Below are 104,542 nucleotides of genomic sequence, written 5' to 3' on the forward strand. Positions count from 1 at the left end.
CGGGATTTGCCGCCACCGGTAGTGCCATAAACATTGGCTTCGACGTCTTCGCCGATGATAATGACACGCTCGTCGGCGTCCATGGCCTCGCGCTGGGCTGCGCCGATGGCACCCAAATAGCTCATCACAGTCATGCTGCGGACTCCTTGTCGGTGTAGAGGTCGTCGAAGGCGACCGAAAGATCGGGGTAAGGACTCGCGTCCGAGAATGCGACAGCCGCATCAACCTCGGCGAGCGCAGTGGCTTCGAGGCCATCGAGCTCATCGTCAGAGAATCCCTGCGACGCCAGATAGTGGCGAAAGAGCATGATCGGATCTTTTTTCAGCCAGGCCTCGCGCTCATCGGCGTTCCGGTAGTCCGTGCCGAGTCTCAGCCCTTCGGAGTGTTCGTTGTACCGGTAGGTCATGACCTCCACCAGTGTGGGGCCGTCCCCGGCGCGCGCCCGTGCCACCGCTTCGGAGACCGCGTCGTAGACAGCCAGAACGTCTTGTCCTTCTTCAACTCTGATTCCGGGCATCCCGAATCCAGCGGCACGCTCGGAAATGATGCCCGATGTCACGGTGTGAGCCGGGGTGCTCAACGCATACTGGTTGTTTTCGCACAGAAAGATCATCGGGAGGTCCCAGACGCCGGCCATGTTCATCGACTCGTAGAGGACACCCTGATTGGCGGCTCCATCGCCGAAGAAGGCGAGCGCTACTTTGCCGTTGTTCAGCACCTTCGACGAGAGGGCTGCTCCATTGGCGATCGGGATGGAGGACCCCACGATGCCGGACTCGCCGAGGCTCCCGACCGCGAAGTCAGCGAGGTGCAGGGAACCGCCCTTACCTTTGCAGACGCCCGTCGCCTTGCCGACAAGCTCAGCCATGAGCGGGCCGAGCGGTGAGCCTTTTCCGATGGGGTGTCCGTGGCTGCGGTGGTTTCCACTCATGTAATCACCCGCGCCAAGGGCCATAGTGGCGCCGACGACCTGCGCTTCTTGCCCAATGCTGGTGTGAACCGTGCCGGGAATGTGGCCTCGTTTCACCATCTTGGACGCGCGTTCATCGAACGCTCGGATTCTCAACATTCGCAGCTGCATCTCACGCAGGGTATCGCGTGTCAGTTCGGCCATTGGGAACCGCCTTTCTTTCGACGTCTTCGTCTGCGTTCGCGAGTGAATATTCATTCGCGTTGTGAAACTCTATGCTACGCATTTCTGTGTCCCACTGCAAGCGACACGGATGGGACATCCGACCAACCAAGTTCATGCCGTATCACCACCGGAATGACGTGGTCCACTCGGTCGAGAATGTAGGTGGGCTGGTCCGCTGCAGCGGTGCGCGCCACCGAGTCGAGGTCGGCGTCTCCGGTGAGAACAAGCGCGGAATCCATCCGGGCATCCACGGCCATTTTCACGTCCGTGTACAGGCGATCGCCCGTCATGAGGCATTGCTCTGGCCGCAGCCCAAGGCTTGCCATCACCGTTTCAAGCATGATCACGCTAGGCTTCCCTGCGTTAGCGACGCAGGGCACACCGGTGCACGCCTCGATCGCAGCGACAATCGCCGCCGCGTCAGGCTCACCGCGGCCGCCCGGAAACGGACAATAGCGATCAAGGTTGGTCGCCACCAGAATCGCATCCCGCTTCCACAAAGCGTCAAATGCTATTTGGAGCTTGGAATAGTCGAAACCTCGGTCATAGCTCGCCAAGACGATCTCTATCTCGTCGGGGTTCGACGACGTAGGGATGCCCGCATCCCGCAGTGCCGTAATGAGCGGTTGTTCAGCGATCGGATAGACCGTTTTACCGGGGTGTTCGCGACTAAGCCAAGCGACCATGCTCACCACTGAATTGACAACTTCCTCGGGTGCAACCTGGATGCCGAGTTTCGTGAGCTTAGAGACGTACATTGCCCGGTCGAGAGTTGGGTTGTTTGAGAGAAACACCACCCGACGTTTCGTCTCGCGGAGGTGCGCAAGGAGCTGGAGCGCTCCTGGAAGAAGTTCCTCACCGAGATAAATGGTGCCGTCCAAGTCGAACAGGTAGGCGTCGTAGACCCGTTCGGGCAGCGCCCGTGGTGTGGCCTTCCCGGTCGGCGCCGAGGGCAGGCCCGTGCTGGTAACGGTCGTTTCACTCACGCGATCACTTCGATTCGGTCGTGGAAAAAGGAGCGGAACGCGGGGTAGATCGCCGCGTAGCGGCGATACAGCACTTCGTAGTCATCGGCAGCTTTCGGGTCGGGTTCATATCGGACCTCGGTGGCACTCATGGCCTCGGACGCGTGGCCAATGCTGGGAAAAAGTCCCGCCCCGAAGGCCGCGAGCATGCCCGCGCCTAGGCAGGTTGTTTCCCTTTGGCGCGACAATACAATGGGCCGGCGCAGAACATCAGCGATGATCTGGCACCACAGCGGGCATTGCGACCCTCCACCCATGGCTACAAATTCTTCCACGGTGTCCCCCGTTGCCTGCTCGACCTGGTCCTGACTCAGCCGCAATTCGAAAGCAACGCCCTCAAGCACGGCGCGATAGATATGGGCGCGATGGTGCACGCCCTGAAGACCCACCATGATGCCGCGGGCCTCATGGTCCCAGTACGGCGTGAGAGCGCCGTTCCAGTAGGGAACAACATAAAGGCCGTCACTGCCCCGAGGCACCACCGAGGCTTCGAACTCGAGGGTGGCCTCGACCCCGCCGCGAAACTTCTCCGAGGCGTGAGTGAACGTATCGATGAACCAGGAGATCATGTACGTGCCCGCCCCCACGAAGGTTTCGTACGCGAAGCTGCCCGGAATCGTACCCATCATCGCTCGATACGCCCTGTCGGGCTGGTACTTAGAGGAGTAGGTGCCCGAGATCAGGCCCGTGCCGATATTGAGGTACGCCCGCCCCGGTTCCGCGACCCCCGCCCCGAGCCCGGCGCACTGTCCGTCACCGGCTCCCGCGACGATGAGCGTGCCAGGGAGCAGGCCAAGAAGCTCGGCGGCATCGATCGTGAGGCCACCGATAACGTCTCCGGGAGCATACAGGGCCGACAATTGCGAGTGGTCGAGACCGAGGTTCGTCAGGACAGCTGCGTCATAGTCGCCGGTTCGAATATCGATGAGGCCGGTGGGGTCCATGCTTGCCGTTGAGGTTGCCCAGCGGCCAGTCATGCGGTGCACTAGATAGCCATGCACCTCGACGACGTGCGCCGTACGGCGCAAAACCTCGGGTTCATGCTCGGCCAACCAGAGCAGTTTGTAGTACGAAACGGTCGTGTTCGGCGGCTTCCCGGTGCGGTCGTGCACATCGGCCGAACCAAACTGGTCCACCTGCTCACCGGCCCTGGAATCGAGCCAGAGCATCGCCGGTCGCACAGCTTCGCCGTCGTCGTCGAGGCACACGAAACTCTCGCGCTGGTGCGTTACGGTCAGGGAAACCACACGGCTGACGTCGAGGCCTTCGACGGCACTGCGCACCGCGCTTTGCATAGCTGTCCACCATTGGCGCGGATCTTGTTCGCCGCGCCCCGGCGCGGGGATATTCAAATCAAGCTCGGCCCGCCCACTGGCAACCTCGGTGCCATCCGCGTTCCAGACACTCGCTTTGGCGCCGGTGGTTGAGCAGTCCACCGCAATGACCACGCGATCATCTCTCATGACATCGGCTCACTCTCTGCTTGAAAGGCCTGCTCGATCACCACGTCCACATCGGCCGGCGTCCACCAACCAAGAAGGAAGAGCAGGTCGATGACCGTGAACCGGTCGCGCATGAACAGACAGTTCGCGACAGCCCACCGCCAGATTTCCGGGGTGACCCAGTCGACAAGGTCGCCCGGGGTGGTGGGTGAGCCCGCGGCGAGCAGACCGGCCGATAATGACGCGGGCGTGGGGACGGCGGCAGCGATAGCGACACCATCGGAGATCGCGTTGGCGACGCGGCCCTTCATACGCTCGGGGTCGGCGTTCCACGCCTTGATCTTGCGGGCATAATCGGACCAGCATTCCTCACCGCGACCGCCGGTCTCGTCGCACACATCGAACGCTCGCTTCACCTGCTGTTCGAGGTCGCTCGCTGACGGGAAACGGAGGGTGAACTCACCCGCGGCGACCCGGCGGCGCAATAGATCCCACGCTGCGGACGCAATCTGAGTCGCAACGCCAACCTGAGCTCCATGGAGGCCTGTCGGCAGGTTGTGGGCGGCGGCATACATGTCGAGCATGTGCGAAACGACGTGCTCAACACCGGAGAGGCACGCCGTGGTACCCGCAATCCCTGTGCCCATTCCGCGGATGGCGAGCATTCGGGTGAGGTCAAGCACTGCTCCGGGCGCACCCTCGGCGAGACCGTCTGCCCACGTGGCGGGGTCACCAGCGAACTCGAGCAGGAAATCCCGCGGGGTCAGCCGAAAACTGGTGTCGAAGCCCAGGCGGTTGGCGAGTTCCCAGTCGGCAGGAGCGGTGTACAGCGAGAGCACCTCACCGAAACCGGCAGTGTTCATGGCAACGGGAGCGTCTGCGATCGTCTTCGTGTCGGCGAGCACTACGTCGGGCCACCGGGAGGGGATAGTGCGCTTCACCCCGTTGCGCAAGACTACCGAGACGTTGTCGGTAAAGCCGTCGACGGATGCTGCGGTCTGCACGATCACGAGCGGAATTCCACCTTGGCGGTCGGTGGCGACCTTTCCAATGTCGGAAATCGTGCCGCTACCGATCGCAACGGCGCAGTCATATCCTTCAATGGCAGCCGTCGCAGTTTCGAGTGCGTCTTCGTCGGCGTGCAGCTGTCCCGCGTGGCCGAGAACGACAATCTGCACCGCGAACGCCTCGGCAAGGAGTTCGCACAGTTGCTGTTTCAGGTCGCGGCCGTCGCGCAGGATGGTCGTCTCGTCGACGAGAACGACTACTCGGGACACCTCCGTCGATCCGTCGGCTACCAAGCCTTTCACCGCTGGGACCAAGCCGAAGCTTGCTTCGGGCGAAATCACCAGGGAGCGGATGCCGAGTGGCACCAGTTCGACCGCGTCGGGTGTTGAGGCGATGACCGCGCGGATCGCGTCAAGGTCGGTGGGATCGGTGATTGTGGCGAATGCACTCATGTGTGTCTCCTGCTCGACTTTCGGTCAGTGAGTACCGCGGCGGCGATAACGGCGCCAATAACCACGGGCTGGAGGTTTGCGGAGACATTCAGCAGCGACATTCCGTTATTCAGGACGCCGATGATGAGGAGTCCGACGAACGTGCCAAGGAGGCTGCCCGAGCCGCCAGCGAGACTGGCACCGCCGATGACCACTACGGCAATCACGTTTAGAAGGTCAGCAGCGCCGGCGGTGGGCTGAGCGGAGTCCAATCGTGATGTGACGAGGAGACCGGCTACTGCGGCTAGTATTCCGGCGATGGTATATACCAAAATTTTGGCGCGGCGTACGGGAAGTCCGGACAGGCGGGCTACTTCCTCGTTTCCGCCGATCGCATAGAGCGCACGGCCCGACGGCCTGAACTTGAGCCAGAATGCCGCAATGGCGAATATCGCGACGAGAATAACGCCCTCAATAGGAATGCCGAGAAGGCTCGTCGCTGTGATCGCAACGAACCAGTCAGGGAACCCCGTTATTGGGTTGCCATTTGTAATGAACAACGCGAGACCCGCCGCTGCCGACATAGTCGCCAGCGTGGCAATGAACGGTTGCAGTTTGCCGTAAGCGGTAAGGATGCCGTTAATGAGGCCGACAAGGGCCCCCACGAGAAGGCCCGCGACCAGAGCGACCTCGAAAGGCCACCCGGCCATTTTGTACATCGCGGCCATGGACATGGAGCTGAGCGCCAGCACGGAGCCAACCGACAGGTCGATGCCTCCGAGAAGGATGATCAGTAGCGCTCCGACCGACATGACGCCGACAGCTGAGACTTGGCTAAGAATATTGAGCAAATTGCGAGGGGTCAGGAAGTACGGGGACAGGAATGAAAGGGCAACGACGATCACGATCAGGCCGATCAGGGGACCAGGAATCTGACTCATTATCTGTCGGACTCGACTCGTGTTGCCGGACGCAGCCGACCGCGGTGCGATCTCGCTGTGCGCGGGCGTAGAGTCTGGCCGAGGGGGCGTGACGTTGCGGTCGACTATGGCCATGGTTCAGTTCTCCTGCATTCTGATCGGCGTTCGGAACTCTTCTTCGCCGTCGATTGGCGACTCGAGTGGGGCTTCTCTTGGGACGTTGCTAAGCGCAAGGGCCATGACTGCTTCCGGTGTCGCTTCCGCGCGGTCGAGAATCGCACGCTGGCGGCCACCGGACATCACGAGCACACGGTGAGACAGGCCGAGTACTTCTTCGAGTTCTGATGAGACGACGATGACGCCGACGCCGGTTTCGGCGAGTGCTCGGATGGTCTCGTAGATCGTCATCTTCGCTCCGACGTCGACGCCCCTGGTGGGCTCGTCGAGGATGAGAACCTTGGGCTCGTTCACCAGCCACTTCGCCAGCAGCACCTTCTGCTGATTTCCGCCCGAAAGAGAACCCACGGGAATGTCGAGTCGTCCACGGATGTCCAGGAAGTCTCGCAGTTTGTTCGCGGTCGCCGTCACCTTCTTCTTGGTGATAATTCCGGCTGAGCTCAGGCCTTTCTCCCACGGAAGGGTGATGTTTTCGGCGCCGGTACGGTCAAGGTTGAGTCCTTGACCCTTTCGGTCCTCGGGAACCATCGCGATCCCAGCGTCAATGCCAGACCGTGGGTTTTTGATATAAACGACCTTGCCGCGCACGCTGATCTTTCCGGCGTCGGCTTGATCTGCACCGGCGATGGTTCGCACGACCTCGGTTCGACCAGCTCCCACGAGACCAGCGAAGCCAAATATTTCTCCGCGACGAACATCGAAGTCGATGCCCTCAAATACTCCGGCCTTGCTCAATCCCGTGACCGAGAGTGCGATCTCGTCGGTAGCGGGCTTTGGCGCCCGGTGGGAGAAGACAAAATCGCGGCCGACCATTGCCTTGACCATTTCGTCTTTCGTAATCCCATTTGCTGGCCAATTTCCCACCAACGCGCCATCCCTGAGGCACACAATCGTGTCCGCGACTTCTTTGATCTCTTCGAGGCGGTGGGAGATGTACACGATTCCCACGCCACGTTGTCTCAACGCTGCGATTTGAGCGAAAACGTGTTGAGTTTCGGACTGACCGAGTGAAGCAGAGGGCTCATCAAAAATGATGTATTTCGGTTCGCGGGAGAGGGCGCGTGCGATCTCGATTTCCTGCTGCGCCGCGATGGAAAGTCCTGCAACCGGACGGCGCGGGTCAGTCTGTGAACCGACGAGCTCGAGGTATTCCCTCGCCTCGTCATTGATGCGATTGCGATCGATCAGGCCTCGGCGACGAGGCAGCCGCCCGATAAAGATATTCTCTGCGACCGACAGCTCCGGAACCATTCGAATCTCTTGATGAATAAGCGCGACGCCATTTTTCAATGCGTCTGACGGCCGAGCTGGTTCGTAAGGAACGCCGTCGATGGTCATCGAGCCGCCGTTGGCTTCAACTATGCCCGCGATAATCGACGACGTTGTCGACTTTCCGGCCCCGTTCTCGCCGATGAGTCCAACGACGCTTCCGGGCCGGAGCGTAATATCAACGCCTTTGAGTACGGGAATTCCCCAGTAGCTCTTGGAAAGCCCCGTGCAAATGAGACCCGCAGAATCTCCGTCTGCCTGGCCGTCGTAAGTTGTTTGTGCAAGTGTCTGTACCACTGTCATCCATTCATCACGATCGGAATAGAACCGGTGGGAGACGGTCTACCGCGGTTTCCACGTCTCCCACCGGCAGCTGTTCGATTATTTGAAGTCGGGACCGTAGAACTTCGCGGGATCGTTGTCAGCGACGTTCTCACCGGTGACGAGCACCGTGTCCTGATATTGGAGTTCAGGAATGTCATCGCCGTTTCCCTCGGCAATCTTCATCGCGTCCTGCACCGATAGTTGACCCATGAGGTACGGCTGCTGCGCCATCGTGGCCTGGGTGAGTCCGTCGGCGACGGCCGTGAACATCGTCGGGAATCCGTCGATCCCTACAAAGAAAAGGCCCGTGCGGCCTTCCTGCTTTGCAGCCTTAGCTGCGCCCAGCGCCATGGCGTCGCTTTCGCCGAAAATTGCCTTCAAGTTAGGATTTGCAGTCAAGATATTCTGGGCGGCGGTGAAGGCTTTAGTTTCGTCCCAACCTGCTGATTCCTGAGCGACGACATTGACGTCGGGATAGTTCGCTAGTGCGTTTGCGCAGCCTTCGCTGCGCTGCAATTCCGCGGTGGAGCCGAGCGGGCCTTGGAGGATTGCTATGTCGCCGGCGCCACCGAACTGGTCAAACATCCAGGTGCACAGCTTCTCGGCGGCGGCGACACTGTCCGTCGCGATGTATGTGGCAAGTTTGCCTTTGCCGGACTCGGGCTTTTGGTCGACGGCAATGATCGGAACACCGGCGTCATTGGCCAGCTTGACGCCGGCTGCTGCTGACGTTGCGTCTTGGGCGATGAAAATGATGACGTCGACCTGCTGGGTGATCAGATCCTGAACTTGGTTGACTTGCTGACCGGAATTGTTATTGGCGGAGAGCGTGACGAGTTTATATCCGGCTTCGTCTGCAGCCTGCTCCATTCCGTCAACGGCTGCGACGTAGAACAGTGATTTTTGGTCCGCTACTGCGATCCCAATCGTTTGACCATTGTCGCCGTCGTTCCCTGAGGCGCCTGTTGGGGCGACAGTTGGACTGCAGCCGGTGAAGAGCAAGGCGACAGACAACGCGGCTGCCGACGCCAAGGTAACATTCCGTCGAAAATTGATGCTGTGCATACGTTTCTCCTTTGAAACAAACCTTGCAAGTGTGCATATTTATTCATGTCTTGATCGGGCATTCGCCCTAATTGAGTGTCGCATGACCTTGGAAGAGTGTCAAGAACCGTCATCGACATGCTTAAATCTTGATTCCGGGAGTCACAGCAACTATCTGTGCTCAATGAATCCAAGATCGCTATGCCGAACCGTTTGGCTGCGTAAGGTCCGCCTGCGTCCTCCGGACGATCGAGAGCGAACAGTCCTTCAGGCAGGGGGCCCCACCTCCCAAGTGCCGTTCGCGACCTCGACCCGGTTCGTTGTGTCAGCGACAATCCCGAACCATCGCCCCCGCCGTGATCGACTAACACCAAAAGGGAGATCCTCTCTGCGCCATCGCCGCCACCGCACTCCGCGTCGAGCCCAGCCCTGACCTTGAGCGCCCATCGACAGCGGACCGCCGACCGCCTACCGCCCATCAACCACGCAGGTGAGCGGTGGCCCCTCGCCGACGTCTGATATCCGAGCGCCGACGACAAGACGAGACCGGCGCATTGCCCAACCCTCTTGATCGTTTCCCGACACGGCCGGCGCATGAACGACACCCACACTGGCAGGAAAGGTCAAACCGTGTCGGTACCCACATGCAGAACCGAGCCACCGACTGCTTCGCCGGACAGACGTTGGCCACCGTAGAGACGCGAGCATACTGCTGCCTATAGTCGCCGCCGACGATGATGATCACAACAACTGTTTAGGGCGTCATCGCTCCACGACCCCGTCCATCTCGACCGCAATCGCAAAATAGAATATTTATTCTATATGAGGGATCGAAAGACTTCAAATGTCTAGGAGACAGTGCAGAAAATATGACCATAAACCCGCGCATAAAGTGGTTATGTCAGCAAAAAAACCCCGCTTGACCGGGGGTTTTACAGCTGGGGTACCTGCACTCGAACCAAGAACAAATGATTCGAGACTACTGCCACCATGGGTGCTACTCATCCCCTAAGTTCCGCAGGATTACGCGGAAGTTGGTATGCAGAGTTTACGTGTTATGCCAGGTTTAAACGGACTGATTCTGGCAATTTGAAAGTTTATTGCCCCCAAAGTGGCACGTCCTCGCCAGCATGTCTTGTTGCGCAGCGAGGGGAACGTGCGGACTTCGGCGAAGTACACTTCTCCACCGAAACGTACGTGAACCGCCGGCCCGTCTAGGTCGCCAGACTGGTGATAACAAACTCGCGCACGCGAGCGCCGTCCTCGACCATGTCTGGAGAGCCCACCTATAAGAACCGGGAAAGGAACGCTCGGGTGCGTGCATGCTGCGGGTTGTCGATGACCTGCTGCGGCGTACCCTGCTCGACAATTACTCCCCCGTCCATGAAGACGACCCGGTCAGCCGCCTCCCGGGCAAAGCTGATCTCGTGGGTGACGACCACCATGGTCAATCCCTCCGCGGACAGCTCCTTCATCGTGGCCAGCACTTCCCCAACTAGTTCCGGGTCCAGTGCGCTGGTCGGCTCGTCAAAGAGCATGAGTTTCGGTCGCATTGCCAGTGCCCGAGCGATCGCCACGCGCTGCTGCTGCCCTCCAGACAACTGCCGGGGGTACGCGTCTTCCCGCCCACTCAGGTCTACTTTTGCGAGCAGGGTCTTGGCGTACGCGATGGCTTGCTCACGCGGCTCGCCCTTCACGCCGGTTGGAGCCTCGATGATGTTCTGCAACACGGTCATATGCGCGAACAAATTGAACTGCTGAAAAACCATGCCGATATCCCGGCGCCGCTGCGCAATTTGATTGCCGCTCAATTCGTGCAGCCGATCCTTGCGGACATCGAAACCCACGTCCCGGCCGTCGACAAGAATGCGTCCGCCGTTCAGCCCCTCGAGCAGGTTGATGCAGCGGAGGAACGTGGACTTCCCTGACCCGGAGGGACCAAGGATGACCACGGTCTCTCCCTGCTGCACCTCGAGGTCGATTCCGGAGAGAACTTCGATATCGCCGAAGCTCTTGCGCACGTTCTCGGCGATGAGCACGGTGCCGGAGCGTGCATACGTGCCCGAAAGGGTTGGCAATAATTGAGTCATCGAAGGTCACTCCTATTCATCGTGGGCACTGCGAGCGGGCCGGTGGTCGGTGCGCTGACGGTTATCGCCTTCCGGCCGAACCTGCGCGTGAGATAATCCCACAACCCGTTCGTTTCCTGCTTTGCGCTCCGTGAGAACCGTTTCTCAATGAAGGACTGCCCAATGTTGAGCAAAGTCGTAATAATCAGGTACCAAATCACCGCGACCAACAGCAGCGGAATCGTTTGGAAGTTGCGGTTGTAGACCGCCTGCACGGTGTAAAAGAGGTCAGACATGGCAATGACGGACACCAGTGAGGTTGCCTTCGCCATGCTAATCACCTGGTTGCCTGTCGGAGGAATTATGAAACGCATCGCCTGCGGCAGCACAATGCGCCGCATGATCCGCGCGTTCGACATGCCCACAGAAGCCCCGGCCTCACGCTGGCCGGGGTCGACCGAGAGCAGCCCGCCGCGAATTATCTCAGCCATGTACGCGGCCTCATGGAGACCGAGCCCCAGTATTGCGACCAGCATCGGAGTGATGACCGTGTTCGTACCCACCGACAGGAACGCCGGGCCGAACGGGATGCCGAGCGACAGCTGCGGCACCAGCGCCGACAGGTTGTAGAAGAAGATCAGCTGCACCAGCAGCGGAGTGCCCCGGAAGAACCAGACGTAGGCCGAGGCCGTGGCCTGCAGTACCGGGTTTTGGGAGATCCGGCAGATCGCCAACACGACCCCCAGCACGATGCCGAGGATCATGCAGGTGATCGTCAGCGCGATCGTCATCCCCAGCCCGCGCATCACCTCGATGGAAAACAGATACGTGGCCACCGTGGCCCAGCCGAAGCGTTCATTGGTTACCAACAGCTGCACCAACTGCGCCAGGAGAACCGCGATCACCAGAACGGCAACCAGTCGCCACGGATGTCTGCGCCGCACCGAATTCGCGACGTCCAGCCTGTGCGTTGGTGACTGCATCCGCTTCTCCTCTCCCGCAGGGACGGCCCTGATGTCTGTCGGCATCAGGAGACGCCGAGGTTGATTCCGGGTGCCTCAACCATGTTGCCCTCGAGCCCGTGAGCCTTCATGATCTCGGCGTAGGTCCCGTTGTCGAACAGTTCCTGGAACGCGGCGAGCATAATGTCGGCCAGCGGGGAATCCCTCGGAACGAGCGCGCCCTGGTGCAGATCAGTGAATCCGTTCTTCTCGCCGGTCGCGGCCAGTTCGAGGGCACCGTCAGACTGTTCGACGAAATAAGTCAGCGGGGCCTGCGAGGAGAAGAAGCCGTCGGCACGGCCCGACTGCACCGCGAGGATCGAGCTGGGCTGGTCCTTGTAGGACTGCACCTCCAGAGCCGGCTCTCCATCAGCGACGCACTTGTCGGCCTGAGTCTTGATGACCTTCTCAGCCGAACCGCTGGCCATCACGGCGATCTTTTTACCGCAGGTCGAATCGAGGTCGGAAATTTTCTGCGGGTTGCCCGCAGCGACTGCGAAGACAACGAATTCCTGCACCCAGTCGATGAACGTGGCCTGCTCCTGACGCTCCTTGAAGTCACCGGTCGGGCCAACGTTGAGGTCGTAACGTCCGGCATCCATTCCGCTGAGCACGCTCGCGAGCCCGTCGACGGTGCTGTGCTCAATCGTCACGCCGAGGATTTCTCCGATAGCGACCGAAATGTCAGCGGTGGCGCCATTGAGGGTACCGTCGCCTTCGACGACCGTGTAAGGCGGGAAAGAACCATTGTTCACGGCGATGATTTTGCCGGATTCTTGGATCGCCTCAGGAAGAGCGTCGTGCAACTTTTGGTTCAACTCCTGCGGGCCCGCTGACGAAGCGGCACTCGGACCTCCGGTACCGCCTTCGTCAACGGCGCAGCCGGCGAGTCCGATTGCCAGCAACATCGCGGCGCCGACGGTAAGTTTGCGTGCTGTCTTCATGGTGTAGCTCCTTAGATCAGAATGAAACGGATGCTGGAACTCGGGAAGCCGGAAATCCGGCGGGTGCACGTGGCGTCGGATTCACGTCAAAACGACGGTTTTCCAACACGGGAAGGCTGCGACGTGCCTCCGTCAGGCGAGACTGTGAAATTGTGGCCGTGATCGTTTCGGCACCGGCGAGGGCCTGAACGATCGGGATGCCGTGCGGGTCGACAATCATGCTGCGACCGATGCAGGTCTCCCCCGCTTCACCCGATGCGATGAGGAACACCGTGTTGTCGAGTGCGCGGGCGCTGACCAGGGTGCTCCAATGGAACTCCTTCGACGGACCCTTCGCCCAGGCTGCAGGCAGCACGATGACGTCGGCTCCTTGCACGGCGACCAGCCGGGCGACTTCGGGAAACCGCACGTCGTAGCAGGTCATGAAGCCGATCTTGAAGCCGTTCACCGTAAGCAGCGGCGGTACCTCGTCGGCGGCCAGGATGTTGTCGGACTCGCGGGCGTTGAAGGCATCGTATAGATGAGTCTTGCGGTACAGATGAACGATTTCGCCGTCGTGCACGGTCACCAGTGTGTTGTACGGACGCGGGGTGCCCGAGGTCTCATGGATGCCGAACACCACGGTGACAGTTAATCCCACTGTGGCCGCGCGGATAGCCGTGACGAACGGTCCGTCCAGCGGCTGAGCAGCCGTGCGGATGCGCTCCTTCTCCCCCATGAATCGGGCCATTACACCCTCGGGCAGCACCAGCAGATCGGTACGATCGATGTCGGCCCCTTCGATCAGCGGCAGAATCTGGTCAACGTTGTGCAGCCAGTCGGCACTCACTGCGAATTGCGCGGCGGCGACTCGGAGACGGCCAGCGCCAGGCTTCACGGCCTCCGCGACCGTCGGCGGATTTAGCCGGCTCATGCGGAAACACCGATCGTTTGAGAAGCCGGGGCGATCTGCGGGAACAGGCGGTCGACATCCACTGGTACGTCCATCAGCCCTTGGGCGACCAGCTCGGTCTGAAAGGCAGCGATCATGCTGCGGTTCGAATCGAGCCCGTATGGCATCCAATCCGAACCGAAGATGCGTGTGGCCGAGGCGATGGCCTCGTTCTGCCACGGGGTGATGTCGAGAAGCTTGCCGCGGCGGGCGGCGCTGATCTCCTTGGCGGTCTCGAACATCTCGACCAGTTCGCCAGCCAGCGCCGGGGCTGCTTCCAGCAGGGAGGTCTTCACGGCGAGCACGTGAATGCCGGGGATGAAACCCGTGGTGGCGTAGTAGTCGGCCTCTGCCCGCTTCGGGTCGCGGTAGAGGGTACGGAAGGGGGCATCCGTTTCGTAGAATCCCGAGGGCATGAACGGCGTCATCACGGCGTCGAGTGCGCCGCGTTCGAGCATGTCGACCATCGGTTCGTCGTTCTCGGTCGGTGAGAGATTGCTCGGCACTTCGATCGGGCCGATGCGGTCCATGATCGGGTGATCCTTGGTCAGGGCACCCACGCGCCACTGAGCGTCGGGGATGTCGACACCGTCCTGCCGGAGGATGGCACGGGTCCAGGTGTTGCCGCTGTCAGCCCACCCCGTCAGTCCGATGCGCTTGCCGCGCAGGTCGACCGCAGTCTCCAGCGGGCTGTTCTTTGCGGTAATAATGCAGCGGTGGCGAAAGCCGCGCATGATGAAGACGGGGAGGGCGGTGATGCTGTCATCGCCGGCGGCGCGGGCCCGCACATAGCGGCTGAACGAGGTTTCACCGCCGTCCAGGTCGGGTTCCGTCCACAGATCCGGTGTGATGGCGCGAGTTTCAAGGGCATAGTCCTCGAACCCGGGGACCTCCTTGGTTGCGATGGGCATCACATGATCCCAGTGGCGAGTGGCGAGGCGGATGGAGCTCATAAAGTCGTGGCTTCCTGATTCAAATCGAATGTCAGCGGATGTTTAGACGAGAGCCTATGCTCACTGTAAGAAGTAGCACAATACAAGGTAATGTTACTGAACATAAAGAATTGCTCTGACTGAGTGCCAGGAGACCCAGTGGAACACGTTAACGAACCACCAGTGACCGCCACAACGGCCGAATGGCTTGCCGCGCGCATCGAGGAACCGTCGGCGCTCGGCATCGCTGCAGCCATCATCCGCATGGTGCGCCAGGGTGCCATAGCGAGCGGGTGCCGCCTGCCGACGGTGCGCGACTTGGCCGGTGTACTCCATGTCAGCCCCGCAACCGTTTCCGCAGCCTGGGCGACACTGCGCAAACACGGGGTGATTGAGGGCACCGGCCGTCAAGGAATGCGCGTGCTCGATGCGCCCCGGATGCTCGCGCCCAAACGATTTGAGAATGTGGTGCGGCTCTGGGGTGGGAGCGTGCTCGATCTTTCGCTCGCCACACCCGATCCGGGACTCTTACCCAACCTGCAATTCGCAATCACCCAAGCGCCCGTCGATGAACGGCTGAATTGGTATCAGCGTCCAAGCATCATCCCAGCGCTCAAGGAGGCCGTGGCGCCCACCTGGCCGTGGCAGCCCGACGCATGGTTTGTGGCCAACGGCGGCTACGACGCAATTCGTCTGCTGATCGCGTCGGGCGTTGTGCCCGGCGAATACGTGGCCGTGGCCGACCCGTCGACGCCGCGAACGCTGGACATTCTGGAGCTCTTTGGCGCCCGCGTGCTATCGGTGAGAACGGATGCCGATGGCCCGCAACCAGAATCTCTCCGCCAGGCGATGAAGAGCAGGCCGGTTGCATTCATTTACGAACCACGTTCCGGATCCCGGTCCGGTTCCACGCTGTCCCACACACGACATGCGCAGCTCACGACGGTGCTCGACGGCTCGGACTGCCTGATCATCGAAGATGATGGTTTGGGCGACCTCAATCTTCACGCCGGGTTCAGCCTGGGCACCGCATACCCTGATCGCACCGTGGTCGTGCGATCGTACTCAAAGTCACACGGGCCCGACCTGCGCATTGCGGTCATGGGCGGGGCGGAACTGCCGATCGAACGGGCTCGGCTGTACCAGCAGTTCGGCGCCGGATGGACGAGCCGAATCCTTCAAGGCGCCCTCGCCTGGATGCTCACCGACGCCGCCACCCAAACACAAATTGATCACGCCAGGGAGGTCTACCGGGGACGCCGAGTACAGATGGTGAGTCTTCTCGCCGACCGCGGCCTCACCGTCACGCCGAGGGATGGCTTGAGCTTGGTTGTTCCGTTGCTGAGCGAGCAGCAGGGCCTACTGGTTCTCGCCTCGTACGGAATCGCCACCGAAACTGGCCAGGAGGGCAGCATTCAAGTTCGCCCTCCGGTCGCACGCCTGGGCATCGGCCGGGAGCTCACCGATCCGGGGCGCGTGGCCGATGCCTACGCTATGGCCGCCCGCGCTCTGTAACAACCCACGATGCACTGGAAGGAAACCATGACAACCGAATCGACGCTTGAGCTGAAAGCGGATGCCGCGCTTACCGACACGCTGATCGCATTCCGCCGCGAGATGCACGCCGACCCGGAGACGGGGCTCCAGCTCCCCCGCACGCAGTCCCGCGTGCTCGAGGCGCTGAAGAATCTTGACCTGGAAATCGTGCTGGGATCATCCACGACCTCTATTGTGGCGATTCTGCGCGGCGGCGCCGTACCGCCTGGCGTCGTTGACCGCCCGACCGTGCTCCTTCGCGGCGACATGGATGCACTGCCAATCACGGAAAAGTCCGGCGTCGACTTCGCCTCATCTAACGGCACCATGCACGCCTGCGGACACGATCTGCACACGGCCGGCCTCATCGGTGCCGCCATACTTCTGAACTCCGTTAGTGAGCAGTTGTCGGGTGACGTGATGTTCATGTTCCAGCCCGGAGAAGAGGTCTTTTCCGGCGCGCAGGCCATGCTCGACGAGGGCCTGCTGCAGCTCGCCGGAAGTCGCCCGCTCGCCGCGTACGGTGTGCACACAGCATCGGATGCCCCGGCCGGCCTGTTCACCACCCGTCCCGGCCCGTACATGGCCGCGTTCGGGCAGCTGGATGTCACGGTGCAGGGCCGCGGCGGCCACGGTTCTCGTCCGTTTCAGGCGCTGGACCCGATTCAAGTGGCCGCCGAAATGGTCGGTGCCCTGCAGACCTACATCACACGCCGATTCAACGTGTTCGACCCGGTAGTTCTCACCGTCGGGGAGTTCCACGGTGGCTCAGCGGCCAACATCATCCCGGACGAGGCCACGTTCAAAGCGGGAATTCGATGTTTCAGCTCGGAGAGCGAAGTACGGCTGGGCCGTGAACTCCCGAATCTGATCGAGGCAATCGCGCGGGCGCATCAGCTCACCGCCAACGCCGTGTTCGACCTGAAACTGCCGGTCACCGAGAATACGCCAAGTGAGGCTGAATTCTGGGCCGCCACCGCCACCGATCTATTCGGCGCGGACCGGTTCGCCACACTCCAGTTTCCCAAAGCCGGTTCGGAGGACTTCTCCAAGATTCTGCTGGAGGTGCCCGGGTCCTTCGGTCACATCGGTGCCGGCTCCCCCGACATCGACCCGGCGGAATGGGCACCTTTGCACTCGTCCCGCGCCCAGTTTGACGATCGGATCCTTGGTGATCAGGCATCGTTCCTTGCGATGCTGGCTGTGCGCCGACTCTTGCAGTTTGCCCCACCTTACGCGTAGTGAGCGATCTCCTGCATTGCATCCGAGGGATGCAATGCAGTTCGAGATGATATGAGTTCTGCTAGCTCGGTTCGTCAAGCGGGTAAGAGGAAGTTATCGAGACCGAGGCCCTGACGGCGAGCACGCTGCGCCAGCTAACTACCTTGCCAAGTCTATTCCGGAGTCAGAAGCGAGAAGCTTGATGAGAGCGGATGCATTCTCTTCGCCGTATCCGGCATCGAATGCTCGGTGAATGGTTGACACGGTGGCCATGGTCGCTGGCACTGGGACGCCGAGACTTTCGGCGAAGTTCTTCACTAGGTTGCCGTCCTTGAGCATGAGCTTGAGCGCAACGACGATCTCCTATCCACGCTTTCTGCCCACCTCGACAACGAATCCAAGAACGCCGCGACAGCCACGGCTCTGCGCCTCCATCGCAACGCCGTATCGACTCGCATTCAACGGGTTCATGAGTTGCTCGGCGTCGACATGGCAGATCGCGAGGCACGACTGGCCCTCCATTTGGCGTGCCGCGCCGTTCGGACCTGACGTAACGTCAAGGCGGCCAATTCCTATTCCCCCGAGACCGGGCCGGCAGGACCGTCGGTAGGCCAGAGCTGGTGTTAAACTGCTAGCCCCCGGGTAGTCGGCGAATCCGATGTGCCCTCCGTCTTGGCGCTCCGTGAAAAGCGCAGCAGCCCGAAGTGACGCGGCTCGGGCAGCACTCCGAAAATCCTCGATCGTGAGACTGCTCGTGCGCACGCGTTCAATTACCTCCTGCATCGACTGCTGCACGATCAGGGACTCGACGGGCTCACGCACTTTACCCCGTCGGGCCCTAGCCTTGTTCTCGATCTCCGCATCAATGACGTACCGACTCCGATGGCACTGGACCTGCACCACGACAGCCTTCACGAGCCGATCAAACTGCCTCTGCCGCTCCGCGCGAAGCACCTCGGCCTTCGTGCTCCGCACGGCCGACGCGACGTCGCGGCCCGTCAGAAGGTCGACCCGGCGCATCCGCTCTGCAACTATCTCGACGGCGCGGGCGTGGACGACGTCCTCCACCGACACCAGAGGCAGCCCGATGCGCGCCCGGGACGATACATATGCCTCGGCGAACTCGCGCATGCGAGCGCCGTTCTTGAGCATGTGCTCGGTCAGCGACTCGGCGAAGACGGTGAACTGCCGCACATGCTCAGGCCGCGACGGATCATTGAAATATGCGTCGGCCTCGCGCTCGTTTGCCCGGCGCTCGGCCGCGGTCGCCATGTGAATCCGCTTCGGCGGCAGGCCGGCCCGGCTCAGGCTGCGCTTCAGCCGTCGCGCCGCGGCATTTGCCTCCAGCTCCGACTGGTAGATCTCCGGATCGCTGCGCCGGTTGCGCTGCAACTCGGCACGACGCTCCTTGTTGCGCTCAGCCCACTGCCGGGTGATCTGCCTCGTGCGCTCCGGGTCCGCATCCCGCCTGGCCGCGGCCCGCGCATTTACCTCAGCGCGATGAGCCTCGTAGTAGCGGTTGTAGTAGTCGCGCACCTTCTCACGATTCTCCGCCACCCACCACCGCTGATACTCCCGCCGACGCTCCGGATGCTCCACCCGCCACCGCTTCGCCCGCTCCCTCCCCCGCGCCCGCACCTCCGCCTCACGATGCCGTCGGGCCGCGGCCCGACGCATCGAGTCAGGGTTGAGCTCCCGGGCCCGGTCGAGGTGTTCCGAACGCCAAAGCCGATTCAGCTCGCGGATTCGGTCGCGGTTCGCCGCCACATGCTGACGCCGCTTCTCGGCCTCATCAACAGACGGATGCTCCGACAGCTCCTTCCGCGCTGCGGCAGGTTCCTCAGAAGGGTCGTTCATGATCGTGGTTACTCGGCAGGCGACGGAGCCAACTCGATGACCAAATTAAGCAGTTCCGAGCGATGCGCCGTCGGATTCGTGATCACACGCCAGACCACAACACGCAGCCGTTCGGCATCCTCGTCCGCGATCCCGGCGACGGGCTCCAAGCAGTACGCGATGTCGTTCTGAAGGTTGTGACCGTCATCGTCGACCGCGATCTCCGGATAGTAGAACAGCGCAGCCAGCGCGGTGCGGCTGAGTAGGTCGTCGACCTGTTCCTGCGGGATCGTCATAGTTATACCTCCTGTGCGGACGGTGTGAGCCAATCATGCCGCTACCAGGAGGTACGCCAGCCGTGACGTGCCGTCAGCTGCGCCTTGACACGAGCACCGGCTCATCGAAGCGCTCAGCGCTGTTGGCGAGCAGCGCCCGGGTCATGCGTCGGCGCGCCACGGCTTCACGAACGCGCACCACAATCAACTTCATCAGGCTGATCGGCCCGATTAAAACAAACTTGAGCGTGTTGAAAAGGAACAGCAACACGAGCAGGATCAGCCAACCGGGCCCGCCGGCTTCGACCTGCGCTCGGTAATAGATACCTGCGAGCGTATACGGAACGGCGAGCAGCATCGCAGGCCCCCCATTTCAACCCGCGCCGAGTATTGATCGCGTCGATCACGGCGGCGGTCGGCATGAACCGGCGCAAGAAGAAGTAGCTACGGGCTCTCGCGGCCAGAAAAAGTTCGAACATTTCGCGGCCTATCAGATGTTCGGCAACAAGAACCTGAAGGACTGAAAGTCGTACCATCGCAACGGGCGACGGCGCGTTATAGAGGTTGCCTACCAACACTGTAGAACTGGATGCCCGCCGGCGAAAGTGCCGCGCACATTTCAGAGCGGATGCTCCCCCACGCGTTTCCGACCGGCTCAAAAGGAGACGCCCCTCCTACTTCAAGATGAAGATCCCGTCGGGGGTCTCTGACCGGGTGGATTCGCCGGGTGCCGTGTACAGGCTGACGGACCATGCGGAATCGCTTGAATAGTGGCCAAGGTGCCAATCCGAGAATCGATGCATAAGCCCCAGGCCGCTCGTGCCAACGGCCTCATCTTGGTCGTGCGGACCGCCGCCAAGACTATGGCTCGACGTTCCCACAACGAAAATACCGCCAGGTTTCAGTAGTGCGCTCACCTGGGCGAAAGCCTGACGCAGTGCGTCGCCCGATAGAAACGCCGGAACGTTTCCCGCCATCAGGACCACGTCATAGGTGTCTGGAATACCCAGCCCAGCAAGTCGTTCCGGCGACAACTCCTCCACGTCGAGTTCTCGGAGCCAGTCTGAGTCGAAGTTATCGAGCGCCACGCCCAATACCTCGGGCGTAGGGTCGATCCCGAAGGCGGCGTGGCCCCGAGCACGCAGCCCGTTCACGGCCGATCCGTGCCCACAGCCGATGTCGAGGATCGTCGAGCCACGGCGAGCGAGCATGTCCACGAACCGGGCGTCGACCTCCAGATCCGTTCCATCGATGATGTGCTGTCGCATCTTGGCGGCATACGTCGCGAACTGTAGGTTGGGCTTCACCCTCCGAGCTTTCCATACTCGCGGCCCGCACTGGCCCACCATGGCACGTGACAACCATCGAGCGGAGCGGCCAGACGCTAGGGCTCACGCCTGGTCAGCTACAGGATTCGCCGCCCGATCCGCAATCCACCACGCCAGGAGTGGTACCGCGCTGGTTTCCGTGTTTCGGTAACTCACAAGAGCGGAATACCCGCCACCCCCGGTGGTTGCACCCAGTAATGACTACCTCAACCCAGCCCCACTCCCGCACCGCCCTCGTCGTCGGAGCTTCCGGTATCACCGGATCCGCCGTCGTCGACCAGCTCTCGAGCGAGGGTTGGAATGTGCTCGCCCTGGCCCGCCGCGTCGGCCGTGACCTGCCCGGCGTGCGCTGGATCCAAGCCGACCTGCGCTCCCCCGCCGACCTCCAACGAGCGCTGGCCGACGAGATTCCCGAGCAGGTGTTCTTCACGGCGTGGTCTCTCCAGACCACCGAGGAACTCAACATCGAGGTGAACGCCGGCATGGTGCGCGACCTTCTCGCCGCGCTCGTCCACGCGCCCGTTCGCCATGTCGCCCTCGTTACCGGGCTCAAGCACTACCTCGGGCCGTTCGAGGCTTATGGGCAGGGCACCATGCCCGATACCCCGTTCAGCGAGGACGAACCGCGCCTCGACGTGGCCAACTTCTACTACGCGCAGGAGGACGAGCTCTTCGCGGCATCCGCTCGCCAAGGATTCACCTGGTCAGTGCACCGCTCGCACACCGTGATCGGCCACGCGGTCGGCAACCTCATGAACATGGGTCTCACCCTCGCCGCCCAGGCTTCCCTGTGCAAGCATCTGGGCATACCGTTCGTGTTCCCCGGCAGCGAGACGCAGTGGAACAGTGTGACCGATATGACGGATGCGACGATCCTCGCCGAACAGATGGTCTGGGCCGCAACAACGGATGCCGGCGCTAACGAAGCGTTTAACGTGGTCAACGGTGACGTCTTCCGTTGGCGTGCGATGTGGCCGAAGATTGCCGCCTACTTCAGCGTTGAACCCGAAGGATTCATCGACGAGCCGCGCACACTCGACGTGCAGATGGCCGGCATGGAACCGGTCTGGGCAGATATAGCAAGGGAGCACGGCCTGGTCGAGCCCGACCTGGGGCGCATCGCGTCGTGGTGGCACAGCGATGCCGACCTCGGCCGCAACATCGAGGTCTTTACTGACATCACCAAAAGCCGCCTCGCCGGCTTCACCCCGCACCACCGCACGGTCGACTCATTCACGTCGCTGTTCGACCGCTACCGTGCCGAGAAGCTCATCCCCGACGCTGCCATCTGAGAAAGGCTTCATGCCGTCCGGGTGCGACGACGGACGTGCGGCTCAGTCTGCGGGTCCGCCCGAAGCAGTGTCGATGTCTCCCGGATCCGGGATAGGAGCGATGTCCTCAGCCTCAACCGCTCCAACAGGCTCCCGCTGGAACGGTTCGTACGACGCGGTGTTGTACACATGCATCCCAGGCCCCTGAATAGTCACCACGTCATTCTCCGTAGATGGCTCGCGTTCGGGAATCGTCATGTCACCACAGTAGGAATTCCTGAGGTCACATGCGAGTCGACTCACGCGCACGTGCGGCCCTCAGCCTGTGATCAGTTTCACGAACTGCGTGCGCCGGAGCATCTGACGAACACCCAGTTTAACGGCGTGAACATCGTCTACGGTCGGTAGCGGTTCCGGCCCGACGATCGTCGTGGTCACGCCGCCGCGCACGATCTCGCCGCTGTTGGCCGCAACCAGGTTCTGATATCAGTGCCCTGTGGACCGTAGGTTTGTTCGCTGACGAAGCCGCCCTGGATTGGCTGCACACTGGGAACAGTCAGGACGAGCCGCTCCATGCGGCCGGAACGATGGTCCAGAGAAGCTCGGTTTGTCCCCCACTGCGGTTGTCCCAGGAGTGGGGTTGGCGCCCCGCGACGGTCATCGTGTCCCCCGCCGATAGCTCAACATCGCCGCCGACCAACCGAAGGACGAGGCTCCCTGATAACACGTGCAACACCTCGACATCGCAGTTGATCGTGTAAAGCTCATCTCCGCCTGAGGCGCCAGGTGCGAGGGTCGAGCGGAGTACTTGCACCCGAGACTCTCCCCGTGGGGTGAGCAGCTTTTCGATCGCGCCTTGCCCACCCATGTTGATGAGTGCCGCATCGGCGAGGGCTATGACCTCGTTATCGGGCACCTCGAACAGCGAGCCGAGCTGCAGGGAAAGCACCTGGCACAGTGCCACGAGCGAGGACACGCTGGGCGAGGTCTCGTCTCGTTCGACTCTGCTGATAAAGCCGGTGCTCAGGTTACTTGCCGCGGCTACGTCCGCGATCGTCAAGGCCTGAGCTAGCCGCGTTGCCCGGAGTTTCGCTCCGATCGCAAGCGGTGCGCCCGATGGTGCCGGGTTGAGTGCTCGCACAGTTCCTTGCCTTTCTTGACGCCCTGAGGTGGGAGTGTTTCCCAGTATCTCGCGATCTCTCGCCGCTCCCCGCCATGCGCACGGCCGGTGTCGCCGAGTGCCGGTCTTAGCGCGGTGTCATGGCCGAAAGGATTTCGTAGGCGACATGCGAGGCGGCAACGGCCGTGATCTGCGCATGGTCGTAGGCGGGGGCGACTTCGACGACGTCGGCTCCGACGATCCGCACGGCGCTCAGTGCGCTGATGATGGCCAGCAATTCTCTGCTTGTCAGCCCGCCCGCTTCCGGGGTGCCAGTTCCGGGAGCGTGAGCGGGGTCGAGAACGTCGATATCCACGGACACGTATACCGGGCGGTTGCCGAGGCGGGCCAGCATCCGCTTGACTACTCCGGCAACACCTTCGGTCTCTACTTCGTGGGCGGCAATAACGGCGAAGCCCAGTCTGGCGTCATCGGTGAGGTCCTTGCGGCTGTAGAGCGGGCCACGAATGCCGATGTGGAGGCTGGCTTCGAGGTCGATCAAGCCTTCCTCAGATGCGCGGCGAAAGGGCGTACCGTGGGTCACCGGTGCGCCGAAGTAGGTGTCCCACGTGTCGAGGTGAGCGTCGAAGTGCAGCACCGCGACCGGACCCGTCACCTTGGTGACCGCCCGCAGCAGGGGAAGGGCGATGGTGTGATCCCCTCCAATCGTTAGCAGTCGTGTTCCGCCGGCGCCGAGACGGGTTGCCGCTGCCTCAATCTGCGCGACTGCTTCGTCGATATTGAAGGGGTTTGCCGCAATGTCTCCTGCGTCGACGACCTGATGGGTGGAGAACGGCTCGACATCCTGCACGGGGTTGTAAGGCCGGAGAAGCCGGGAGGCCTCGCGCACGTGGGCTGGGCCAAAGCGGGCTCCCGGGCGGTAACTGACCCCGCTGTCAAACGGCACACCGACCACCGCTATATCTGCGTTGGGCACGTCTTCGATGCGGGGAAGTCGGGCGAAGGTGGCGATGCCGGCATAACGGGGTGAAATACTGGCGTCGGATGGGCCGATCGGAGTGTTCATGGGAGCTTTCTTGGAGGGAATCGGTGGAAGAGTGATTTGCGACCCGGTGGTGGCAGGGAGTGCCCGGCTAGGACGTAAGTTGCAGCGCGACAGCACGCACGGGCGCCCCATCCGCCGCCTCGAAGGCGATGGGCAGCAGGGAGATGAAGGGCGCATCGAAGTCGACCGACGCAAGATTCGTAAGGTTCTCGCAGATCACGCCGTCAACGTCTGCGATGAGGTGATGCACGGGAAAGCCCTCACCGTGATGGGTAGAGTCCGGTGTCTCATCGATGTTGATCGCGTCGATCCCGAAGGTGCGGATGCCCAGGGCAATGAGTTTGGCGCAGGCATCGGCGTCGAGGAATGGATTGTCGAAGTACGTCGGTGACCCGTAGTGCTCGCTCCATCCCGTGTGGAGAAGCACGATAACTCCCGGCAGAAGTTGTGCCTCGACGGGCTTGAAGTACGACCACGTGATGCGACCGCGAGCGCCCGCGGCGCGGGCGTCGACGAGTACGCCTGTGCCGACGAACCGGTCCAGCGGCACCTCATCGAGTTTCTTGGCCGCATCATCAAAGTGGTACGGAGCGTCAACGTGCGTGCCCGTTTGTGACCCCATGGACACCGAGAGAAGGTTGAAGCCGTCGCGATCGATCGTGCTGTGCGGGTCAAACCGTGGCACAGGATCTCCCGGATAGACCTGGGTGTCTGCGTTCACCACGAGTGAGAGATCAACGACCCTGTTTGTCTTCATAGTCAAAAACTATTGCACAGGAGGCAACATCCCGCTAGTGTCAATCAAATCCTGCGGTCCTCGCCGGCCCCCACCACGAGTCAAAGGCAAACCCATGAGTGACAACAATGGCGTTCATCACCCCTCGCCCGCTATCGAGCTAAACGCTCGGCCAAAAATCACCGAAGTGGAAACCCTCGGCGTCGACACCATACCCGACGCCGACCGCACCTCGACCTGGCTCGACCTGGCTCGACCTCCTCCGCATCCAGTTCGGCGGCGCGAACACGTTCGCCACCGTGCTGCTCGGTACCTTCCCGATCGTCCTCGGCCTTTCCTTCTGGCAAGCCGTACTCGCAACGATCTGCGGAGTGCTCGTCGGCACCTTGTTCCTGATGCCTATGGGCCTCTTCGGACCGAAAACTGGGACCAACAATGCGGTGTCATCCGCTGCATTCTTCGGCGTGCGTGGGCGAGTGGTCGGATCGTTCCTCTCCCTTCTCACCGCCATCGCCTTCTACTCCATCTCAGTGTGGGTCAGTGGCGACGCACTCGTGGGTGCACTCACCCGGCTTGGAGGTATACCGGACTCAATCGGACTTCGCACCCTGGTCTACGGAGTGATCGGCGTGATCGTCATCGTCGTTGTGGTGTTCGGATATCAGTTCATGCTGCTCGTGAACAAGACCGCGGTCATCGCCAACACGATCCTCATCCTTCTGGCTATCGTCGCCTTCAACGGTCTGTTTGACAGCTCCTACGATCCCGGCCCCTCGGCCTTTGCGCTCGGCTCCTTCTGGCCGACCTTTGTCGCGGCCGCCCTCATCGTGGCTTCCAACCCCATCTCGTTCGGGGCATTCCTCGGAGATTGGTCGCGTTACATCCCCCGCACCACTCCGCCGCGCAAGATCCTCGGCGCAACACTGATCGGCCAGTCCCTTACCCTCATTCCCTTCCTCTTCGGCGTGGCGACCGCAACGATCGTCGCCGGGGAGAGCGACTACGTCGTCGCCCTCATCCAGGCATCGCCCATCTGGTACGCGGGGCTCCTCATGGGAGTGGCCTTCATCGGCGGACTCTCGACGGGCACGACCTCGCTCTACGGCACAGGTCTCGACTTCTCCTCCGTCTTTCCCAGGTTCACCCGCGCCCAGGCCACCATCGGAATCGGCATCGTCGCCTTCCTCTTCATCCTGACCGGCCGCATTTTCTTCGACCTCCTCGGCGCAGTGAACGCCTTCGTCGGGGCCATCATCGTCACGACCACCCCGTGGATGGTCATCATGGCCATCGGCTACATCGTGCGCCGAGGCAGCTTTCGCCCGCGCGATCTCCAGGTTTTCAACCGCGGTGAAATCGGCGGAGCTTACTGGTTCAACAGCGGGGTCAACTGGCGCGGAATGGTCGCTTGGATTGGAGCCGCTGCCCTCGGACTCCTCTTCGCGAACTACCCGCCCATCATCGTCGGACCCTTCATCAATCTGGGCGGCGGCGTCGATCTCAGTCTCGCTATCGCCGTGATTTCGGCGGCCGTTCTCTATCTTGGAGCGCTGTGGATCTTTCCCGAGCCCCGATACGTGTTTGGTGATCAAGGCGCACGCGGCGTACCGACCAGAGACTCGACGATGCCCGCCATCGAAACGGACCACTCGTCGTCCGCGGCCAAGGTCGCAGCAAAAGTTGAAGCTCGACACGCGGGGTTCGCAGCGTGAGCACGTCCGAAGCAGTGACAGCGGATGCGCTGGCCGCAGCAGACCATATCATCGAGGACTTTGGCCATCACCACCGAGACGCCTATTTCGCCCGGTTCAGCCCGCAGGCAACCTTCATGTTCCACAACATCGAGCAGCGCCTGGAGTCGCGGGAAGAGTATGAGCAGCTCTGGCTGGAATGGGAATCAGACGGATTCACGGTCATCTCATGCACGTCTACAAACCGTCGCATCCAGGTGGTTGACTCCGTCGCCGTGTTCACCCACGATGTCGAGACAGTCTCCGAGGTCGCGGGCGAACGATCGACGAGTCAGGAGTCGGAGACAATCGTGCTTTCACGCACAGGCGGAATCTGGCTCGGCATCCACGAGCATCTGTCCGTGTACACCAACAATGCCGCCTAAACGGCCCACCGCGATCGTCACAGGCGCCGCCAGCGGGCCTGGTTTCGCCATCTGGAGCATGCTCGCCAGCGTGGGCGGTGGCCGGGCTGGACCCTCGCCCATCGACCACCGCTCTGAGCCTGATCGTCGACGTCACAGCTACAGCTCCTGACCATTCGGCGAAGCGGGGAAATCCCTCCGTAGAGATCTGCGGGGACAAGTCCGAGCATGACCGCCACCACGTCCTCGAGCCACGCTTGCGCAAGCGCCGTGAGCGGCGAACTCGCTGTCAGCGAGTCGCCGACGGCGCCCGCGGGCAGGCCGACATTGCCTGCGCCGCGTTGCGGCTGGAACCGACCGAAGTGACCTGCCGAGTTCGGCCGCCCCCACCACGGAAGCGCGTCTGCGCCCGGGACCGCCTCATGCCGAGTGCGGTTGTCCTAATTGAGCATCATCGCGTCCATACGCAACAGGTGCACCAGAGCAGCCGTGAGTAGCCCGTTTGGGGCCTACTCCACAGGGTGGGCGATAATGATTTCGCCGCGAAATCCTGCGCCTTTTAGTGCTGGCGTACCTGGACTCGAACCGAGGACAAATGAAGCGAGCCGGGCTGCCTGTTTTGGTGGCACCCATCCCCCAAGTTCCGGCCTCACTGAGGTCGACCCCATAGCTGGAAAGCTCCACGAACAACCGCGCGTCGGGGGAATCCGAGATCATCACGAACTCGAAGGCTGCATCTCCGCCGTTGCTCACAAGATCATCATCTCTGACACCGTCTGCTGCAATGCCACAGGGACTACCGCCGCACAAAGCTTCGCAAGCACTTCATTCGCCAGTGCTCCTAAGCGATGGCAACCAGCGTCGCTTTTCTGAGAAGGGGGCGCCTGCAGGGCGTCACCCGACGGCAGACGGTCTTGAAGATTCCCTGACCCAGCGAGCACGGAATCTTGGTGTACGGGCGTCCCTTGTCGTCGATTGACGTGCCGTTAGGAGCATCGGCCCGACACCCCGTGTACTTATCGACGCTCCCCGAGGACGGCGGAGGGCTCACCGGAGCGGGGGCCGAAGCAGCTCGCTACTCTGCCGCAGCGCGCGCATCATCGTCAGCCGCTTTCTTGACGACCGCAGCTTCGCGGGCCAACGCGGCCGTCTCGACAGAAGTCAGTTTCTTTTTGAGCGAGACGGCGCTCTTGTTGAAGCTACGGAGGGACTTTGAGTGATTCAGATTTGGAGTCTTGAGCAGGATGGCTATGGAAATGGGTGGTTCGTCTAGATCAATCAACCGCTCAAGCGCCGTGATGCCCGCGATTATCTCGGCGGAACGAGCCACCAGCGTCGACACGTCAGCTGCCAGACACTCACCTGGTCAGCCGCTAATTCGTTAGGCGTCGCAGCCGATGCCGTCCTTGTCGCGGTCAAACTTGCGCTGGAAACCCGGCGATCCCTTGGAGATCGGGGCCGCTCCCGCAGCGCGCACAGCATCGCAGTTCTCGTAGTAGACGTCGACTGGTGCCGGCGCGGGGGCCGGGGCCGGTTCAGGGGCCACGACGACAGGAGCCGGCGCAGGAGGGGTGACAACAACCGGAGCTGGCGCAGGCGTGAACGAGGAGGTCAGTGCCATTTCACCAGTGCAAGAGCCGAGGACGCGGGTCATAGCGTCGTGCTCAGCCTGAGTCACCCACAGACCATATGTTGCCTTGACGGACACCTGACGGGCAACATAGCTGCAGCGGATTGCCTTGTTCGAGGGCAACCAGGTTGCGGTGTCGCTGTCGCCCTTCTGGGCGTTGGAGCGGCCGTCAACCGCGAGCAGATTGAGGGGATCGTTGGCCAGAGAAACGCGCTGAGCTTGAGTGAGCTGCTGAGCGCCCGTCTGCCATGCATTTGACAGAGCCACGACGTGGTCGATCTGCACGAGAGCTGACGTGTCCTGACCGCGAACGAAGGCGATTGACGTGTCCGTGTATGGCGAGATGAGGTAACCGGTCATCACCCGGCAGGTGCCCGACTTGGTGGTGGGGTTCAAGTCCCGAGAAAGGATGTCGTTTCGGGTGTCGCATCCGTTTCGGTCCACGTCGATCCAGGCGGAGCCGAACATGCCGGTGCGCTCGTAGCCGGTCTTCGCGGCCTTTCCCTTGACGGGGATGGTTGCGAGGAGCGTTAGTGCCGTGGTGTCGGTTGAGGTGGTATCGACGACCACGACCGATGTGCCCTCAGTTGCCGCAGTGACCGTCGCGGGGTCGACCGGCGCTTCCTCGGAGAATTCCGGGCCGGGTGTTGGGGTTGGGCTTGCGGTGGGGGTTGCGCTCGGCGTCGGGCTAGCGGTCGGCTGCCCAGCCAAGGCAGTTTTCCCTGCACCTGGCGCCGCAGCAGCGACCCCACCGGAGATGAAGAAGACAAGGCTGGCCGCCACCGCGATCGCAGTTGTCTTGTGTGCTGATACGGATGCCCACGGGCGGCGACCAGAGAGCGCGTACACGCCCGTCACCAGAGCCGCCATTCCCAGAATGATTAGAATTGCGGGGAATCCACCGAGGATGGCGTACATCAGAGCGAAGAAAACGACCAACCCGCGGAGGATCCAAGTGCTGAAAGTCGGCTTGGACGCATTCTTCTCGGCGGTCGACGGCCTGTCGATGAGAGGCTTCGCCGGCTCCGGTTTCTTCTTGCCAAATTTTATCATCTGATCCCCCATTTCACCGCACTCAGCCTGGAGTGCAGACGCGACTGTTTGAAATCTACTGGAGGCAGGGATTGGTCGGAGACCGGACGAACACCCCAGAACGGGGAACTAGACCGCTCCAGCGACGTTTCCCGTACCGACTCCTGTCAACCGCGCGGAATCGGGACCAGCTACACAGCGATCGGTATGAATCCCCGCAGATAGGCGCGAAGCGCGGGGTCGCAGACGTACACGTAGGTCCCCCGGATGCCGCGGGTGAGCAGTACAGCGTAGATGTTGGTGATGAACCGCAGGAGGTCGTCGTCGTTGTACGTCTTGCCCAGGACCGGATTGTTCTCCTTGCCCTTCTTGTCGAAGTACGACCCTCGATCGATGACCAGCTTCCCTGCGACGGGATCGAAGCGAAGGTCCGGGCCGATGATCACACCCGCGTAGTTGAGGTCGTATCCCTGCACGGTGTGGATCGAGCCGACTTCGTCCACCGACTTCGGCGACGCGATCCAGTCGGTCTGCGTGCTGTTCCACCGCAGCTGACAGCCGTCGATCTCAATGTCGTAAAGGGTCTTGTCGGTCTTGGTCTTCCATACCCACGCGTACCCGGCGAGCAGGCGCGAGAGCCCGACCGCGGCATCCTTTCGACGGATCTCCGCCCGCATTTCCGAGACGCTGTCAAACATCCGAAAGTCATAGCCCTCGAACAACTCCGCAGGCGGCAACGTACTGGTCGTCGTCGTATCGAGAATGCGCCTGACGTAAGCGACGTAATCCGAACCGGCCTGAACCCGCATCTGCGACATCAACGGATGGTGACGCCTCGAGAGTTTCGCCTGGCGCACGAGACCGGTCAACAACTCGGGAGGCACATCGGCCGGGCGCACGCTCTGCGCCGCGTCCAGCAGGAAGATCTGATGCTTGCTCTTCGCGGTGATCCAATCGAGCTGGGTCTTCGTCTTGTCGTCACTCCCGAAGAGCTTCTGGGTGATCACACTGAAGTTCTTGTTCTGAACGCCCGAGGGCTGATTGGCTCGTTGGTTTAGCCGGTGCGATTCGTCGACGATGAGCAGGTCGAAGTCTTCCTCGGCGAACCCGACCTCGAACGCGGTCATGACCATCGCCGGCCGCAGCCCCGGCGTCTTGCGGAACACCTTCTTGATCGACTCACGCAGGGACTGCTGCGGCACCACCAGACCAATCCGGATGTCCGTGAGCAGTTCCCGATACCCCGGCACGAAGAACTCGGAGAACAGGGAGTCGCTGTCCACGTGTTCACCGGGAGTCGAGGCCGCAATGTCGACGAGCAGCTTGAGCAGGTAGATGGCGACCACGGTCTTCCCGGTTCCCGGGTCACCCTGCACGACGATCGTGCTGTCGGTGCCTGCCTCGAGATCTTGGAAGAGCCCCTCGAGGATACCGTCGACAGCGACGGCCTGGTCTTGGGAGAGTGCCTTGAACGGTGACAGCTTGAAGAGGTCGCTGTTCTCGATCTCGGGGATGCTGCGGGTGAAGACCCCGTCACGCCGGAGCTCGTCGAACACCTCGCGGAAAGTCTCGCGGTACCGGCCGCGATCGTAGTAGTCTGCCTCGGTGATTCCATCGTTGCGGTTCAGCACGCGGTAGAAGCCGTCGCCGGCGAGCATCCGAATCAGGTAGGACTCCAGATCGAGGCACACCGATTTGTTGAATGTCGCGTCGACGATGACGCGGACCGTGCTCAGATGCTGTTTCTCGGTCGACTCGAAGTGCTGGCGCATGCGCCCGGCCGCGTTACGCGACTCCCCCACGTAGACGTCGTTGAGCCCGCCCCTGACCGCGGGCGTGCTGCCAGCTTTGGCATCGTCCAGAACGTAGACGATCGGCCAATTGGTGTTGCGGTGGTCGCGCGGCGCCCAGGCCCGCATCGCTTCCTTTGTGAAGTCGAGCCGCTCGATCTCAAAGGACGTCATACTTGTCGCTGCGCCCCCGCGCCTTGTCGACCGGATACTTCTCACGGGTCTTGGCCAGCTTGTCGAGCACGATCTGATTCGGATCGACACCGAGGCGATCGGCCAGCAGGATGCAGTAGGTGAGCACGTCGGCCAGTTCGTCGCTCACCCGACCTGTGTCAGCATTCGCGTTCCACTGATAGCACTCGAGTAATTCGCCGGCTTCGATGGCGATGCTCTTCGCCAGGTTCTCGGGGCTGTGGAACTGCGCCCAATCACGCTCGGCGACGAAGGCTACGATTTCGTCGCGGACTGAAATTTCTTCCATGTCGCAAACCTAGCAGCGTCACCTCCCATCGGTTTCCGGCACCGTTAGACCGTAACTAGCCCGCTGACCATACCGACCTCCAGGACTCATACCGCGGACCCGACGGAGCCTCGGCCGACTGTTCAGGTATTCGGCATTCTCCCTGACCGTCACGTCCCTTGCCCTTGCCCTTGCCCTTGCCCTTGCCCTTGCCCTTGCCCTTGCCCTTGCCCTTGCCCTTGCCCTTGCCCTTGCCCTTGCCTCGATTATGAGAACGCCTATGGAAGAGCCCCTTGGCGGCTGGCCGCCAAAAAAGTTGGTGGATGCGACAGGAGTGGACACCGTGAACCAGAACGAGACGCTCGTGCACATCCTGGGAAGCTACCGAGACTCGACGTCCATCGTCAGCCACGTCACCGAGGTTTCCCCGCAGTTCGCCGAGAGCCTCCTCGAATGCGCGGACATCACCGGGTACGTCGGTTTGGGCGATCCGAATGAGGAGGCCAAAAAGATCGTACGGCTTCGGTTCGACCTACCTGCGGCCATTCGAAAGCTTCACCCGCAATTGTTGTGTTTGGAAACGCGAAATGCCCCTGACTTCCGCGGAAACTCAGGGGCTAAAGCTGGGGTACCTGGACTCGAACCAAGAACAAATGATAGGCGTCTGGGTGGTGGTGCGCACCTGCAGATGGGGCAGACTTCCGCGGAATTCCGCGGTTCTCATGGGTTTTAGTGTACGCGCTGTACGGCGAGATACGGCCTGAATCTGGTCAGATTTTGGGGTTTATGGTGCGTTTCTGGTCACCGCTGTGCTTACCCAGGCACCCGCCCCACAACGGTCTGGACCGGATCGTGGTCGTACCCGGTAGGGCTCACGGTCACCATGCGAAGTCCCGTCACGCTTGCCACCCAGCAGCAGTGAAGACAGTTCTCATTCTTGCCGGGTACTCAAGAACCTCCATTGGTCTCGGGACAGAAAATTACCGCGTCCCCCGGGTGGACTCGCAGCCCACCACTCGGTCGTTCACTGAGCACCCGACAAGTTTGCCAGACGTGACAAGCGATCGAGTGAACGCCTACTTCGCGTCCACTTGGGTTTTCGTGGGGGCGGCAGCCGCAGCCCTGGCCGTCCTGGCACGACGCATGCGGCTGATAAACGTGTAAGCCAGGAACGTCGCGAGCAAGCCGAAAATGGTTGCCGAGATCGGATCGGAGACGAAGATGTCGAAGCTGCCGCCAGAGATCAACATCGACTGCCGAAACGACCGTTCCAAGATCGGCCCGAGGATGAAGGCGAGTACGAGTGGCCCAGGGTCGAAACCAGTCTTGATCATAATCCAGCCGAAGACGCCGAAGATCAGGACCACCCACATGTCGAAGGGATTGTTGTTTATGGAGTAAACGCCCACCATGACCACCATGAGAGCAAACGTTGCAAGGATTCCGGTTCTGACCCGCAGCATCTGAATGAAAATGCCGATCAGCGGGATATTGAGAATTACGAGCATCACGTTGCCGATATACATGGACGCGATGACGCCCCAGAAGATGTCGGGGCGATCCTCGATCAGTGACGGCCCCGGCGTAATCCCCTGCAGCAACAGCGCGCCGTAGAGCATCGCGAGCACCACGTTCGAGGGAATCCCCAAGATCAGCAGCGGTATGAAGGCGGAAGTCGATGACGCGTTGTTCGCCGTCTCCGGTCCCGCAACCCCCTCAATCGCTCCTTTGCCGAACCTCGACGGGTCTTTCGCACGGCGTTTTTCGAGCGCGTAGGACGCAAGGGAGGAGATGACCCCGCCACCACCGGGGAGAACACCAATTACGAAGCCAAGCAGCGAACCTCGAGCGATCGCGCCGGAGGAGTCGCGAAAGTCCTTGCGGGAGGGCCAGATGTTCTTGATCTTTGTTGTGATTGCTTGCGCCTTGTCGGTGCGTTCGAGGCTGTGCAGCAGCTGACCGACGCCGAACAGTCCCATCGCGATCGCCACGAAATCGAAGCCTCCGAGCAGGGAGGGAATGCCGAATGTGAACCGGGCGGTGCCCGTGATCGGGTCCTGGCCTACGGTCGAGAGCAAAAGGCCGATAGCGGCCATGCCCAGGCTCTTCATCGTGGAACCTGTTCCCAGCGAGGTCACGAGAAACAGCCCCAGCACCATGATCGCCACGTAGGAGGCAGGGCCCACAGCCACGGCAACACGCGCGAGCATGGGGGCGAGAAAAGTGAGCCCTAAGATGGCCACGGTGCCGCCGATGAAGCTGCCGATGGCGCTGATCCCGAGCGCGGGGCCGGCGCGGCCCTGCTTCGTCATTTGGTACCCGTCGAAGGTCGTGACAACGGATGCCGCCTCCCCTGGAATCCGCAGAAGCACCGAGGTGATCGTGCCACCGTACATCGAGCCGTAGTAGATGCCCGCGAGCATGATTACCGCACTCGTGGCGTCCATCGTGTAAGTGATTGGCAGCAACAGTGCGATGGTGGCGGTGGGGCCGAGGCCCGGCAGCACACCGATGGCCGTGCCGATGACTACACCCACGAAGACAAACAGCAGGTTCATGGGGTCGAAGGCAACGGAGAACCCGAGGCCGAGGTTGTTGAAGACGTCCATGTCACATTCCGATCAGTCGAGTGATGGTTCCTACGACGACGTCGTCGGGAAAAGGGACGCCGAGCAGAATCGCAAAGCCTACGTAGAAAACCGCGGTGCCGCCGACGGCAAGTACGAAGGCAAGGCGCCAGGATTCGTCACCGAACACGCGCATCCACAGCAGAAGCAGAAAAAAAGCGGGAACGACGAAGCCGATCTCCGTGAACAGCAGGATGAAGACTACGAGGCTCAGTACGCCGCCGGTGAGCAGCGTCGTGCGCCTCGTCCACTTCTCGTACGCCTCAGTGTCGGGAATCACTGTGAGGATGGATACCGTGATCGTGACCGCTATCGAGACCACCAACGGCCAGAGCCCCGGCCCGGGGTTGGTAAGTTCGCCGAGGCCGAGGCGCCAAGAACCGATCACTGCGGCGACACCGGTAGCCAGCAGTACGACGGGGACGAGACGGTAGCGACCGCCATTCCGGACGGCCTTCACGGCAGCCTGCCCGGTGGCTTCGGGGGCTACGAGCGTGCCGTCACTCATTCTTGTCCGAGGATGGGCTCATAAAGTTCTTGCATGTCGGCGAAGATCTCCTCGAGGTCGTCTGCACCGCTGAACTCTGTTGGTATGAACATCTCGCCCACTTGTCCGATTACGGTTTCGTCGGCCGCACAGGTCCGGAGTTCGGACTCGAGGGTGGACACGATGGCGTCTGGCATGCCGTTCGGTCCTACAACGCCGAAGACCGACACGGCATTGACCAGGTCAGGGAATCCCTGTTCGGCCAGGGTGGGCACATTCGCGTACCAGTCGGCCCGCTCCGGGCTGCTCACGGCGAGCGGCACGAATGACCCGTCGTCGATGCGCGACTGCACGTCCTGATGATCGGTGATGAAGAGAGCGTCGACGTGGCCACCGAGCAGGCTCGTAGTCATCTCGGCGTTGCCAGCGGCCGGAATGGCGGTGACGTCGATGTCGTATTCGTCGCTCAGTCGCCCCAACTCGATGGCCGCTGAGGTCGTGGCCCCGGGGATGGCGACGCTAAGCTTGCCCGGGTTCTTTTTGGCCGCGGCGAAGAATTCGTCGGCGCTCTCGTAGGGAGATTCCGCGCCGACGACCAGCACGGTCGGCATTTGCGCCATCACACCAATCGAGGTGAAGTCCTCGACGTTGTAGTTGAGCTTGTTGATCATGGGATTCATCACAAGCGGGCCGTTCGTGCCGAGGGTCAGGGTGTATCCGTCAGGCTTGGCGCTCGACACGTCCTGCATGGCCAGGCCGCCGCTTCCGCCCGGTTGGTTCTCGACCACGAAGGTCTGGCCGAGCCCCTCCTCGAGGCAGGAGGCGTAGGCGAGGGCGGTCACTGTGGAGGGACCTCCCGCGGCGAATGGCACCACGAAGGTGACGGGCTTTGACGGGTAGTCGTCTTCTGCTTTCGGGGATCCCGCGGCGCCGGCGGCGCTGCAGCCGAAAAGGCCCAGCATGGCCAGTCCGGTGATTGCGGGCAGGAATATTGCGGTGTTCTTCTTCAAAGCTGACCTCATTGTCATCTGATGTGTGTCTCATGGTGGGGTGATTCGGTCCAGCCCGTATTCACTGTCGCAAGGTCATAATTTCATCTCCAATACTATTTCGGGGGTGTACTGCTACTCCGTCTGCATAAACGCGTAGCATGCTCAGACTCGTTCGAGCAGCATCGCCGTGCCCTGGCCGAGGCCGCGCACATGGTCGCCAATCCGCGACGGGCGCCCTCGCGCTCCATCCGGCCCATCAGAGTAATGGCGATGCGTGAGCCCGATGATCCGAGCGGATGCCCGAGGGCGATCGCGCCACCGTCACGGTTCACGATCTGCGGGTCGAGTCCGAGGCGCCGGATGCAGGCGAGCGCCTGCACGGCAAAGGCCTCATTGAGCTCGATCGCTCCCACGTCGCCGAGCGACCACCCCGCACGGTCGAGCACCTTACGGGTGGCCGGCACTGGACCGATGCCCATAATCTGCGGAGGCACCCCGGCCGAGGCTCCGTCCACGATTCGTGCGCGCGGCGCGAGGCCCAGCCGTTCGATGGCCCTCGCACTGGCCACGATCACGGCGGAGGCTCCATCATTGAGCGTGCTCGAATTGCCCGCCGTCACGATCCCGCCTTGCCGTACGACAGAGCGCAGGCCGGCGAGGGTCTCGAGAGTGGTGTCCCGCCGCGGCCCCTCATCGTGCTCAACGAGCCCTTTTTTCGTGGCCACCGGAACGATTTCGGCCGCATAACGACCCCCGTCGATGGCCGCAGCCGCCCGCTCATGGGAACCGAGGGCGAAGGCATCCGCTTCGTCGCGGGTGATGTTGTCGACTTGGGCGAGCTCCTCGGCCGTTTCAGGCATCGAGAGCGTGGACATGGATGGAAACCTCGGGTTGACGAAGCGCGCCCCAATGCTCGTGTCCGAGATCTCGCCCGGGCGCCCGAAGGCCTTCTCCGGTTTGGCCAGCACCCATGGCGCCCGCGACATCGATTCCACACCGCCGGCCACGACCACGTCTGCGGCGCCGCTCTTGATCATGTGCGACGCGAGAATGATGGCGCTCAGACCCGAGGCGCACAGGCGGTTGACCGTGAGCCCGGGGATCTCGTCGGGAAAACCGGCGAGCAGGCTGGCCATGCGCGCCACGTTGCGGCTGTCTTCGCCGGCCTGGTTGGTGTTGCCGAGGATCACCTCGTCGATCGCAGCGGGGTCGATGCCGGTGCGGTGCACGAGCTCGCCGAGCACGAGCGCCGCGAGATCGTCAGAGCGGATGCCCGACAGGGCCCCGCCATAGCGACCCACGGGGGTGCGCACCCCGCCGACGAGAAACGCCTCGGCCATCAGCGCGCTCCCCCGTTGATGTAGAGGGTCTGCCCGGAGATATAGGAGGAATCATCGCTCGCGAAGAAGGCGATTGCAGCGGCGACCTCGTGCGGTGCTCCTACCCGGCCGAGCGGTGTGCGCTCGGCGACCGCTTTCTGGTGGTTCTCCGCGGTGCTGCCGACCCGCTCGGCGGTGGCGGCGGTCATAGCCGTGGCGATGTACCCGGGTGCGACAGCGTTCACGGTGATGTTGAACGGGCCGAACTCGAGGGCGAGCGTTGCAGTGAGACCTTGAATCCCCGCCTTGGCCGCCGCATAGTTCGCCTGACCCCGGTTGCCGAGGGCCGAGCGACTGCTCAGGCTCACGATCCTGCCGTATCGGGCAGGCACCATGAATTTTTGGGCAGCCTGGGCGCACAGGAACGCACTCGTCAGGTTGGTGACGAGCACCGAGTCCCAGTCGGTGCGACCCATCTTGAACAGCAGGTTGTCGCGCGTGATCCCTGCGTTGTTCACGAGAACATCGAGACGGCCGGCCGTGTCAAATACCTGCTGGAATGCCTCGGAAACCCGGTCTTCGTTTGTGACGTCGCACACGAGGCCATTGGCCGATCCGCCGGCCGCGACCACGATGTCGGCCGCAGAGATCTGCTCGGCGGTGGCGGCCGCGCGATCCCCGTTCAGATCAAGGATGGCCACGTGAGCGCCCTCCGTGGCGAGCCGCAAGGCCGTGGCCGCCCCGATACCCTGGGCACCGCCGGTGATCACGGCGACCCTGTCATTGAACCTGTTCATGAAATCTCCCTGTTCGGTCCGTGCATGTCGGTCTGTGGATGGGCGCTCGCGGGCCGGAGGCTCATGCGAACGCCGAAATTCCGGTGATGTCGCGGCCGATCAGCAACGATTGGATCGAGTCCGTGCCCTCGTAGGTGTGCACGACCTCCATGTCGGTGAGGTGCCGAGCCACGTGGTTTTCGAGCAGCAGGCCGTTGCCGCCGAGCATGTCGCGGGCCTCCTGGCAGATCCACCGCCCCTTCTGGGCCGTGTGCATTTTGGCGAGCGAAGCCATGGCCCCGGTCATCTTGCCCTGGTCAGCGAGCGTGGCCAGCCGGAAGCAGAGGAGTTGCATTGCGGTGAGCTCCGCGAGCATATTGGCAAGTTTGTTCTGCACAAGCTGAAAGCTCCCGATGGACTTGCCGAACTGAACGCGGTCGCGGGCGTATGCAACGGCGGCCTCGTAGGCGGCGATGCCGTGTCCCAGAGCCTCCCACGAGGCCCCGCCACGGGTGGAATTGAGCACCCGAACGGCGTCCGCGAAGGAGCGGCCGTTCACGAGCTTATTTTCGGCGGGAATGCGCAGATTCGTGATCGTGATGTCCGGCTGTAGGATGGCCCTTTTGCCGACCTTGCCCGTGATGACGGTGGCTTCGTAACCGTCGGGGAAGGAGCCGTCGCTGTTCTTCTCCATGACGAAGGCCTTGACCTTGGCGTCGGATTCGTCGCGCGCCCAGATCACCACGACGTCAGCGAAACTCGCATTACCGATCCAGCGCTTGGCTCCGTTGAGTACGTAGTGCGCTCCCTCGAGTCGCGCACTCGTTTCGAGCGCTACCGAATCGGATCCGTGGTTGGGCTCGGTGAGTCCGAACGCGCCCACGAGGTCGAGCGCCGCGAGCCCGGGTAGCCAGCGCTGCTTCTGCTCCTCACTACCGAGCATGTTGATCGTGCCCATGGTGAGACCGGACTGGACCCCGATGAAGGTGTTGATCGACCCGTCAGCGCGGGACATTTCGAGGGACACCATTCCGGCGCCCAGGCGGCTCAGCCCGGGGCATCCGTAGCCCTCGATCGTGCCGCCCACGATCCCGAGTCTGGCGATCTTCGGAACCAGCTCGAAGGGGAACGCGGCGCGATCCCAATAATCATTGATGATGGGGAGCACTTCCGCGTCTGCGAAGGCCCGCACCTTGAGGCGGAGGGCGCGCTCCTCGTCACTGAGGAAGTCGTCGACCAGATAGTAGTCACTATTTATGACTGCGTCAGTGTTGATGGCGGTGTCGGTGTCGGTCATGCTGTGCCTTTCTGTTGCTGCCTCTGCGGCATTGCATCGGCCATAAACCAGCGGTCGAGCGAACTGCGCTCCTCGGCGTCGAGCAGTCGAGCAGTCCCGTGTACTGGGTGCACGGGAACCATCACGGTCGAGGCATCCAATACCGCGTGGCCGGCCTGTTTTCCTGAATAGTGCAGGGTGTACGACGTGGATCCCACCCGGGAGACCCACACGTCGATCTCGACGGCGGGGCCGAACTCGATCGGGCGGCGAAAGCTGAGCTGCAGCGCGGCCACGACCGTCGGGGAGTCGACGTGGTCGTAGCCCGTGAGCGCCTGCGCCCGCCACGCCAGCCTGGCTTCCTCGAGCAGGGTGGCGACACGCGCGTTATTGACGTGGCCATTGAGATCCTGGTCGCTCCACCGCACCGCAACCCGGGCGCGGAATGGCTCAGTCAACGAGCTGCGCCTCGCGTGTGGCAAGCCACGAGCGCACGAGAGCGGAACTCTCGTTGAGTTTCGGCGGAGCTAGGTCGTAGGTCACCGGGGTCTGGGAGAATTTCACCGGATGCCGCACCGTGGGAATGCTGCGATCCCCGGTTCCCGCCAACACGACCGGCTCAAGGCCGAGCTTTTCGGCGAGCTCGATGCCGCCCTTCACGTCCTGTATCGGTGCACACGGCAGGCCCAGCTCGGAGAGAAACTCGAACCACTCCGCGGCCGAGCGCCGGGCGAGCTGACGCTGCAGGATCTCGCGCAGCGGGCCGCGATGCGCGTTGCGGGCCTGAGGCGAGTTGAAGCGGACATCCGTCGCCGCCTCCGTGATGTCGAGCGCCGCGCACAGCTTCGTGAATTGGGGATTGTTGCCCGCCGCAATGATAAGCATTCCGTCGCCCGTCGGCATCGGCTCATAGGGGTAGAGGCTCGGGTGCTCATTGCCCATGCGGGTAGGAATAACCCCGCCCGTGACGTAGGCGGCAGACTGGTTGACCATCCCTGAGAGCGCGGAAGAGAGCAGGTTGAGTTCCACACGCTGCCCACTGCCGGTAAGGTCCTTGTGGTGCAGGGCACCCAGGATGCCCATACCCGCGTGCAATCCGGTGATCACGTCGAACATTGCGAGCCCGGCGCGGTAAGGCTCGGTGTTCTGGCCGCCGGTGAGGCTCATCATGCCGGACACGGCCTGCACGAGCAGGTCGTATCCGGGAAGCCCGGCCCCCGCTCCGGTGCCGAATCCGGTGATCGAGGCGTAGATTACCTCGGGGTTCCGTGTCACAACCGAGTCGTAGTCAAGGAAGAACCGGTCGAGGCCACCCGGTTTGAAGTTCTCCACCAGCACGTCGGCCCGCGCTGCGAGCTCATGGGCCACCGCGCGGTCGGCCGCGTAGTTAAGGTCGAGCGCGATCGAGTGCTTGTTGCGGTTGACCGAAAGGTAAAACGTTGCCTCGTCGTCGCGCACCGGCGGAATCCACCCACGGGTGTCATCGCCCTGCAGACTCTCCACTTTGATGACGGTGGCACCCATGTCGGCGAGCAGCATGGTGCAGTACGGGCCGGCAAGAACGCGGCTGAAGTCCGCCACAATGATTCCGCTCAGTGGCCCGCTTCCAGGTCGACCGAAAATCCTGTGCAGCCTCGTTGCTGCGCCAGATTCATCCATTGAATGACTCCTTGTTCGTCTGTCGTGCCTTCACTGTCGCAAACGGAATTACTCCCTGTCCAATATCAATTACGCTCTCGATTGATACTCCCAGGGCAATAGTGCATAAATCGTTGACAGTTTCATGCGCCTATCGAAATAGTTGAAGCATGGAAATCCAGCAAATTCGTGCGTTCCTGGCCGTGTCCGAGGAACTTCACTTCGGCCGCGCTGCCGCAAAACTCTTCATGGCGCAGCCCCCACTGAGCCGGGCCATCCAGAACCTGGAGCGCGAGCTCGGAACCCTGCTCTTCTCCCGCAGCACCCGTTCGGTGCGTCTCACGCCGGCGGGCGAAGCGCTCGTGCAGCCAGCCACAGACATCCTCGACGGCGTGCGTCGTGCGGGGGTCGCGGTGTCGTCGGCGGGAAAGGGCGAAACCGGCCGGGTGCGAGTGGCCTTCGCTGGAGCATCATCACACGTCATGGTGGGCACACTCGCCAAACTCGTGCGCGCGACCCACCCGGGAATCGACTTCGAGCTCTACAGCTCTAACTTCGCCACCCCCGCGCTCGACAAGGTGATCAACCAGGAGGTGGAGATCGGACTGGGGCGGTGGAACTTCATCCCGGCCGGCATCGAACATCGGGTGATCGCCTACGAGAACCTCGTGATCGCGATCCACTCCAGCCATCCGCTCGCCGATCGACAGTCCGTTTCCATGCAAGATCTCGTCGGCGAACACTTCGTGACGTTGCCGCAGGACCCCGGCGCGATCCTGCGCGATTACCTCATGCGACTGGCCAGCACGGCCGGTTTCGTGCCCTCCATCGTGCAGGTGGCTCCCGACACGTGGACGCTCGTCTCGCTCGTCGCGGCCGGGATCGGCGTTGCACTCACCGTCTCCACGGTGGCCGAAAACGTGCACTACCCCGGCGTTGTTTTTCTGCCCCTCGATGACGAAATGGCGCCCATCCTCTTGCAGCTCGTGTGGCGCGCCGACAATGACAGCCCGGCACTGCGCGAGGTCCTGCGACTCTCTGAAGAGGTACTCCCCACTCCACCCGTGATTCCCACCACCGAGATTCATGCTGAATAGAAATAATTCCGCCCCCGATTTGGTATTGGATCGAAAATAGATTTACTGGCACAGTCGGGAGCGTGGCGCTGGTCACCCAGCGCGCAAACTCGGCAAAGGAGCCACTCATGCCCGCGACCACCTCGGATATTCTGAATCTCGACGGGCTGCTGAGCGCAGCCGAACTCGAACTGCGTGACACGGTTCGGACCTTCGTACGGGAGAGAATCAGGCCGTATATCAAGGACTGGTACGAATCGGCGCACTTCCCGCCCGAGACCGTGGAACAGATGGGCGCCCTCGGGCTGCTCGGCATGCACCTCACCGGCTACGGCTGCCCCGGCCGGTCGAGCGTGGAATATGGCCTGGCCGCCATGGAACTCGAAGCCGGCCACTCCGGCCTGCGCACCTTCGTGAGCGTGCAGGGTTCGCTCGCAATGAGCAGCATCCACAAGTGGGGCTCCGAGGAGCAGAAGAACAGATACCTGCCCGAGATGGCAGCCGGCCGGCTGATCGGATGCTTCGGACTCACCGAACCGACCGCAGGTTCCGACCCGTCGAGCATGGCAACGACCGCCCGCCGGGATCACACCGGGGGCTGGATCCTCCAGGGATCCAAGCGGTGGATCGGCCTCGCATCCATTGCCCAGATCGCCATCATTTGGGCCATGACCGACGAGGGCGTGCGCGGTTTCATCGTGCCCACCGACACACCTGGCTTCACTGCGACGCCGATCGAGGCGAAACTCTCGATGCGGGCCTCCATCCAGTGCGACATCCTGCTCGACGACGTTCGGCTTCCCGACACCGCGCTACTGCCGGGAGCGCGCGGCCTGAGCGGACCGTTCGCGTGCCTGAATGAGGCCCGTTATGGCATCATCTGGGGTGCGATGGGTGCCGCGCGGGACAGCTACGAAGTGGCCCTGGCGTATTCCCTCGAACGCATGCAGTTCGACAAGCCCCTCGCCGCGTACCAGATCACGCAGCTGAAGCTCGTGAACATGCTGCTCGAAATTCAGAAGGGCACCCTGCTCGCCATCCACACCGGCCGCATGAAGGATGCCGCTGTTCTCGAGCCCGTGCAGATTTCACTTGGCAAGCTCAACAACGTGCGCCAGGCGCTGGACATCTGCCGCGAGGCCCGTTCCGTCCTCGGTGGCAACGGGATCACCACCGAATACTCTCCGCTGCGCCACGCGAACAACCTGGAGTCCGTGCGTACCTACGAGGGAACGGACGAGGTGCACACGCTCATTCTCGGCAACCACATCACCGGCATTCCGGCGTTCCGGTAGGCGGAAATAATGTCTAAGACACGCACATACCTCGTGGTTCCCGCCGCAGTCGTCGGGCTGTCTCTCGTGCTGGCCGGGTGCGCGGGCGACACGACCGGCGGCAGTAAAGAGACCTACCCGTCGAAGGCCGTCACGGTTCTCATGCCGTACGCGGCCGGCGGTCCCTCCGATCTCACCGCACGGTCCGTCTCGTCATGCCTCGCCGACGTCCTCGGCGAGGCCTTCGTAGTGGAGAACAAAGCGGGCGGCAGTGGGGCAGTGGCAATGCAAGAGCTGGCAAGCGCGAAACCGGACGGCCATACCCTTGGCCTGGGAACGGCGGGCACGCTCATCATGACCCCGATGGTGAACACGCTGGCCTATTCGCTCGACGATTTCACCCCGATTGGCGTCATGGCCGAGAATCCTACGCTCATCGTGGTGGGCGAGGAGTCCCCGTACGAGAGCGCGGAGGAATTCTTTGCGGCTGCGGAAAAGCATCCGGGCACACTTACCATCGGCGTTCCCGGAGCTTCCAGCCCGGCCGCAATCGAGCTGCAACGCCTCCGGAACGAGTATGGAGTCGACGTCGTGGCCGTTCCGGCATCCGGAAATGCCGAGATGACCACCAGCCTGCTCGGCGGGCACGTCGACGCACTGTTTATCAACGATCACCCCGACGTCGATTCACGCATCGACGAGGGAACGTTTCGGGCGCTGGCCGCGACGACCTCGCAGCGACTGCGCTGGCTTCCAGAGTTGCCCACGCTTGCCGAGCTCGGCTATACCGATCTCGTGAATGCGACATCCATCTTCGGGCTGTTCGGCCCGAGGGACCTGCCGACGCCCATTGCGACGGCACTCGAAAGCGCCCTTGAAGCATGCATGACCGACGCCACTCTTCTCGAACAGCTCGGGGAGAACCTCGTGCCCGAGGAGTTCCAGGGCGGGGCGGTTCTCGGCGAGAGCCTGGCCGAGACGCAGGCCGTCTACCGGCCGATCCTAGAGCGCTGACCCGTGCGAGAGATTCACGGCCTCACACAGCTTGAAGAGCTCGTCGGCGAGGAGCTCGGCGTTAGCCGGTGGCACACTGTGACACAAGATCAGGTCCTGGCCTTCGCCGCTTCAACGGGCGACCAACAATGGATTCACGTTGATCCCGTCGCGGCCGCCGCCGGACCCTTTGGCAGGACCGTGGCTCACGGGTACCTGACGCTCTCGATGATTCCGTTCCTGACCAAGCAGGTATACCGGGTCGTCGGACTGCGCATGGTCGTGAACTACGGGCTCAACAAGGTGAGGTTTCCAAACCCCGTGCCCGTGGGCTCCCAAGTGCGCGACCGGCTCACGCTCCTATCCGTGACCGAGTCGGAACGGGGCCACCAAGCCGTTATCGGCCATCGCATCGAGGTCGATACGCCAGACCGGATTGCTTGTGTGGCCGAGACCGTGTCACTTCTGGTCGAATAGTCCCGTCTCCAACCGGATGTCGACGCACGCGTGGCAGGTGATGACCACCAAGTTGTCCGGACTCGCAATCGAACGGGTCAGTAGCTGCCCAATAATCGAAGGGATATGAATGAAGATTCATCCAGATGCGCAGGAGGGGCTCGTCCTAATTGGTGACTTGACTGTCCCCTTCTACGACACAGGCGCCCCGTACGACGCGAGGCCAACGGTCGTGCTGGTGCACGGCACTGGCGGAAGCGCCTCCACGCATTTCCGCACGTTGTTCCCCATGCTCACTACCCGATACCGAGTTATAGCCCTCGACCTGCAGACTAAGAATGGAGAACTGTCCTTGGGCTACCTTTCGGCACAGGTCTCGCGCGTCATTGATGAACGCGCTCCGAATCAGGGCGTCCACCTTGTGGGGTACTCGCTGGGCGCATTGGTGGCGGCAGATCTGGCCGCGGACAGGCCCGCTGCCGCCCTAACGCTGAGCCTCGTCGCCGGATGGGTCCGGGCCGGCACGCAGCAGAAGCTGCGTAACCGGATCTGGCAGCGCCTCTTCGAGACGGACGACAGCCTGTTGCGTGAGTTCGCGACATTGACGGCCTATGGTCCACTGTTCCTCGCCAGCAAGACCGACTCCGAGGTCCAGGCACTGATCGAAGCCCGTCAATTTCCCGCGGGGATTGCCGAGCAAATGAAGTTGAACCGAGACGCCGACCTGAGCGACAAGCTGCCCAAAGTTCTTGCTCCAACCTTGGTCATCGCCGGTAGCTATGACCAGATGGTCCCGGACCGGCAATCCAAGCTGCTCTTCGGCGGCATCGCCAACGCACGTTACGCGGTCATCGAGAGCGGACACGCCGTTCCGCAGGAACGCCCGGCCCAGCTCTTTCAAATCATCAACGAGTTCCTCACGATCCCCGAGGCCTTCCCGAGGGGTCAGGTCCTAGAACGAATCCACATCTAACACGTCTGCAACGCAATACAAGGCGCAACTGGAGCAACAATGGAAAACACTTCACTGAAAAATTCCGAACGCGGTGCTTCACTCGATGTCATCATCATCGGCGCAGGCTTCGCTGGCCTGGGAATGGGTACAAAACTCACTCGCGAGGGGAAGCGCTCGTTCGTCATTTTGGAGCGCGCGGATGACGTCGGTGGCACATGGCGTGATAACCACTACCCGGGGGCGGCCTGCGACGTCCCATCGCACTTGTACTCCTTCTCTTTTCGGCCGAACGCAGAGTGGTCGCGGATGTTCGCATCCCAGCAGGAGATCCTCGAGTACCTCCGCAACGCAGCGGAAGAGGAGAACCTGCTGGAGCGAATCGTTTTCCACGCCGAAGTCACTAGCGCCCGCTGGGACGACCAATCTTCGCACTGGATTGTGAACACCCCCCAAGGGCGGTTAGTTGGGAAAGCCCTGATCACCGCGGTAGGTCATCTCTCCGAGCCCAAACTACCCAACATCGATGGTCTCTCCGAGTTCTCCGGCGACTTATTCCACTCAGCGCGGTGGGACGACGTTGTCCAGCTGGAGGGTAAGCGGATCGGCATCATCGGGTCCGGAGCCACTGCCATCCAGGTGCTACCGGAGGTCGCCAAGGTCGCCTCCGGCGTCGTCGTCTTCCAGCGTTCTGCCCCCTATGTGACTCCTCGTCCCGACCGGGCATACTCCGAGGAGGAAAAGGGCCTATTCCGCAAGATGCCCGAAACCATGCAAGAACTGCGCAAAGAGATGTTCTGGTCCAACGAAGAGCGCTACGCCCAGCGCCGCGGCACGCCCGCCTTGGTCTCGACTGCAGCGAAAGTGGCGATTGACCACTTGCACCGACAAATCACCGATCCGGAGCTGCGCCAGAAGCTGACACCCAACTACACGTTTGGCTGCAAGCGTGTACTGAAGTCCAACGACTACTACCCTGCCTTCACCCAAGAGCACGTGGAGCTAGAAACAGGCGGAATCGATCGAGTTGAGGGGAATCGCGTGTTCACCAAGGACGGAGTCCCCCACAAATTGGACGTGCTGATCTCTTGCACGGGCTTCGAGGCGACCGATCTCCCGATTTCTTACCGTGTCACCGGCCGCAACGGAATCTTGCTCAGCACCAATTGGGCCAACGGTATGCAGGCCTACGCCACAACAGCCGTGCATGGATTCCCGAACATGTGGATTATCAGCGGCCCAAACACCGGGCTGGGTCATAACTCAGCGGTCTACATCGCGGAGGCTCAGATCGACTACATCATGGGCGCCCTGGATTTCAAGGACGAATCCGGGCTGCCTCAGCTGGAGGTTTCCGAGTCGGCCGAAGAAGCGTACATGGGCCGTCTGGACAGACTCGCCGAGGGCACGGTGTGGCTCACCGGCGGGTGCAAGAGTTGGTACGTGGACCATCGCAACGGTCGGCTAACAACCCTCTGGCCGGAGCCCGCCTACACATTCCGGCAGGTCAACTCGACTTTTGACGCACAGGCCTACTTGCCCTCAGGTAAGAACTACACCGACGACAAGTCCCTTGTCACGGTCCCATAGTACAAAAGACGGTGTCGGCAACGACCAGAGGACCATCAGGACCTTCAGGACCAGACACAAAATGTATAGTCGCGGTCAGCTTGGCCCCAATGGTCGCAACGGGCGAAAACTCTAGCTGCCCAGACGCTCGAAGCCGGCATCGTGGGGGATCAACGATCCGTTTCCCTCCGTGGCATTCGCGCCCATGGGTGGCACCAAACAATCAGGTCTCGGCCGCGGTGGCGCAAGTGCCGGCATGCTGGAGTTCCAAGAGACGCGGTACGTAGCCTGGAAAGCCTGAATGTGGTGGACCGTTCATGTAGTCCTCGCGTTGTTGGTCGGCTCGAGCATGCAGCGCGTTACCGGGATGGGGATTGATTCGGTGGCCGTCCCCTTCCTGGTCCTCCTCGTCCTCCTCCTAAGGCCTATTGACGGCGTCATCCTCGTTGACCCGTGCGACGCGCTGACCGCCGCCATCATTCTCGGGCGCGTGGTGCGGCACGGGGACTTTCGGCGGGCCGGATGGCTTGCCCTGCTTGCATCAGGGCGCTCATCTTGCAGTACATCCCCAGCGCCTGGTTGGAGATGCCCATCGGAGGGTTACTCGAGCGGGGCAGGTGCCTGTACGAACAGCGATTCCACTGGCGCACGCGGCTTCCCGCGACGTGCCCTTGCCTGGTTCTCCATCTCAGCTTCGACAACATACCGCTTGCAATTACGCTGCACCTGCGTTACGACAGCTCTTACGAGTTGGTCGAATTGCTGTTGTCGCTCTACCCGCCGCACCTCAGCTTTCGTACTCCGCACGGCCGCGGCGACGTCGCGGCTGGTCAGTAGGTCGACCCGGCGCATCCGCTCTGCGATTATCTCGACGGCTCGGGCGTGAACGATGGTCTCCGCCGGAACCGACGGAAGGCCCATGAGCGCTCTGGTCTCCACGTAGGCCTCGGCGAACTCGCGCATCCGAGTGTCGTTCTTCAACATGTGCTCGGTCAGCGATTCCGCGAACATCGTGAACTGCCGCAGATGCTCGGGCCGCGATGGGTCAGTGAAATACGCATGGCCCTCGCGTTCGCTGGCCCGGCGCTCGGCCGCCGTCGTCGCGTGCAGAAGCTTCGGCGGAAACCCGGCCCGACTCAGGCTGCGCTTGAGACGTCGCGCTGCCGCGTTGGCCTCCAGCTCGGACTGGTAGATCTCCGGATGGCTGCGCCGCAGCCGCTGCAGCTCGGCCCGGCGCTCCTTGTTGCGCTCGGCCCACTGCCGGGTGATCTGCTTCTTGCGCTCGGGGTCAGCATCCCGCCTGGCCGCGGCCCGAGCGTTCACCTCGTTGCGATGGGCTTCGTAGTAGCGGTTGTAGTACTCGCGCACCTTCTCGCGATTCTCCACCACCCACCGCTGCTCATACTCACGCCTGCGCTCCGGATGCTCCACCCGCCAGCGCTTCGCCCGCTCCCTCCCCCCCCCTCGCATGCACCTCCGCCTCACGATGCCGACGAGCCGCGGCCCGACGCATCGAATCACGATTGAGCTCCCGGGCCCGATCAAGGTATTCCGACCGCCAGAGACGATTCAGCTCGCGGATCCGGTCGCGATTCGCCGCCACATACTGACGCCGCCGCTCCGCCGCATCATCAACAGACGGATGCTCCACCAGCGACTTCCGCGCCGCGGCACCTTCCTCAGATGGGTCGTTCATGATCGCGGTTACTCGGCAGGCGGCGGAGCCAACTCGATGACCAAAGCAAGCAATTCAGAGCGATGCGCCGTCGGATTCGTAATCACACGCCCGACAGCGACGCGCAGCCGTTCGGCATCCTCGTCTGCGATCCCGGCGACGGGCTCCAGGCAGTTCGCGATGTCGTTCTGCAGGTTGGGGCCGTCATCGTCGACGGCGATCTCCGGATAGTAGAACAGCGCAGCGAGCGCGGTGCGGCTGAGCAGATCGTCAAACTGATCCTGTGAGATCGTCATAGTGAAGCCTCCTGTGCGCGGTCGTGTGTGAGCTAATCATGCCGCTACCAGGAGGTACGCCGACCGTGACGTGAAGTTAGCTGCGCCTGGATACGAGCGTGGGCTCGTCGAAGCGCTCGACGCCCTCTGGGAGAACCGCCCGCGTCATGCGACGGCGGGCCACAGCCTCACGAACGCGCACCGCGATCAACTTGAGCAGGCTGATTGGCCCGATCAAGAGAATCTTCAGGGTGTTCCAGAGACACAAGATCACGAGCAGGTTTAGCCAACCGGGACTACCGGCTTCGACCTGCGCTCGGCAATACACCGCAGCAAGCGCATACGGAACCGCGAGCAGCATCGCCGGCACACCCCACTTCAGCCCGCGCCTCGTATTGATCGCGTCGATCACAAGAGCGGTCGGCATGAACCGGCGCAAGAAGAAGTAGCTGCCGGCGGTGGCGGCCAGAATAGGTTCGAACATGGCGCGGCTTTTCAGATGCTCGGCAACAAGAACCTGAAGGACTGAAAGTCATACCATCGCAACGAGCGACGGCGCGTTATAGAGGTTGCCTTCCAACACCCTAGAACTGGATGCTTATGGAGGAAAGCCCCCAGCTGTAAAGGTCCAGACGTGCCCGATGGGCGCATCGACGCCGTCGATACGCCCAAAGGTCTAGTTCACAGCAGCAAAGGGGTCGGCGATGCCGACGTAGCGAGTCTCCAAGTATTCTTCGATGCCCTCGAAACCGCCCTCTCGGCCCAGCCCCGACTGCTTGACTCCACCAAACGGTGCGGCCGGATTCGAGACGATGCCCGTATTCACGCCGAGCATGCCCACCTCGAGCTCTTCCGACAATCGCAGGGCACGGTTGAGATCGAGAGTGAATACGTACCCGACCAGACCGAACTCGGTGTCGTTGGCCAACGCGATCGCCTCCGCTTCGGTCTTGAAGGTGATGATCGGCGCGACGGGACCGAAGACCTCTTCGCGCATGATGCGTGCGGAGGCGGGGACATCCGTCAGCACGGTCGCCGCGTAGAAATACCCGGGTCCATCGATGTACGTGCCACCCAGTGCCAGAGTTGCACCCTGGCGTTGGGCCTCGATCACGAGCTCGTGCACCTTGGCCCTGGTCGCCTCGTCGACGAGCGGGCCGAGCAGCGTGCCTGGTTCGGTGCCGCGGCCGACGGTGTGGGCGCGCATCCGCTCTACCAAGCGTTGCGTGAACTCCCCCGCGATGGATTCGTGCACCAGCAGGCGGTTCGCTGCGGTACAAGCCTCACCGCCATTGCGCAGCTTCGCGACCATCGCGCCGTCGACGGCGGCATCGAGATCGGCGTCTTCGAAGACAAGGAGCGGAGCGTTACCGCCAAGCTCCATGGACACTCGCAGCACCTGGTCGGCCGCAGTTTTCAACAGGTTGATCCCCACCGGCGTCGATCCGGTGAACGACAGTTTACGAAGCCGAGAATCGGTGATCAGCGGCCCAGTCACGGCACCGGCACTTGTAGTCTGCACGACGTTGAGCACCCCGGCCGGCAGCCCGCACTCCTGCAGTACCTGGGAGAAGAGCAGCGCGCTAAGCGGTGTCAGCGCTGCTGGCTTCAGCACCATCGTGCACCCCGCTGCGATAGCCGGAGCGATCTTGCGCGTGGCCATGGCCAGGGGAAAATTCCATGGTGTGATGAACAGGCACGGCCCGACCGCACGCCTGGTCACCATCAGGCGGCTTCGACCGTCGGGCGCGACCGCGAACCGGCCCGAAATGCGGGCCGTCTCCTCCGAGAACCAGCGCAGAAATTCGGCGCCGTAGCTCACTTCACCGCGGGCCTCGGCGAGCGGCTTGCCCATCTCGAGCGTCATCAGCAGGGCAAAGTCGTCGGCCCGCGCGGTTACCGCTTCGAATGCAGCCCGCAATATCTCGGCGCGCACACGCGGCGCAGTCTTTGCCCACCCCTTTTGGGCAGCGGATGCCGCCGCCAGCGCCGCGAGGCCGTCTTGCGGCGTCGCATCCGCTACCTGAACCAGAACGTCACCGGTCGAGGGGTCGCAAACGTCGAAGGTGCCTCCATCGCTCGCAGCTCGCCACTCACCGCCGATGAACAGACCGGTGGGCAGGCTCGCGAGGAGCGCCAGTTCGTCGGCGCGGGTGACACCGGCAGGTTGCCGGGTTTCGGTCGTGGTGGTCACAGGGATTCCTTCAGAATGCGCACCACGTCATCGACGGTGGGCTGGATCGGATTGTTGATGGTCACGCTGTCGCCGAGCGTATCGGCGGCGAGCGATGCCAGATCACCGTCGGTTACTCCGAATTTCGAGAGCGGGCCGGTCATGCCGACCCTCACGGCCAGCGCGGCGACGGCCTCAATAGCGCGCTGCGCGTTCTCGGCCTCGGTCACGTCGGTGCGCCCGACGCCGAGAGCGAAGGCCACCCGAGCGATTCTTGCCGCGCGGGCGGAGAGGTTGAAGCGCAGCACACCCTCGATCACGATGCAGAGCGCTAGTCCGTGCGGAATATTGAACTGTCCACCAAGCGGATGCGCGATGCCGTGCACGAGACCGAGTCCGGTGTGCGAGAAACCGACTCCTGCAACGTGGCTGGCGAGCAGCAGTTCCGCGCGGGCCTCAATGTCGGTTCCGTCGTCGACGGCGCGCGGCAGAAACTCGGCGACGGTGGCGATGACCTGTATGGCGATGCCGTCGCTGTACGGGTTGGCGCGCACGGACAGGTAGGACTCGAGCGCGTGGGTGAGGGCGTCCATGCCGGTGGCGGCGGTCGCGCCGGCCGGCAGGCCCACGGTGAGGTCGGGGTCGAGCACGGCCGCCCGGGCGAGCGCACTGTCGTGACCCACATAGAACTTGCGATGGCTGACCACGTCGGTGATCACGCCGAAGGCGTTCACCTCGGCGCCGGTGCCCGCGGTGGTGGGCACCGCGACGATCGGCAGGGCCGGGTGCGCGAAGCTGCTCGTGTAGTCGAGGCCGATGCCGCGCTGCGGGTTGCGCGCGCCGAGGGCGATGCCCTTCGCGGCGTCCATCGACGATCCTCCGCCCACGGCCACGATGCCGTCGGCACCGACGGATGCCGCGAGGTCGCTGCCCTCGTCGACGCACGTTGTCGTCGGGTTCGGCGTGACCCCGCCGTAGACGGTGACGGTGAGCCCCGCTGTTTCGAGGGCCTCGCGCACGGCGGCAACGACTGGGCTGGTGGCGAGGAAGGGATCGGTCACCACCAACGCGTGCGTCACCCCGCTGGCGGCAGTGATGCGGCCCACCTCAGTGACGCTGCCGCGGCCGAAGTGCGCGATCGGTTTCGGGTCGAGCACGAGCGAGATGTCGCTCAGCGGCCGGGGCAGCGGGGCCAGTCCGGTCGCGGCGGCGGTCGCATCCGTTGGGCGGATGGTGCTCATGCGGAGGCCAGATCGGCGTTGACCGATGACGCCACGGCCGACGCGGCAGCGGATGCCGCCACGGACGCGGCGACGGCGGCATTCGCGGACACTTCGGCGGCTTCCTCGGCCGCTGCGACGGCAGCGACCACGTCGGCGGGGCTCGACGGGGTGGAATCGTTCAGTCGCAGGTTGATTCCACTGAGATCCTCATAGAGTCGCACCGGGCTCATCTCCCCCGCGGCGTCACCGTATTGGGCGCGGGCGCGGCGGTAGATCTGTTCGACCAGGCCGCTGAGTTCGGCGGGTACCCCCACGGAACGGGCCAGGTCGATGGAGAGTCCGAGGTCTTTGCAGGCGAGGGCGATGGAGAAGCCCTCGTCGTAGTCGCCGTCACCGAGGATGGACAGGACGTCGTGCTGTACGAAGTTGCTGTTGGCGGGGCTCGCGATGAGCGACGCTCGGAGTACGCCCAGGTCGACACCCGCTTTGACGCCGATGCTGAGCACCTCGGCGGTCGCGACCAAATGGGAGAACCAGAGCTGGTTGATCATGAGTTTCACGGCGTAGCCGGTTCCGGCGGCACCGACGTGCAGGATTCGCTCCGGGTCTCCCATCGCTTCGAAGATCGGCAGCAATACCTCGAAGTCGTCAGAGGAACCGCCCACGAAGATCTGAAGCATGCCCGAGGCAGCACCGACCGACATTCCGCTGACGGGTGCGTCCAGAATGCGCAGTCCGCGGTCGGCGTGCTCGAATCGCACCCCGTTGGCCACGTCGGGAACGGAGGTGGACATATCAATCCAGCAGCCGCCATCCGCTATGCCGGCGAGGATGCCCTTCTTGCCGTTGACGACGGTGTCGACGTGCCGCGGAGTGGGCAGCATCGTGATGACGACGTCGGTCTGCGCGGCGACCTCGGCCGGGGTGTCGCCCCAGACGGCGCCGTTGGCGAGCAGCGAGGCAGCTGATTCCCGCCGAATGTCGTTCACGACCAGTGCGTAGCCGGCCTCCTGCAGATTGCGGGTCATGCCGGAGCCCATGTTGCCTAGGCCGATGAAGCCGACTCGCGTCGACGGAGTAGCGGTCATAACAGTTTTCTCAATTCAGTCTGTGGTGGTCGAGTTAGTCGAGGGGGAGGGTGGAATCACCCAGGTTGATCCAGGTGGTCTTCAACGCGGTATATGCGTCGAAGGCGTGCAGCGACCGGTCGCGGCCACTGCCCGAGTTTTTGAAGCCGCCGAAGGGAGTGATGATGTCGGAGGCATCGAAGGTGTTCACCCACACGGTGCCGGCGCGCAGTTCGCGAGCGGCAGCGTGAGCGGTGGAGATGTTGCTGGTCCAGACGCTCGCGGCGAGGCCATAGGGGCTGTCGTTGGCCACGCGCACGGCCTCGGCCGCGCCGCGCACCGTGGTCACAGCAAGGGCCGGGCCGAAAATTTCTTCCTGCCCGATTCGTCCCGTGTTGTCGACGCCGTCAAAAACCGTGGGCTCAACGTAATAGCCTCCGAAGAGTCCATCGGGGCGCACTCGGCCACCGCCGTGAACGTCGACGCCCTCGGCGCGCGCGATCTCGGTGTACCCCAGCACCCGGTCAAGCTGCTTCTCGCTCGCGATGGTGCCGATCTGGGTGGCCTCGTTGAGCGGATCCCCCAGCACGAGCGATCGCCCCACCGCCAGCACCCTGTCGACGAGTTCGTCGTGCACACGCTCGTCCACGATGAGGCGACTGCCGCCGTGGCAGGTTTGCCCGGCGTTGTAAAAGATGCCCCAGGCAACCGATTCGGCACATGCTTCGAGGTTCTCAGTGTCGGCGAGCACGACCTGGGCCGACTTACCGCCGAGTTCGAGGGCCACCTGCTTGCCGTTCGATTCGGCGGAGTAGGTGAGAAAGCCGCGCCCAACGGCGGGTGAACCGGTGAAGGTGATCTTGTCCACAAGCGGATGCCGCCCCAGTGCCTGCCCGGCCACAGGTCCGAGCCCGGGAACGACGTTGAAGACACCCGCGGGGATGCCGGCCTCGGCCGCTAGCTCGGCGAGCTTCAGCGCCGACAGGCTCGTCAGTTCGGCCGGTTTCAGTACTACCGAGTTGCCGGCTGCAAGCGCGGGCGCGATCTTCCAGGCTGTGATGATGAGGGGGTAGTTCCACGGAACCACTGCGCCGACGACGCCGAGCGGTTCGCGGGTCACGAGGGCGAGCGCCGACTGGGGCGTGGGTGCCACCTCGTCGTAGATCTTGTCGATGGCTTCTGCGTACCAACGCACTGTGCGGGCGGCCTGCGGCACGTCAACACGGCGGGCGTCCCCGATGGGATGCCCGGAATCGATGGATTCGAGCAGGGCGAGTTCGTCAAGGTTTTCGAGCATCAGGTCGCTGAGGCGGGTGAGTACCCGGGCCCGCTCGCGTCGGTCGGCTCGGCTCCAGACGCCGCGCTCGAAAGCGCTGGCCGCAGCGCGAACCGCGTCATCGACATCCGGAGCGCCTGCAGCGCTGACCGTGCAGAGCAGACGGCCGTCGCGCGGGGAGAAGCTGTCGAAGGTGGCGCCGTCGCGGGCCGGCCGAAAAGCGCCATCGATGAACAGCCGGGTCTCGGGCTTCAGGGCCGCGGCCCGGGAAATCCAGACAGATTCGCCCAAAACGGTGGTCATACGGTGTACCTCTTTACTGCGTCCCAGTCGATCTGCGCGCCGAGCCCGGGCAGGGATGGCACGACCAGTTCGCCGGACGCGTTGATGTCGAGCGGGGTCATGAAGAAGTCGCGGCGTTCGGGCGTCCAGCCGGGCGGGTCGTAGGGAAACTCCAGGTACGGCCCGGCATCCACCCCGGCGGCGACGTGCAGGTTTGCGAGCAGCCCCAGCCCGTTGCTCCAGGTGTGCGGGGTGAACATCCGGTGCCGCAGGTTGGCAGATTCGGCGACCTGCCTCGCCCGGTACATGCCCACCGAGAGGGCGACGTCGGGCTGGTAGATGTCGTAGGCATCCGCTTCAATGAGGGCGCTCATTTCGCCCATACTGCGCACCATTTCGCCCGCGGCGATCTGAATGCCGGTTTCCGAGCGGATGCGCCGGGCACCGACAACGTCGGCCTGCGGCAGCGGTTCCTCCAGCCAGAGCACCCCGAGCTCCTGCAGCTCGGCGGCGATGCGACGTACCCGGGCCAGCGGCAGGGCGGCCTCGATGTCTCCGCTCATGCGCCACATCTGGTTGAGGTCGACCATGATGTCGAAGTCGGGGCCGACCGCTTCGCGCGTGGCGCGCACGGCGGCGATGCCCTCGGTGATGCTGTCGCGGGCAATGCGGATCTTCATCGCCTTGAAGCCGCGTTCCCGAGCGGCGAGCGCGGACTCGGCCCGCGCGGCCGCCGGTTTCAGCTCACCGCACGAGGCATACGCGGTGAGGCGGTCGCGCGCCCCGCCAAAGAGCACACTGACCGGCAACCCGGCGACCTGCCCGATGATGTCCCACAGCGCCGCTTCGAGCGGCCAGTAACGGCCGCCGTGAAAGTTGATCGTCTCGATGCGGCGCACCTGGTTGAGGATCTGTAGCGGGTCAGTGCCGATGAAAAGGTCTTCGTAGGCTTCGAAACCGTCCATGGTGTCGCCGGAGCCGACGCCGATCAGACCGGCATCCGTTTCGACCTGCACCAGGGTGGCGGGAAAGTCGCGCCGCGGAACGGGGTCCCAGGCCGCCGAGAAGGGCGGATCGAGTGGCAGATTCAAGCGGATGAGACGGATCGCCGTGATCTTCATGTGGATGCTCCCGAGAGGGTTGGTGCCGGAGCCGCGGTGTTCGCGGGCGTGAAGAACGGGTTGGACGGGCTGTCGCGGGCTTGGATCACGGCGTCGGTGCTTGGCAGTCCGGCCGCACCGTTGACGAGGGCAGTGTGCACGGAGAGGCGGTTGTGGGCGTAGACGGCTTCGGCGTCGTCGGCGCCCGGGTTCACCCATACGGCGGCAATGATCACGTGACTGTCAGCCTGTTCTCGCGAGATGGTGCCGTCAGTCAGGGCTTCGGCGACCCCGGCCGCGATGCCGGCCTGCGCCGGTCCCCAGATCAGCACGCCGTGAGCATCCGTTGCCGGAGCGGCCTTGGTCACGAACAGGGTGAGCGGTTTGACCGGCAGGGAGGGGCGCAGCACGGTGACGAAGGGAACGTGACCCGCGCTCGGGGTGGCAAGGGCGGTCGCCCAGGCCACCCCCGCCGGACCTTCGCGGTGACCGAAGACCGTGTTGACGTGGGCGGCGTTCACTCCCTCGCCGATGAAGCTCTCGCCGATCTGGAGGGCTTGCGTCATCAGATCAGTCCCTGTTCGGTCAGCCATTCGTTGGCGATGTCTTCGGGGTCGTCTCCGTCAACATCGGCCAGCGCGTTGAGCTTCTGCATTTCTTCGGTCGTCAGCTTGTCACTCATCAGCGCCATAACCTCGGCGATGCCGGGGTATTCATCGAGTGTGGTCTGCTTGAGCGTGAACGCGCCCTGGTATACCGGGAAGAATTCCTTGTCGTCCTTCATTACCGTGAGGTCGAGGGCGGTGATGCGCCCATCCGTCTGGAAAACCTCACCGAAGTTGCAGTCGTCGCCCTTTTCGGTGGCCGTATAGATAACACCCGTGTCGAGCAAGGCCACATTGGAGTCGGGAACGTCGAGACCATACGCGGACTTGAGACCCGGCCAACCATCATCGCGGGTCGAGAATTCACTCTCAATGCAGAAGGTCTGGTCGGCCACCGGCAGCTTGGCGATGTCGCTGAGCGAAGTGACGCCCAGCTCTTTAGCCTTGTCGGAGCGAATCGCGAACGCATAGGTGTTGTTAAGCGGTGCTGGGTCGAGCCACGCGATACCGTTGGCGGCGTCGGCCTCCTTGGTGGCGGCGAACTGCGCTTCCTCGCCCTGTACGGGAGCGGTGTTGTTGTTGTAGGTGATCCAGGACGTACCGGTGTATTCCCAGTACCCCATGAAGTCGTCACTTTCGAGTGCGGCGCGAACGTTGGCCGAGCCGACAACCTGCGTGTTGGCATCTGTCTTAGCGCCGTGAGCATTGAGGAGACCGCTCGTCAGGTAGGCGAGGATGTACTGCTCAGAGAAATCCTTGGCGCCGATCGTACCCGTGAGGCCGGTGACTTCGTCACCCTTGGACGCGGTCCCAGCCGAACTGCCCGACGAACAGCCGGTCAGGGCCAGGGCGCCGACGGCCGTGAGGGCAAGGATAGAAAGGACAGTGGCTTTTTTCATTGTTACTCCTTGGGTGTGGGGTTGGTTGGAGCTGCTGTGATCGAAGAGGAAAATTGAGAGTTCAGGTGCCACGGGGGCGGAGCACGTCTTCGGCTGTAGCGGCGATCCAGTCGATGAGAAGGGCGATACAGGCGACGAGTACGGCGCCGGTCACTAGGACTGGGTATCGCTGCAGTTTCAGGCCGTTAACGATCATGTCTCCCAGGCCACCGGCGTTGATGAAGGTGGCGATCGTCGCCACCCCGACGCAGAAGACCAGCGACGTGCGCAGCCCGGCGAGGATCACCGGCACGGCGAGGGGCAGCTCGATACGAAAGAGCACCTGGTTCTGGGTCATACCCATTCCGAAGGCCGATTCACGCACATTCTCGTCGACCTGTTGCAGACCGATCATGGTGTTACGCAGCACCGGCAGAAACGAGTAAACGACGAGCCCGACGAGTGCCGTAACGTAGCCGGTTTGCCAGAGGATGGCCAGCAGAATGATGACGCCGACCGCCGGCGTTGCCTGGCCCACGTTGGCGAGGCCCAGCACGATCGCCTTAATCAGGCGCGAGCGCGTGCGGCTGAGCAGGATTCCGGTCGGAATGGCTAAAAGGGCCACGAGCGCGGACGCAACTACTGTGAGCCCGAGGTGCTCACGCACGCGGGCGATGATGTAGTCCGTGTTGAGGGTGCGGGACTCGATCGAGTCGAGCGTCAGGCTCGACAGCCAGAGAAAGAGCACGACGAGCACGAGTAGCACCGCGGCGGGGGTGAGGAACCGCTTGATCGACCAGATTTCATCGCTACGCCGGGCAGTGCGGCGCAGCACAGTCGGGGTCGCGCTGGTAGCCGTCGGGACGACCATGGTCAGGCCTCCGCAGTAGGGGCGAGAACGGGCACTTCGGCACCGAGCACTGCGGAGATTTGGTCAACGCTAATCGACCCAACCGTCTTGTTTAGCTCATCAACTACGGCCAGTGCCGGGAGTCCTGAAAGAACGAGGGAATTAAGGGCGTCACGCAAAGAATCCGTGGTGCGCACCGTGGTTCCTCCCCCAGTCGCGGCGTTTGCGGGGCCGAGGCGAGCTGCGGTCACAGGAATGAGGACGAGGCGTTTGATAGCAGTGCCCAAACCGATAAATGAAGAGACGTAGTCGTTGGCGGGGTTCGAGAGAATGTTCGCCGGGGTATCGAATTGTTCAATCTGGCTGCGGTTACTGAGCACGGCGATGCGGTCGCCGAGACGCACGGCCTCGTCGAAGTCGTGAGTGACGAAGATGATGGTCTTGCCGATCGATGCTTGAAGGCGCAGAAACTCGGCCTGTAGTTTCTCACGGGTGATCGGGTCGGTCGCGCCGAACGGTTCGTCCATGAGCATCACCGGTGGGTCGGCGGCCAAGGCACGAGCAACACCTACGCGCTGTTGCTGTCCGCCGGAGAGCTGCTTGGGGTAGCGGTGCGCGAAGTCGCCGGGTTCGAGGCCCACCGTGGTGAGGAGTTCGTGCACCCGGTCGTTCGTTTTTGCTTTGCTCCAATTTAGGAGCTTGGGCACAACGCCGATGTTCTCGGCGATGGTCATGTGCGGAAACAGCCCGATCTGCTGGATGACATAGCCGATGTGGCGGCGAAGTTCACTCGGGTCGAGCGAGAGTACATCGCGGCCGTCGATCGAGATCGAGCCGCTGGTGGGCTCGATGATGCGATTGATCATCTTCATGGTGGTGGTTTTGCCGCATCCGCTCGGACCGACAAACATGATTAGCTCGCCGGGCTGCGCGGTCATCGAGAAGTTCTGAACCGCGGCGACGGGCTGGTTGGCGTACTGCTTGGTTACGTTGTTGAGCTCGATGAGCGCACCACTCGTTTTGCCGGCGATCTGCAGCAGGGCGGTGTTTGGTTGCTTAGGCACGGAGTCCCCTTGAGGTGGTTGAACGGGTGATGCCCACGAAGGCGGCATCGACTACGAGGGCGAGAAGCACCACACCGAGCGTTCCGGTGAGGGCGAAGTTGAGGGCGTTCTTAGAACCGAGCGAGCTGAGACCCTGAAAGATGAACTGGCCAAGACCGGGACCGGCTACGTAGGCTGCAATCGCAGCGACGCCGATCGTGAGTTGGGCGGCCACGCGTACCCCAGTGAGAATGATTGGCCACGCCATTGGAAGCTGCACGCGGAGCAGCACCGTGAATGGCGTCATGCCCATACCAAGGGCGGATTCCATGATCGCTGGAGAAACCTCGCGAAGGCCCACGACCGTGTTGCGCACGATTGGCAGCAGCGAGTACATAACGAGGGCGATCACGGTCGGCGTCCAGCCCAGGCCAACTGCGGGAATCAGCAGGGCGAGCAGCGCAAGCGACGGGATGGTGAGGGCCACGCCTGCAGCAGTGATGACGGCGGACCGTGGAAGGGGCTTGTCCCACACCAACATCCCCACTCCGACACCGATCACCATGGCGATCGCCAGGGCGACGGCCACAACGGCGAGATGTTCGCCGAGCAACTCCAGGATGTCGTCCCACCGGCGGGCCCAGAACGTCAACAGTCCGTTCAGGTCTAAGGTCACGGGCGCGTCCTCCTTCACTCAACTCTGCGTGAACCGCGATTCAACTGAATAGCGGTGGAATACAGCGAGACTACGAGATCGTGCCCTTTTGCACAACCATGATTGTGCATATGGCAACATTCAACTATTCTGCAACCATGATGACCATGTTGAGCGGCTCGGATTCCGGAGCGGCCAAAGCAGTACCACGGCGAAACTCCGCTGGATTACGCCGGGATCTCGAGCTTCTAGAAATTCTCGGTTCTCCAGAAGCTGACTCCTCTGGTGGGCTTGGAGTCCTCCGTGTGGCCCAGTTAGCCGGACGCGACAAGGGCCTCGTGTCGCGCACTTTGGCGACTCTTGCTGAGGTCGGTTTGGTCTCCCGCGACGAAGTCACGCAAAACTACCGTCTGGGTTACCAGCTCTACGCCCTCGCAGCGCGCACGCTCGAATCTCGCCTCGTGCGCGCATCCGTGCCGTACCTTCGACGGGTGGTCACGGCAACTCATGAGACCACCCACCTGTGTGTCTTGCGCGGGGGGAGCGTGCTGACGTTGGCGAGTGAACTCAGCGAGTATGCCTTTCGCGGGCTCGGCTGGGAGGGTGTTAGTACGGCCGCCTGGCGCACGTCGTCAGGACGAGTGCTCGTGAGCGATTGGGCCGAGGACGATCTTCGGCGCTGGTATGAAGCGCACGGACATGATGAACCGGTGTTGGGTCCAGTCACACCGCTGCTCATGTACAGCGACACAGCCGAAGCAACCTCACGCGAATCACAGGGCGTACCCCTCGTCACCGATTTTGAGAGTCTGAAGCGCGAAGTGGCGCACATCCGTCAGCGTGGCTACGCCACCGTCGACGAGGAATTTGAGAAGGGCGTCGTGGGGGTCTCCGCACCGGTCTTCGATTTTCGGCGCAACATCATTGCCGCTATCAACGTCAGCGCACCGAAGACCAGGCTGGGAACGCACCTCAATGAGGCCGGGGTACTGGCTGCCCGTGTCGCGGCGGAGCTCTCGGTGCAGCTCGGGGCGCCCGCCCAGACCTAATCGGAAGAACGACGACGGTGAGACCGCGAGCACCTCGTACGTCGTTGCTAAGCCAGAGTTGGTGCGCTCGGCGCGACGACGGGTGACTGCATCATCACGTGGTTTCGAATCTGTCGGCCACCATCTGGTGAGCTAGAGCATTAGACGCGGAACGACAGCTGATCGGGGCGCAAGGTAAGCGTGATTTTCCGCCAGCCGCTGCGCGCCCTCGAGTGCGGCACGCGCTCGAGAGGCGTCAAGTTTCTGCGCCGCCGACTCCGGTACTGCACCTAGCGGCTTAGCACCCGTAATGCCGTAGCGATCGCGGTACGCCGAGACCGTGCTCGCGTACTTTCGCCACACAGCGAACGCCGATCCTCGCGGCGGTACGCCGAGCGCTCGAGTCCGCGGCTCCCCTGCGAGCGATGCATGGTCGAGCACCGCGCTCGCCCTCGATTCGATCAGGTCCGCGCGCTCGACCAATGCCTGGTGCATGGCAGCATCCATCGGGCCGAGCGCCCGTGGCATGAGTCCAGCGACGAGACGCGGCGCACGGCGCGAGCGACCCGCTCCGCTATCCCGCGACACGACCGCCGCCACCCGGGCCCGCAGCACCGCCGCGATATCCTGCGCGTCCTCGAGCCCGCGCGCCGCAACCACGCGCGGCAGCAGGCTCGCAACGTCGACGAAGTGGGCCTCGGCCCGCCGCAGCTCGGCGGTCAACGGTCCGAAGGCATCCGAATTGACCACGTCCAAAGCCCGCGAAGGCGAGAGTCGCTTGATTCGTTCTTCGCGGACGTAGTCGTCGGATAGAGGCACACCCTCATCCTATTGAGGTGCCACGAACAGAGGATGGTGTCAGCCTCATGATCGCGAGAGGTTCCAAAGCCATGCCAGGAGGCAACTGCCTTGGTATAGGCCTATGTTGAGCGAATTGCCATCGATGACTGGATGTAACACTGCTGGCCTGGCGGTTACTGCTTCGCCGCGGAAGCAACGCAAAAGGCGTGTATTCGGAACGTGCTTTCCAGCTCGAGCGCGGCGGACTCAATCGTGAACCGCCTCCCCAAAGACGCCCGAATCATCAACCTCGGCCAGATCTACCTGCACAGGCACCGCAACGACCAAGCCCGCGCCCACGAGGCCGGCTGGAAACAACGCCAAGGGGGCGCGGGTATCCGGCCCGTGCCGCTGAAACTTCGTCAGAACCGCGCTACCAACTCATTGGACTCTCGCTACCATCAGGCGCGACTCGCCAACTGGACCACGGAAAGGATCAAAACTCAGGCTCGCGGCATCTTGCTGGATTCCGTCTAGAGAAAATACGTACTAGTAGTTATAGTGAAATAACTCGCTAAAAGGAATATGAGGATCACAGTGCCGGCTTCGGCGATTTCTGAGTCTGACGCAGTTGACGTGCTCATCGCGGCCGGTTTCGACGTGTCCGTGCGTTCCGACCAGCGTCGGGGCGTTGGCCTTCTCGTGAGCCGCGGCGGCGAAACCGCTGCAGTGCAAGTGAAGGTGCGGCAAAAGACGATCTATGAATGGGACGCCCTGCATTTGCTTGAGTATGCCCAGGAGCGTGTCTTGGTCGTCGTGCCCGTCGCAAGCCGCGGCCTCATCGACGCCGCGAAGCGCGATCGGCGGTTGGGCGTTGTATCGCTCAGGGATCGACTCCTTGTCTGGGACCGCGAGGAGATACACTCGCCAGACGTGATTGTGGCGGCGCATGCGTCAGTGGCTGTGCCTGGCCGACGACGCAACCCGTGGGGTCGCTGGGCAATCATGCGTGCGTACCTCCACGACGGGGAGCCTCGATCCCAAGTCGAGCTGGCGAAGGAAACCGGCGTGACACAGTCTGCGGTGTCCAAGTCAAACAGCGCGCTCGGTGGCCTTATTGTGAGATCAGCTTCTGGTTGGAGGGCGACAGATCGCTTAGCGCTCTGGGATATCTTCATGGCTGAGTACGCGGGCCCGGGTGGAATCACAACACACTGGTACGGGCTGGATGCTGTCACTGACCAGTCGAATGCGGTTGTGGCCGCCGGCGCATCCGCTGGAGTTCAGGTTTTGGTCTCTGGAGATTCCGCAGCTGACCAGTTGGCGCCGTGGCGGGCGCCTGCGCGTGCGGTCATCTACGCCACGTCGGGGATCGCCCTGAGCAAGCTTGGCTTCGCGCAAACCACTGCTGCGCGTGCCACGCTCACGTTTACCGTTCCGGCCGACCAAACGATTTGGGCAACCGCAGCCTCTTGTTCGCAACGAACCAACACGCCGACCGTCGATCCGGTCATGGCGGCGTGGGATGTCAGTCGGACGGGTGGCCCGGACGCGGATGAGGCTGTTCAACGGATCCGTGATTTGGTGCTTGCACGAGGAGGATCTTGATGGTCCGACGCTCGGTGGAGACGGTCGCGACCTCCAACGCCGACGAGGCCGCCTACCAGGCGTTGGAAGACGTGGTCCGTATCACCGAGCACCTCAAGGATGTCCGTGTCGTCGGCGGCCACATGGCCAGCTTGCTGCTGACCGCATTCCCCGTCGCGGGAGCCATCATCCGGCGAACAATGTGGCTAGATGAGTCGATCGGACCGGCCGCAGTCCCAAGTGGCGCAGGGGTGTGTTGTCGGATAGCGTCGCATTTATTTCGCGGTTCGCGGGCTTGTCCATCTGTGGAGGTGCGCACGCGCAAGCACTTCCATGGCTACGGTTGTAACGAGCACAGTGATTGAGAGCGCGTGATGACGTACAGCGTAATTCGAGTTCGCGCGACGCCTAGTGCCTCGCGCTCAGGGCACATGGGTGGCATGGTCGTGGTTGCTGGTATCGCGGTGGCCGCGTGGATTTCTTTCGGCCGCCACCTCTTCGGGATCGGTGGCGACCTCACCATCATCTACGCGGCGACGCTGGGTGTGATTTTTGCCGCCTTGCTGGTGTTCACGGGGCTCGCGGTACGACGCACGGCACGTCGAGGGTTCGAAACTCGCGCGATAACATACGCGTTTTTCCTTGCATCAGGCGTTATCGGATTCTTGTTGGGACTCACGCTTCCAGATTCAACACCTCGCGGTTTGCAGACAATCATCAGCGGACCCACACAGCCTGCGTTGGATATCGCTATTGGTATCGCGAACCCCCTGGGCGTTATCGGAATCGCGACCGCGATCATTGCGCTCGTGCTTTCGATTCGCGATTCGCGCGGGCGAATCACGCTTGTTGAGTCTTGGGGCGACGAGGATGACGGCGCCCTTGTCGACCCCGCGTAGCGGCAATTCGTTGCATCGACGCCGCTTCCGAAAGACCCACGTGCAGCGCGTCAGGCCGGAAACACCGTCTAAGAGACAGCCCCCACCTAGGCTGAGCAGTATGACGGTCGAACAGGTTGAGCAAGGGCCTCGCCAAATCGCGCGCACTGTTGAGGTGCCGGCTTCGGCCGAAGACATCTTCGCGTTGGTGGCTGATCCGCACCGTCACGGTGAGCTGGACGGCTCGGGCAACGTCGGCGGTACGGTGTCGGGACCGCGGCGGCTCACCCAGGGCGCAAAATTCTCGGTAGCGATGAAGCAGTTCGGCGTCCCGTATCGCATCACCAGCACGGTGACGCGCATCGAAGACGGTCGGCTTGTAGAGTGGCGTCACCCCGCGGGACACCGGTGGCGCTGGGAACTCACGCCGCTCACGCCCACGTCTACGCGCGTTACCGAGACGTTTGACTACAGCACCGTCCCAGCCGTTCAGGGAAAGGTCTACGAGCTGCTCGGCTTCCCTCGGCAGAACGCCGCCGGCATCGAAGCCACCCTTCGCCAACTCACGTCGCGCTCCGCCCGCGCTTGACGTGAGGCCACCGGGCCGGAGTCGGTTACGCGGCCGTGATTACCAGCGCCACCGACTTGTCGGTCGTCCGGCTCAGCCGCCGGACCGCATTGTGGCGAAGTGCTCAGTGACTAGATCCCGCTTAGCGCATCCGCATCCGCATCCGCATCCGCATCCGCCGCAACATTCTTCTGCACGGCGAACTGGGTCCGGTGCAATTCCTCGTACCGCCCACGCACAGCCAGCAGTTCCTCGTGCGTACCGCGCTCCACGATCGAGCCGTCCTCAACCACGAGGATCAGATCCGCGCTGCGGATGGTGGAGAGGCGGTGTGCGATCACCATCGCTGTCCGTCCCTTGAGCGCCTCGCTGAGCGCCGCCTGCACGGCGGCCTCAGACGTCGAGTCCAGCGCCGCCGTCGCCTCGTCGAGGATGACGACGCGCGGCTGGGCGAGCAGGAGCCTCGCGATGGTCATCCGCTGGCGCTCACCCCCGGACAATCGGTAGCCACGCTCGCCCACCATGGTGTTCAGCTGGTCGGGCAGGGACCGGATGAGCGGCTCGAGCCGCGCACGCCGGACGGCGTCCCACACCTCATCGTCGGACGCTTCCGGCCTCGCGAGGCGCAGATTGGAGAGGATGGTCTCGTGGAACAGGTGGCCGTCTTGCGTCACCATTCCCAGGGTGTGCCGCAGGGAGGCGAACGTGACATCGCGGACATCCGCCCCCGCGAGGCGCACGGCGCCGCTGTCGACGTCGTACAGGCGCGAAAGGAGCTGCGCAATCGTGGATTTGCCGGCACCGGACGAACCAACGAGGGCAACGGTCTGACCCGGCTCGATCCTGAACGACACGCCGTGCAGCACCTCCTCGCCGCCGCGGGTATCCAATGTGGAAACCTCCTCGAGAGAGGCGAGAGACACCTTGTCCGCGGACGGGTAGGCGAAGCGCACGTTGTCGAACTCGACGGTTACCGGGCCTTCGGGAACGACGACGGCGTCGGGCTTCTCCTTGATGAGCGGGTCAAGGTCGAGCACCTCGAAGACGCGCTCGAAGCTGACCACCGCGCTCATGATCTCCACCCGTGCGTTTGCGAGGCCGGTGAGCGGCGCGTAAAGGCGGGTGAGGAGAAGCGCCAGGGTGACCACGTCGCCGGTATTCAGCTGGCCGGCTAGTGCGAGGGCGCCGCCGAGCCCGTACACGAGCGCGAGGGCGAGAGCGGAGACGAGCATCAGGGCGGTGTAGAAGACGAACTGCAGCATTGCGGCGCGGACACCGATATCGCGGACACGGGCGGCGCGGACGCGGAACTCCTCGGCCTCCTCGTCGGGCCGGCCGAACAGCTTGACGAGGGTGGCGCCGGGCGCTGAGAAGCGCTCGGTCATCTGCGTGCTCATGGCGGAATTGTGGTCGGCGGCCTCACGGCGGAGCGCTGCGAGGCGGCTTCCCATGCGGCGGGCGGGTACCAGGAAGATGGGGAGCATGATCACGGCGAGAACCGTCACGAGCCAGGACGTGCTGAGCATGACGATCAGGGTGAGGATCAGCGCCACGACGTTCGTGACCACGCCGGACAGCGTGCCGCTGAAGGCCTGCTGAGCGCCGATCACATCGTTGTTGAGGCGGCTCACGAGGGCGCCCGTTCGTGTGCGGGTGAAGAACGCGATCGGCATCTTCTGCACGTGGTTGAAGACGGCGGTGCGGAGGTCGAGGATCACGCCTTCACCGATCCGCGCCGAGTACCAGCGCGTCACGAGTGACACGGCGGCGTCAGCCACGGCCACGAGCGCGATGACGACGGCGAGCCACACAATCGTGGTGACCGCGCCCTGGGCGACGATGACGTCGACCACCTGGCCGGCGAGTACCGGCGTCGCGACCGCGAGGAAAGCTCCCACGGTGGAGAGGGTGATGAAGATCAGCAGCTTGGACCGGTAGGGCACCGCGAACGTCATGATCCGCCGCACGGACTCACGGGAGAAGCCGTGTTTGCCGTCCCTGGCGCTCGAGATCTTGTGCAGCGAGCTCCAGGCCGCGCCTTCCATGCTCATGATGGTTCCTTCCGTTGGTACCCGGCCAAGTTTAGATGGCGAGTTGCCCGAGCTCGGGGTTCTCCCCAGCGGCGGCGAGCCGGGGCCTTTTTCATGAAACGGCACGGCCGGCAACGAACGTGTGGGCGGTGTTTGCAGCGCGGCTGCCGAGGTGACGCGCGGTGCGCCGGTCAGCGTCATGGACCGCGTCAGGGCCGCGGTCATTCCACGACTGGGCGCCCGCCAAAAGCGGTTCACAAGGTCATCATTTATCCATCACATTCATCACTGAATGACCCAAAACGATGACGTACAATTGGAGGCAGCGAACCGCCCGGTTCCCTGTAAACACAAGGCAATCCGCGGGTTTTCGGGAACAGTCGGCAATGACAGAATTCAGGCTAGAACCTCCAAGGGGTCGCAGGTTCGAATCCTGTCAGCCCGACCAAAAGGGCCGTTCGCGAAACTGTTCACGAAACGGCCCGGTCGAAACAAAAAGAAATCGCTCCTGAGGATTCTCAGGAGCGATTTCTGGTTTAAGCGGCGTCCCAGCGCACCGACTAACTGCGCTCCTCAGGTCACTCGTCGCGACGCCTATCCCAGGGGTCTAGTAGCGGCACGCTGTGGCTACCTCTGGTGAAATAATCGAGCGGCACTGAGATTCCGGTTCGATGGTCCTCATCCGGTGATGCCGGCGTACCCGGGACACATAGTTTTGGTGGTGATCGCAGACATAGACACAGTCGTCGTGCAGTGCCGGAGAACTCCCCGACGAGCACGACGCCGAAGCATCCATCACGAGACTGCCGCTATCGACAACCCCACCTAAACTAGGACAACTCACCGTAAGGTTTTCAGGAAGCGTCACCATTCAATGGGACGTGATCCAGGAAAGGAACCATTCCATGATTTTCATCGTTGCCAAGTTCACAGTGAAACCAGATTGGAGTGATCGCTGGCTGGACCTCACACGAGATTTCACAGAGGCCACGCGCCAGGAACCAGGCAACCTGTGGTTCGACTGGTCGCGCAGTGTTGACGATCCTCACGTGTTCGTCCTCGTCGAGGCATTCCACGATGACGCCGCGGGAGCTCACGTGAACAGCACTCACTTCTCGGCGGCTATGAAGGCTATGCCTCAAGCGCTCGTGAAGATTCCAGAGGTCATCAGCGAGCGTATCGATGCTGAAGGTTGGGGCCCATTGGGAGAAATAACGATGCCCGAGTAGCAAAAAAAATGGGTGATTGCTGAATTGATCGACGTGACCCCCGCTATCCATCTGATCACCCGAGCCGCCAAGAGGCGCACCCAGTGGTCCATGAGCTCGAGGCACCGCGACGAACAGAGGTTATTTACCGCTAGCCCCGCGACGCCACCGAGCGAGACCAGCAACCGGTTATAGGAACAGGACTATGCACGATCTCAATGCTCTTACGGTTCGCAGCATCTCAGTGTCTGAGATGAGCAATAACGTGTACGTACTCACTTCGAAATCCAACGGCGCCCAGGTCCTGATCGACGCCGCGGACGATGCACCCGCCATCTTCACCCTGCTCGAAGATGCACAGAAAGACACCAGTGCCATCGCCAGGCTGGCCCTCATAATCACCACACACTCGCACTGGGATCATGTGCGGGCACTTGGCGAGGTCAGGGAACTAACGAAGGCACCAGCTTCGGCGGGTCTCGACGATATCGCGGACATTGCCGTTCCTACGGACATACCCTTGCACCACGGAGAAGTTAGGTCCATCGAAGGCATTGAACTCGAAGTAATCCACCTGCGCGGACACACCCCCGGGTCGGTTGCCGTGCTCTACCGCGACCCATCTGGTCCCGCCCATCTGTTCACTGGTGATTCGCTCTTCCCAGGCGGAGTTGGAAACACCGACGGTGATGCCACGCGTTTCGCGTCGTTGTACAACGACATCGTCACCCGAATCTTCGACTACCTTCCGGACGACACACTGGTACACCCAGGCCATGGAGCAGGTACAACGATTGGAGCCGAGCGGAGCAAGCTCTCCGAGTGGAAACAACGCGGCTGGTGATGACGAAACCCGCCTTGTCGACGAGCACCTGAAGTGGGCGGATATTCCGCTGCACAATTGGCGATCACTTCGAATAGCGAATGGTCGAAGGCGCAGCTGACTGACGACCAGGACGGATGCTGAGGATTTGATCAGCTTTATTGAGTCTTTTCGTGTGCGAATGCGGCTTGTAGGGCGCGGGAGTAGTCGCGGAGGGCGGTCTCGACATACGGCAAGGGGGACGCTTGGCCCGAGTGGAGCCAGTTGCGAAAACCGACGAACATGGCGTGCCAGTAGCCATGGCCGAGAACTTCCGGCAGCGTGTCTTTGGGGTCGAGTCCCTCTCGATCAGCGATGAAGTGGGTGATGGCATCCCTCCAGGGTTGACCCTGCATATATGCGTAACTCTGTAACGCCGGAACCGCCTGGATGAGAGTGACTTCGGCGCGCATGATGGGCAGGGCAGCGGGATAGGTGTGTAGGCCGGACAGTACCGCTGCCACGACCGCGTCGGTGCTGACGATGTCGGCGGGAGCCTTCTCCAGAGCGTTGGTGAGGTCTTTGAGCTGCCGGTTGAATCGGTTCCAGACGATGTCGGCTTTGTTCGGAAAGTAGTTGAACAGCGTCTTGCGCCCGATGCTTGCGGCAGTGGCGATGTCGGTCATCGTTGTCTGGTCGAAGCCGTTTTTCAAGAACAGGCTGAGGCCGATCTCGGCGACGGCATCCACGGACACTGTCGGGGGACGTCCTCGCCCTCGACTCTCTCCGGTATCAGGGGTGGAAGCCATTGACTCGACCATACTCTCTGGCAATACTTGAATTAGGACACTTGGTGTAACAAATCGAGTGTCGTCGACGCATAAATCGGTGCGTCCGTTGATCATCCACAAGGAAGAGGAAGTTCAGCATGATTTTTGACTACATTATTGTCGGTGCCGGAGCGGCGGGATGTGTCCTGGCCAATCGGTTGAGCGAGGACCCCGCAAATCAAGTTTTGCTGCTTGAGGCCGGAGGCTCCGATCGTAGTCCGGTGATTCTCGTACCGAAGGGGTTCTATTTCACGATGACGGACCCGAAGTACACGAAGAAGTTCGCCACCGAACCGTTTGGAACCGGTTCCGGAGAGCAGTGGTCCCGCGGTCGTATGATCGGCGGTTCCACCGGGGTGAACGGCATGGTCTGGAATCGCGGATGGAAGCCCGATTACGACTCGATCGAAGCGGCGGGAAATCCTGGTTGGGGGTGGGACACCTTTGTGGGTGCCTACAAGAGCATTGAAGACCACGCACTTGGCGCGTCGAATACTCGAGGCGTCGGCGGTCCCGTTGGGATTTCCGTGGCTTCGCCGCCCGAGGAAGTCAGTGAGGCCTTCATGGACGCCGCAGGGAAGCTCGGTATGAACCGGGAAGACGACCTGAACGGGAGCGACAATGAGCGCGTCGGATACGTATCGTCGAACATCGCGAACGGCTTGCGTGTCAGCGCTGCGGAAGCCTATCTGCATCCGGTTCGGCAGCGCCCCAACTTGACGGTGCTAAGCCATTCGGAGGTTGGATATGTCCTCTTCGATGGGAAGCGTGCCACCGGCGTGCGCGTTGAGCGCAAGGGCGTGACGGTCGACTACTCCGCCCGTAAAGAAGTGCTCCTGGCCGGCGGTTCGCTCGACACTCCGCTTCTCCTCGAACGCTCCGGCATCGGAGATTTAGATCAGCTACGTTCCGCCGGGGTGAAAGTAGTCGTGGACAGTCCCAACGTCGGAGAACGGTTGCACGAGCATCACGGCACCAGCTTTCAATTCTCGATGCAGGGCGCAGACGGGTACAACAAGCAGCTCTCCAACGTCTCCCGGCAGATGCTCACCGGCACGAAGTATCTGATGCAACGTGACGGCGTCATGTCGTTCGGTGGCTACAACGTGCTGATGTACTACAAGTCGGATCCGAAATCCGAGCGGCCGGATACGCAGGGATTTTTCACACCCATCTCCACGGCGGCGGCATCGTTGACGTCGGGCAAAGTGAAGGTCGACAAGAACCCGGGAATGATGTTCCTGACGTATCCGCTGCGCCCGACGAGTACCGGATCCATCCACATCACCGGCAACTTGCCGTCGAACAAGCCGACGGTTACCGCGAATTTCCTCGAAACCGAGCACGACCGCCGCCTGGTCGTTCTCGGGGCACGGAAGGGGCGCGAAATCATGGCCCAGAGTCCGATCAGCCGACTCGTACGCGAAGAAACCCTCCCCGGCACTGATTACACAACGGATGAGCAGATACTCGAAAACGCGCTCAACCGCGGCGGAACCGGGTACCACACACTGGGCACGTGCGCGATGGGACCCAATGACGACGACGTCGTCGACGCACGGCTTCGTGTTCGCGGGGTGGAAGGACTCCGAGTCGTTGACGCGTCCGTCTTCCCACACATGCCATCGGGCAACAACAATGCCCCGACTCAGGCTCTCGCCTGGCACGCGGCACAACTTATCCTCGAAGACAACTCGTGAGCAACTCCCCCGCACCGTGGTAACGGCCTAGTTCGATCAGGTTTTGCGGGTGACCCCGGCAGGTCTGCGGCTACCGGCTCACAGTCGTGTCGGCCAGTTATTGGAGACCCTCTCAGGTAACTGGCCGACTGTGCTACTAAGGGTCTTGCATGGCGGGCCCGTGTCAACGGCGCTGGTTTTCAGGCGTTAGCGATGCCGCTCTGTAGCGGCTCAGTGGCCGTGCGCCTCGGAGCCCTCGGTGAGCTGGCACGAGTAGGGTCGCGAGTCCATAGCTCAGACAAGCAACAAGGAGACAACACGATGACTGATTTTCAGGGAAAAGTGGCACTCGTCACGGGCGGCGGTTCCGGCATCGGGGCGGCCATCTCACGAAAGCTGGCCGCGGCAGGCGCATCGGTCGTGGTCAGTGACCTCAGGCTCGACGCCGCGCTGAAGGTAGCCGAAGACATCACGGCCGCCGGGCACTCCGCCGCAGCAGTCGAGCAGAACACGACCGTTCCGGCGCAAGCGGATGCTGCCGTACAGTTCGCGATCGACACCTACGGCGCACTTCACCTCGCGGTGAACAACGCGGGAATCGCCCCGGCCCCGGCCCCCGTCGGCGAACTCGACCTTTCCGATTGGGACAAGGTCATCAACGTCAATCTGAACGGCGTCCTCTACAGCCTTCGCTACGAAATCCCCGCCATCGAGAAATCGGGCGGTGGCTCCATCGTGAACGTGTCGTCCGTCCTCGGCACCAACGGTGAACTCAACGCCTCATCGTACGTCGCAGCAAAACATGCCGTAGTCGGACTGACGAAGGCGGCCGCCCTCGAGTACGCGACCAAGGGCATCCGCATCAACGCCGTTGGCCCCGGTTATATCGACACTCCACTGCTCAGCACCCTGCCCAAAGAAACGTACGACGGGCTGGTAGGCCTGCACCCAATCGGCCGACTGGGAACGGCGGATGAGGTCGCAGACCTGGTCATATTCCTGCTGTCAGAAAACGCTAGCTTCATCACCGGCAGCTATCATCTCGTTGATGGCGGGTACTCGGCGCGCTGACCACGCGGCCCCACCAGTGGGCGGGACGCGCCAACGCACGGTTGCGTCCCCTGAGTGGTGTAATTTCCGGGGTTTAATTCGTTGGATTATCAACGTAGTGTACTCATTGAAATTGCGCGGCCTGGACGGTGTTAATCTCGTCATCTCCGACGCCCACAGCGGCCTAAACAAGGCCATCAGCACCGTATTTGGGGTGCCTGTCCTGAGTGGCCCAGGTGCGCACATTTCGAACAGACCTCGTCAGCGGTTTGCACTCAACATCGGCCCACTCATGACCTGACCCGCAACGGTCTCAAACGCCACGATTAAGAATCTACGGATACCTTGATAAAGAAAGTATCGGCGAAAATTGTAACCCGCGTAATTCCTTCACAATCCTGAGCGGACGTTTTCGTTTCATTATTGCGCAGACCCAAGCCGCGCCCGCAGCGCGTCGGGGTCAGAATGGCCAGAGCCTTCGGATTCTGGCGCGCAGTTTCTGTCGTGCCATTTCAGATTTGCACGGCCCGTTAAAGATCGCGAAGTCGTCGAAGCGATGCGCGCCGGGACGGGTGGCCACCGTGCGGGTGGCAGTGACCACCGCTCGTAGCTGGTCGACGGTCATCGGGAGCGGCGCTTCGTGGGGATGGTAGGCGACGCTGCGTGCATAGTCGCGGCCCCGGCGGTTCGACATTTCGATGTGGGCTCCCATGACTCGACTCACTGGGTGGCGCTTTGAGAAGGCAAGGAGCCGGCCGACGCTGTCCTGGAATGCGGCGATGTCGTGCACGTAGAGCCGGCCGGGGTAGACCGTGTCACCCGTGAAGAGGAGCTCGGTGGTGGGGTCCCAGATCGCGATCGACGAGGCTTCGTGACCGGGGATGGCAAGGACCGCCAGCCGCCTCTCGCCGAGTTCGAAATGCGCCTCCCCAGCGGGCCAGCCGACGAGTCCGAAGAACTCGGCGACGTCGCTCGGCGCGTGCCCAACTAGGACGGTACGTGGTCGATCTGCGAACTGCCCATCGGCGGCGATGTGGTCGCCATGGGAGTGACTGTGTGCAACCACTAGTTCGTAGTCATCGTGTGGATGCTGGGCAAGCCATTCATTGCACAGCCGGTCGACCAGCTCTCGGAGGGGGAACGACGCAGGGTCGGACGTCGCTCCTGTGTCGAGCAGTAGCGCGCGGGCCTCGCCGAACATCAGATAGAGGAAGGGGGCTTCGTAGTTGATGGCCATGCTCTGCCTGAGGACGATGGTGTTCGCGTCAATCCAGTGGGTCTGGATGAGCGGGTCCGTGGAGCGCCGGAACGGCGGCGCCCCGTGGTTCCACCTGACGTCGAGATCCATCGGATTCGCTGGCACGGGTCAGAATGGCTGGTCTGTTGCGCACGATAGCTCCTGCGGCAGCCGCGACAGCAACGTGATCAGCTCATGTGTGACATCGAAAGGGTAAGCAATGCCGACCAGCGGATCAAAAACCCGTTGTAGATCCGGACCCAAACCGCATCGACGTCCGCTCCGGCCACGCGGTGTGTACATAGCCATGACAGGATCCGAATCTCGTCTGTGCCCACGTAAACGCCAAACCATACGCTTCGAAGGAGGAAGAACAGCGCCGGCGCAATGTACAACCAGGTGTCGAGCAATACCAAGGTACCGCGCCCGCGCACGGTGAGTATTCCGACCACCCATCCACCCCAGGGAACACACGCGACCGCCCGGGCTACGGATCCGGACCCTTCGATCCGACTCCAACGGCGCCGACTAAAGCAGCGCGCTGGGAGTGTCGTGCGAACGATCGTTACCGAACATCACACGCTACAGACCTTGGCGTCGGACGAATTCACAAGCCACCTCGGCCGCACAACTTGAAATGTGCCGAGGTATCGGTTGGAGGAATCAGTTGCGGCTTGCGCGGCGGCGGGCGCGTCGCGTCGCGGCTCCGCTGCGCCCGTAGACGAGGTACATCGCCAGGCCCATGATGATCATCAGGAGCACGGTGTACACGAAAGTGATCGACATCGAATCCAGGTTGTTTTCGCCCTCGGTGCTGGCCTTGATGGCGATTCCCAATGGTTGGTATAGCGGGTGGTATAAGAACACGGCGGCATCGTAGTCGTCGAGCAGGCTGTTGAAGTTGAGCGCCGTGATCGCGGCTGCGGTCGGGATTACGAGGGGAAAGAGTACCTTGCGCAGGGTGAACATTGATCCCGCTCCGAGAATGCGCGCGGCGTCTTCCAGCGACTCTGGCACCGACGCGAATGCCGCTTTCAGCAGCCGTAGGGTGAAGGGGATCTTCACAATGATGTAGGCCAGCAGGAGGAGGCTGGTGGTGCCGGTGAGCACCTGGCCGCCGACGAGCGCTTGGGGCCGGTCAAACGTCATGACCAGCGCGAGCGCGATCAGGATCGTGGGCAAGATCCACGGGATATGGAGGAGGTATTCGAGCAACCCGGTGACTGGGTTGCGATATTTCTGTAACACCCTTGCGACGAACAACATGCCCAGTACCACGATCGCCGAAGCCAGTGCGCTGTAGACGACGCTCACTATGAATGGGCGCAGTACCGACGGGGTGCCGAAAACGGTTGCGTAATTGTCGAAGGTCAATGCATCCCAGGTGATCATCCCGCGCAGGATGGCGGTCGAGTCGAGAAATGAGAACAGCACGATGAGCAGTACCGGCGTCGCGTAGACCACGAACAAGGCATAGGCAAGCACGTGCACGACGCCGTTGGTGACCCGATTGGGAATCTTCTGCTTTTGGAGCGGCGTGGCCACCTTGGCGACAGAAAAATACACCCCGGACTTCTCGGCCCGGTTCATCATGGCCAGCAGCACGATCGTGGCCAGGCCCAGGATGATGGCGAGCAGTGCGGCCAGATCCTGTGAGCTGCTGCTCTTCGAGAACGTCAGAATCATCGGGGCAACCGTCTGAAAGTCGGTACCGCCCAGCACGATCGGAGCGGTCAGCGCACCAAGTCCAGTGAGGAACGTGAGCACCGTCACGGCGAAGATCATCGGGCGCAGGGCGGGCAGCACGATCCGCCACAGAATGCGCAGGGTTCCCGCCCCCATATTCCGGGCCGCCTCGATCGTCTGGTAATCGATCTTGGCGAGTGACGAACCAAGAAAAAGCATGTGGTTGGTGGTCGTGGCGAGAGTCATCACGACCACGACGGCGAAATATCCGGAAAACCAGTCACGGTCGATGTCGGGAAACCAGTTGCCCACCGCGTTCGTGACGAAGCCGTAACGACCGTAGATGAAGTTGTACCCGGCGGCGAGCACGATGCCGCCGTAAATGAGGGTTGTCGCGTAGCCGAGCCACAGTATCCGGGCACCCCGAATGGCGAAATAATCGGTGACGAGCACGATGAAAATACCCACCACGTTCACCGTCACGGCGAGCGTGCCGGCCAGCAGAAAGCTGTGCCACAGGCTGTTCATGGCCCGCTCTGAGCTGACCAGTTTCTCGAACGCGCGAAAGCTGAGCTGGCCGTCGGGGAAGAACGTGCCGATCAGGAGGGTGGCGTTGGGAAAGATCAGGAACGTGGCGATGAACCACACCGTCACCAAGGCCACGATCAGCACGAGGGGCGACCGCAGCATGGAACGCCAAGAGGAGGTGCGCATGCTAATACTGCAGGATCGACGCGGGGTCAATGTGTAGCTCGGCTCGCGAACCGGGCGCAAGCGGCGCCGCGCCGCCCTCGGGTACGAGCGCGCGAATCATGCTGCCGGAACAGTCGATCGTGTAGGTGCTGTGCGCGCCGTGGTATGCGCGTTCAGCGACGATTCCCTCAAGACGGATGCTGCCGGCCACGATTGCAGGAGGCTGCAGCGACACCTTCTCGAGCCTCAGGTATGACGCCTTGTTTGGGTGCAGAGCGGTGCCGCCACCACGCTGCAGCCGCTGCACCAACTCGCCCGACAACTTATTCATGGCACCCACGAACGTGCACACAAACTCTGTGCTCGAGCGGTTGTAGATCTCCTCCGGAGTTCCCACCTGTTCCACCACGCCATGATTGAACACGGCGATGCGATCGCTCATCGTCAGGGCTTCCTCCTGGTCGTGGGTCACGTAGACCGTCGTGATGCCGAGCTCGCGCTGCAGGTTTTTGAGCTGTTCGCGCAGCTGCACCCGCAACTTGGCATCGAGGTTGGAGAGGGGTTCGTCGAGCAGCAGGATGCGCGGCCTGAGCACGAGCGCGCGCGCGATGGCCACGCGCTGCTGCTGGCCGCCGGAGAGTTCGGAGACGTTCTTGCTGAGCTGCTCCGATGTGAGCTCCACCTGCCCGGCTATTTCCGCGACGAGGGCACCCGTCTGCATCTTCTTTGTCTTGCGCACCTTCAGGCCGAAGGCGATGTTTTCCCACACGCTCATACTCGGGAACAGGGCGTAGTTCTGAAACACCATTCCCACGCTGCGCTTCTCGCTCGGAAGCTTCGTCGCGGCCTGGCCATCGATATAGATCTCGCCTTTCGTCGGTTCGATGAAGCCGGCGAGTGTGCGCAGCGCGGTGGTTTTCCCGCATCCGGACGGCCCGAGCAGGGTGAAGAACTCACCCTGCTTCACCTCCAAATTGAGATCGGGAATGGCGGTGTGTTCGCCGAAACGCACTTCGATGTGGTCAAATCTAATCATATGAACTCCCACCGGGTGCGGCTGTTGACGAAGCCGCACCCGGCGACTTGTGGCGGGTGATGGAGGTCGGCGCTTGTCGGCGCGGATGACCGTTAGGGCAGGTACTCGAGCTCGGTCTTCTCGACCCACTCGCCGATGTGCTCCCGGGTCAGTGCCCAGTCAATGTCTTGCTTGGGCAGTGATTCGATCAGCTCGACGACCGCGGGGAGCGCCTGAGCGCGGGCCTCGGTGTTCACGGGGTAAGCGGCGAATTTGGCCGCAAACTGGCCCTGCACGTCGGAGCTACCGAACCAGTCAATGAACTCTTCGGCCTGCTCCTGGCGCGGAGTGCCGTTAATTACGGCGATCTGCTCTGTGACGTACGGAACACCGTCTTCGGGGCTGATGACTCCGGTGACCGTGCCGTACTCGGTATCACGACTCGTGATACCGCTGCTCGGAATCACGCCGAAATCGACCTCACCGCGGATCAACCGGGCATACAGGTCGGTGCCCTCGACGGCAGGGGAACCGTGCCCGAAGTATGCCTGCACCTGGTCCCAGCCATCGTCGGATATACCCAGGTCGCCGTCCTCGTCCGCGTAGGGAGCGAGAAGGCCCGCGAGCACCAGCTGTGGTGTCGCCTGGCCGAGGGCAGTGTTCACTTCGTAGTTGCCGGTGTACTGGTCGCCGTCCCAGAGGTCGGCGATCTCGGTGGGGGCATCGGCTGCGCTGACCGTGTTGGTGTCGTAGGCCATAACGATGGCCTGTTCAACCAACGGCCAGAATACGCCGTCCTCCGCGTCGCCGGCGGTGCTGTCGACTTCGCCGGACCAGGCCGGTGTGTACGCGGAGACAGCCTCCTCGGCCTTGAGCGTTTCGAAGAACATGTTGTTCAACCCGAAGACCACGTCACCCACGGGATTATTCTTCTCGGCCACGATCCGGTTGGCGAGGTCGGCGCCGCCGAGGCCTACGATCTCGATGTCCAGGCCGGCAGCGGCGGCCTGCTCCGTGATCCATTCGCCACGCCCATCAGAGTTGGAGTTCGTGTACACGATGAGCGTTCCAGTGGCGTCGCCGGAAGCGGCAGTATCGGTCGCGGCACTGCACGAGGTCAAGACCACGATGCTCAACAGGGCGAGCGCGAAGGAGCTCGCGGTGATGGTGCGCTTATTCAATTGGTTGTCCTTTTCTGAGCCCGGTACAACCAAAAAAGTCGCCCCCGAGCCAAACCTGTGATTTCGACATTGACATCACCACGCTACGGCGGGGACTTACTCGACCCGATCGTTATGACACAAATTTGGCCTATTGTTCACTCGATGTGCACACACCGCAGCACGGTATGCAGCTATCGCCGTGCACCGCGCCGCAAGGCGGGCTGAACGCGCCGCCCAAGCAGCCCTGAATGGCTTTCCCGCTCGCGATGACTCCCGGCACCGTCCCTACGTGCGTGCCACGACCGACGACGTCTGGATCAACCTCGACCCGGTTGTCTCGATCGAGGAAACGCCTTCGCTGACGCTGTGCGAGAGGGAATCGCGCCGGAAGAGAACTATCCCTGTGTGGAGCTCACCACCTCGAACGGGAGCACACACCTAATCTCGCTCGGCGTGTACCCGAACCAGGCCGGCGGCTCTGCAAGGGGTTCAGATGCCAGCTTTGAGAAGTGAGGTTGCGCAGGCGGCATGTTTGTCGTATTGAAACCGGTCAGAATCGTGGGCAAACTGTTCGCGCTTCCTGTTCACAATCGCACCTGCCGGCCATGAGGTTTCTGCCCATTGTGGGTATGGTTTCATCATGGACCGCATCAGAACTGTCAGCGCATTCGTCGGGCGTTGGTTCGCCGTTATTGTTTTGGCTGCGGGAGCGTTGGCGCTTGCTGTCCCCGACGCATTTTCCGGCCTGACCGTGGCGATCCCATGGCTACTTGCCGTGATCATGCTGGGAATGGGTATGACGCTGCGCCCGGTTGACTTCGCGATTATTGCCAGGCGGCCGTGGGCGCTTCTGCTGGGCGTTGCGGCCCAGTTCTTTGTGATGCCGTTGCTCGGCTTCGGGATTGCCGTCGCGCTGGGGCTTTCGCCCATGCTGACGGCTGGCATGATTTTGGTCGGTTCTGTGCCCGGAGGTACAGCGTCCAACGTGATGGTCTACCTCTCTAAGGGCGATACCGCGTTGTCTGTGGCGATGACGTCCGTTTCGACTTTGCTGGCCCCCGTGCTGACGCCGCTGCTCGTGCTGGTACTCGTGGGAGAGTCCCTGCCCGTCAATGCTGGCGCTTTGTTCGTGTCGATTGTGCAGATCGTGCTGGTTCCGGTAGTGCTCGGGCTCGTGCTGCGCATGATCGTGCCGCGCCTGGTAGAGCGTTTTCTCGATGTTTTGCCGCTGCTGTCGGTAGCCGGCATCACCGTCGTGGTTGCGGCCGTCATCGCCGCCAGTGCCTCCACGCTGTTGTCGATTGGCGTGCTCGTGGTCGTCGCCGTGATCCTGCACAACTCCCTCGGACTGACGCTTGGGTACTACATTGGGCGTCTGTTCGGGCTTCCGGTCGCCAGTCGCCGAGCTCTCAGCTTCGAGGTGGGCATGCAGAACTCCGGCCTGGCTGCCGCCCTAGCCGTGGCGCATTTCAACCCGGTAGCCGCGCTGCCAGCGGCAATTTTCTCGGTCTGGCATAACGTATCGGGTTCGGTGCTCGCCAGCTACTGGGCGCGCAAGGATCTACCGTCCGATGAGATTTCCGAATCCTTGCCGGTTACCGCCCGCGCGTCAGGATCCACGGTCAACCTCGCAGACTTCCGGCCGTCGCCGCCCCGGTCTCAGCATTAGCAAGTCGGTCACTCCCCCGCGGCTTTAGTACCTGCCGGACGAGGACCTACGCCGCGAACGGGGCCGGGCAGCTCCCAATTGCTCGATGGGCGACTGCGGCCGCCGCCAGGCGGCGCCGTGGTGGCCGCAACCCATAAGGAACGCATTGAAGTGGAGCTGGTGTGGGGCTGACCTGGCCGGCGCTGCCCTAGTTCATTACCAGGCCGCCGTCGACGACCAGGTTCTGCCCGGTGACCGACCGCGCCCAGGGGGAGGCAAAAAAGAGTACCGCATCCGCAAATTCGGCCGGGGTTGTCACTCTGCGTAGCGGGGTGGAGGCGGCGATGAAGTCGAACACGTCCTCGGGGGTAGCCGCGCTGGCATCCGTGGTGCGCAGCAGCCCGCCGGAGACCATGTTTACGGCGATGTTGTGCGGGCCGAGGTCTGAGGCGAGGGTGCGGGTCAGGGAGAGCAGGGCGGCCTTGGCGGCCGTGTAGTCGTGGTAGGGCACCACCGGGTTCTGAAACAGGTTGGTACCGATGTTGATGATGCGGCCAAACCCGACCTCGCGCATGCCTGCCAGCGCCTGCTGGGTTGTGTTCAGGGCACCGCGGACGCTGCCCGAGAATTGCGCCTGGAATTCGTCCCAGCTGATGTCGGCAGCGCCGGAGCGGGCGTCGCCGTTGAAGCTGAAATCGACCAACGCGTTATTGACCACCGTTGTCACGCTGGAGCCGAAATGTGCCTGCGCCTGCGTGAGCATTGCCGCGACCTGGGCCGGGTCGGTGACGTCGGCCTGTACGGCAAGAGCGTGTTCAGGCCCATAGCCGGAAGCCAAGGTTTCCGCCGCTGCGGCGCTGTTGCGATAGTTGATGACCACCCGGGCGCCCAGAGCCGCGAAAGCGTGCACGATGCTTTTACCCAGGCCGCGTGCGCCGCCAGTGACCAGGACAATCTGTTCTGCTATTTGCATGATTTTCTTCACCTTGGGTAAGGCGAAAGGACGAGATCCGGCACCAAAGCAGTGCACGTAATTCTCCGTGACATCCCTTCGCTAGTTCGAACTAGATCAGGTTCAACGGGTGTCATCTCAGCCGACCGTCATGCAGTCGGCACCCCGTGTCGCTGACAACGAGTATACGCAACCGCCTGGTACCGGAAAATTCGCGTCCTGAACTCATAACCAACCGGGCTGGTCGACTGTGTCGTCGCGGAGCTCAGCATCAACTCCGCGTTTGACGGTCTGGCCCGGCAGCGTACCCTGTACGCCACCGACGTCTTGTGCGGTGACCCCGATCGTGGTGGCAGGATCGCCTGGAACGGCACCGGTGAGGTCGCCTGCAATCTGATTCTGCGACCGCCCGAACCGATCGACGTATCGGCTACCTGTGCCGGCTCTGGCGGGTCCTGACAGTGAACGACGCTTTCTAGTCAGCGCTGATCTGGTGGCGGAAGCGATCGCGACGGCTGTGGAGGTTCCAGAGGTGCTCAGCGAGCGCTGACGGGTCCTTCTCGGGATCGCCGGCGATGATGCGGCCGCCGATGATGAGCTGGGAGACCTGGATCCCTTCTTCTCCGAGGGCCTCGTTGAGCAGCTGTGCGTAGGCGGCCTGTCCAGCGAATGCGATTGACGTGCCGGTGACATTGCGGCCCGGGGTCACGGCGGATCCGCCGTTGACGAAGAGGATGGTGCCGCGGTTAGCGCCGAGGAAACGCATGCCGGGGAGGACCTGGTGCACGGCGGCGACGGGTCCGTAGATGAGAACTCGATCGGGCCCACGAGGTCGGCAGGAGTGGTCTCCAGAACCGGGCGCATGAAGTCCTTCTGCGGCAACGGGCTGTATTGCAGTACCTCGATCGGGCCGAGCGTCTCTGCGACCTGTTCGAGAGTGCGGGTGATGGAGGCCGGATCGCGCACGTCGGCGACGAAGCCGTGAGCTGAGATGCCCTCGGCCAGCAGTTCGGCGGCGAGGGCATCTACGCGTCCCTGGTGGCGGGCGATGAGCGCGACGGTGAAGCCTTCGACCCCGAATCGCCGCGCGACGGCGGCCCCGAGTCCTGAGCCAGCTCCGATGATTGCGATAGTAGTCATAGCTGGTACAAGGGCCATGCTGTCCGAGAATTTCCGATACCCGCGATGTGAGCTCCCGTGAGTGACGAGCCGTGGATTGGTAAGTCGCTCCGCTGCGTCCGGGCTTGGCCTGGCTGGTGGGTACCGGGCCGGGAACGGGGCAGTTGGTGGTCAGCACCCAGCATTGACCGGATGCCGTGGACGCGACATCGAAGAGCGCCTGGTGGGTGAGGCCCAGTTTTTCACCGAGCACGAATGCTTCGCTGACGGCGATCATTGAGATTCCGAGGATCATGTTGTTGCAGATCTTTGCGGCTTGTCCGGCGCTCGGGTCGCCGCAGTGCACGATGCGCGCCCCCATCGTGGCAAGAATTGGTTCGGCGATCGCGAAGTCCGCCGCCGACGCCAGGCCGCGCGTCGAAGCAGTCCTCTCGCCGCTTGCAGCTCGGTCTCCATGTCGGCGAGGGTGAACAGCAGGGACTGTTGTTCGACGAGGAGCTAACCTTCATCGGGCACATAAAGACAGGATCGACAATCAGGTCCATGTAGTGCCAGAACTCGCGATGGTCGGCGTAAAACGATGTCGGGTGGGTAGACCGCGCTTACTGGTGCAGAGGAAGCCTGAACCCGAAAAATTATGTGCTAGGTGATTCTCGCTGTGGCGGCCGACGCTCGCGACAACAAGTTATGGCCATCGTTGCGGTTCAGGATCAAGCAAACGCCCATCATGTACCCACCTGAATCGACCCGGAGCGATTTCTCGTTCAACCGGATGCTGTGTGAGCCTCTCCCCACCGTCTGACGCCGATGGGACGATTCCACGCAGCGTTCCCGACCGCTCTCGCGGGCCCGGATCAGCCCGGGAACGCTGCGTCGTAGACCGCGCGAAGCTCGGCACTGTCGGCCCCGGTCACGCCGCATCCCGTGATCGTTCCATCGATTGCGCCGACGAGGTAGCTCTGGCCGACCTCGAAGGGCACGCCTGAGAAGTCGGAGGTCATCGTGTCGATCTGCGCCACCTCCACGCGGTCGGCGACCTCGCCGACAAAGCGCTCCGTGACCTCCAGCACAACGGTGTTGCCCTGGATCTGCAGCACCGTCGCGGCGAACGCCTGCTCCTGCGCCGCGACGGTCGCCGGCTCGAGCACGAGGCAGCTGCCACTCGCGAGGCCTCCGCCCATGGAAGGCTGCAGCGACTCGACAGTGGGTTCCGGACCATCGAGAACGAGGGGCGCGACGATTGCAGCGGCGATGGCGAGGCCCGCGGCGACGCCGGCCATCGGCATCCACCGCCGGAACGCGCGTCGCGGCGTCTCGGGCGTGGCGGTCGTGGTGGGTGAGGATTGGTCGGTCATGATCTGCTCCATTCTGTGGTCGAGCCACGTCGGCGAGGCAGGGGGCAGCGCGCGGGCCGGATCGGCGGCGCGCAGCTGATCGCGCAGCGCACGGTCATCGTCGTGCATCTTCGCTCCCTTCGTCGTAAGTTATATGTCCGGTCGAGTGGCCGGATTTCAGTAGCTCCTGCTTGAGGCGCGCCTTCGCACGGTGCAGCCGGATCGCCGCTGCGTTCGCGCTGACGCCGAGCACAACGGCAATCTGCGGGCTCGTCAACTCGTCCCACGCCCACAGCCGCAGGATCTCGGCATCGTCTCGACGCAAGCCGGCGAGGGCTGCGGTCACGCGGGCCGCCACGGCGGTGCCTTCATCGACGGTGGATGCTGCGGGGTTCTCGTCCGCAACGGCCGGCGGCGGGTCGATGGCGATGATGCGGCCGATGAGACGCGTGCGACGACGCTCGGCGCGTTGGGCGTTGCTGAGGCACTGTCGAGCGACGACGATCGCCCACGGGAGGGCATCGTCGGGAACCTCGTCGAGGCGGCGCCAGCACACGAGTAGGGTGTCGCCGATCACGTCGTCGGCCGTTGCGGCGTCGATGCGGCGGTGCAGGTAGTGGCGCACAGGGTCGCCGACGAGCGCGACGAGGTTGCGCATCCGTTTTTCGCGCTCGGTGTCGGTCACAACTCTCATATTGAGGCATGTCCGGCAGGGGCGCGAGGATTTCATGCGAGGACGGACGTGGTCGACTCGCTGGATGGCAGTTTGGTCGCAGCGAACCTCATCTATTTCCGCAGCTGTGTAGTTCGAAAGTGATGCGAATCACTTTGGCACTACAGGTCTCGATTCGCATGAAATCGACCTTGTCCTTCGCTCAGCAAATCCGACCGGCTGCGGGAGGCACAATTCTTTAAGGCGTCACAAGTCGTCTGGGATGCAGACTCCGTCGTAGAGTTTCGCGGGAGTTGCGCCGCTGCGCGCCAGGCGGAACTCGCGCGCACTGGCCCAGATCCTGCGGGGCGCGCTGCGGCCGTGCGAACAACCCTCAGGTCACCGGAAGGCGGGTCCTGCCCAGGTACATGAGCTCCCAGAGCGCCTTGGTCTCGGTGTATTCCTCGACCAGAACATCGTCGAGGTACCGGCGCAGAACCAGGGTTCCGGTAAAACGCAGGTAGGCTGCGTCGAACCGCATCAGGCGCGCGAGCAGCTTCGCGGCCGGCGGCACGACGTCGATGAATCGTGTGCGCAGCAGCGTCTCCTCCCGTTCGAAGGCGATGGTGAAGCGGTCGGGGCCGGCGCGGTAGTCGTAGGTGAGGATATCCGCTACCGGCTTACCAGTGGGAGCGTCGATGCCGATACGGTCGGTCGTGACCGCCACTTTGGTGCCGTCGTCGGCCACGACAACACCATCGCGGGCGAGATGCAGGGTGGTGAGCGGCTCGTAGCCGTAGGCCTTTTCGGCAGTGATGTGCGCGGCGATCAGGCTGTACGGCCCCACCTGCGCGCGTCCCCAATACCAGTTGTGCATGAGTTCACGCAGAGGCGCATCGCCCCAGTTGTGATCGTGGTAGCCGACCCCCGTGGTTTTGACGACCTGCCCGTCGACCGAGTACTCGGCGTCGACGCGCCCGTTCGGCACCGCCACAAACCAGGCGAACGTCTTCTCCACGCCGTTGCGGGCGAACATCTCGTAGCCGGTCGCGGGCCGCCAGGCCGGCACCGTGCCGCTGAGCGTCACGTTCACCGTGACGTTCTCGACGGATGCGCTCACCCGGTAGGTCTGTAGATCACCGCTGAAGCGATGGTCGCCGATGCGCACATCGCAGCCGTCGGTGGAGGCACTGAACTGCTCGGGATCGGCCGCGAAAGTCCTCTCGAACGACCGTCCATCGGGCAGGTCGAGGTTTATGTTCACGAACGGAGCCAGGCGGGTGCCCGGCGTCGCGGGGTTCTTCGTGTAGAAGCCCACGACGAGCTTGGCGCCATCGTCGAGACTCGCGTCGAAATACCACCACTCGTACGACCCACGGCGGTTCGGGTCGGTGCGCAGACCGTCTTCGAATTGCGCCGTGCTGAGCGGGTTGAGGCCGAGCCGAGCGAAATCAGCCGGGTCGGCGGCCAGGCGCACACGCTTCTGGCCAGCACTCGTAGTGGTCATGGCGCTCCTTCTATCGATGACCTAGGTATACACCGGACTCAATACGCGCATGCCGCCGAGCATGCAACAAGGACGGGCCTCACGCTGTGTGCGTGGGGCCCGCCTGGTCCTGTGAGGGAATTCGAGTGGATTTACCGGTGCTTGTTAGCCTTTTTTGATGACGACGGTGGTGTTGTCGGTGTAGTAGTTGCGTTGGAAGTCGATCTTGGTGGTGGTTTTGGCGATCACGGCGCAGTTGGCGACCTTGGTGTCTTTGCCGAAGGTGTTGTCCTTGATGATGGTGCCTTGGAGGGGGCCATAGGCTTTTTCGGCAATGTTCACGGTGCAGGCCCCGCCATTGGCGAAGTTGTCGACGAAGGTGAAGTTGGATACCGTTCCGCGGTCCTGGGTGATTTGCACGGCGGCGCTGTGCGAGTCGGTCAGGCGGTTGCCGGCGACCGTGATGTTATTGCCAGACTGAACCTGGATGGAGTCGTCGTGACTGGGCGAACCGCCCTGATTCGGGTCATTGCGGTAATGCATGTGGTCGTGGATCCAGGAGTCCTGCAGGCTCACATTGCTTCCCGTGATGTGAATGCCATCGATGACGTTATTGATGTTCAAGCGCGTTGCCGTGAAGTTATAGCCGTAGATTCCATTGGCATCGGGCGAAGCGGTGCTCGGGGACAGCTCGGTGTCGGTCACGACGAGGTTTCTGAAGCCGCCGAGGTTGTTGATGAGGGCGCCCGGGCCGTTCATGGTGCGACCACGAATGATGGAATTTTTGATGGTGACATTGGCCGCGCTGATCTTGACCAGACCACGAATGTCGAGGCCGTCGAGAACTGTGCCGGCCGTCGTGACATTGATGTCGCCATGGTGCACGGTCAGTGTGGTTCCGGACGGAACACCCGTGTTGGAGGCACCAGGTATGCCACCCGGTGTCGGAGTCGGCTCGGGTGTCGGAGCCGGAGTCGGCTCGGGTGACGGTGTCGGAGCCGGAGTCAGCGTAGGCTCCGGAGTCGGTGCGGGCGTGGGCTCCGGAGTCGGTGCGGGCGTGGGCTCCGTTGCGCCGCGTTCAAAACCGGCCAGTTCGAGGTTCAACCTGACGTCGGCGACGCTACTGGACAGGGTTACGGCGCCGCTTGTCTGCGTCGTCACGGGAACCGTGACCGTCTTGGTTGCACTGGTACCCACGGGTGCCGTGAACGAATACGTTTGCGTGTCCTCTGCGCCGACAGCAATTTTCACCTGACTTCTGGCCGTGACCTCGGACGTGAAGAACTTCACATCGACGGATTTCAGGCCGGAGGGCACTGTGCCCAGCTGAGCGGTAATGCTCCGGCCAGCCGGGATATCGATCGAGGTGCTTGTCGAGTCGGCGCTTCCGCTCCCGGCAAAGGCCGGAACAGCGGTGAGGCCGGAAAGGGCGAAGGCCGACACCGCGACGGCGGCCAGAATGACCAATCGTGGTTCCCGGCGTGGGCGGACGTCGGTGACAGGCCGAGTGGTTGTGCTTGAGTTGTGTTTAAGGATGGACGTGCGGATATTTCTCAATGCCATTAGTTGGTTACGTATATTCTTTGTCGCGCACAAGTCCGGGAACGTGCGGGTGATCAGCCGTAGAGGGCCACAATGTACTCAATGAGCTTTGCCCACTTAGGGTTCGCATGCAAATCGAGTGACCTCATCTTCGCTGGCGCGACGGGCATTCGGCGCCCAAAAAAGCGGCCGGACCTGCGCTAACAGGACCGGCCGCTTGGATTCTGCGAATTTAGCGTTTACGCTTCTCGCGCACCCGCATGCTGAGGTTGATCGGGCTTCCCTCGAAGCCGTAGATCTCGCGCAGGCGACGCTGGATGTAGCGACGGTAGCCCGGGTCGAGGAACCCGGTGGTGAACACCACGAACGTCGGCGGGCGGCTCGAAGCCTGGGTGCCGAATAGGATGCGCGGCTGTTTGCCACTGCGCACGGGGTGCGGGTGGGCTGCGGCGAGCTCGGCCAGGAAGGCGTTGAACTTGCCGGTGGCGATGCGGGTGTCCCACGACTCGAGCGCGAGCTCGAGGGCCGGAACCAGCTTCTCCATGTGGCGACCGGTCTTGGCCGAGATGTTCACGCGCGGGGCCCAGGCCACGTGGGCCAGGTCCTGCTCGATCTCACGCTCGAGGTAGCGGCGACGGTCGTCGTCGATCTGGTCCCACTTGTTGAACGCGAGCACGAGTGCGCGGCCCGACTCGATCACGAGGTCGATGACGCGAATGTCCTGCTCGCTGATGACCTCGGTCACGTCGAGCAGCACAACGGCGACCTCGGCCTTTTCAAGGGCAGCGCTGGTGCGCAGCGAGGCGTAGAAGTCAGCACCCTGCGAGAGGTGCACACGACGGCGGATGCCGGCGGTATCGACGAAACGCCAGACCTTGCCGCCGAGTTCGACCTGCTCGTCGACCGGGTCGCGGGTCGTGCCGGCGAGCTCGTTGACAACAACGCGCTCCTCGCCCACGACCTTGTTGAGCAGGCTGGACTTGCCCACGTTCGGGCGGCCGAGAATGGCGACGCGGCGCGGACCGCCGACCTCTTGCTTGGCGACGTTGGAGATTTCGGGCAGCACGAGCAGAATCGCGTCGAGCAGGTCGGCCACACCGCGACCGTGCAGGGCGGAGACCGGCCATGGCTGGCCGAGGCCGAGCGACCACAGGCTGGCCGCTTCGGGCTCCTGGCGCACGTCGTCGACCTTGTTGGCGATCAGGAAGACCGGCTTGCCGGACTTCCGCAGCATGCGCACGACGGCCTCGTCGGTCGAGGTTGGGCCCACGTTGGAGTCGACGACGAACATGACCAGGTCGGACAGGTCGATGGCAATCTCGGCCTGGGCTGCGACGGAGGCGTCGATTCCCTTGGCGTCGGGCTCCCACCCGCCGGTGTCGACGAGGCTGAACTTGCGCTCGTGCCATTCGCCCTTGTAGGCCACGCGGTCCCGCGTGACGCCGGGGGTGTCCTCGACGACGGCCTCACGGCGGCCGAGGATGCGGTTGACCAGCGCCGACTTGCCCACGTTCGGGCGGCCGACGATGGCGATGACCGGCACGGCCGGCAGGTACTGGATCGCGTCGGGGTCGTCGGTGACGGCCTGCAGTACGTCGAGGTCTTCCTCGTCGAGGTCGTAGTTGTCGAGGTCCGTGCGCAGCGCGGCGGAACGCCGCGTGGCGAGTTCCTCATCGAGGTTGGCGAGTCGTTCGGCCAGCTCGGTGTCGAGCGCTGTGCTCGTGTCGTCGTATTCGTTACTCATTCAAAGCCCGCTTCGTGCGTGTGTGGTAGACGTCGATGACCGCGTCAATGGTCTGCTCGAAGTCGAGATGGGTGGAGTCGACGGTTATCACACCGTCTGCAGCGCTCATGAAATCGACAACCTGTGAGTCAGCGCGATCACGTGATCGCAGCTGTTCTGCCACGGTTTGGGCCGATTGGGTCGTTATTTCCGCAGAGCGTCTAGCCATTCTAGCCTCCTCGGATGCCGTGAGTAGAATGCGTACCTCGGCCTCGGGGGCGACGATGGTCGTGATGTCGCGCCCTTCGACCACCACGCCGGGCCGATCGACGTTCGCGGCGAGGCTCCGAAACAGTTCGGTGAGGGCCTCACGCACCGCGGGAACCCGGGCTACAGCGCTGACGGCGGCGCTGACTTCGGGCGAGCGGATGGCGTCGGTCACGTCGGTCTGCCCCACCGTGACGAAGTATTCGTCCGGGTCGGTACCGATCGAATAGTCGAAGTCTTTGAGCAGCGCGGTGACGGCATCCGCTTGGGTCTGATCGGTCTTGCGGTCGAGCGCCAGCCAGGCCAGCGCGCGGTAGGCGGCGCCGGTGTCGAGGTAGGCGAAACCGAGGCGACGTGCGACCGCTCGGCTCACGCTCGACTTGCCGCTTCCGGCCGGCCCATCGATGGCGACGAGGGTGGGGAGGGTGTGACGGGCCATGAAAGTCAACCAGCAATCCGCCAGCCGCGGGCGGCCAACTCTTCGGTGAGGCAAATAACGGCCTCGGGCAGTACGGAGATTTCGGCGAGACCGATCTGGGCGCCCGGCGAGTGTTCCAAGCGTAAGTCTTCAAGGTTGACGCCGAGCTCACCGATGTCGTTGAGCAGCCGGGCGATCTGGCCGGGCTGGTCGTTGACCATGACGACCATCGATGAGAACCGGCGGTCCTGGCCGTGTTTGCCGGGCAGGCGGGCCACCCCGGCATTGCCGCCGGCGAGTTCCTCGGCGACCTTGCGCTGCGAACCTGGTGCGGCAGGGTCTTCGAGGGCATCGATGAACCGGTCGAGGTCGTCGCGGTAAGCCAGCAAGACGTCCCGCACCGGGCCGGCGTTGGCTCCGAGGATCTGCACCCACAGGTCAGGGTCGCTCGCCGCGACGCGGGTCACGTCGCGCAGGCCCTGGCCGGCCAGGTTGAGCGAGGAGTGTGCGGCCCCAGTGAGGCGGCGGGCCATCAGGGTGGAGATGACCTGCGGTACGTGCGAGACCAGGGCGACGCCGAGGTCGTGTTCCTCGGGCGTCATTTCGACTAGGATAGCGCCGAGGTCGAGGATGAGGTCGTCGATCGCGCCGGCCTGCTGGTAGCTGATCGCGTCGTGCGCGGCGACCACCCAAGGTCGGCCGATGAACAGGTCGGCGCGGCCGGACAGCGGGCCGCCCTTCTCCCGACCGGCGAGCGGATGCGACCCGATGTACCGGCTGATGTCCGCGCCACGCTCGCGCAGCTCGGCGAGAGGTGCCAGCTTGACGCTCGCGACATCCGTCACGATCGCTCCCGGGTGCGCCTCGAGTTCGCGGGCGACGATCTCGGCGGTCACGTCGGGCGGCACGCAGACCACGATCAGCTGCGGCAGGTCGCCGTCCTTCGCGGCGCGGCCGGCACCGTAGTCGATCGCGATGCGCAGGTTCGTCGGTGACGCGTCGGCGAGGATCGTCTCGATCTTGCGGCCCCGCAGTCCGAGGCCGATGCTGGTTCCAAGCAGACCGACGCCGACGATGCGCACCGGGCCGACGAGGCGGCTTTCCCCCATATGCGTCAGTCCTTAGTCAGCTTCGGGCCGCGCGCTCGGCGCCTGCCGGGAGACGGTGAGCAGCTGGCCGAGTTCTTCGCGGGTGAGTTCGCGTACGGCTCCCTGCTGCAGGGTTCCGAGGTTCAACGGTCCGAATTGGCGACGTACCAGGTCGACCACGGGGTGACCGACGGCGTCGAGCATCCGTCGTACGATGCGGTTTCGACCGGAGTGCAGGGTGAGTTCGACCATGCTGTAGCCGCCGCCGGGAGGGCTCGTGAGAATGCGCGCCTTGTCGGCGTGGATGGGGCCGTCGTCGAGTTCGATGCCGCTCTGCAGCTGCCCGATGGTCTGCGGCGAGACGCGGCCCTCGACCTTGGCGATGTAGGTCTTGGAGACGCCGAAGGAGGGGTGGGCGAGCACGTGGGCGAGGTCACCGTCGTTGGTGAGAATCAGCAGGCCGCTGGTCTGGGCGTCGAGGCGCCCAACGTTGAACAGTCGTTCGTCGAACTGGTCGGTGAATTCGCGCAGGTCGGGGCGTCCGCTCTCGTCCTGCATCGAGGAAACAACACCGACCGGCTTGTTGAGCATGAGGTAGCGGCGGGTGGTGTCGAGCTGCACGGCCACGTTGTCGACGGCGACCTGGTCGCTTTCGGGGTGTACCCGGCGGCCAAGCTCCGTGACGACCTTGCCGTTCACGCGCACACGGCCGGAGGTGATGAGGTCTTCGGAGACGCGGCGGCTGGCGACGCCGGCTGAGGCGAGCACCTTCTGCAGGCGCACGCCGTCGGCTGCGGCCTCCGGGTTGAAGTTGGGGTCGCGCGGGGCTTGGTCCTGGGGGGTGTTGTCGGTCAAAGTAGATCCTCGAATCCGTCGATGCCGCCGTCGAGCAACGGCGAAAGGTGGGGTAACTCGTCGAGCGAGTTGATTCCGAGCTGGGTGAGCAGCAAGTCTGTGGTGGCGTAGTTGATCGCGCCGGTTTCACTGTCGGTGAAGGCCTCGGTGACGAGGCCGCGACCGAGCAGGGTGCGCACGACGGAGTCGACGTTGACGGCGCGAATGCTGGCGACCTGGCCGCGACTGATCGGCTGCTTGTAGGCGATCACGGCGAGGGTTTCGAGCGCCGCCTGGCTGAGCCGGCTGGGATTCTGGGTGAGCACGAAGTCGGTCACGAGCTCATCGTGCGTTGCACGCACGTAGATGCGCCAGCCACCGGCGACCTCGCGCAGCTCAAAACCGCGGCGCACCGCTTTCATACCGTCGGGGCTGCTGATGCCGTCGAAATCGGCCACCAGCCGCGCAACGGATGCCGCTACCTCAGCGATCGGCCGCCCCACGGCGGTCGCGAGGTGCACGAGGCCCTGCGGTTCGTCGGCGACCATGAACACGGCTTCGAGCTGGCGGTCGAGGTCGCTGGCCGCTGGCGAAACGGATGCTGCGGCATCCGTTTGCGGGGCGCGCGATCGCGTGTCGGTTGTCGGGTTTCTAATTGTCATAGTCGGCTCCGAGGGATGCCAGGTTTTCATCGGACCAAGAGTCGCTGCTCCAGCGCAGGGTGAGCTCGCCGAGGGGCTCGATCTGATCGAAGGAGAGGGCGCCATGACGGTACAGTTCGAGCACCGCGAGAAAGCGGGCGATGATGACGCCCTTCAGGTCGGCCCCGACGATGAGCTGCCGAAACGAGACCGGCTCCCCCGACTGCAGCATGGCGACGACGTAGGCGGCCTGTTCGCGGATGCTGACCAGCGGCGCGTGCAGGTGGTCGAGGCCCACAACGGGCAGCTCGCGCGGTGCGAGGGCCACGGCGGCCAGGGCGGCGAAATCGGCGAGGGAGAGTGTCCAGACCAGCTCGGGAGTCTTCTGACGGTACTTCTCCTCGAGTCGCACCGACCGCACGTGCCGGCGGGTCTCCACGTCGAACTGACCGGTGAACCAGCCCGCGGCTTCCTTGAAGGCGCGGTATTGCAGCAGGCGGGCGAACAGCAGGTCGCGGGCTTCGAGCAGCGCCACGTCTTCGGCGTCGACGAGTTCACCCTGCGGCAACAGTCCGGCCACCTTGAGGTCGAGCAGTGTGGCGGCGACGACGAGAAACTCGGTGGCCTGGTCGAGTTCTTCGGCAGCGCCCGGCCCGCGCAGGTAGGAGATGAACTCGTCGGTGACCTGGCTGAGCGAGATCTCGGTGATGTCGAGTTCGTGCCGCGTGATCAGTTTCAACAGCAGGTCGAACGGGCCTTCGAAGTTGCCGAGGGCGACCGAAAACGCGGGCTTCTCGGCCGCGCTAGGCGACTGCGCCACGGTGGATCAGTTCGCGGGCCACCTGTAGGTAGGCCTTAGCGGCCGCGTGCTCGGGCGCGAAGTCGGTAATGGGAACCCCGGCGACGCTCGCGTCGGGAAATTTCACGGTGCGGCCGATGACGGTTTCGAGCACGCTGTGGCCGAAGGCGTCGACGACGCGCTCGAGTACCTCGCGGGAGTGCAGGGTGCGGGAGTCGTACATAGTGGCGAGGATTCCGTCGAGTTCGATGGCCGGGTTGAGTCGGTCGCGCACCTTGTCGATGGTTTCGATGAGCAGGGCGACGCCGCGCAGGGCGAAGAATTCGCACTCGAGCGGGATCAGCACGCCGTGGCTCGCGGTGAGGGCGTTCACGGTGAGGATGCCGAGCGAGGGCTGGCAGTCGATCAGGATGACGTCGTAGTCGGCCGACACCTTGCGCAGCACGCGGGCCAGAATCTGCTCGCGGGCGACCTCGTTGACCAGGTGCACCTCGGCGGCGGAGAGGTCGATGTTGGCCGGGATAACGTCGAGTCCCTCGACCGAGGTCGGCTGGATCGCGTCTCTCGGGTCGACCTTGCCGTTCAGCAGCAGGTCGTAGATGGTGGTGACGTCGTGGGTGGGTACGCCGAGGCCGGCCGAGAGGGCGCCTTGCGGGTCGAAGTCGACGGCCAGCACGCGGCGGCCGTAGCTGGCCAGGGCGGCACCGAGGTTGATGGTCGTCGTGGTCTTGCCGACGCCACCCTTCTGGTTGCAGAGGGAGATGATGCGGGCCGGACCGTGGCTTTTCAGAGGCTCCGGTTCGGCGAATTCGTGTTTTTCTCGTCCGGTCGGACCGACCGGCATATCGTCGAAACCGGGTAGCGAAATTCGGTCGCTCAACTTACGCGTCACTGGCCCGTCCTTGATTTGTCCTGCACCCATCACTTGGTCGATTGTAGCGAGTGTTCGGCCCGTCACCGCAAGGATCGCCGCTGTGCCCCCTGATCAGCGCGCTCGGGGGTGGGCGAGGGTGTACATGTCGCGGAGGGTGTCCACCGTGACCAGCGTGTAGATCTGGGTGGTCGCGACCGAGGAATGGCCGAGGAGTTCCTGCACCACGCGCACGTCGGCCCCTCCGGCGAGCAGGTGTGTCGCAAAGGAATGTCGCAGGGTGTGCGGCGAGACGGGCACGGTGAGCCCGGCGCGTTCGGCGGCAGCGCGAATGATCAGCCAGGCGTTTTGCCGGCTCACCCTCTGCCCGCGCAGCCCGAGAAACAGGGCCGGCGTCGAGCGTCCGCGAGCCGACAGCATCGGCCGCGCTCGCACCAGGTAATCGGAGACGGCGGCGCGCGCGAAACTGCCGACCGGCACGATGCGCTGTTTGTCGCCCTTGCCGGTCAGGCGCACCGAGTCGAACTCCTCCACGAGCACGTCGTCGACGTTGAGGTTGACTACCTCGCTCACCCGGGCGCCGGTAGCGTAGAGCAGTTCGAGCAGGGCTTTGTCGCGCAGGCGCTGCACATCGTCGCCGTCGGTGGCCGCGAGCAGCGCGCTGACCTGGTCGATCGAGATCGCCTTGGGCAGGCGCAGGGCCAGTTTGGGCGGTTTGGTGTCGTGCGCAACATCCGTTTCGACGAGGCCCTCACCCTGCAGAAACCGGTGAAACCCGCGCACGGTCGAGAGACCGCGGGCGATGGAAGCCGCCGTCAGCGGCGATTCCGGGCGCAGTCCGAGGTACTGCACGAAGGCCGAGATGTGCGCTCGGGTGACGTCGCGCAGGTCGGTGATCGGCCGCGGCGCACCCTCAGCCGAATCTGCCCCAAGCCAGGCCGTGTACACCCCGAGATCACGGCGGTAGGCGGCGACGGTGTTCGCCGCGAGACCGCGCTCGACCGACACGTGCCGCAGATACCCATCCACCGCCGTGGCGATCGACATGTTCAGGCGGCGGTGTGACTGCTGCGCGAATGAATGCTGAGCGGATGCCGCGGCCACGGCAGGTCTGCCGCCGCCAGCGTGCTCCAACCGCGTGAACGCGCCACCTGGGCGGCCAGAACAGCCACGATCAGGATCGGGTTGGAGATGCGACGGGCCAGCACGGCGTCGACGCACTCGTCCAGCGGAACCCAGCGCAGTTCGATGTCGGCTTCTTCGTGGGTACGGGCGAACGCGGCAACCGCCGAGATGCCCCGGGCGAGGTAGACCCGAATCGCTTCGTTGCTGCCGCCGGGCGAGGTGTAGAACTCGGTGAGCAGCGCCCACTCGGAAGCGACGACATCCGCTTCTTCGGCCAGTTCGCGCTTCGCTCCGACGACGGCGTTCTCGCCGCTCACGTCGAGCAGTCCGGCCGGCAGTTCCCAACCGCGCAGGCCGGTCGGGTGCCGGTACTGCTTGATCAGCAGCACCCGGTCCTGCTGGTCGAGGGCGAGTACGGCGACCGCGCCGGGGTGGTCGAGGTACTCGCGGGTGATGCTCGCGCCGTTGTAGTCGAAGCTATCGCGACGCACGTTCCAGATGGCGCCGTCATAGACGATGTCGCTCGCGGTTACCTCGACCGGCGCGACGTCATCCTGCAGTTCAGGCACTGAGTTCTTCTTTCACCTCGAACAGGCGGCTGGCCTGCTGGCGGTCGAGCGCGGCCTTGATCAAGCCGCGAAACAGCGGATGCGCGTGGTTCGGTCGTGACCGCAGCTCGGGGTGGGCCTGCGTGCCCACGTAGAACGGGTGTTCCTCGCGCTTGAGCTCGACGTATTCGACCAGGTGGCGGTCGGGGCTGGTTCCGGAGAACCACAGGCCGGCCAGGGCGATCTGGTCGCGGAAGGCGTTGTTGACCTCGTAGCGGTGACGGTGACGTTCGGACGCCGAGTTTTCGCCGTACAGTTCGGCGACGAGGGACCCCTCGGCGAGGGTAGCCGGGTAGAGGCCGAGGCGCATGGTGCCGCCGAGGTCGCCGCCGGCGATGATCTCGACCTGCTCTTCCATGGTCGCGATGACCGGAAACTCGGTTTCCGGGTCGAACTCGCTCGAGGATGCTCCGGGCAGGTTGGCCTTGTTGCGGGCGTATTCGATGACCATGCACTGCAGGCCGAGGCACAGTCCGAGCACCGGGATGCCGTTTTCGCGGGCGAACTTGAGGGCGCCGAGCTTGCCCTCGATGCCGCGGATGCCGAAGCCGCCCGGCACGCAGATGCCGTCGAGTTCGCCGAGCAGGCGGGCCGCTCCCTCGTCGGTTTCGCAATCGTCGGAGCCGATCCAGACGATCTTGACCTTGCTCTGGTTGGCGAATCCGCCGGCTCGCAGCGCCTCGGTAACCGAGAGGTAGGCATCCGGGAGGTCGATGTATTTGCCGACCAGACCGATCGTGACCTCGTGCTTGGGGTGGCGTACGGCTTCGAGCAGGTTCTCCCAGCCGGACCAGTCGACGACGTCGGCCACGAGGCCGAGGGCGTTGACGATGTATTTGTCGAGACCCTGGTCGTGCAGCATGGTCGGGATCTCGTAAATCGACGCAACGTCGACGGCGTTGACGACGGCGTCTTCGTCGACGTCGCACATGAGCGCGATCTTGCGCTTGTTTGACTCAGAGACCGGCCGGTCGCTGCGCAGCACGAGGGCGTCGGGCTGAATACCGATCGAGCGCAGAGTCGCGACGGAGTGCTGAGTGGGCTTGGTCTTCTGCTCGCCGGCCGCGCCGAGGAACGGCACGAGCGAAACGTGCACGAAGAAAACGTTGCCGCGGCCGAGTTCGTGGCGCACCTGGCGGGCGGCCTCGAGGAACGGCTGGCTTTCGATGTCACCGACGGTGCCGCCGACCTCGGTGATGATCACGTCGGGGCGCACATCGTCACTGGCCTGCAGGCGCATGCGACGCTTGATCTCGTCGGTGATGTGCGGGATGACCTGCACGGTGTCGCCGAGATATTCGCCGCGGCGTTCCTTGGCGATGACCTGCGAGTAGATCTGCCCGGTCGTCACGTTGGCCGACTGGCCGAGGTTGATGTCGAGAAAACGTTCGTAGTGCCCGATATCGAGGTCGGTCTCCGCGCCGTCGTCGGTCACGAAGACCTCGCCGTGCTGGAACGGGTTCATCGTTCCCGGGTCGACGTTGAGATAGGGGTCAAGCTTCTGCATGACGACCCGCAGGCCGCGTGCAGTGAGAAGGTTTCCGAGGCTGGCCGCCGTCAAGCCCTTACCGAGCGAGGAGACCACACCCCCGGTCACGAAGATGTGCTTGGTCGTGCCGTCTGATCTATCCGTAAGTATATTTTCCACCACGGGCTTCAATGCTATCACCTGAATTTCGCCGATCACTTTGGCTTCGCGAGGTCGAGCAGTTCGCGGGCATGTTCGAGGCCGCTCTTCGAGTCGGGCAGCCCCGAGAGCAGGCGCGCCATTTCGGCGGCCCGGTCGTCGCCGCGCAGCTGGCGCACGCTCGAGGCGGTGACGGATCCGTCACTGTCCTTGACCACACTGAGGTGGTTACCGGCGAACGCTGCGACCTGGGCGAGGTGGGTGACCACGATCACCTGGGCGGTTTCGGCCAGTCGAGCCAGCCGGCGTCCGATTTCAATGGCGGCGGCCCCGCCCACGCCGGCATCGATCTCGTCGAAGACGAAGGTGGGTACCGGGTCGGTCGCGTTGATGACGACCTCGATGGCGAGCATGACCCGCGACAATTCGCCACCGGATGCCCCGCGCGCCAACGCCCGGGGTTCGGCGCCCGCGTGCGGCTGCAGCAGCAGGCGTACGAGGTCGCTGCCGGTGATCGTGAACTCGGGGCCAGGTTCCACCTCCACGAGTAGCACGGCGTCCGGCATCGCCAGCGCGCCGAGTTCTGAGGTCACCCGGGCGCCGAGCTGCACGGCTGCCGCCAGGCGCAACGCGGTGAGGGCGGCGGCGAGGTCGGTGACCAGCGTGTGGTCAGCATCCGCTTCGGCGCTGAGCTCATCGATTCTCTCGGAGTCGGAGTCGAGCTCGAGCAGCCGCGTGCTGCCGGTGTCCAGAAATTCGATGGCTTCCTCGAGACCGCCTGGGTACTTGCGGGCGAGGATTCCCAGTTCGCCGCGGCGTTCCTGCACGATTTCGAGTTCGCGGGCACCGTCGGCGTCGAGGCCGTCCAGATACCTGGCCAGTTCGGCGGCGATGTCGGCGACGACGAAACCGACGTTGGCGATCGCCGCGACCAACGACGGCAGGGCGACGTCGTGCGGCGCGACCCGGTCGAGGGCGCGCCTGGCGGTTTCGAGCAGGGCAACGACGTCGGGCAGGTCGTCGGGGTTGTCTTCGGCGGAGATGAGCTGACGGGCCTGCTCGCCGGCCAGGCGCAGCTCTTCGAGGTTGCCGAGGCGTTCAGCACGCTCGGCCAGCTCGGCGTCCTCTCCGCGCTGCGGGGCGACCGTTTCGATCTCGGCCAGTGCAGCGCGCAGGTCGTCGGCCTCGCGAGCACGCAGGTCGCGCTCCGTGACCAGCCGATCGAGATCCTGTTGATTGGCCTGCCAGCGGTGGAAGGCGTGCTGGTAGTCGCCGAGAACGGCGGCGAGATCGGGCCCGGCGAAGCGGTCGAGGGCGTCGCGCTGGGCGGCGGCGGAGCGCAGGCGCACCTGATCACTCTGGCCGTGCACCACGACGAGGTCGTTGCGCAGGTCACCGAGTACGCTCGCCGGAGCGCCACGGCCGCCGACCATCGCGCGACTGCGCCCTTCGCTCGAGACCGATCGCCCGAGGATCAGTTCCGGCCCGTCGAGGTCTCCCCCGGCGTCGCGCACACGGTCGGCCACGGCGCTGGCCGGGTCGATGACCCAACGGCCCTGCACGAAACTTTGCGGCTGACCCTGGCGCACGGTGCCGGCATCCGCTCGATCGCCGAGCAGCAGCCCGAGGGCGGTGACCACCATGGTCTTGCCGGCGCCGGTTTCGCCGGTGACGGCGGTGAAGCCGGGGCCGAGCGGTAGCGTGGCCTCGGCGATGACGCCGAGGTCGCGGATGAACAGCTCGTCGATCACTCGCGGCCGACCGGGCCGCGCCAGCCGGTGACCGGCAGGTCGAACTTGTTGACCAGGCGGTCGGTGAATGGCCCGATGTGCAGGCGGGCCAGCCGCACCGGAACAGTGGAACGGCGCACGATCACGCGGGCGCCGGTTGGGAGGTCCTGGGTGCGGCGTCCGTCGGCGCAGAGCACGGCGCGGGCGCCGGTACGGGAGAGTACTTCAACGGCAAGGGACGACTCCGGGCCGACCACAAGCGGCCGCGCGAACAGGGCGTGGGCGCTGAGCGGCACCAGCAGCAGCGCTTCGACGCCGGGCCAGACGATCGGGCCGCCGGCCGAGAACGAGTAGGCGGTTGAGCCGGTCGGGGTCGAGAGCACGACGCCGTCGCAGCCGAACGACGACAGCGGACGACCGTCAACCTCGACGACGACCTCGATCATGCGTTCGCGGCTGGCTTTTTCGACGGTGACCTCGTTGAGCGCCCAGGTTTCGTAGACGACCTCGTCGGCGACCTTGACCCGCACCGAGAGGGCGAGGCGTTCCTCGACCTCGTAGTCGCCCTTGAGTGCTCGACGCACGGCCTCGCCGAGGTCGTCACGCTCGCTCTCGGCGAGAAAACCCACGTGGCCAAGGTTGATACCGAGCAGCGGTGCCGAGCAGCCGCGCACGAGTTCGGCCGATCGCAGGATGGTGCCGTCGCCGCCGAGCACGATGACCAGCTCGAGTTCGTCGGTTTTTACGGTTTCCCCGAGAATGGCAATGTGGCCGTTCAGTTCGGGCGATGAAGCGAGCAGGTCGGCCCGCTCATCGAGCGCGAGCACGGGCACGGCGCCGGCAGCGATGAGCTGCTCGCAGACCGTCGCGGCGGCCTCGAGCGAGTCGGCCCGGCCGGTGTGCGCCACAATCAGAAAATACCGCGGGGTGTCACTCATCTCGTCACGCTCCCACCACGGAATCGACCCGGTCCATCCATTCTGTCGGATTTGTGCCGGCCGTGGCGCTCATCCAGCACAGATACTCGTGATTTCCGGCCGCCCCAATGATGGGTGAGGCGATGACGCCGCAGGTCTTCAGGCCCAGGTCCCAGCCGGCCCAGAGCACGCCGGCCACCGAGTCGCTGCGCAGGCCCCTATCGTGCACGATGCCCTCGCGAATGCCGCCGCGACCCACCTCGAACTGCGGCTTGATCAGCAGCACGAAGTCGGCGCCGGGTGCGGCCGTGGCCACGAGGGCCGGCAACACGGTGGTCAGTGAGATAAACGACAGGTCGGCCACGACGAGGTCGGGCCGTTCCGCGATTCCGGATGCCCCGGCGAGCGTTTCCGGGGTCGCATAGCGGATGTTGTACCCCTCGACCAACAACAGCCGCGGCTCGATCTTCAGTTGCGCTGCCAGCTGGCCGTGGCCGACATCGGCGGCGATCACCTGAGCTGCGCCGCGTTCGAGCAGTACCTGGCTGAACCCACCGGTGCTCGCTCCGGCGTCGAGAGCCGTGCGGCCGCTGACGTCGAGGTTGAAGGCGTCGAGAGCTGCATTGAGTTTGTGGGCGCCCCGGCTGACGTAGTGGTCGGTCGCGGCCACCTCGAGAACAGCGTCCGCGTCTACTTTGGTGCTGGCCTTCACGACCGGCACTCCGTTGACCGTGACGAGGCCGTCGGCGATGAGTTTGGCAGCGACCGTTCGGGACCGAACCAGGCCACGATCGGCGAGGGCGGCGTCGAGGCGGGAGGCGGGCATCCGTTCTGGCGGGCCGTCAAACGGGGCGGTATCGGTCGGGTCAGCGTCGTTCACGTGCTCGGGCATAAATGGGTCTGTTTCATGGTCTCGGCGAAAATTCGGCACGGAGGCGTCGGTCACGCCTGGCCCGCCTGGTCGGTGTCGGCGTTCTCGAGTTGTTCGCGCAGCTGCTCGTGCAGCTGCCCAAAGGCCTCAGCGCGCGCTTCGAGCGGCTGGGTCTCGATGTCGACGAGTTGCGCCGCGAGATCGACCGATTCTGGTTCGGGGTTCACAGCTCTAGGCTACTGCTCGAGATACAGTCGCTCCGGAACGTTGAGGCCGTAAATCGCCCGCCCGGATCGGTAGATCGCGGCGCAGGCCGCGCGCAGCAGGTTGACCCCGCCGTCGCCTGCCTTGAGAATTTGCACGTCGTTGCCATGCACCCGCACGCTGGCCCCGTTCACCGTCGCGGTCGAACCGTCCTTGGAGAACACCGTTTCCGGGTACGGCTCGTGCAGTTGCTGCAGGTTTTCGATGATGAACGCCGGCCGCGACTCCTTGTCGGCGGCGAGGGCTTGTTTGGCCCGGTCGATGCCGGTGAGCACGAGTACGGCGGGGATGCCGGCCCGGTTGGCACCGAGAATGTCGGTGTCGAGCCGGTCGCCGATGAAGAGCGCGTTCTTCGCGTTGAACCGCCGAGTCGCCTCCAGAAAGATGGCCGCTTCGGGTTTGCCTGCCACGAGCGGCAGCCGGCCCACAGCCGTGTGCACGGCGGAAACAAGCGTTCCGTTGCCGGGAGCGATGCCGCGGGCCACCGGAATGGTCCAGTCGGTGTTGGTCGCGATCCACGGAATTCCGGTGCCCACGCCGTCGGCATTCAATGCGAACGCCGCTTCGGCCAGGTGCACCCAGCCGACGTCGGGTGAGAAACCCTGGATGACGGCGGCCGGCTTGTCGTCGGCCGAGCGCGTCACGACGAAACCGCCCTTGACCACCTCATCGACCAGACCGTCGCCACCCACCACGAGGATGCTCGAGCCGGGTGCCACCTGCTCAGCGAGCAGCCGCACGGCTGCCTGGGGAGAGGTGACGACATCCCCTGCGGCCACGCTCAGCCCGAGTTGGGTGAGGTGGTCGGCAACCGACTGGTCGGTACGCGAGGCATTGTTGGTGATGTAGCCCACGCGCATCGTGTCAGCGGCACGGTTCAGGCTTTCAACGGCGAACGGAATCGCCGCCGGACCCGCATAAACCACACCGTCCAGATCGGCCAGCAGCACGTCAACGCCATCGAGTGGCGTCGCCGACTCAGGCTTTCGGCGATGCAGCATCCGGCTCCGTTTCGTCATCCTGCGAAACGGATGCCGCAGCGTCGTCCTCGGCGTTCGTCTGGTCGTCGGCGTCGTCAACCTCAACGGCAGACGCTGGATCAACGGCCGTCGCCGGAGCATCGCCGAGGCCGGCCGCGGCAACTGCACGAGCAGCCTCGCCGGCGTCGACCGATTCGTCATCGTCGTCATCATCGCCGGCGTCAGCCGCAAAGTCGGCGAGGGCGTCATCGTCGTCCTCTTCCATCTCTTCGATTTCGATGGTTTCGTCATCGTCACCGGAGGCACCGAGGGCGGCGTCAGCGCGAGAGGCCCGTTCGAGCCACTCGTCAGCTTCGTCCTCGCGGCCGAGTTCGCTCAGAACCTCTGCGTAGGCGGCGAACAGCTCGGGGCTGTAGGAGAAGGCCGTGTTGGGGTTGAGCTGGGGAATTTCGAGTTCAACGAGCGCGGCATCCGTTTCACCGAGGTCGAGGCGTGCCCCCGACATGGCGATGGCCAGACCAACCTGTACGGACGGGGACAGCGTGCTGCGGTCGACCGAGCGACCAAGTTCGAGAGCCCGGTCGGGACGGCCCACGCCACGTTCGCTGTCGACCATGAGGGGCAGCTGGTCGTTCGAGCCGGAAATGCGACGGTAGGTGCGCAGTTCGCGCAGGGCCAGGGCGAAGTCGCCGGTGGCATAAGCGGTGATCGCGAGGCTCTCGCGCACAACTCCAATGCGGCCGGCCCTGCGGGCGGCGCTCATCACGTGCTGGTGGGCGAGCTGCGGGTTCTCGTCGATGACGCGTGCCGCCATGGCCAGGTGGCGGCCAACGGTCTCGGCGTTCTCCTTGGTCAGGGTCTTCAGCTCGTTCCGCGCGATGCGGTCGAGGTCGTTGGCCGTGATGTCGTCGGGAAGCTCGGGGTCATCGTGACGGGGACGCACCGAACGCAGCTCACGCTGCATGCGCTGCTCTTCGGTCATCTCCTCTTCGACGACGCGGGCATCGCGGTCGTTACGGGCCGGAGCGCCGTCGCGGGTCCACAGCTTCTTGCCGGCGTCGACGCGCGGGGCACCGGCACGGTTCGGTGAACCGCCGCGCTGGGTCCACGGCTTGCTGTCGTTGTCGCTGCGCGGTCGGTCGTTGCTCGGCCGATCGCTGCGGTCGGGCCGTGCGCCATCCTTGGCCCACGGCTTACGGTCCCCGCCCTGGGCAAGGCGATCAGAGTTGCCCCGGTATGGAGCACGATCGTTGGAGCCGGACGGACGATCAGAGTTGCCACGGTACGAAGGACGCTCACCCTGGGCAGGGCGGTCAGAGCTACCCCGATACGGAGGACGCTCGCCCTGCGCCGGGCGGTCAGAGCTACCCCGATACGGAGGACGCTCGCCCTGCGCCGGGCGGTCAGAGTTGCCACGGTAGGGAGCACGCTCGCCCTGCGCCGGGCGGTCAGAGTTGCCACGGTAGGGAGCACGCTCGTTGCCGCCGGAGGGTCGGTCAGAGTTGCCACGGTACGGGGCACGGTCACCCTGGGCAGGACGATCCGAGTTACCCCGATACGGCGCACGGTCGTTTCCACCAGACGCACGATCAGAATTACCCCGATACGGAGGACGCTCGCCTTGCGCGGGCCGATCCGAATTGCCTCGATACGGAGCGCGGTCATTGCCGCCGGAAGGTCGATCAGAGTTTCCCCGGTACGGAGCACGCTCGCCCTGAGCCGGACGATCCGAATTGCCACGGTACGGTGCGCGGTCATTGCCGCCGGAAGGTCGATCAGAGTTTCCCCGGTACGGAGTACGCTCGCCCTGAGCCGGACGATCCGAATTGCCACGGTACGGAGCCCGGTCATTGCCGCCATAGGCGGGCCGATCAGAGTTACCGCGATACGGCGGCCGTTCTCCACCCTGCTGGGGGCGGTCGGAGTTGCCACGGTAGGGAGGCTTGGCACCATCACGGCCACCGGAAGGTCGCTCGTTCGAGGGTCGGCCACTCTGGTTCGAACGACGGTCATCCTGACCGTTGTTACGGGAATCGCCGTCGCGGGGTCCTGAAGGGCTCACTTGTATCTCCTGTGTAATTAGTCCGGCATTTCGACAGACAGGCCAAGCCTAATCCCTAGCGCAAAACCCCGCTGAGAACCTACCCATCAAGATGCAACGCCATTCCGCCAGACGCCCGCTCTTACCGCGGCTGGAGCACGTCGCAGCTCGCACAGCGTCTACGTTGTGGGCGGGGTGTCGGGGTAT

At 63.2% G+C, this 104,542-nt stretch carries 99 protein-coding genes, 4 pseudogenes and 1 riboswitch (1 of these 104 running past the window's edge); of the genes and pseudogenes, 25 read left to right on the forward strand and 78 right to left on the reverse strand.

Features of this window, described 5'->3' with window-relative positions; translation table 11 throughout:
• From CXY78_RS04925 to CXY78_RS04985, 13 genes are all read right to left on the reverse strand, one after another.
• Positions 1-134, reverse strand: the 5' portion of a protein-coding gene (locus tag CXY78_RS04925; protein WP_092341283.1) for an alpha-ketoacid dehydrogenase subunit beta. It extends 895 nt beyond the left edge of the window; the window shows 134 of its 1,029 coding nt (coding positions 1-134); its start codon is at positions 132-134; its stop codon lies off the left edge, out of view.
• Positions 131-1,114 (reverse strand): thiamine pyrophosphate-dependent dehydrogenase E1 component subunit alpha, encoded by a 984-nt coding sequence (locus CXY78_RS04930; RefSeq protein ID WP_198412702.1) that lies wholly within the window; start codon positions 1,112-1,114, stop codon positions 131-133. Before CXY78_RS04930 ends, CXY78_RS04925 begins: the two co-directional genes overlap by 4 nt.
• A gap of 74 nt (positions 1,115-1,188) precedes the next feature.
• Positions 1,189-2,121 (reverse strand): HAD-IIA family hydrolase, encoded by a 933-nt coding sequence (locus CXY78_RS04935; protein ID WP_233206082.1) that lies wholly within the window; start codon positions 2,119-2,121, stop codon positions 1,189-1,191.
• Positions 2,118-3,623: an FGGY-family carbohydrate kinase gene (locus CXY78_RS04940; protein ID WP_104088316.1), complete on the reverse strand. Its 1,506-nt coding sequence runs from the start codon at positions 3,621-3,623 to the stop codon at positions 2,118-2,120. The genes CXY78_RS04935 and CXY78_RS04940 overlap by 4 nt, the downstream gene beginning before the upstream one ends.
• A complete protein-coding gene (locus tag CXY78_RS04945) occupies positions 3,620-5,062 on the reverse strand; it encodes an iron-containing alcohol dehydrogenase (protein WP_104088317.1) in 1,443 nt (480 codons plus the stop codon). Before CXY78_RS04945 ends, CXY78_RS04940 begins: the two co-directional genes overlap by 4 nt.
• On the reverse strand, positions 5,059-5,946 hold the full coding sequence (locus tag CXY78_RS04950; RefSeq protein ID WP_233197165.1) for an ABC transporter permease: 888 nt from the start codon (positions 5,944-5,946) through the stop codon (positions 5,059-5,061). The genes CXY78_RS04945 and CXY78_RS04950 overlap by 4 nt, the downstream gene beginning before the upstream one ends.
• 153 nt (positions 5,947-6,099) lie before the next feature.
• On the reverse strand, positions 6,100-7,710 hold the full coding sequence (locus CXY78_RS04955; RefSeq protein ID WP_092341287.1) for a sugar ABC transporter ATP-binding protein: 1,611 nt from the start codon (positions 7,708-7,710) through the stop codon (positions 6,100-6,102).
• Between the two features lie 78 nt (positions 7,711-7,788).
• A complete protein-coding gene (locus tag CXY78_RS04960) occupies positions 7,789-8,796 on the reverse strand; it encodes a substrate-binding domain-containing protein (protein WP_104088319.1) in 1,008 nt (335 codons plus the stop codon).
• Between the two features lie 1,265 nt (positions 8,797-10,061).
• Positions 10,062-10,865: an amino acid ABC transporter ATP-binding protein gene (locus CXY78_RS04965; protein WP_104088320.1), complete on the reverse strand. Its 804-nt coding sequence runs from the start codon at positions 10,863-10,865 to the stop codon at positions 10,062-10,064.
• On the reverse strand, positions 10,862-11,827 hold the full coding sequence (locus CXY78_RS04970) for an amino acid ABC transporter permease (RefSeq protein WP_104088322.1): 966 nt from the start codon (positions 11,825-11,827) through the stop codon (positions 10,862-10,864). The genes CXY78_RS04965 and CXY78_RS04970 overlap by 4 nt, the downstream gene beginning before the upstream one ends.
• A 44-nt stretch (positions 11,828-11,871) precedes the next feature.
• Complete coding sequence (locus CXY78_RS04975) at positions 11,872-12,789, reverse strand: ABC transporter substrate-binding protein (protein ID WP_104088323.1); 918 nt, start codon at positions 12,787-12,789, stop codon at positions 11,872-11,874.
• Positions 12,790-12,805: 16 nt separating this feature from the next.
• Positions 12,806-13,702, reverse strand: a complete 897-nt coding sequence (locus CXY78_RS04980; protein ID WP_104088325.1) for a nitrilase-related carbon-nitrogen hydrolase — start codon at positions 13,700-13,702, stop codon at positions 12,806-12,808.
• Entirely contained in the window at positions 13,699-14,631 is a 933-nt protein-coding gene (locus tag CXY78_RS04985; RefSeq protein WP_158253268.1) for an ABC transporter substrate-binding protein, read from the reverse strand. Before CXY78_RS04985 ends, CXY78_RS04980 begins: the two co-directional genes overlap by 4 nt.
• Before the next feature lie 204 nt (positions 14,632-14,835).
• Between CXY78_RS04985 and CXY78_RS04990 the strand changes: the two genes are divergently transcribed.
• Together CXY78_RS04990 and CXY78_RS04995 are read left to right on the forward strand one after the other, a co-directional pair.
• Positions 14,836-16,167, forward strand: a complete 1,332-nt coding sequence (locus CXY78_RS04990; RefSeq protein WP_104088328.1) for a PLP-dependent aminotransferase family protein — start codon at positions 14,836-14,838, stop codon at positions 16,165-16,167.
• 27 nt (positions 16,168-16,194) lie between these two features.
• The gene (locus tag CXY78_RS04995; RefSeq protein ID WP_104088329.1) at positions 16,195-17,430 is read left to right on the forward strand and encodes a M20 family metallopeptidase; all 1,236 of its coding nucleotides are present in this window, start codon (positions 16,195-16,197) and stop codon (positions 17,428-17,430) included.
• Positions 17,431-17,568: 138 nt separating this feature from the next.
• On the opposite strand, the gene CXY78_RS20960 is transcribed toward CXY78_RS04995, so the two are convergent.
• Positions 17,569-17,748 carry an NAD(P)-dependent oxidoreductase gene (locus CXY78_RS20960; RefSeq protein ID WP_104088331.1) on the reverse strand — a complete coding sequence of 60 codons (180 nt, stop codon included), beginning with the start codon at positions 17,746-17,748 and terminating at the stop codon, positions 17,569-17,571.
• 81 nt (positions 17,749-17,829) lie between these two features.
• On the opposite strand from CXY78_RS20960, the pseudogene CXY78_RS05005 reads away from it, so the two are divergent.
• Positions 17,830-17,958, forward strand: a pseudogene (locus CXY78_RS05005) (helix-turn-helix domain-containing protein); the annotation flags it as partial.
• A 1,316-nt stretch (positions 17,959-19,274) separates the two neighbouring features.
• Here CXY78_RS05005 and CXY78_RS05010 read toward each other — a convergent pair.
• The 3 genes from CXY78_RS05010 to CXY78_RS05020 form a co-directional block, all read right to left on the reverse strand.
• Positions 19,275-19,541, reverse strand: coding sequence for a hypothetical protein (locus CXY78_RS05010; RefSeq protein WP_104088333.1), 267 nt, complete (start codon positions 19,539-19,541; stop codon positions 19,275-19,277).
• A 73-nt stretch (positions 19,542-19,614) separates the two neighbouring features.
• Entirely contained in the window at positions 19,615-19,878 is a 264-nt protein-coding gene (locus CXY78_RS05015; RefSeq protein WP_369827250.1) for a hypothetical protein, read from the reverse strand.
• A 316-nt stretch (positions 19,879-20,194) separates the two neighbouring features.
• Entirely contained in the window at positions 20,195-20,827 is a 633-nt protein-coding gene (locus CXY78_RS05020; RefSeq protein ID WP_233206083.1) for a bifunctional 2-polyprenyl-6-hydroxyphenol methylase/3-demethylubiquinol 3-O-methyltransferase UbiG, read from the reverse strand.
• 218 nt (positions 20,828-21,045) lie between these two features.
• Here CXY78_RS05020 and CXY78_RS05025 point away from each other — a divergent pair, with 218 nt between their 5' ends.
• On the forward strand, positions 21,046-22,140 hold the full coding sequence (locus CXY78_RS05025) for an SDR family oxidoreductase (RefSeq protein WP_104088336.1): 1,095 nt from the start codon (positions 21,046-21,048) through the stop codon (positions 22,138-22,140).
• 42 nt (positions 22,141-22,182) lie between these two features.
• Here CXY78_RS05025 and CXY78_RS21540 read toward each other — a convergent pair whose 3' ends face one another.
• The 4 genes from CXY78_RS21540 to CXY78_RS05045 all read right to left on the reverse strand — a co-directional run bounded on the left by CXY78_RS21540 (position 22,183) and on the right by CXY78_RS05045 (position 25,041).
• Positions 22,183-22,377: a hypothetical protein gene (locus CXY78_RS21540; protein ID WP_104088337.1), complete on the reverse strand. Its 195-nt coding sequence runs from the start codon at positions 22,375-22,377 to the stop codon at positions 22,183-22,185.
• A 298-nt stretch (positions 22,378-22,675) separates the two neighbouring features.
• Positions 22,676-23,260 (reverse strand): cupin domain-containing protein, encoded by a 585-nt coding sequence (locus CXY78_RS05035; RefSeq protein ID WP_104088339.1) that lies wholly within the window; start codon positions 23,258-23,260, stop codon positions 22,676-22,678.
• 106 nt (positions 23,261-23,366) lie between these two features.
• The gene (gene speB / locus CXY78_RS05040; protein WP_104088340.1) at positions 23,367-24,305 is read right to left on the reverse strand and encodes an agmatinase; all 939 of its coding nucleotides are present in this window, start codon (positions 24,303-24,305) and stop codon (positions 23,367-23,369) included.
• A gap of 67 nt (positions 24,306-24,372) precedes the next feature.
• A complete protein-coding gene (locus CXY78_RS05045) occupies positions 24,373-25,041 on the reverse strand; it encodes a cyclase family protein (RefSeq protein ID WP_104088342.1) in 669 nt (222 codons plus the stop codon).
• Between the two features lie 278 nt (positions 25,042-25,319).
• Here CXY78_RS05045 and CXY78_RS05050 point away from each other — a divergent pair, with 278 nt between their 5' ends.
• Both CXY78_RS05050 and CXY78_RS05055 read left to right on the forward strand, forming a co-directional pair.
• Positions 25,320-26,732, forward strand: a complete 1,413-nt coding sequence (locus CXY78_RS05050) for a cytosine permease (protein ID WP_233206085.1) — start codon at positions 25,320-25,322, stop codon at positions 26,730-26,732.
• Positions 26,729-27,136 carry a nuclear transport factor 2 family protein gene (locus CXY78_RS05055; protein WP_199182588.1) on the forward strand — a complete coding sequence of 136 codons (408 nt, stop codon included), beginning with the start codon at positions 26,729-26,731 and terminating at the stop codon, positions 27,134-27,136. The genes CXY78_RS05050 and CXY78_RS05055 overlap by 4 nt, the downstream gene beginning before the upstream one ends.
• A 1,054-nt stretch (positions 27,137-28,190) precedes the next feature.
• Here the strand turns inward: CXY78_RS05055 and CXY78_RS05060 are convergent.
• The 4 genes from CXY78_RS05060 to CXY78_RS05075 form a co-directional block, all read right to left on the reverse strand.
• Entirely contained in the window at positions 28,191-28,457 is a 267-nt protein-coding gene (locus CXY78_RS05060; protein WP_104088344.1) for a hypothetical protein, read from the reverse strand.
• Positions 28,458-28,496: 39 nt separating this feature from the next.
• Positions 28,497-29,798 (reverse strand): DUF1524 domain-containing protein, encoded by a 1,302-nt coding sequence (locus CXY78_RS05065; RefSeq protein WP_233206086.1) that lies wholly within the window; start codon positions 29,796-29,798, stop codon positions 28,497-28,499.
• Between the two features lie 170 nt (positions 29,799-29,968).
• The gene (locus CXY78_RS05070; RefSeq protein WP_104088345.1) at positions 29,969-31,741 is read right to left on the reverse strand and encodes a DUF2075 domain-containing protein; all 1,773 of its coding nucleotides are present in this window, start codon (positions 31,739-31,741) and stop codon (positions 29,969-29,971) included.
• Positions 31,728-32,048, reverse strand: coding sequence for a nucleotide pyrophosphohydrolase (locus tag CXY78_RS05075; protein ID WP_104088347.1), 321 nt, complete (start codon positions 32,046-32,048; stop codon positions 31,728-31,730). Before CXY78_RS05075 ends, CXY78_RS05070 begins: the two co-directional genes overlap by 14 nt.
• 259 nt (positions 32,049-32,307) lie before the next feature.
• Between CXY78_RS05075 and CXY78_RS05085 the strand changes: the two genes are divergently transcribed.
• Positions 32,308-32,760, forward strand: coding sequence for a hypothetical protein (locus CXY78_RS05085; RefSeq protein ID WP_140425660.1), 453 nt, complete (start codon positions 32,308-32,310; stop codon positions 32,758-32,760).
• A 343-nt stretch (positions 32,761-33,103) separates the two neighbouring features.
• Here CXY78_RS05085 and CXY78_RS05090 read toward each other — a convergent pair whose 3' ends face one another.
• The 8 genes and pseudogenes from CXY78_RS05090 to CXY78_RS05125 all read right to left on the reverse strand — a co-directional run bounded on the left by CXY78_RS05090 (position 33,104) and on the right by CXY78_RS05125 (position 41,163).
• The gene (locus CXY78_RS05090; RefSeq protein ID WP_104088351.1) at positions 33,104-34,636 is read right to left on the reverse strand and encodes a tripartite tricarboxylate transporter permease; all 1,533 of its coding nucleotides are present in this window, start codon (positions 34,634-34,636) and stop codon (positions 33,104-33,106) included.
• A gap of 1 nt (position 34,637) precedes the next feature.
• A complete protein-coding gene (locus CXY78_RS05095) occupies positions 34,638-35,162 on the reverse strand; it encodes a tripartite tricarboxylate transporter TctB family protein (protein WP_104088353.1) in 525 nt (174 codons plus the stop codon).
• Entirely contained in the window at positions 35,159-36,151 is a 993-nt protein-coding gene (locus CXY78_RS05100; RefSeq protein ID WP_233206087.1) for a tripartite tricarboxylate transporter substrate binding protein, read from the reverse strand. Before CXY78_RS05100 ends, CXY78_RS05095 begins: the two co-directional genes overlap by 4 nt.
• 144 nt (positions 36,152-36,295) lie before the next feature.
• A pseudogene (locus tag CXY78_RS05105) lies at positions 36,296-37,473 on the reverse strand (acetyl-CoA C-acyltransferase).
• The gene (fabG, locus tag CXY78_RS05110; protein ID WP_104088356.1) at positions 37,473-38,249 is read right to left on the reverse strand and encodes a 3-oxoacyl-ACP reductase FabG; all 777 of its coding nucleotides are present in this window, start codon (positions 38,247-38,249) and stop codon (positions 37,473-37,475) included. Before fabG ends, CXY78_RS05105 begins: the two are co-directional and overlap by 1 nt.
• Positions 38,250-38,310: 61 nt before the next feature.
• Positions 38,311-39,525 (reverse strand): acyl-CoA dehydrogenase family protein, encoded by a 1,215-nt coding sequence (locus tag CXY78_RS05115; protein WP_104088357.1) that lies wholly within the window; start codon positions 39,523-39,525, stop codon positions 38,311-38,313.
• The gene (locus tag CXY78_RS05120; protein ID WP_158253271.1) at positions 39,522-39,962 is read right to left on the reverse strand and encodes a thioesterase family protein; all 441 of its coding nucleotides are present in this window, start codon (positions 39,960-39,962) and stop codon (positions 39,522-39,524) included. The genes CXY78_RS05115 and CXY78_RS05120 overlap by 4 nt, the downstream gene beginning before the upstream one ends.
• A complete protein-coding gene (locus CXY78_RS05125; protein WP_104088360.1) occupies positions 39,955-41,163 on the reverse strand; it encodes a CaiB/BaiF CoA-transferase family protein in 1,209 nt (402 codons plus the stop codon). The genes CXY78_RS05120 and CXY78_RS05125 overlap by 8 nt, the downstream gene beginning before the upstream one ends.
• A gap of 149 nt (positions 41,164-41,312) precedes the next feature.
• Between CXY78_RS05125 and CXY78_RS05130 the strand changes: the two genes are divergently transcribed.
• The 6 genes from CXY78_RS05130 to CXY78_RS05155 all read left to right on the forward strand — a co-directional run bounded on the left by CXY78_RS05130 (position 41,313) and on the right by CXY78_RS05155 (position 47,483).
• Positions 41,313-42,239: a LysR substrate-binding domain-containing protein gene (locus CXY78_RS05130; RefSeq protein WP_104088362.1), complete on the forward strand. Its 927-nt coding sequence runs from the start codon at positions 41,313-41,315 to the stop codon at positions 42,237-42,239.
• A gap of 107 nt (positions 42,240-42,346) precedes the next feature.
• Positions 42,347-43,513, forward strand: coding sequence for an acyl-CoA dehydrogenase family protein (locus CXY78_RS05135; RefSeq protein ID WP_104088437.1), 1,167 nt, complete (start codon positions 42,347-42,349; stop codon positions 43,511-43,513).
• A gap of 9 nt (positions 43,514-43,522) precedes the next feature.
• Positions 43,523-44,506: a tripartite tricarboxylate transporter substrate binding protein gene (locus tag CXY78_RS05140; protein WP_104088363.1), complete on the forward strand. Its 984-nt coding sequence runs from the start codon at positions 43,523-43,525 to the stop codon at positions 44,504-44,506.
• Between the two features lie 3 nt (positions 44,507-44,509).
• Entirely contained in the window at positions 44,510-44,962 is a 453-nt protein-coding gene (locus CXY78_RS05145) for a MaoC family dehydratase (protein WP_104088365.1), read from the forward strand.
• Positions 44,963-45,071: 109 nt separating this feature from the next.
• Positions 45,072-45,914 carry an alpha/beta fold hydrolase gene (locus tag CXY78_RS05150; protein ID WP_104088366.1) on the forward strand — a complete coding sequence of 281 codons (843 nt, stop codon included), beginning with the start codon at positions 45,072-45,074 and terminating at the stop codon, positions 45,912-45,914.
• A gap of 39 nt (positions 45,915-45,953) precedes the next feature.
• Positions 45,954-47,483, forward strand: a complete 1,530-nt coding sequence (locus tag CXY78_RS05155; RefSeq protein WP_104088368.1) for an NAD(P)/FAD-dependent oxidoreductase — start codon at positions 45,954-45,956, stop codon at positions 47,481-47,483.
• 579 nt (positions 47,484-48,062) lie between these two features.
• Here CXY78_RS05155 and CXY78_RS05160 read toward each other — a convergent pair.
• The 13 genes from CXY78_RS05160 to CXY78_RS05220 form a co-directional block, all read right to left on the reverse strand.
• On the reverse strand, positions 48,063-48,851 hold the full coding sequence (locus CXY78_RS05160) for a hypothetical protein (RefSeq protein ID WP_140425661.1): 789 nt from the start codon (positions 48,849-48,851) through the stop codon (positions 48,063-48,065).
• 315 nt (positions 48,852-49,166) lie between these two features.
• Positions 49,167-49,433: a hypothetical protein gene (locus CXY78_RS05165; RefSeq protein WP_104088371.1), complete on the reverse strand. Its 267-nt coding sequence runs from the start codon at positions 49,431-49,433 to the stop codon at positions 49,167-49,169.
• Between the two features lie 76 nt (positions 49,434-49,509).
• Positions 49,510-49,896: a sulfate permease gene (locus tag CXY78_RS05170; RefSeq protein WP_104088373.1), complete on the reverse strand. Its 387-nt coding sequence runs from the start codon at positions 49,894-49,896 to the stop codon at positions 49,510-49,512.
• Positions 49,897-50,088: 192 nt separating this feature from the next.
• A complete protein-coding gene (locus CXY78_RS05175) occupies positions 50,089-51,606 on the reverse strand; it encodes an NAD-dependent succinate-semialdehyde dehydrogenase (RefSeq protein WP_104088374.1) in 1,518 nt (505 codons plus the stop codon).
• The gene (locus CXY78_RS05180) at positions 51,603-52,826 is read right to left on the reverse strand and encodes an iron-containing alcohol dehydrogenase family protein (protein ID WP_104088376.1); all 1,224 of its coding nucleotides are present in this window, start codon (positions 52,824-52,826) and stop codon (positions 51,603-51,605) included. Before CXY78_RS05180 ends, CXY78_RS05175 begins: the two co-directional genes overlap by 4 nt.
• A complete protein-coding gene (locus CXY78_RS05185) occupies positions 52,823-53,896 on the reverse strand; it encodes an NAD(P)-dependent oxidoreductase (protein WP_104088377.1) in 1,074 nt (357 codons plus the stop codon). Before CXY78_RS05185 ends, CXY78_RS05180 begins: the two co-directional genes overlap by 4 nt.
• Before the next feature lie 34 nt (positions 53,897-53,930).
• Positions 53,931-55,454, reverse strand: coding sequence for an aldehyde dehydrogenase (locus CXY78_RS05190; RefSeq protein WP_104088379.1), 1,524 nt, complete (start codon positions 55,452-55,454; stop codon positions 53,931-53,933).
• On the reverse strand, positions 55,451-56,554 hold the full coding sequence (locus CXY78_RS05195; RefSeq protein ID WP_104088380.1) for a mandelate racemase/muconate lactonizing enzyme family protein: 1,104 nt from the start codon (positions 56,552-56,554) through the stop codon (positions 55,451-55,453). Before CXY78_RS05195 ends, CXY78_RS05190 begins: the two co-directional genes overlap by 4 nt.
• Positions 56,551-57,099 (reverse strand): formaldehyde-activating enzyme, encoded by a 549-nt coding sequence (gene fae / locus CXY78_RS05200; RefSeq protein ID WP_104088382.1) that lies wholly within the window; start codon positions 57,097-57,099, stop codon positions 56,551-56,553. Before fae ends, CXY78_RS05195 begins: the two co-directional genes overlap by 4 nt.
• Positions 57,099-58,037, reverse strand: a complete 939-nt coding sequence (locus tag CXY78_RS05205) for a glycine betaine ABC transporter substrate-binding protein (RefSeq protein ID WP_104088383.1) — start codon at positions 58,035-58,037, stop codon at positions 57,099-57,101. The genes fae and CXY78_RS05205 overlap by 1 nt, the downstream gene beginning before the upstream one ends.
• A gap of 61 nt (positions 58,038-58,098) precedes the next feature.
• Complete coding sequence (locus CXY78_RS05210; protein ID WP_104088385.1) at positions 58,099-58,887, reverse strand: ABC transporter permease; 789 nt, start codon at positions 58,885-58,887, stop codon at positions 58,099-58,101.
• A 2-nt stretch (positions 58,888-58,889) separates the two neighbouring features.
• A complete protein-coding gene (locus tag CXY78_RS05215) occupies positions 58,890-59,930 on the reverse strand; it encodes an ABC transporter ATP-binding protein (protein WP_369827251.1) in 1,041 nt (346 codons plus the stop codon).
• Positions 59,923-60,585 (reverse strand): ABC transporter permease, encoded by a 663-nt coding sequence (locus tag CXY78_RS05220; protein ID WP_369827252.1) that lies wholly within the window; start codon positions 60,583-60,585, stop codon positions 59,923-59,925. Before CXY78_RS05220 ends, CXY78_RS05215 begins: the two co-directional genes overlap by 8 nt.
• A 284-nt stretch (positions 60,586-60,869) precedes the next feature.
• Here CXY78_RS05220 and CXY78_RS05225 point away from each other — a divergent pair, with 284 nt between their 5' ends.
• The gene (locus CXY78_RS05225) at positions 60,870-61,613 is read left to right on the forward strand and encodes an IclR family transcriptional regulator (protein WP_233197489.1); all 744 of its coding nucleotides are present in this window, start codon (positions 60,870-60,872) and stop codon (positions 61,611-61,613) included.
• A 132-nt stretch (positions 61,614-61,745) separates the two neighbouring features.
• On the opposite strand, the gene CXY78_RS05230 is transcribed toward CXY78_RS05225, so the two are convergent.
• On the reverse strand, positions 61,746-62,411 hold the full coding sequence (locus tag CXY78_RS05230) for a hypothetical protein (protein WP_140425662.1): 666 nt from the start codon (positions 62,409-62,411) through the stop codon (positions 61,746-61,748).
• 234 nt (positions 62,412-62,645) lie between these two features.
• Between CXY78_RS05230 and CXY78_RS05235 the strand changes: the two genes are divergently transcribed.
• From CXY78_RS05235 to CXY78_RS05255, 5 genes are all read left to right on the forward strand, one after another.
• Positions 62,646-62,909, forward strand: a complete 264-nt coding sequence (locus CXY78_RS05235) for a hypothetical protein (protein WP_140425565.1) — start codon at positions 62,646-62,648, stop codon at positions 62,907-62,909.
• A 48-nt stretch (positions 62,910-62,957) separates the two neighbouring features.
• Positions 62,958-63,980, forward strand: coding sequence for a MarR family transcriptional regulator (locus CXY78_RS05240; protein WP_104088391.1), 1,023 nt, complete (start codon positions 62,958-62,960; stop codon positions 63,978-63,980).
• Positions 63,980-64,324, forward strand: a complete 345-nt coding sequence (locus CXY78_RS05245; protein ID WP_104088392.1) for a hypothetical protein — start codon at positions 63,980-63,982, stop codon at positions 64,322-64,324. The genes CXY78_RS05240 and CXY78_RS05245 overlap by 1 nt, the downstream gene beginning before the upstream one ends.
• A gap of 66 nt (positions 64,325-64,390) precedes the next feature.
• On the forward strand, positions 64,391-64,858 hold the full coding sequence (locus CXY78_RS05250; protein WP_233206088.1) for a hypothetical protein: 468 nt from the start codon (positions 64,391-64,393) through the stop codon (positions 64,856-64,858).
• Between the two features lie 100 nt (positions 64,859-64,958).
• A complete protein-coding gene (locus CXY78_RS05255; RefSeq protein WP_104088395.1) occupies positions 64,959-65,426 on the forward strand; it encodes an SRPBCC family protein in 468 nt (155 codons plus the stop codon).
• 110 nt (positions 65,427-65,536) lie between these two features.
• Here CXY78_RS05255 and CXY78_RS05260 read toward each other — a convergent pair whose 3' ends face one another.
• A complete protein-coding gene (locus CXY78_RS05260) occupies positions 65,537-67,456 on the reverse strand; it encodes an ABC transporter ATP-binding protein (RefSeq protein WP_104088397.1) in 1,920 nt (639 codons plus the stop codon).
• Positions 67,457-68,340: 884 nt separating this feature from the next.
• Between CXY78_RS05260 and CXY78_RS05270 the strand changes: the two genes are divergently transcribed.
• Together CXY78_RS05270 and CXY78_RS05275 are read left to right on the forward strand one after the other, a co-directional pair.
• The gene (locus CXY78_RS05270; protein WP_104088441.1) at positions 68,341-68,664 is read left to right on the forward strand and encodes a putative quinol monooxygenase; all 324 of its coding nucleotides are present in this window, start codon (positions 68,341-68,343) and stop codon (positions 68,662-68,664) included.
• Positions 68,665-68,848: 184 nt separating this feature from the next.
• On the forward strand, positions 68,849-69,487 hold the full coding sequence (locus CXY78_RS05275; RefSeq protein WP_104088399.1) for an MBL fold metallo-hydrolase: 639 nt from the start codon (positions 68,849-68,851) through the stop codon (positions 69,485-69,487).
• A 137-nt stretch (positions 69,488-69,624) separates the two neighbouring features.
• Here CXY78_RS05275 and CXY78_RS05280 read toward each other — a convergent pair whose 3' ends face one another.
• A complete protein-coding gene (locus CXY78_RS05280) occupies positions 69,625-70,200 on the reverse strand; it encodes a TetR family transcriptional regulator (protein WP_158252865.1) in 576 nt (191 codons plus the stop codon).
• 173 nt (positions 70,201-70,373) lie between these two features.
• Here CXY78_RS05280 and CXY78_RS05285 point away from each other — a divergent pair, with 173 nt between their 5' ends.
• The 3 genes from CXY78_RS05285 (at position 70,374) to CXY78_RS22060 (ending at position 73,305) form a co-directional block, all read left to right on the forward strand.
• Positions 70,374-71,975 (forward strand): GMC family oxidoreductase, encoded by a 1,602-nt coding sequence (locus tag CXY78_RS05285; protein ID WP_104088402.1) that lies wholly within the window; start codon positions 70,374-70,376, stop codon positions 71,973-71,975.
• A 300-nt stretch (positions 71,976-72,275) separates the two neighbouring features.
• Positions 72,276-73,025, forward strand: coding sequence for an SDR family NAD(P)-dependent oxidoreductase (locus CXY78_RS05290; protein ID WP_104088403.1), 750 nt, complete (start codon positions 72,276-72,278; stop codon positions 73,023-73,025).
• On the forward strand, positions 73,003-73,305 hold the full coding sequence (locus CXY78_RS22060) for a transposase (protein ID WP_369827254.1): 303 nt from the start codon (positions 73,003-73,005) through the stop codon (positions 73,303-73,305). Before CXY78_RS05290 ends, CXY78_RS22060 begins: the two co-directional genes overlap by 23 nt.
• Positions 73,306-73,464: 159 nt before the next feature.
• Here CXY78_RS22060 and CXY78_RS05300 read toward each other — a convergent pair whose 3' ends face one another.
• The 4 genes from CXY78_RS05300 to CXY78_RS05320 all read right to left on the reverse strand — a co-directional run bounded on the left by CXY78_RS05300 (position 73,465) and on the right by CXY78_RS05320 (position 78,765).
• Complete coding sequence (locus CXY78_RS05300) at positions 73,465-74,352, reverse strand: MBL fold metallo-hydrolase (RefSeq protein WP_104088407.1); 888 nt, start codon at positions 74,350-74,352, stop codon at positions 73,465-73,467.
• A 552-nt stretch (positions 74,353-74,904) separates the two neighbouring features.
• Positions 74,905-76,641 (reverse strand): iron ABC transporter permease, encoded by a 1,737-nt coding sequence (locus tag CXY78_RS05310; protein ID WP_104088410.1) that lies wholly within the window; start codon positions 76,639-76,641, stop codon positions 74,905-74,907.
• Position 76,642: 1 nt separating this feature from the next.
• Positions 76,643-77,656, reverse strand: coding sequence for an ABC transporter ATP-binding protein (locus CXY78_RS05315; RefSeq protein WP_104088411.1), 1,014 nt, complete (start codon positions 77,654-77,656; stop codon positions 76,643-76,645).
• A 92-nt stretch (positions 77,657-77,748) separates the two neighbouring features.
• Positions 77,749-78,765 (reverse strand): extracellular solute-binding protein, encoded by a 1,017-nt coding sequence (locus CXY78_RS05320; RefSeq protein WP_369827256.1) that lies wholly within the window; start codon positions 78,763-78,765, stop codon positions 77,749-77,751.
• Between the two features lie 673 nt (positions 78,766-79,438).
• Between CXY78_RS05320 and CXY78_RS05325 the strand changes: the two genes are divergently transcribed.
• Positions 79,439-80,467: a bile acid:sodium symporter family protein gene (locus tag CXY78_RS05325; protein WP_104088414.1), complete on the forward strand. Its 1,029-nt coding sequence runs from the start codon at positions 79,439-79,441 to the stop codon at positions 80,465-80,467.
• Between the two features lie 187 nt (positions 80,468-80,654).
• Here CXY78_RS05325 and CXY78_RS05330 read toward each other — a convergent pair whose 3' ends face one another.
• The 25 genes and pseudogenes from CXY78_RS05330 to CXY78_RS05435 all read right to left on the reverse strand — a co-directional run bounded on the left by CXY78_RS05330 (position 80,655) and on the right by CXY78_RS05435 (position 103,276).
• A complete protein-coding gene (locus tag CXY78_RS05330; RefSeq protein WP_104088416.1) occupies positions 80,655-81,419 on the reverse strand; it encodes a 3-oxoacyl-ACP reductase in 765 nt (254 codons plus the stop codon).
• A gap of 56 nt (positions 81,420-81,475) precedes the next feature.
• Positions 81,476-81,576: riboswitch (TPP riboswitch) on the reverse strand.
• Positions 81,577-81,873: 297 nt separating this feature from the next.
• The gene (locus CXY78_RS21550; RefSeq protein ID WP_233206090.1) at positions 81,874-82,107 is read right to left on the reverse strand and encodes a hypothetical protein; all 234 of its coding nucleotides are present in this window, start codon (positions 82,105-82,107) and stop codon (positions 81,874-81,876) included.
• Positions 82,104-82,538: an SDR family oxidoreductase gene (locus tag CXY78_RS05335; protein WP_233206091.1), complete on the reverse strand. Its 435-nt coding sequence runs from the start codon at positions 82,536-82,538 to the stop codon at positions 82,104-82,106. The genes CXY78_RS21550 and CXY78_RS05335 overlap by 4 nt, the downstream gene beginning before the upstream one ends.
• A gap of 85 nt (positions 82,539-82,623) precedes the next feature.
• Positions 82,624-82,911 (reverse strand): annotated as a pseudogene (locus CXY78_RS05340) (NAD-binding protein); the annotation flags it as partial.
• A pseudogene (locus tag CXY78_RS22065) lies at positions 82,905-82,973 on the reverse strand (hypothetical protein); the annotation flags it as partial. The pseudogenes CXY78_RS22065 and CXY78_RS05340, both read right to left, overlap by 7 nt.
• A 398-nt stretch (positions 82,974-83,371) precedes the next feature.
• Positions 83,372-83,980 (reverse strand): hypothetical protein, encoded by a 609-nt coding sequence (locus CXY78_RS05345; protein WP_104088417.1) that lies wholly within the window; start codon positions 83,978-83,980, stop codon positions 83,372-83,374.
• Entirely contained in the window at positions 83,967-84,536 is a 570-nt protein-coding gene (locus CXY78_RS05350; RefSeq protein WP_104088443.1) for an RNA polymerase sigma factor, read from the reverse strand. The genes CXY78_RS05345 and CXY78_RS05350 overlap by 14 nt, the downstream gene beginning before the upstream one ends.
• A gap of 361 nt (positions 84,537-84,897) precedes the next feature.
• Positions 84,898-86,010: a lipocalin-like domain-containing protein gene (locus tag CXY78_RS05355; protein WP_104088419.1), complete on the reverse strand. Its 1,113-nt coding sequence runs from the start codon at positions 86,008-86,010 to the stop codon at positions 84,898-84,900.
• A 144-nt stretch (positions 86,011-86,154) separates the two neighbouring features.
• Complete coding sequence (locus CXY78_RS21210) at positions 86,155-87,456, reverse strand: hypothetical protein (protein ID WP_199182590.1); 1,302 nt, start codon at positions 87,454-87,456, stop codon at positions 86,155-86,157.
• 307 nt (positions 87,457-87,763) lie between these two features.
• On the reverse strand, positions 87,764-89,275 hold the full coding sequence (gene der / locus CXY78_RS05365; protein WP_092339537.1) for a ribosome biogenesis GTPase Der: 1,512 nt from the start codon (positions 89,273-89,275) through the stop codon (positions 87,764-87,766).
• Positions 89,268-89,960 (reverse strand): (d)CMP kinase, encoded by a 693-nt coding sequence (gene cmk / locus CXY78_RS05370; RefSeq protein ID WP_092339536.1) that lies wholly within the window; start codon positions 89,958-89,960, stop codon positions 89,268-89,270. Before cmk ends, der begins: the two co-directional genes overlap by 8 nt.
• A 5-nt stretch (positions 89,961-89,965) precedes the next feature.
• Positions 89,966-91,048, reverse strand: coding sequence for a prephenate dehydrogenase (locus tag CXY78_RS05375; RefSeq protein ID WP_104088420.1), 1,083 nt, complete (start codon positions 91,046-91,048; stop codon positions 89,966-89,968).
• Between the two features lie 12 nt (positions 91,049-91,060).
• Positions 91,061-91,810: a pseudouridine synthase gene (locus CXY78_RS05380; protein WP_233197537.1), complete on the reverse strand. Its 750-nt coding sequence runs from the start codon at positions 91,808-91,810 to the stop codon at positions 91,061-91,063.
• 68 nt (positions 91,811-91,878) lie between these two features.
• Positions 91,879-92,523 (reverse strand): SMC-Scp complex subunit ScpB, encoded by a 645-nt coding sequence (locus CXY78_RS05385; protein ID WP_104088423.1) that lies wholly within the window; start codon positions 92,521-92,523, stop codon positions 91,879-91,881.
• A complete protein-coding gene (locus tag CXY78_RS05390; protein ID WP_104088425.1) occupies positions 92,513-93,322 on the reverse strand; it encodes a ScpA family protein in 810 nt (269 codons plus the stop codon). The genes CXY78_RS05385 and CXY78_RS05390 overlap by 11 nt, the downstream gene beginning before the upstream one ends.
• Positions 93,306-94,145 carry a ParA family protein gene (locus tag CXY78_RS05395; protein ID WP_233197536.1) on the reverse strand — a complete coding sequence of 280 codons (840 nt, stop codon included), beginning with the start codon at positions 94,143-94,145 and terminating at the stop codon, positions 93,306-93,308. The genes CXY78_RS05390 and CXY78_RS05395 overlap by 17 nt, the downstream gene beginning before the upstream one ends.
• Before the next feature lie 141 nt (positions 94,146-94,286).
• Positions 94,287-95,219, reverse strand: coding sequence for a site-specific tyrosine recombinase XerD (gene xerD, locus CXY78_RS05400; RefSeq protein WP_104088426.1), 933 nt, complete (start codon positions 95,217-95,219; stop codon positions 94,287-94,289).
• A gap of 2 nt (positions 95,220-95,221) precedes the next feature.
• Positions 95,222-95,866 carry an NUDIX hydrolase gene (locus CXY78_RS05405; RefSeq protein ID WP_092339529.1) on the reverse strand — a complete coding sequence of 215 codons (645 nt, stop codon included), beginning with the start codon at positions 95,864-95,866 and terminating at the stop codon, positions 95,222-95,224.
• Entirely contained in the window at positions 95,859-97,553 is a 1,695-nt protein-coding gene (locus tag CXY78_RS05410) for a CTP synthase (RefSeq protein ID WP_233197486.1), read from the reverse strand. The genes CXY78_RS05405 and CXY78_RS05410 overlap by 8 nt, the downstream gene beginning before the upstream one ends.
• Positions 97,554-97,588: 35 nt before the next feature.
• On the reverse strand, positions 97,589-99,283 hold the full coding sequence (gene recN / locus CXY78_RS05415) for a DNA repair protein RecN (protein WP_092339528.1): 1,695 nt from the start codon (positions 99,281-99,283) through the stop codon (positions 97,589-97,591).
• Positions 99,280-100,200, reverse strand: coding sequence for an NAD kinase (locus CXY78_RS05420; protein WP_092339527.1), 921 nt, complete (start codon positions 100,198-100,200; stop codon positions 99,280-99,282). Before CXY78_RS05420 ends, recN begins: the two co-directional genes overlap by 4 nt.
• 4 nt (positions 100,201-100,204) lie before the next feature.
• Positions 100,205-101,005, reverse strand: coding sequence for a TlyA family RNA methyltransferase (locus CXY78_RS05425; protein ID WP_104088444.1), 801 nt, complete (start codon positions 101,003-101,005; stop codon positions 100,205-100,207).
• Positions 101,006-101,121: 116 nt separating this feature from the next.
• Positions 101,122-101,277, reverse strand: coding sequence for a hypothetical protein (locus tag CXY78_RS21215; RefSeq protein ID WP_166789869.1), 156 nt, complete (start codon positions 101,275-101,277; stop codon positions 101,122-101,124).
• Between the two features lie 9 nt (positions 101,278-101,286).
• A complete protein-coding gene (locus tag CXY78_RS05430) occupies positions 101,287-102,315 on the reverse strand; it encodes an HAD-IIA family hydrolase (RefSeq protein ID WP_092339526.1) in 1,029 nt (342 codons plus the stop codon).
• Positions 102,293-103,276: a hypothetical protein gene (locus CXY78_RS05435; protein WP_233197485.1), complete on the reverse strand. Its 984-nt coding sequence runs from the start codon at positions 103,274-103,276 to the stop codon at positions 102,293-102,295. The genes CXY78_RS05430 and CXY78_RS05435 overlap by 23 nt, the downstream gene beginning before the upstream one ends.
• Between the last annotated feature and the right edge of the window lie 1,266 nt (positions 103,277-104,542).

The sequence above is a fragment of the Cryobacterium sp. N19 genome, from assembly GCF_002929595.1.
Taxonomy (GTDB): Bacteria; Actinomycetota; Actinomycetes; order Actinomycetales; family Microbacteriaceae; genus Cryobacterium; species Cryobacterium flavum.

What these genes read in the sequence shown, in the direction of transcription:
- CXY78_RS04930 (WP_198412702.1), bottom strand. Translation starts at nt 1,114, where the DNA reads ATGGCCGAACTGACACGCGATACCCTGCGTGAGATGCAGCTGCGAATG.
- CXY78_RS04940 (WP_104088316.1), bottom strand. Translation starts at nt 3,623, where the DNA reads ATGAGAGATGATCGCGTGGTCATTGCGGTGGACTGCTCAACCACCGGC.
- CXY78_RS04945 (WP_104088317.1), bottom strand. Translation starts at nt 5,062, where the DNA reads ATGAGTGCATTCGCCACAATCACCGATCCCACCGACCTTGACGCGATC.
- CXY78_RS04955 (WP_092341287.1), bottom strand. Translation starts at nt 7,710, where the DNA reads ATGACAGTGGTACAGACACTTGCACAAACAACTTACGACGGCCAGGCA.
- CXY78_RS04960 (WP_104088319.1), bottom strand. Translation starts at nt 8,796, where the DNA reads ATGCACAGCATCAATTTTCGACGGAATGTTACCTTGGCGTCGGCAGCC.
- CXY78_RS04965 (WP_104088320.1), bottom strand. Translation starts at nt 10,865, where the DNA reads ATGACTCAATTATTGCCAACCCTTTCGGGCACGTATGCACGCTCCGGC.
- CXY78_RS04970 (WP_104088322.1), bottom strand. Translation starts at nt 11,827, where the DNA reads ATGCAGTCACCAACGCACAGGCTGGACGTCGCGAATTCGGTGCGGCGC.
- CXY78_RS04975 (WP_104088323.1), bottom strand. Translation starts at nt 12,789, where the DNA reads ATGAAGACAGCACGCAAACTTACCGTCGGCGCCGCGATGTTGCTGGCA.
- CXY78_RS04980 (WP_104088325.1), bottom strand. Translation starts at nt 13,702, where the DNA reads ATGAGCCGGCTAAATCCGCCGACGGTCGCGGAGGCCGTGAAGCCTGGC.
- CXY78_RS04985 (WP_158253268.1), bottom strand. Translation starts at nt 14,631, where the DNA reads ATGCCCATCGCAACCAAGGAGGTCCCCGGGTTCGAGGACTATGCCCTT.
- CXY78_RS04995 (WP_104088329.1), top strand. Translation starts at nt 16,195, where the DNA reads ATGACAACCGAATCGACGCTTGAGCTGAAAGCGGATGCCGCGCTTACC.
- CXY78_RS20960 (WP_104088331.1), bottom strand. Translation starts at nt 17,748, where the DNA reads ATGCTCAAGGACGGCAACCTAGTGAAGAACTTCGCCGAAAGTCTCGGC.
- CXY78_RS05010 (WP_104088333.1), bottom strand. Translation starts at nt 19,541, where the DNA reads ATGACGATCCCGCAGGAACAGGTCGACGACCTACTCAGCCGCACCGCG.
- CXY78_RS05015 (WP_369827250.1), bottom strand. Translation starts at nt 19,878, where the DNA reads ATGCTGCTCGCCGTTCCGTATACGCTCGCAGGTATCTATTACCGAGCG.
- CXY78_RS05025 (WP_104088336.1), top strand. Translation starts at nt 21,046, where the DNA reads ATGACTACCTCAACCCAGCCCCACTCCCGCACCGCCCTCGTCGTCGGA.
- CXY78_RS21540 (WP_104088337.1), bottom strand. Translation starts at nt 22,377, where the DNA reads ATGACGATTCCCGAACGCGAGCCATCTACGGAGAATGACGTGGTGACT.
- speB (WP_104088340.1), bottom strand. Translation starts at nt 24,305, where the DNA reads ATGAACACTCCGATCGGCCCATCCGACGCCAGTATTTCACCCCGTTAT.
- CXY78_RS05045 (WP_104088342.1), bottom strand. Translation starts at nt 25,041, where the DNA reads ATGAAGACAAACAGGGTCGTTGATCTCTCACTCGTGGTGAACGCAGAC.
- CXY78_RS05065 (WP_233206086.1), bottom strand. Translation starts at nt 29,798, where the DNA reads ATGATAAAATTTGGCAAGAAGAAACCGGAGCCGGCGAAGCCTCTCATC.
- CXY78_RS05070 (WP_104088345.1), bottom strand. Translation starts at nt 31,741, where the DNA reads ATGACGTCCTTTGAGATCGAGCGGCTCGACTTCACAAAGGAAGCGATG.
- CXY78_RS05075 (WP_104088347.1), bottom strand. Translation starts at nt 32,048, where the DNA reads ATGGAAGAAATTTCAGTCCGCGACGAAATCGTAGCCTTCGTCGCCGAG.
- CXY78_RS05085 (WP_140425660.1), top strand. Translation starts at nt 32,308, where the DNA reads ATGGAAGAGCCCCTTGGCGGCTGGCCGCCAAAAAAGTTGGTGGATGCG.
- CXY78_RS05090 (WP_104088351.1), bottom strand. Translation starts at nt 34,636, where the DNA reads ATGGACGTCTTCAACAACCTCGGCCTCGGGTTCTCCGTTGCCTTCGAC.
- CXY78_RS05095 (WP_104088353.1), bottom strand. Translation starts at nt 35,162, where the DNA reads ATGAGTGACGGCACGCTCGTAGCCCCCGAAGCCACCGGGCAGGCTGCC.
- fabG (WP_104088356.1), bottom strand. Translation starts at nt 38,249, where the DNA reads ATGAACAGGTTCAATGACAGGGTCGCCGTGATCACCGGCGGTGCCCAG.
- CXY78_RS05115 (WP_104088357.1), bottom strand. Translation starts at nt 39,525, where the DNA reads ATGACCGACACCGACACCGCCATCAACACTGACGCAGTCATAAATAGT.
- CXY78_RS05125 (WP_104088360.1), bottom strand. Translation starts at nt 41,163, where the DNA reads ATGGATGAATCTGGCGCAGCAACGAGGCTGCACAGGATTTTCGGTCGA.
- CXY78_RS05130 (WP_104088362.1), top strand. Translation starts at nt 41,313, where the DNA reads ATGGAAATCCAGCAAATTCGTGCGTTCCTGGCCGTGTCCGAGGAACTT.
- CXY78_RS05135 (WP_104088437.1), top strand. Translation starts at nt 42,347, where the DNA reads ATGCCCGCGACCACCTCGGATATTCTGAATCTCGACGGGCTGCTGAGC.
- CXY78_RS05140 (WP_104088363.1), top strand. Translation starts at nt 43,523, where the DNA reads ATGTCTAAGACACGCACATACCTCGTGGTTCCCGCCGCAGTCGTCGGG.
- CXY78_RS05150 (WP_104088366.1), top strand. Translation starts at nt 45,072, where the DNA reads ATGAAGATTCATCCAGATGCGCAGGAGGGGCTCGTCCTAATTGGTGAC.
- CXY78_RS05155 (WP_104088368.1), top strand. Translation starts at nt 45,954, where the DNA reads ATGGAAAACACTTCACTGAAAAATTCCGAACGCGGTGCTTCACTCGAT.
- CXY78_RS05165 (WP_104088371.1), bottom strand. Translation starts at nt 49,433, where the DNA reads ATGACGATCTCACAGGATCAGTTTGACGATCTGCTCAGCCGCACCGCG.
- CXY78_RS05170 (WP_104088373.1), bottom strand. Translation starts at nt 49,896, where the DNA reads ATGTTCGAACCTATTCTGGCCGCCACCGCCGGCAGCTACTTCTTCTTG.
- CXY78_RS05180 (WP_104088376.1), bottom strand. Translation starts at nt 52,826, where the DNA reads ATGAGCACCATCCGCCCAACGGATGCGACCGCCGCCGCGACCGGACTG.
- CXY78_RS05185 (WP_104088377.1), bottom strand. Translation starts at nt 53,896, where the DNA reads ATGACCGCTACTCCGTCGACGCGAGTCGGCTTCATCGGCCTAGGCAAC.
- CXY78_RS05190 (WP_104088379.1), bottom strand. Translation starts at nt 55,454, where the DNA reads ATGACCACCGTTTTGGGCGAATCTGTCTGGATTTCCCGGGCCGCGGCC.
- CXY78_RS05195 (WP_104088380.1), bottom strand. Translation starts at nt 56,554, where the DNA reads ATGAAGATCACGGCGATCCGTCTCATCCGCTTGAATCTGCCACTCGAT.
- fae (WP_104088382.1), bottom strand. Translation starts at nt 57,099, where the DNA reads ATGACGCAAGCCCTCCAGATCGGCGAGAGCTTCATCGGCGAGGGAGTG.
- CXY78_RS05205 (WP_104088383.1), bottom strand. Translation starts at nt 58,037, where the DNA reads ATGAAAAAAGCCACTGTCCTTTCTATCCTTGCCCTCACGGCCGTCGGC.
- CXY78_RS05210 (WP_104088385.1), bottom strand. Translation starts at nt 58,887, where the DNA reads ATGGTCGTCCCGACGGCTACCAGCGCGACCCCGACTGTGCTGCGCCGC.
- CXY78_RS05240 (WP_104088391.1), top strand. Translation starts at nt 62,958, where the DNA reads ATGAGGATCACAGTGCCGGCTTCGGCGATTTCTGAGTCTGACGCAGTT.
- CXY78_RS05245 (WP_104088392.1), top strand. Translation starts at nt 63,980, where the DNA reads ATGGTCCGACGCTCGGTGGAGACGGTCGCGACCTCCAACGCCGACGAG.
- CXY78_RS05250 (WP_233206088.1), top strand. Translation starts at nt 64,391, where the DNA reads ATGGGTGGCATGGTCGTGGTTGCTGGTATCGCGGTGGCCGCGTGGATT.
- CXY78_RS05255 (WP_104088395.1), top strand. Translation starts at nt 64,959, where the DNA reads ATGACGGTCGAACAGGTTGAGCAAGGGCCTCGCCAAATCGCGCGCACT.
- CXY78_RS05260 (WP_104088397.1), bottom strand. Translation starts at nt 67,456, where the DNA reads ATGAGCATGGAAGGCGCGGCCTGGAGCTCGCTGCACAAGATCTCGAGC.
- CXY78_RS05270 (WP_104088441.1), top strand. Translation starts at nt 68,341, where the DNA reads ATGATTTTCATCGTTGCCAAGTTCACAGTGAAACCAGATTGGAGTGAT.
- CXY78_RS05275 (WP_104088399.1), top strand. Translation starts at nt 68,849, where the DNA reads ATGCACGATCTCAATGCTCTTACGGTTCGCAGCATCTCAGTGTCTGAG.
- CXY78_RS05285 (WP_104088402.1), top strand. Translation starts at nt 70,374, where the DNA reads ATGATTTTTGACTACATTATTGTCGGTGCCGGAGCGGCGGGATGTGTC.
- CXY78_RS05290 (WP_104088403.1), top strand. Translation starts at nt 72,276, where the DNA reads ATGACTGATTTTCAGGGAAAAGTGGCACTCGTCACGGGCGGCGGTTCC.
- CXY78_RS22060 (WP_369827254.1), top strand. Translation starts at nt 73,003, where the DNA reads ATGGCGGGTACTCGGCGCGCTGACCACGCGGCCCCACCAGTGGGCGGG.
- CXY78_RS05300 (WP_104088407.1), bottom strand. Translation starts at nt 74,352, where the DNA reads ATGGATCTCGACGTCAGGTGGAACCACGGGGCGCCGCCGTTCCGGCGC.
- CXY78_RS05310 (WP_104088410.1), bottom strand. Translation starts at nt 76,641, where the DNA reads ATGCGCACCTCCTCTTGGCGTTCCATGCTGCGGTCGCCCCTCGTGCTG.
- CXY78_RS05315 (WP_104088411.1), bottom strand. Translation starts at nt 77,656, where the DNA reads ATGATTAGATTTGACCACATCGAAGTGCGTTTCGGCGAACACACCGCC.
- CXY78_RS05325 (WP_104088414.1), top strand. Translation starts at nt 79,439, where the DNA reads ATGGACCGCATCAGAACTGTCAGCGCATTCGTCGGGCGTTGGTTCGCC.
- CXY78_RS05330 (WP_104088416.1), bottom strand. Translation starts at nt 81,419, where the DNA reads ATGCAAATAGCAGAACAGATTGTCCTGGTCACTGGCGGCGCACGCGGC.
- CXY78_RS05335 (WP_233206091.1), bottom strand. Translation starts at nt 82,538, where the DNA reads ATGACTACTATCGCAATCATCGGAGCTGGCTCAGGACTCGGGGCCGCC.
- CXY78_RS05345 (WP_104088417.1), bottom strand. Translation starts at nt 83,980, where the DNA reads ATGCACGACGATGACCGTGCGCTGCGCGATCAGCTGCGCGCCGCCGAT.
- CXY78_RS05355 (WP_104088419.1), bottom strand. Translation starts at nt 86,010, where the DNA reads ATGACCACTACGAGTGCTGGCCAGAAGCGTGTGCGCCTGGCCGCCGAC.
- der (WP_092339537.1), bottom strand. Translation starts at nt 89,275, where the DNA reads ATGAGTAACGAATACGACGACACGAGCACAGCGCTCGACACCGAGCTG.
- cmk (WP_092339536.1), bottom strand. Translation starts at nt 89,960, where the DNA reads ATGGCCCGTCACACCCTCCCCACCCTCGTCGCCATCGATGGGCCGGCC.
- CXY78_RS05375 (WP_104088420.1), bottom strand. Translation starts at nt 91,048, where the DNA reads ATGGGGGAAAGCCGCCTCGTCGGCCCGGTGCGCATCGTCGGCGTCGGT.
- CXY78_RS05385 (WP_104088423.1), bottom strand. Translation starts at nt 92,523, where the DNA reads ATGACAATTAGAAACCCGACAACCGACACGCGATCGCGCGCCCCGCAA.
- CXY78_RS05395 (WP_233197536.1), bottom strand. Translation starts at nt 94,145, where the DNA reads ATGCCGGTCGGTCCGACCGGACGAGAAAAACACGAATTCGCCGAACCG.
- xerD (WP_104088426.1), bottom strand. Translation starts at nt 95,219, where the DNA reads ATGTCGATCGCCACGGCGGTGGATGGGTATCTGCGGCACGTGTCGGTC.
- CXY78_RS05420 (WP_092339527.1), bottom strand. Translation starts at nt 100,200, where the DNA reads ATGAGTGACACCCCGCGGTATTTTCTGATTGTGGCGCACACCGGCCGG.
- CXY78_RS05425 (WP_104088444.1), bottom strand. Translation starts at nt 101,005, where the DNA reads ATGCCCGCCTCCCGCCTCGACGCCGCCCTCGCCGATCGTGGCCTGGTT.
- CXY78_RS05430 (WP_092339526.1), bottom strand. Translation starts at nt 102,315, where the DNA reads ATGCTGCATCGCCGAAAGCCTGAGTCGGCGACGCCACTCGATGGCGTT.
- CXY78_RS05435 (WP_233197485.1), bottom strand. Translation starts at nt 103,276, where the DNA reads ATGACCGAAGAGCAGCGCATGCAGCGTGAGCTGCGTTCGGTGCGTCCC.